The organism is Streptomyces sp. NPDC045778 (assembly GCF_056431945.1).
Window position 1 is genome coordinate 55943 of record NZ_JBWKJZ010000022.1, and the last position, 111119, is coordinate 167061.

A 111119-nucleotide genomic window follows, 5' to 3' on the forward strand; every position below is an offset into this window, starting at 1 on the left:
GGTCCTTCGTGTGGGTCTACAAGCTGCCCGAGCCCAAGGAGCTGAAGGACCAGTCCGTGCGGGCCACGCAGTACGTCGTGAAGTACGCCGACGGGCCGCGCGACGCCGAGGCGCTCATGGTCCACCCCAAGACGGGGCGGGTCTACATCGCCGACAAGAAGGAGGACGGCGGCTCCCTCTACGAGGGCCCGGCCCGCCTGTCCACCTCCGGCACCAACGTCTTCCGCCGCGTCGCGAGCACCGACCTGTGGGTCACCGACGGCGCCTTCTCGCCCGACGGCGAGCACCTCGCCCTGCGCGGCTACTTCGGCGGCGTCGCCTTCACCTGGCGCGACGGCGGCAGGATCAAGCGGGAGGGCCGCCTGAGCGTGCCGCTCCAGCGCCAGGGCGAGTCCGTGACGTACAGCCCCGACGGCAGCCATCTGATGTACGGCACGGAGGGCGAGCAGAGCGACGTCGAGGCCGTCGAGGTGAAGGGGGCCGGGGGCGGCTCGTCGTCGGGCGGCGGCTCCGGCGACGACGACGGAAGCGGTGGCTTCACCGGCGGCGCGACCAAGGGGGCGGTGGTCCTGGGCGCGGTGGTCCTGGCGGCCCTTGGCCTCAAGCGCCTGTTCCGGCGCGGCGGCTGAGGGGGCCCCGGGGGCCGGGGTCCGGCCGCGTGGTTCCCCGCGCGGCGCGTCGCTCGTCACCCGTCACTCGGCGGGGCGCCCCGCCGTGCGTGCGCGCTGCTCGACGAGGGTGTCGAGGCCGTCCAGGATCCGCTGGAGGCCGAACTCGAAGTGGTCGAAGTCCGAGCCGAACGCGTCTTCGGAGAGGCCCGCGACGAACGGATAGCGGCCGCTGGTCATGACCCGTCCGAGCACGGACTCCTGCTTCTCCCAGAAGGCCTTCTCGGAGAGCCCGGCGGCGTCGGCCTCCACCGACTGCGTGTGCATGCGCGCGACCCCGATGACGTACCCCTCGACCATGATCAGCACCGAGATCAGCTCCGGGTCCCGCAGGCCCATCGGCTTGATGCGGGACAGGACCTTCTCCAGGCCGCCGACGGCGCTCGGGCCGAGGACGGGCCGGGCCTGGTTGACCTGGAGCAGCCAGGGGTGCGCGCGGTGGCGCGCCAGGACCTCGCGGGCGTACGCCTCCACGCCCGCGCGCCAGCCGTCGGCGACGGTGACGGCGTCCTCGTCGTCGTCGGTGGGCGCCTGGACGTGGTTGAGCATCAGGTCGAGCAGCTCGGCCTTGCCCGGCAGATAGCGGTAGAGCGACATCGTGCCGGTGCCCAGCTCCTGGGACAGGCGGCGCATGGAGACGGCGGCGATGCCCTCCGCGTCGGCCAGCTCGACCGCGGCGGTGACGATCCGCTCGAGCGTCAGGGCCGGTCTGGGGCCCCGCGCGCGGCGCTCGCCCTCGCCCCAGAGCAGTTCGAGGCTGCGTGTGATGTCGCCGCTGCCGCTGGTCTCCGTGGTCGTCATGGATCTCACGATAAGCCCTTGGGCGGAAACTGGGTACGGTGTACTCTTCATTGGGTACGGTGTACTCGGAAGGGTCCGGCCAAGGCTCGACAAGGGCGTGACGAGGGGGAACGGATGGTGGAGCGGTGATGCGTGAGCAGACGCACGGGGGGCACGCACACGGGAAGCACCCGCGCGGGGAGTTCGCGGTGGCGGCCCGCGGCCTGGAGAAGCACTACCGGGACAAGAAGGCGCTGGACGGCTTCGACCTGACCGTCGCGCACGGCACGGTCCACGGCCTGCTCGGGCCGAACGGCGCGGGCAAGACCACGGCCGTGCGCATCCTGGCCACCCTGGTCCGCCCCGACGGCGGCCTCGCCACGGTCGGCGGCGCCGACGTCGTGCGCGACGCGGCCACCGTGCGCGGCCGCATCGGCCTGACGGGCCAGTACGCGGCCGTGGACGAGATCCTCACCGGCCGGCAGAACCTGGAGATGTTCGGCCGCCTCTTCCACCTCGGCCCGCGCAGGGCCGCGCGCCGCGCCCAGGAGCTGCTGGAGCGGTTCGGCCTCGAAGCCGCCGCCGACAAGGGCGCCGGGCAGTACAGCGGCGGCATGCGGCGCCGCCTGGACCTCGCCGCCTCGATGATCCTCGCGCCGTCCGTGCTCTTCCTCGACGAGCCGACCACCGGCCTCGACCCGCTCAGCCGCAGCGAGGTGTGGGACTCCGTACGGGACCTGGTGGCGGGCGGGACGACCGTCCTGCTCACCACGCAGTATCTGGAGGAGGCCGACCGCCTCGCGTCCCGCGTCACGGTCATCGACCAGGGCCGGGCCATCGCCGACGACACCCCCGACGGCCTGAAGGCCAAGGTCGGTGGCAGCCACCTGGAGGTCGTCGTCAGCGAGGCCGCCGACCTGCCCGCCGCGGTGAAGGCCGTGGCACGCGTCGCCGACGGCGAACCGGAGACGGTCGACGCCGAGCGCCGCGTGCGGGCCGCGGTCACCGACCGCGTGGGCGCCCTCGCCGACGTCGCCCGCGCCCTGCGGGACGAGGGCGTCGCCGTGGACGACGTGGGGCTGCGGCGGCCGAGCCTCGACGACGTGTTCCTGAAGCTGACGGGCGCCAAGAGCGCGGAGACCGCACGGACGGGGGCGGCGGCATGAGCGGCGTACTGACCCGGGACCTGGACCTGGACCTGAATCCGGACGCGGGGCCCGCGCGCGGCCGGGCCTACTGGGCCGTCGCCGACACCCTGAACATCGCCCGGCGCTATCTGACCCACTTCCAGCGCCAGCCCGTCCTCATCGCCTGGCAGCTGGGCTTCCCCATCATCAGCGTGCTCCTGTACGGATTCGTCTTCGGCGAGGCGATGAAGGTGCCCGGCGGCGAGGGCGGCTCCGGCGACTACCGCGACTTCCTGATGCCCGGCATGTTCGTGATGACGATGGCCTTCGGCTTCATGAACACCGCGATGGGCGTCGTCACCGACGCGTCCAAGGGCGTCATCGACCGCTTCCGCTCCATGCCGATGGCGCCCTCCGCCGTGGCCGCGGGGCGCGGGGTCGCCGACCTCGTGGTGGCCTGCGCCGAGCTGACGATCCTCGCGCTCACGGCCGTGGCCATCGGCTGGCGCCCCGACCAGGGCGTGGGTGACGCCGTGGCCGCCTTCGGCCTGCTGCTTCTCCTGCGCTTCAGCCTGATCTGGGTCGGCGTGTGGCTCGGCTTCGTCGTGCCGACCCCGGAGGCGGCGGGCGGCCTGTACGCGGTGGCCTTCCCGCTCACGATGGTCTCCAGCGTGTTCGTGGCGCCGTCCCTGATGCCCGACTGGCTCGGCCCCGTCGCCGCGTGGAACCCGGTGTCGTCCACGGGCACGGCCGCCCGGGAGCTGTTCGGCAACCCGGGCGCGGGCGGCACCAGCTGGGTCGAGCAGCACGCCGTCCTCATGTCGGTGGCGTGGCCGCTGGCCGTGACGGCGCTCTTCCTTCCGCTCGCGGTACGGAAGTTCAAGGCGCTGAGCCGGTGAGTCGCGGGGGACGCTGAAGGGGCGGGGACGGCGAAGGGCCCGGCGCGCTCGATGCGTGCCGGGCCCTTCGCCGCGTCTGGGTGCCGTGTGCCAAGCGTGCCGTTACAGCTTCTCGATCACGTGGTCCACGCAGCGCGTCAGCGCCTCGACGTCCGCCGGGTCGATCGCCGGGAACATCGCGACGCGCAGCTGGTTGCGGCCCAGCTTGCGGTACGGCTCCGTGTCCACGATGCCGTTCGCGCGCAGCGCCTTCGCGACCGCCGCCGCGTCGATCTCGTCGGCGAAGTCGATCGTGCCGATCACCTGCGAGCGCTTCGCCGGGTCCGTGACGAACGGCGTCGCGTACTTCGACTCCTCCGCCCAGCCGTACAAGGTGCGGGCGGAGGTGGCGGTGCGGCGCACCGCCCAGTCCAGGCCGCCCTGGCCGTTGATCCAGTCCAGCTGCTCGCCGAGCAGGAACAGCGTGGCCAGCGCGGGGGTGTTGTACGTCTGGTTCTTGAGCGAGTTGTCGATCGCCGTCGGCAGGCTGAAGAACTCCGGCACATGGCGGCCGCTCGCGTGCACGCGCTGCGCCCGCTCGATCGCGGCGGGGGAGAACGCGGCGATCCACAGGCCGCCGTCCGACGCGAACGACTTCTGCGGGGCGAAGTAGTACACGTCCGTCTCGGCGGTGTCGACCGGCAGGCCGCCCGCGCCCGACGTGGCGTCCACCAGGACGAGCGCGCCCTCGTCGGCGCCCGCCACCCGCGCGATCGGGGCGGCGACGCCGGTGGAGGTCTCGTTGTGCGTGAACGCGTAGACGTCCACGCCCTCTTCGGCCTCGGGGTCCGGGTGCGTGCCGGGGTCCGAGGAGATCACCGTCGGCTCCGCGAGCCACGGGGCCAGCTTGGCCGCCTTCGCGAACTTGGAGGAGAACTCGCCGAAGGAGAGGTGCTGCGACTTGTTCTCGATCAGCCCGTGCGTCGCGATGTCCCAGAACGCGGTGGAGCCGCCGTTGCCCAGGATCACCTCGTAGCCGTCCGGCAGCTGGAACAGCTCGCGCACGCCCTCGCGCACGCGGCCGACCAGGTTCTTCACCGGGGCCTGGCGGTGCGAGGTGCCGAGCAGGGAGGTGCCGGTGGCGGCCAGGGCGCTCAGCGCCTCCGGCCGCACCTTGGAGGGGCCCGCGCCGAAGCGTCCGTCGGTGGGCCTGATGTCTGCGGGGATCTCGATCTCAGCCACGCCGCGAGCCTATCCGGCCGCGGGGGCCCCGCGCGGGCCCCGTCCACCCCCCGAGACGCCCCGTCCCGCAGCCGCCGGGGCCCACCCGCGCCTGCCCGGCGCGTGGCTTCCCGACCCGGCGGGTTTTCCCACCCGCCCGCCCGAATCTCCCCTGCGTTGCGGGGCTGGGCCCCGGCGCTTCGTGCTGCGGCCCGGCGGCCGGCTTCCGCCGCTGCCGCGGCGGGTTTTCCCACCCGCCCGCCCGAATCTCCCCTGCGTTGCGGGGCTGGGCCCCGGCGCTTCGCGCTGCGGCCCGGCGGCCGGCTTCCGCCGCTACCGCGGCGGGTTTTCCCACCCGCCCGCCCGAATCTCCCCTGCGTTGCGGGGCTGGGCCCCCACACCCCGGGCGGGGGCGGGTGGTGGGTCCGGTCCGCGGCGCTCGCCCGCCCCGCTGTGGGCAGTCGTCCCGCAGGGCGAGTGGGGCATCCCCTGCTCGAGCGAAGCCGAGAGCTTGGGGAGGGGTGGGCACAGCGCCGAGGTGTCGTGCGGCCGTTCCGCAGGGGCCCGGCCGGGTCCGTTACCCGGGTGGCGGGTGGGGGCAGGCTCCGGGCATGGGTGAGGAGACGGAACTGGTGCGGGCGCTGCGTCGTGCGGTGCGCGGCGGCGTGGACGCGACGCCCACGGCGAGGGCCCTGGTCACCATGGACGCCTCCAACTACCGCAGGGTCCCCACGGCGGTGGTCGCCCCGCGCGACGCGGCGGACGTCGCCGCGGCCCTGGCCGTCTGCCGCGAGCACGGCGTGCCCGTGGTGGCCCGGGGCGGCGGCACCTCCATCGCGGGGCAGGCCACCGGCACGGGCGTGGTGCTCGACTTCACCGCGTACATGACGGAGATCGTGGACCTCGACCCGGAGGCCGGGACGGCCCGGGTCCAGCCGGGCGTGGTCCTGGACGCGCTCCGCGCCGCCGCGGCCCCGCACGGCCTCACCTTCGGCCCCGACCCGTCGACGCACAGCCGCTGCACCCTCGGCGGGATGATCGGCAACAACTCCTGCGGAGCGCACTCGGTGGCCTGGGGGACGACGGCGGACAACGTCAGGGAGCTGGCCGTAGTGCGGGGCGACGGCGCCGCCGTCACACTCGCCCCCGGCACCTGGGACGGCGCCCCCGAGGGGCTGCGCGCCCTCGTCGACACCCACCTCGCGCTCCTGCGGACGGGCTTCCCCGACCTGCCCCGGCGCATCTCCGGCTACGCCCTCGACGCCCTGCTCCCGGAGGGCGGCGGCCCCGACCTGACCCGCTTCTTCTGCGGCGCCGAGGGCACCGTCGGCCTGCTCACGGAGGCCACGGTCCGCCTGGTCGAGGCCCCGCGCGCCCGCGCGCTCGCGGTCCTGGGGTACGCCGACGAGAGCGCGGCGGCCCAGGCGGCCGCGGGACTGCTCCCGTACGGGCCGCTGACGGTCGAGGGCATGGCGGCGGATCTCGTACGGGACGCGGAGGGCCTGCCCAAGGGCGGCGCCTGGCTGTTCGTGGAGACCGGCGGCGACACCCCGGCGGAGGCGCGCGCGGGGGCCGCCGCGATCACGCGGGCGGCGGACTGCGGGGACGCGGTGGTGGTCACCGACGCGGCGGCGCAGCGCGGCCTGTGGCGCGTGCGCGAGGACGCGGCGGGCACGGCGACCCGGATGCCGGACGGCAGCGAGGCCTGGCCCGGCTGGGAGGACTGCGCGGTCCCGCCCACCCGCCTCGGCCCCTACCTCAAGGACTTCCGCGCCCTCCTCACCGAGCACGGCCTCCGCGGCACCCCGTACGGCCACTTCGGCGACGGCTGCATCCACGTCCGCATCGACTTCGACCTGCTCACGCCCCCCGGCGTGGCCCGCTTCCGGCGGTTCTCCGAGGACCTCGCGGACCTCGTCGTCGCGCACGGCGGCTCCCTGTCGGGCGAGCACGGCGACGGGCAGGCCCGCGCGGAGCTGCTGCCCCGGATGTACGGCCCTGATCTGGTGCGGCTCTTCGCTCGCGCCAAGGGCCTCTGGGACCCCGCGGGCCTGCTCAACCCGGGCATCCTGGTCCGCCCGGCCCCCCTCGACCACAACCTCCGCTTCGCCGTCCTGCCGCGCGAACCGGTGGGCCCGCCGGCCACGGCCTTCGCCTACCCGCACGACAACGGCGACTTCACCGCCGCCGTGCGCCGCTGCGTGGGCGTCGCCAAGTGCCGTACGCCGACGACGCCGACGCCTGCGGCGGGGGGCGGCGTCATGTGCCCGTCGTTCCGCGCGACCGGCGAGGAGCGGCACTCCACGCGCGGCCGCGCCCGCCTCCTGCACGAGATGCTCGCGGGCGAGGTGGTCACCGGCGGCTGGCGCTCGACGGAGGTGCGGGACGCGCTCGACCTGTGCCTGTCCTGCAAGGGCTGTGCGTCCGACTGCCCGGTGGGCGTGGACATGGCCACGTACAAGGCGGAGTTCCTGCACCACCACTACGCGGGCCGGCCGCGGCCCGCCGCGCACTACGCCCTCGGCTGGCTGCCGCGCTGGCTGCGCGCCGTCGCGGCCACGCGCACCGCGCGCCTCGTCAACGCCCTGGCGGCGCTGCCCCCGCTCGCGGCCCTGGCCAAGCGCCTGGGCGGTATCGAGCCGCGCCGCGCGCTGCCGCGGGTGGCTCCTCGTACGTTCCGCCGCTGGTGGCGCGGGCGGCAGGGCGCGGGAGGCGCGGGGCGGGCGGTGGTGCTGTGGCCGGACACGTTCACCGACCACTTCGCGCCCGCCGTGGGGCAGGCGGCCGTACGCGTCCTGGAGGCTGCGGGCCTGACCGTCCACGTCCCCCCGCAGGACGTGTGCTGCGGTCTGACGTACGTCTCCACGGGCCAGCTCGACCGGGCCCGTGCCGTGCAGCGGCGCACCCTCGCCCGGATGCACCCGGTCCTGGAGGCGGGCACCCCGGTCGTCGTCCTGGAGCCGAGCTGCGCGGCGGCCCTGAAGACGGACCTGGTGGACCTCGCGGGCGAGTCTCGCGACTTCCCGCACGCGCGCCTGCTCGCCGACTCCGTCCGCACCTTCGCCGAGGCCCTGGAGGAGTACGCCCCCGACTGGCGGCCCCCGCGCCTGGACCGGCCCGTGGCGGGCCAGACCCACTGCCACCAGCACGCGGTCCTGGGCGACGCCGCCGACCGGAGGCTGCGCGAGAAGGCGGGCCTGACGGGCGCCCTGAGCGGCGGCTGCTGCGGTCTCGCGGGGAACTTCGGCTTCGAGAAGGGCCACTGGGAGGTGTCGAAGGCCTGCGCCGACGAGCAGCTCCTGCCGTCGGTGGCCGCGGCGGGCCCCGGTGCCGCGATCCTGGCGGACGGGTTCTCCTGCCGTACGCAGCTGGAGCAGCTGGCGGGGGTGCGCGGACGCCATCTGGCAGAGGTCCTCGCGGAGGCCCTGGACGACGAGGTCTGACGGCACGGCCCGGGATCCGCAGGCTGCGCAACACCTTCGACATCCCCGGCGTAGTCCATTACCTTGTACGTGCGAGTGCAGAAAGATGGACTGTGAGGCGGGCTCGGCGTGAACGTATCGCGGACGGACGGGGCGGTGGAGGCGGCCGTGGCCGCCCCCGTCACGGTGGGGCAGCCGGAGACGGCGGGCGCGGCCGGGGCCGCGCCCGGGGGCGCGCCCGGGGACGGCGGGGCGCGCCGGGCCGCGCTCGGACCCGTCGGGCTCGTGCTCGCGGGCTGCGTGTCCGTGCAGTTCGGCGGGGCCGTCGCCGTCAGCCTGATGCCCCGCGCGGGCGCGCTCGGCGTGGTGACGCTGCGGCTGTTCTTCGCCGCGGTGATCCTCCTCGTCGTGTGCAGGCCGCGCGTCCGCGGGCACTCGCGCGCCGACTGGGGCACGGTCCTGGCCTTCGGCGCCACCGTCGCCGCCATGAACGGCCTCTTCTACCAGGCCGTCGCCCGCATCCCGCTCGGCCCGGCCGTCACCCTCGAAGTGCTCGGCCCGCTCGCGCTCTCCGTCCTCGCCTCCCGCCGCCTGGTGAACGTGGTCTGGGCCGGGCTCGCCCTCTGCGGCGTCTTCCTGCTCGGCGGGGGCGGCGGCTTCGACGGCCTCGACCGCGTCGGCGTGGCCTACGCGCTCGCCGCGGGGGCCGCCTGGGCGGTGTACATCGTCTTCAGCGCCCGCACCGGCCGCCGCTTCCCCCAGGCCGACGGCCTCGCCCTGGCCATGGCCGTCGGCGCCGTGCTCGCCCTCCCGTTCGGCATCGTGGAGTCCGGCTCGAAGCTCACCGTGCCCAGCACCCTGGGCCTCGCGGCGGCCGTCGCCGTGATGTCCTCCGTGCTGCCCTACACCCTCGAACTCCTCGCCCTCAGACGCCTGCCCGCGTCCACCTTCGCGGTCATGATGAGCCTGGAACCGGCCATAGCGGCCGTCGCCGGCTTCCTCATCCTCAACCAGGACCTGACCCTCACCGAGGGCCTGGCCATCACCCTGGTCATCGCAGCAAGCATGGGCGCGGTGCGGACACAGGTGGGGCGGGGGCGGGCGAAGGGCATCCCGGAGGAGGTCAAGAACGGGGCCGGGCAGGCGGGTTCGGCTCCGGCGCAGGTCCCGGCCGGCGAGGGCAAGGCGCCTCCGGGAAAATAATCCAAGCACGCTTGATTGTTTCTCCGGGCACTGCCATGCTCCCAGGGCACACCGCCGTGCCCTGAGGGGAGCGCACCGTGTCCGATGCCCGCGCCGTCATCGGCGTACTCGACGATCTGCGTGATGAGAGCGACGAACTCGACTGCCTCGTCGGTGACTTGGAGCCCGGGCGGTGGGCCCTGCCCACGCCCGCGCCCGGCTGGACCGTCGCCCATCAGATCGCGCACCTCGCCTGGACCGACCGGGCCGCGCTGCTCGCCGCGACCGACGCCGAGGCGTTCGCCGGGGAGGCTGCCGCCGCGCTTCGGGCGCCGGACACCTTCGTCGACGACGGTGCCCGCGAGGGCGCGGCGCAGCCGCCCGCCGTACTCCTCAAGAGCTGGCGCACCGGCCGCGACGCGCTCCAGCGGGCCCTGCGCGCGGCCCCCGCCGGGGCTCGCTTCCCCTGGTACGGGCCGCCGATGTCGCCCGCGTCCGTCGCCACCGCGCGGATCATGGAGACCTGGGCCCACGGCCAGGACGTCGCCGACGCGCTGGGCGTGACCCGCGCCCCCACGGCCCGGCTCCGGCACGTCGCCCGGATCGGGGTGCGGGCGCGGGACTACGCGTACGCCGTTCGCGGCCTTGACGCCCCGGGCGAGGAGTTCCGCGTCGAACTCGCCGCGCCTGACGGCTCGTCGTGGACGTACGGGCCCGAGGACGCGGCCCAGCGCGTCACCGGGCCCGCGCTCGACTTCTGCCTCCTGGTCACCCGGCGCGCCCACCGCGGCGACCTCGCCCTGCGCGCCGATGGCGCCGACGCCGACCGCTGGCTGGACATCGCCCAGGCGTTCGCCGGACCGCCCGGCGCGGGGCGCGCGCCGAAGGGCGGGCGGCGGTGACGGCCCCCGGGCCCCTGCGCGTCGGCAACGCCTCCGGCTTCTACGGCGACCGCTTCGACGCCGTGCGGGAGATGCTCACCGGCGGCCCCCTCCACGTCCTGACCGGCGACTACCTCGCCGAGCTGACCATGCTCATCCTCGGCCGCGACCGCCTCAAGGACCCCGACCTCGGCTACGCCAAGACCTTCCTGAAGCAGATGGAGGAGTGCCTGGGCGAGGCCCACGACCGGGGCGTGCGCATCGTCACCAACGCGGGCGGCCTGAACCCGGCCGGGCTCGCCAAGGCCCTGCGCGCGGCGGCGGCCCGCTTCGGCCTGCCCACGCGCGTGGCGCACGTGGAGGGCGACGACCTGGGCGCCCGCTTCCCCGGAGCCCTGACCGCCCACGCCTACCTCGGCGGCTTCGGCATCGCCGAGGCCCTGCGCGCGGGCGCCGACGTCGTGGTGACGGGGCGGGTCACCGACGCCGCCCTCGTCACCGGGCCCGCCGCCGCCCACTTCGGCTGGGTCCCGGACGCGTACGACGCGCTCGCGGGCGCCGTCGTCGCCGGGCACGTCCTGGAGTGCGGCACCCAGGCCACCGGCGGCAACTACGCGTTCTTCACCGAGCACGACCCCGCCGCGCTGCGCCGCCCCGGCTTCCCGCTCGCCGAGGTCCACGCCGACGGCTCCAGCGTCATCACCAAGCACGACGGCACCGGCGGCTTCGTGGACGTCGGCACGGTCACCGCGCAGCTCCTCTACGAGACCTCAGGCGCCCGGTACGCGGGCCCCGACGTCACCGCGCGCCTGGACTCCGTACGGCTGCGGCAGGACGGGCCCGACCGCGTCCGCGTCGAGGGCGTCACCGGCGAGCCCCCGCCCCCCGCCCTCAAGGTCGGCCTGAGCCGCCTGGGCGGGTACCGCAACGAGGTCGTGTTCGTCCTCACCGGGCTCGACGTCGACGCCAAGGCCGAGCTGGTCCGCGCCCAGGTCGAGGACGCCCTCGGCAGCGTCAAGTCCCGCCCGGCCGAGGTCCGCTGGGAGCTGGCCCGCACCGACCACCGCGACGCCGCCACCGAGGAGAGCGCGAGCGCGCTGCTGCGGCTCGTCGTCCGCGACCCCGACGCGGCGGCGGTGGGCCGCGCCCTCAGCGGCGCCACCGTGGAGCTGGCCCTCGGCAGCTACCCGGGCTTCCACGTCACGGCCCCGCCCGGCAAGGGCACGCCGTACGGGGTGTTCGAGGCGGCGTACGTCCCCGCGGGCACCGTACGGCACGTGGCGGTCCTCCCGGACGGACGGCGCGTGGACATACCGGCGGCGGCCGTGACCCGCGCCCTGGCGGACGCCGAACCGCCGCCGCTGCCCGCGCCGTTGGCGTACGAAGGACCGACCCGCAGGGTCCCGCTCGGGTACGTGGCGGGCGCCCGCAGCGGCGACAAGGGCGGCGACGCGAACGTGGGGGTGTGGGCGCGCACCGACGACGCCTGGCGCTGGCTGGCCCACCGGCTGACCGCCGACGCGTTCAAGGAGCTGATCCCCGAGAGCGGGCCCCTGGAGGTCACCCGGCACCTCCTGCCGAACCTCCGCGCCCTCAACTTCACCGTCCACGGCATCCTCGGCGAGGGTGTCGCCTCGCGGTCCCGCTTCGACCCCCAGGCGAAGGGCCTCGCCGAATGGCTGCGGTCCCGGTACCTGGACATACCGGAGGTGCTCCTGTGACCGTCCTCGCGTCCGCGCTCGACACCGCGAGCCCCGAGTACGCCGCCCACCGCGAGGCCATGCTCGCCAAGCTCGCCGAACTCGACGCCGAGCAGGCCAAGGCCCTGGAGGGCGGCGGCGAGAAGTACGTGCGGCGCCACCGCGGGCGCGGCAAGCTCCTCGCCCGGGAGCGGATCGAGCTGCTCCTCGACCCGGACACGCCCTTCCTGGAGCTGTCGCCGCTCGCGGCCTGGGGCAGCGAGTACCCCGTCGGCGCGTCCATGGTGACCGGCATCGGCGTCGTCGAGGGCGTCGAGTGCCTCATCACCGCCAACGACCCGACCGTGCGCGGCGGCGCCAGCAACCCCTGGACGCTGAAGAAGGCCTTCCGCGCCCACGAGATCGGGCAGGCGAACCGGCTCCCCTCGATCCACCTCGTGGAGTCCGGCGGCGCGGACCTGCCCTCGCAGAAGGACATCTTCATCCCGGGCGGCGCCCTTTTCAAACACCTCACGCAGGCCTCGGCTGCGGGCGTCCCGACGATCGCCGTGGTCTTCGGCAACTCCACCGCGGGCGGCGCGTACGTCCCCGGCATGTGCGACCACGTGATCATGGTCAAGGAGCGTGCGAAGGTGTTCCTCGGCGGCCCGCCCCTGGTGAAGATGGCCACCGGCGAGGAGAGCGACGACGAGTCCCTCGGCGGCGCCGAGATGCACGCCCGCACCTCCGGCCTCGCCGACCACCTCGCGCAGGACGAGCACGACGCGCTGCGCCAGGCCCGCCGGGTCGTGGCCCGCCTCAACTGGCGCAAGGCGTACGCCGATCCGCCGCCCGCCGAAGCCCCGAAGTACGACCCCGACGAACTCCTCGGCGTCGTCCCCGGCGACCTGCGCACCCCCTTCGACCCGCGCGAGGTCGTCGCCAGGATCGTCGACGGCTCCGACTTCGACGAGTTCAAGCCCCTGTACGGGACCTCGCTCACCACCGGCTGGGCGCGCCTGCACGGCTATCCCGTGGGGATCCTCGCCAACGCCCAGGGCGTGCTGTTCTCCGCGGAGTCGCAGAAGGCCGCGCAGTTCATCCAGCTCGCCAACCAGCGCGACATCCCGCTGCTCTTCCTGCACAACACCACCGGCTATATGGTCGGCAAGGAGTACGAGCAGGGCGGCATCATCAAACACGGCTCGATGATGATCAACGCGGTGTCCAACTCGCGGGTCCCGCACCTGTCCGTCCTCATGGGCGCCTCGTACGGAGCCGGGCACTACGGCATGTGCGGCCGTGCCTACGACCCCCGCTTCCTCTTCGCCTGGCCCAGCGCCAAGTCCGCCGTCATGGGCCCGCAGCAGCTCGCGGGCGTTCTGTCGATCGTGGCCCGGCAGTCGGCGGCGGCGAAGGGGCAGCCCTATGACGATGAGGCCGACACGGCCCTGCGCGCCATGGTGGAGCAGCAGATCGAGGCGGAGTCCCTGCCGATGTTCCTCTCCGGGCGGCTCTACGACGACGGCGTGATCGACCCGCGCGACACCCGCACCGTCCTCGGCATCTGCCTGTCGGCCCTGCACACAGCCCCCTACGAAGGCGCGCGCGGCGGCTTCGGCGTCTTCCGCATGTGAGAGGCGATGCCCGTGATATCGAAGCTGCTCGTGGCCAACCGGGGCGAGATCGCCGTCCGGGTCTTCCGCACCTGCCGGGAGCTGGGCGTCGCCACCGTCGCCGTGTACTCCGACGCCGACGCCGGCGCCCTGCACGTCCGCGCGGCCGACGAGGCCGTACGCCTGCCCGGCGCGGCACCGGCCGACACCTATCTGCGCGGCGACCTGCTCGTCGCCGCGGCCGGGGCGACGGGCGCCGACGCGGTCCACCCCGGCTACGGCTTCCTGTCCGAGAACGCCGCGTTCGCCCGCGCGGTCACCGATGCCGGGCTCACCTGGGTCGGGCCGCCCCCGCAGGCCATCGAGGCCATGGCCTCCAAGACCCGCGCCAAGGAGCTGATGGGGCTCGCGCCGCTGTCCCCCGAGGACGTCACCGAGGCGGACCTGCCGGTCCTGGTGAAGGCGGCGGCCGGCGGCGGCGGCCGCGGCATGCGCGTCGTACGCGAACTCCACCACCTGACAAGCGAGTTGGCGGCAGCGCGGGCCGAGGCCGCGAGCGCCTTCGGGGACGGCGAGGTGTTCGTCGAGCCGTACGTGGAGGGCGGGCGGCACGTGGAGGTGCAGCTCGTCGCCGACGCGCACGGCACCGTGTGGCCGCTCGGGACGCGCGACTGCTCGCTCCAGCGCCGCCACCAGAAGGTCATCGAGGAGGCCCCGGCGCCCGGCCTTCCCGACACGCTCGTCGAGCGCCTGCACGCCCTCGCCACGCGCGCGGCCACCAAGGTCGGCTACCGGGGCGCGGGCACCGTCGAGTTCCTCGTCGCCGCCGACGGCACCCCGCACTTCTTGGAGATGAACACCCGCCTCCAGGTCGAGCACCCGGTCACCGAGGAGGTGTGCGGCCTGGACCTGGTCGCCCTCCAGCTCCGCGTCGCCGAGGGCCATGCCCTGGAGGGGCCGCACCCGCCCCGGCCCGTCGGGCACGCCGTGGAGGCCCGCCTGTACGCGGAGGACCCGGCGGCCGGCTGGGCCCCGCAGACCGGCACCCTGCACCGCCTCGCCGTACCCGACGGGGTGCGCCTGGATGCGGGGTACGCGGACGGCGACCAGGTCGGCGTGCACTACGACGCCATGCTCGCGAAGGTCGTCGCGCACGCGCCCACGCGCGCCGAGGCCGTCCGCAAGCTCGCCGGCGCCCTGGAGCGGACCGTCGTCCACGGGCCCGTCACCAACCGGGAGCTGCTCGTCCGCTCGCTGCGGCACCCCGAGTTCACCGCCGCCCGCATGGACACGTCGTTCTACGACCGGCACCTGCCCGATCTGACCACGGCCGACGCGGGCCCGCAGGTCCGCCACGCCCCGCTGGCCGCCGCCCTCGCCGACTCCTGCGGCCGCTCCCGCTTCGGCGGCTTCCGCACCCTGCGCTCGCAGCCGCAGGTGAAGCGGTACCGCCGCGTGGCCGACGGCACCGAGCACGAGGTGCGCTACACCCACACCAGGGACGGCCTGCGGGCCGAGGGCGTCCGCGTCCTCACCGTGGCCCCCGAGCGGGTCGCCCTCGAAATCGACGGCGTACGACGGGAGTTCACGGTCTCGCGCTACGACGACACCGGCCGGGTTTACGTCGGCAACGTGGCCCTGGTGGCGCTGCCCCCGCTCCCGGAGCCGACCGTCCGGCAGGAGCCCGGCTCGCTGCTCGCGCCCATGCCGGGAACCGTCGTCCGGCTGGCCGAGGGGCTCGCCGAGGGCGCCGAGGTCACCGCGGGGCAGCCGCTGATCTGGCTGGAGGCCATGAAGATGGAGCACCGCGTCACCGCCCCCGCGTCCGGCACGCTGACCGCGCTGCACGCGGAGCCGGGCCGGCAGGTGGAGGTGGGCGCGCTCCTCGCCGTCGTACAGGAAGTCGTACAGGGACAGGAAGCAGAGCACACGTCTCGGGAGGAAGTCTCAGCATGACCGGCATGAGCACAGTCCTGGAATCCGAGGAACACACCGCGCTGCGCGCCGCCGTCGCCGCGCTCGGCCGCCGCTACGGCCGCGACTACCTGACCCGCGTCGTGAACGAGGGCGCCCACCCCGACGAGCTGTGGGCGGACGCCGCCAAGCTGGGCTACCTCGGTGTGAACCTGCCGGAGGAGTACGGCGGCGGGGGCGGCGGCATCGGCGAACTCTCCATCGTCCTGGAGGAGTTGGGTGCGGCGGGCTGCCCCCTGCTCATGCTGGTGGTCTCCCCGGCGATCTGCGGCACGGTCATCGCCCGCTTCGGCACCGACGAGCAGAAGCGCGCCTGGCTCCCCGGCCTCGCCGACGGCAGCCGCACCATGGCGTTCGGCATCACCGAGCCGGACGCGGGTTCCAACTCGCACCGCATCACGACGACCGCCCGCAAGGACCCCCGGACCGGCGACTGGCTCCTGACCGGCCGCAAGGTGTTCATCTCGGGCGTCGACATCGCGGACGCCACCCTCGTCGTGGGCCGCACGGAGGACGCCCGCACCGGGAACCTGAAGCCGTGCCTGTTCATCGTGGACCGGGACGCGCCGGGCTTCGAGCGGCGGCCCATCCCCATGGAACTCAAGGCGGCGGAGAAGCAGTTCGAGCTGGTCCTCGACGACGTACGGCTGCCCGCGGGCGCGCTCGTCGGCGACGAGGACGCGGGCCTCCTCCAGCTCTTCGCGGGCCTCAACCCCGAGCGGATCATGACGGCCGCGTTCGCGCTCGGCATGGGCCGCTACGCCCTCGCCCGCGCGGTGGAGTACGCGAAGGACCGCACCGTGTGGAAGATCCCCATCGGCGCGCACCAGGCGATCGCCCACCCCCTCGCGCAGTGCCACATCGACCTGGAGCTGGCGGGCCTGATGACGCGCAAGGCCGCGCAGCTGTACGACGGCGGGGACGACGTGGCGGCGGGTGAGGCCGCGAACATGGCGAAGCTCGCCGCCGCCGACGCCTGCGTGAAGTCCGTCGACCAGGCCGTGCACACGCTCGGCGGCAACGGCCTGACGGCGGAGTTCGGCCTGGCCTCGCTGATCGTCGCGTCCCGGGTGGCCCGGGTCGCCCCGGTGAGCCGCGAGATGATCCTGAACTACGTCTCGCACCAGACCCTGGGCCTGCCCAAGTCCTACTGATCCCCGGCGAAGGGAAGCGCCCATGACCGTGGTGACCGTCTCAAAGCCCGAACGGGGCGTCGTGACCCTCACCCTCGACTCGCCCGCCAACCGCAACGCGCTCTCCGCCGACCTGGTCGCCGAGCTGGCGGCCGCCCTGGAGCGGACCCGGGCGGACGACGGGGTGCGGGCCGTGGTCCTCACGCACACGGGCTCGACCTTCTGCTCGGGCGCGGACCTGCGGCAGCCGCCCGACCCTGCGGCGTTCGTGGCGCTGATGCGGGGGATCCTGACCCTGCCCAAGCCCGTGGTGGCGCGGGTGCGCGGGCACGTGCGGGCGGGCGGCCTCGGCCTGGTGGCCGCCTGCGACATGGCGGTCGCGGGCGGTCCGGAGTCTTCGTTCGCCCTGACCGAGGTGCGCATCGGAGTCGTCCCCGCGGTGATCTCGATACCGCTCCTCGCCTGCCTGGACGCGCGGGCCGCCGGCCGCTACTTCCTCACCGGCGAGCGCTTCGACGCGGCGGAGGCGGCCCGCATCGGCCTGGTCACCGCGTACGACGACGACGTCGACGCGGCCCTCGCGCCCGTCCTGCGAGGGCTGCGCGAGGCGGCTCCCGGGGCACTCGCGGACACGAAGAAACTCCTCACGGCTAAGGTTCTGACCGCATTCGACGAGGAGTCGGACGCCGTCATCACCCTGTCCGCGCGCCGGTTCCGCTCGGCCGAGGCACAGGAGGGCATGGCGGCGTTCCTGGAACGACGGGAGCGCCCATGGGTGCTGTGACGGAGGCCGACCGCTCACCCAAGCAGGATCGCAGCCGGGCCACCCGGCAGCGGCTCCTGGAGGCGGCCGTGGCGTGCCTGGCCGAACACGGCTGGACCGGCTCGACGGTCACCGTCGTGTCCGAGCGCGCCGGGGTGTCCCGGGGCGCGGCCCAGCACCACTTCCCGACCCGCGAGGACCTCTTCACGGCCGCCGTGGAGTACGTCGCCGAGCAGCGGTCGGCCGCGCTGCGCGGCCTGTTCCCCGAGGGGACCCGGGCCGCCGACCGGGCCGCGGTCGTCCGCGCCCTCGTCGACCTCTACACCGGCCCGTTGTTCCGCGCGGCCCTCCAGCTGTGGGTGGCCGCGTCCAACGAGCCGCAGCTGGGGCCGCGCGTCGCCGAGCTGGAGGCCCGCGTGGGCCGCGAGACGCACCGCATAGCCGTGGACCTCCTCGCCGTCGACGAGGCCAGGCCCGGGGCCCGCGAGACCGTCCAGGGCCTCCTCGACATGGCCCGCGGCCTCGGCCTCGCCAACCTCCTCACGGACGACGCCCCGCGCCGCGACCGGGTGGTCCACCAGTGGAGCCACCTGGTCGCGGGGGCCCTTGAGCAGCCCGCGCGGGGCGCCCGCGAGGGGCTCAGCCCGTGATGTCGGCGTAGCCCTCGATGTCACGCGGGCTGCGCGCCGCGGGCCCGACGTACCGGGCGGAGGGCCGCACGAGCCGCCCCGTCCGCTTCTGCTCCAGGATGTGCGCCGACCATCCCGCCGTACGCGCGCACGTGAACATGGACGTGAACATGTGCGCCGGCACCTCGGCGAAGTCCAGGACGATCGCCGCCCAGAACTCCACGTTCGTGGCAAGCACCCGGTCGGGCCGCCGCGCGTGCAGCTCGTCGAGCGCCGCCTTCTCCAGGGCCTCGGCCACCTCGAAGCGCGGCGCGCCCAGCTCCCGCGCGGTCCGCCGCAGGACCCGCGCCCGCGGGTCCTCGGCCCGGTACACCCGGTGCCCGAAGCCCATGAGCCGCTCGCCGCGGTCGAGGGCCTGTTTCACGTACGCCACGGCGTCGCCGCTGCGCTCGATCTCCTCGATCATGCCGAGCACCCGGGACGGCGCGCCCCCGTGCAGCGGGCCCGACATGGCCCCGACGGCCCCGGAGAGCGCGGCCGCGACGTCGGCGCCGGTGGAGGCGATGACCCGCGCGGTGAACGTGGACGCGTTCATGCCGTGCTCCGCCGCGGACGTCCAGTACGCGTCGACGGCCTGGACGTGCCGCGGGTCGGGCTCTCCGCGCCAGCGCCGCATGAACCGCTCGACGACGGTCTCGGCCTTGTCGATCTCCCGCTGCGGCACCATCGGCAGGCCCTGCCCGCGCGCGGACTGGGCGACGTACGACAGGGCCATCACGGCGGCCCGCGCGAGGTCGTCACGGGCCTGTGCCTCGTCGATGTCGAGCAGCGGCCGCAGGCCCCACACGGGGGCGAGCATGGCGAGCGCGGACTGCACGTCGACGCGGATGTCACCGGAGTGGACGGGGATCGGGAACGGCTCCGCGGGCGGCAGGCCCGGGTTGAACGCGCCGTCGACGAGCAGACCCCACACGTTGCCGAAGGAGACGTCACCGACCAGGTCCTCGATGTCGACGCCCCGGTAACGCAGGGCACCGCCCTCCTTGTCCGGTTCGGCGATCTCCGTCTCGAACGCGACGACTCCTTCAAGTCCGGGTACGAAGTCGGACATCAGGCGGCTCCTCATGATGTGGACGAGATGTGTACGACAGAGGCGTGTGACCAGTGGTCCCGCGATGCTCTGGGGTAACCCGGTGATGCCCCGCGCGGCCGGAGGTCACCCAACCGGGACGGTTTCGGCACGATAACCCTTGGTGCCACCCTCCGCGATGGACTGCGGCACTCAGTGCCACACATCACCTCATGGAGGGGCGCGCGGAGGGCCGCGCGCCCGCCGACTGCCGCTTCGTGCCCCGGCATTCGTATACGGCAAGATGACCGCGTGACCGAGTCCCGCGCAACCGCCTCCGAGTCCGCAGCAGCCGTAGACCTGGCCGCCATGCGTGCGCAGTACCTCACCGACGGCATCGCCGAGGCCGACTTCCCCGACGAGCCGTTCCAGCAGTTCGCGCGCTGGTTCCAGCAGGCGGCCGCGGAGGCGGCGGACCCGGCGGGGGTGCTCGCCGAGTCGAACGCGATGGTCGTGTCCACGGTCGACGCCGAGGGCCGGCCCAGCTCCCGCACGGTGCTCCTGAAGGGCTTCGACGAGCGCGGCTTCGTCTTCTTCACCAACTACGAGTCCCGCAAGGCCCGGGACATCGCGGGCAACGCGCACGTGTCGCTGCTCTTCCCCTGGCATCCGATGAGCCGTCAGGTGATCGTGACCGGGACGGCGGAGCGCACCGGGCGCGAGGAGACCGTCCGCTACTTCCGCAGCCGGCCGCACGGTTCCCAGCTCGGCGCCTGGGCCAGCGCGCAGTCCTCCGTGATCGGCTCCCGCGCCGAACTCGACGCGGCGTACGCGGAGTTGGCCGCGCGCTACCCCGAGGGCGAGCAGGTGCCCGCGCCGCCGCACTGGGGCGGGTTCCGGGTCCGCCCCTCGACGGTCGAGTTCTGGCAGGGCCGGTCCAACCGGCTCCACGACCGCCTGCGCTACTCCCAGGAAAACGGAACCTGGACACTCCACCGCCTCAGCCCCTGACCCTCGGCCCCGGGTCCCTGGGGCGGGCCTGGACTGCGCGGTGTTGCTTGGGGGTGGGGTTTGCTGCGGGGCCGCGCGGTGCTGCCTGGAGTTGGGCTTTGCTGCGGGGGCTGCGTGGTGTTGCTTGGGGTTGGGCTTTGCTGCGGGGGCTGCGTGGTGTTGCTTGGGGTTGGGCTTTGCTGCGGGGGCTGCGCGGTGTTGCCTGGGGTTGCGCTTTGCTGCGTGGTGCTGCCTGGGGCCGTGCTTCGCTGCGGGGATTGCGCCGTGCTGCCTGGGGCTGCGCCGCCCTGGGCCCCCGCTTCGGCCCGGGTGCCCTCCGTGCCACGGGGCGGTCCCACCACCCGCCCCCACCCGAGGGCAGGGCCTACGGGCCCCGGCAGAGCCCCAGCATCGACGCCGGCCCGGCGAAGCCGGGAAGCGTGACCGGGGCGCCTCCCGTGCCACGGTCCAGTCCCACCTACCCGCCCCCACCCTGGGCAGGGGGTACGGCCCCGGCCGTGCCCACGTGGCGAAGCCGGGAAGCAGGGCCTGGGCGCCTTCCGTGCCACGGTCCAGTCCCACCTACCCGCCCTGGGCTGGGGCTCCGGCCCCCGCCGTGCCCAGGCGGCGAAGCCGGGAAGCCCGGCCCGGGCTCCGCCGCGTCAGGGGACAGTCCCACCACCCGCCCTCACCCGGGGGCAGGGCCTACGGGCCCCCGGCAGAGCCCCAGCTTCGACGCCAGCTCGGCGAAGCCGGGTAGCGCGGCCCGGGCGCCTCCCGCGCCACGGGACAGACCCACCCGCCCGCCCCCACCCTGGGCAGGAGGTACGGCCCCTGCCGTGCCCAGGCGGCGAAGCCGGGAAGCCCGGCCCGGGCTCCGCCGCGTCAGGGGACAGTCCCACCACCCGCCCTCACCCGGGGGCAGGGCCTACGGGCCCCCGGCAGAGCCCCAGCTTCGACGCCAGCTCGGCGAAGCCGGGTAGCGCGGCCCGGGCGCCTCCCGCGCCACGGGACAGACCCACCCGCCCGCCCCCACCCTGGGCAGGAGGTACGGCCCCTGCCGTGCCCAGGCGGCGAAGCCGGGAAGCCCGGCCCGGGCTCCGCCGCGTCAGGGGACAGTCCCACCACCCGCCCCCACCCGGGGGCAGGGCCTACGGGCCCCCGGCAGAGCCCCAGCATCGACGCCAGCTCGGCGAAGCCGGGAAGCGCGGCCCGGGCGCCTCCCGCGCCACGGGACAGACCCGCCCGCCCGCCCCCACCCTGGGCTGGGGCCCCGCCGTGCCCACGCGGCGAAGCCGGGTAGCGCGGCCCGGGCGCCTCCCGCGCCACGGGACAGACCCACCCGCCCGCCCCCACCCTGGGCTGGGGGTGCGGCCCCCGCCGTGCCCAGGCGGCGAAGCCGGGTAGCGCGGCCTGGGCGCCCTCCACGCGACGGGACGGTCCCACCCCCCGCCCCCACCCTGGACAGGGCCCATGAAGCACCCAGTCGCAAGCGCTCCGCGTCGGGGCCAACCCGGCAAAGCAGGGGAGATTCGGGTGGGCGGGTGGGAGAACCCGCCGCGGTAGCGGCGGCACCACCCACCCAGCCGCACGATCCCGAACCGCCAGGAGAGGCCCCACTCGGCCGGGGGCCCGGGGCACCCCGCCGCAAGCGCCACGCCCCGAGCCCGGGCAGGCGAAGCCAGGGCGGAAAACCCGCCGCGGTAGCGGTGGTATCACCCACCCGGCGGCAAGCGCCACGCGCCGGGCCAGCCAGGCGAAGGCCGAGGCGTCACGGGCGGGCGGGTGGGGGAACACCGCCCAGCCGGGGGCGAGCGTCACGCGTCGGGCCCGGGCAGGCAAGGCCGAGGCGTCACGGGCGGGCGGGTGGGGGAACACCGCCCAGCCGGGGGCGAGCGTCACGCGTCGGGCCCGGGCAGGCAAGGCCGTGGCGTCACGGGCGGGTGGGTGGGAGAAGGCCGCCCACCCGGCGGCAAGCGCCATGCGTCGGGCCCGGGCAGGCAAGGCCGAGGCGTCACGGGCGGGTGGGTGGGAGAAGGCCGCCCACCCGGCGGCAAGCGCCACGCGCCGGGCCCAGGCAGGCAAGGGTCGAGGCCGTCACGGGCGGGTGGGTGGGGGAAAACACCGCCCAGCCGACGGCAAGCGCTCCGCTCGGCCCCAGGAAGCCACCAGCCACCAAGCCCCGCAGCTCGCGCAGGCGAGGCCGGGGCGCCCGGGCCGGGGCCCGGAGGGCGGCGGGCCTAGCCGGCGGGGAGGAGGCTGTCCAGGAAGGGCTCGATGGCCTCGCGCCAGCCCGACGGCCGGTCGTAGTGGACGAGGTGCCCCGCATCGGCCACCTCCGCATAGACCCCTCGCGGCAGCACCCGCACCATCTCCTGAGCCTCCGCCCGCCCCAGCTCCCCGTCGAGCCCGCGGACGACGAGGGCGGGGCACCGGACCTGCACCAGCTCCTCCCAGTGGGCGTCGTACACCCACGTCTCGCGGGACTTGAGCATCTGCGCGGGGTCGAAGACGGGCCGCCAGCCGTCCGGGCCCTCGGCCATGACCTCGGCGAAGAAGGCACCTCGCGAGGGGTTGGGCCGCTCCACCCAGGGGTCGTCCTCGCCGAACCACTTGCGGACGTCCGCGAGCGTCGCGAACGGCACCGGCCAGGACTTGAACCAGGCCTCCCACTCCCGCTGCGAGGCCGCGCCGAGGGCGGAGGCCCGCATGTCGCAGATGATCAGGCCGCGGACGAGGTCGGGGCGGCGCGCGGCGAGCTGCCAGGCGGTGAGGGCGCCCATGGAGTGGCCGATGAGCACGGCGGGGGAGAGGGCGAGCTGCTCGAGGGCGGCCTCGGCGTCGTCGACGTACGCCTCGCGGGTGTACGGGCCGTCGGCGGGCTTCTCGCTGCGGCCGTGGCCGCGCTGGTCGATGGCGACCGCGCGGTGCCGCTCGGAGAGCCAGCGGGCGGTGCCCGCCCAGTGCGAGGCCCGGCCCATCAGCCCGTGCAGTAACAGCACGCCGCCCCGCCGCTCCGCCTCCCCGGATTTGGGAGGGTCGGCGTACTCCCAGGCCGCGAGGCTCACGCCACCCGCTCCGGTCACGTCGATGCGCCGCACCATGGTCCCAGGCACCCCCCTTGGTTCCGCTCGGGTTCTCAGCTCACGCACCCCGGCACGCTATCGAACTATCATTCGAAAGCGGCCGTCTTGCCGCCAACACCCCTCGTTCGGGTGACCATGCTCAAGGATTGACCGCCGTCGCCGAGGGGAGATCTTCATCGGGAGGCGGGCCGCTCGGGGAGACCGGCCCGAGGGGGATGACCCTGAGCGCTCGGGGCTCTGGGTCAGCACAGGGGAGGACAGGCCCCGGCGCCGCGAGGTGCCGGGGCCCTCTGCTGTCCGGACGCCGCGCACCGCGCAGGCGCCGCGGCCGGGCCGCCGGGGGCGCGAGCGGCGCACGCGGGGCAGCGGGCGCGCGTGGCGTGCCCGCCGCGCACCGGCCGCCCGCCGCCGCGCACTTCGGACGTACGAGCCCTGCCGCGGGTCTCCGGGGCGCCCGGGGCCATGCCCCGCGTACCCCTGTTCACCAGCCGGGCACATCGTCTGTCCCCTCTCCGGCCGTACGGTCAGGACCCGGTGGCCACTCGGCCAAGTCCCGGCACCGGCACGGTCAAGAGCCCTCAAGTCATATGCCTCTCGCGACAGCGTCGCACGCAAATCGTCCCGGCGCTGCGATTCGGCACACTGAATCTTGGACTCCGGCACGTCTCCGGTCACGTCTCCGGCCCGCCTCAAGTGCCGCTGTGGTAACGGCCGTCGACACCCGTGCCGAGGCGGGCCGGAGCCCGGTGCGCCGGTCTCAGCGCTTGGCGACGAAGACGTGCGAGGCCACGTCCGCCGCCAGCTCCGCGGCTTCGCCGCTGCTGCCGACGAGCACACCGCCCGCCGACTCCGTCACGCTCACCACGGAACCGGGCTGCACGCCCGCGCGCCGCAGCGTGTACATCAGCTGCGCGTCCGTCTGGATCGGCTCGCCGATGCGGCGCACCACGACCGTCTTGCCGTCCGTGCCCGGGTCGAGGTCGATGAGGGAGACCATTCCCTCGTCCAGGAACGGGTCGGCGCCGTCCTTCTCGCCCAGCTCTTCGAGGCCCGGGATCGGATTGCCGTACGGCGACTCGGTGGGGTGGCGGAGCAGCTCCAGGACGCGGCGCTCGACCGCCTCGCTCATCACGTGCTCCCAGCGGCAGGCCTCGGCGTGCACCTGCTCCCACTCCAGGCCGATCACGTCGACCAGGAGGCACTCGGCGAGGCGGTGCTTGCGCATGACGCGCGTGGCCAGGCGGCGGCCCTCCTCGGTCAGCTCCAGGTGCCGGTCGCTCGCGACGGCCACCAGGCCGTCGCGCTCCATCCGCGCCACGGTCTGGCTCACCGTCGGGCCGCTCTGGTCGAGCCGCTCGGCGATGCGGGCGCGCATGGGGACGACACCCTCCTCCTCCAATTCGAGGATGGTGCGCAGGTACATCTCAGTGGTGTCAATAAGCCCCGACATGGGTCGCCCCTCAGAATTCGCTCGTGCGCTGGCCCTGCCCTCAATTCTGACCCATACCACCGACAACTGGGCCGCGCCGGGTGAAGAGGCGCTGTGAGCCCGTATTGACAGGGCGCTGGTTCAGACCGCACCGTGATCCGCGACACGACGGGACGCGGCGGGACGAAGGGGTTTCGCGGATGACCAACGGTACGCGGGACGGCGGCGCGGAAGGACCCGGTGATGCCGGGCTCGCCGGGCGGTACCTGGACGCCGCGATCGGGCTCCTGGAGCGGGTGCGCGACGAGGAGGCCGCCGCGATCACCGCCGCGGGCGAGCTGATCGCCGACGCCGTCGCCGCCGACGGGCGCCTCTTCGCCTTCGGCGCCGGGCACTCCTCGCTGGCCGCGCAGGACGTCGTCTACCGCGCGGGCGGGCTCGCCCTGATGAACCTGCTGTCCGTGCCGGGCGTCGTCGGCGTCGACGTCATGCCCGCGACCCTCGGCTCCGCCCTGGAGCGGGTGGACGGCCTCGCGGGCGCCGTCCTCGACTCCAGCCCGGTGCGGCCCGGCGACGTCCTCGTGATCATCTCCCTGTCCGGGCGGAACTCCCTGCCCGTCGAGATGGCCGTGAACGCCCGCGCGCTCGGCCTGAAGGTCATCGGCGTGACCTCGGTGGCGTACGCGCGGGAGACGAAGGCGCGGCACGCCTCCGGCACCTTCCTGAAGGACCACTGCGACGTCGTGCTCGACTCGAAGATCGCCGTCGGCGACGCGGAGCTGACCCTGGACTCCGTGGATGCGCCCTTCGGACCCGCCTCCACGATAGTCGCCAGCGCGTTGATGCAGGCCATGATGGCCACGGCGGCCGCGGGGCTCGCGGGGCGAGGGATTCAGCCCCCGTTGCTCCGCTCGGGGAACGTGGACGGGGGCCACGACTGGAACGGCCGCGTCTTCCAGGAGTACGGCGACCGGATCTTCTACCGCCACTGACCCCCCGGGCCGCAGCCGCCGCGAGGGCGGCCCCTAGGCCCCTAGCCCCATAGCCCCCTAGCCCCCGAGGGCCGCCGCCAGGTCGAGGGCGGCGGCGATGCGGGCGGCCACGCTCTCCGCGTACACCGCGTCCGCCCGCTCGAACTGCGTCCGGGCCCCTCCTCGTAGAAACGTCACGACACCCACCGTCCGCCCCCGGCTGCGCAGCACCGCGCACAGCGCGTGCACGGAGGAGTCGGGCCACTGGCGGGCCGCCGCCCACTCGCGGGCCCGCTCGGGCGCCGCGAGCCCCGCGCTGGCGCGCACCGAGCCGGCCCGCTCCACGCACTGCGCCGCCGGGTGCCCCTCCGGATAGCGCACGGGAAGGCCGGCCTTGTCGGCGGGCAGGCAGGGCCCGGGCGACCCGGCGGGCGTCGCCGCGGCCCGGACAAGGCGCACCGCGGGCTCGGTGGCGGTGAGGAGGTCGATCAGGGCGTGGTCGGCGAACCCGGCGAGGGCGAAGTCGAGCTGGACGGTGGCGGCCTCCATCGGGTCCTCGCACTCGGCGGCGGCCCGCGCGGAGCGGTGCAGTTGCTGCGAGCGGAAGCGCAGCTTCGCGGCCTCCTGCTCGGCCCGCTTGGCGTCCGTGACGTCCCGGAAGAGCCAGCCGACGCCCAGCGGCACCGGTTCCTCCGCGAGCGGCGAGCCGAGCCGCAGGAAGCCGCTGCGCCAGCACCGGCGCTCGGCCTCGCCGCCCTCGCCGCGCGCGGTCACCCACATCTCGGCGGGCGCGGGCGGCGCGCCCTCGGCCAGGACGTGCGCGAGAGCGCTCTCCAGCTCCTCGACGCCCTGGAGCAGCACCTCGCCGAGGGGCCGCCCGAGCAGCGCGGTGCGGCCGATGCCGAGCAGCCGGGCGGCGTGTTCGTTGACGACGGCGGGCCTGAGGTCGGCGTCGACGAGGACGACGCCCCAGGCGGCGTGCTCGAACAGGGCCTCGCTGAGGGCGATGGACCGCTCCAGGTCGATCTGCGCGTGGACTTCGCTGAAGGCGCAGTACACCCCGGCGGGCTTGCCGTCGCCGCCGCGCACGGCCGCGGACTGGGTGCGGACGAGGACGCGTCCGCCGCCCTTGGTGAGGAGCGCGAACTCGTGCACCTGGCGGCCGGGGGCGTGCATGGCGGCCAGGAGGCGCTCCTCGACCTCCTCGGCGTCGGCGGGCCGCACGGCCCACCCGGCGAACCCGCGCCGCCCGACGGCCTCGGCGGCGGACCAGCCGAGGATCCGCTCCGCCTCGCGGTTCCAGTGCGTCACCACGCCGTCGGAGTCGAAGGCGCACAGCGCCGCGTCCATCCCGTCGAGCAGTGCCGCGAGCAGTTCGGCGCCGCCGGGCTCGGGCTCTTCCGGGCCCAGTTCGTCCGTCGTCCCGCTCTGTCGGGAAGCACTCACCTGGAACCCCCTGCAGGCCACGTTCTCTTCCGCATGAGCTGAGTGTGCTGCACGTCAGATCATTCAACTCGAACGTGACGCGGACCACAGTAGGTTCCCGGAAGTTGAGGCAAATCGTTGTGAGTCCCGGCACGCGGAAAAACAGTTGAACGCCCCCGGATCGGTTCCTAGGGTGGGTGTTACTTCGGAGAGGAGGTGGTTCGGCAGATGTATGGAAACCGGACGGAAGAGGTGGCTGCGGGCTAGCGGCCCGCCACCACGCTCAGTGCGGTGCCGGACCAGCGCGTGAGACAGGCGCGCAGCCGGCCAATCCACAGCAGTCACCCGACCCGCGAGCCGCCGGTACGTCCGGCCGGCTCCTCCCGCCCCCAGGGGCGAGGGGGACCAGGCTCGCGGGTTGCTGTGTTTTCCGGGGTCCGCGGGATCTACGGGATCTACGGGATCTACGGGATCTACGGGATCTGCGGGATCTGCGGGATCTGCGGGATCTGCGGGATCTACGGGATCTGCGGGATCTGCGGGTGCACGGGTCACCCCTTGCTGACCGCCGTCAGGATCTCCGGGAGCCGCGCGGCCACGCGGGGCGCCGCCAGCCGCAGGCCGAGGACGGTGACGGCGGCGCCGTAGGCCGCGCCGACGGGCAGCAGCAGCCAGGACCAGGAGCCGCGGCCCGACGCGTGCAGCCAGATGGCGAGGGTGAGCGCGGGGGCGCACAGGGCGGCGGCGCAGAGCATCCCGCCGAAGATGGAGATCCACGCGAGGCCCGCCTGGCCGGGCGCCACGTTCTTGTAGCCCTCCTGCGGGATGGAGTACGGGAAGCGGGCCGAGGACCAGGCGCCGGTGGCCAGCATGGCGCCGAGCAGCGCGCAGGAGAGCCCGAGTGCTTCGGGCAGGGCGTGCCAGGCGCCGAGGAGCGCCGTGGTCAGGACGGTCACGAGGACGGCGTAGGGGAGCGTGACCACCAGGAGGGCGTAGGCGCGGGCCCGCAGTTCGTCGTACGCGTCGCGCGTCGATGCGATGGTCATCGCCACCATCCAGAACGCGGAGGTGTCCTGGCCGAACTGGTTGTACATCTGGACGCCGAGCATGCCCGCGGCGAAGCAGGCGAAGTAGACGGATCCGGTGCCCTGGAGGGCGTTGAAGAGCGGCACGATGAGGCCGATGGCGAGGGAGGTGACCCAGGCGGCCTTCGTCTTCGGGTCGCGCCACACATAGCGCAGGGTGCGCTCCATGACGGTGCCGGTGCGGCCGGGCGGAAGCAGCCCGGCGAGGCCGCGGCCACGGCGGGTGCGGGCCGGCTCGGCCGCGGCGAGCGTGGAGCCGTCCGGGGCGGTCATCAGCCGGGTCAGGCTGCGCTGCCACAGGCGCAGCAGGAGGGCCAGGGCCGCCAGGGACAGGGCGAGTTGGGCGGCGGCGGGGCCGTAGCGGGCCTCGCCGGTCTCGTGCACGGCCGACAGGGCGGAGGCCGGCGGGATCCAGGCGACGACGTCCGCCGCCGGGTCCAGCTCCCCGAGGCCCGCGTCCGACGAACCGATGCGCTGCGCCCCGAAGTTGACGAGCTGCGCCCCGACGGCGATGACGAGGCCGCTGAGGACGGCCAGGTCGCGGCCCTTGCGGCTGGTGAGGAGGCGGACGTTCGCGGCGGCGACGGCGCGGGCGAGCGCGACGCACAGCAGCAGCACGAGCGGCACGGCCACCACGCCCACCGCGACGGCCGCGCCGCCCCGCGCCACCGCGATCACCGCGCCGAGCGCCAGGCACAGCGTGAAAAGGGGCCCGATGCCGACGAGGGAGGCGACGAGCAGCGCGCGTACCAGGGGACGCGGGCGCAGCGGCAGCATCACCAGGCGGGTGGGGTCGAGGGTCTCGTCGCCGCTGGGGAAGAACAGCGGCAGCACCGCCCAGCCGAGCGCGAGGACCGCGACGAGCAGGACACAGACCGTGGCGGCGTGCGGGTCGCCGCGCAGCAGGACCAGGCCGAGGAGCTGGAGCGCGGCGACGAGCAGGGCGATCACCGCGGACGCCACGTAGGCGGCGCGGCGGCCGGTGGACTGGCGCAGGCCGTTGCGCAGGAGCGAGAGCTTCAGTCGTACGAGGACGGGGACGAGCCCGGTCGCGACGGGGGCGGCGGGCGCGGTGGCGGGGCCGGGCGCGGTGGCGGGCGGGCGCGTCATCGGGTGCCGCCGCCGAGCCAGTCGAGGTCGGAGCCGGTGTCGCGGCCGTGCGCGCCGACGAGTTCGAGGAAGGCCTGCTGGAGGGAGGGGGCGTCGCCGCGGACCTCGGCGAGCGGGCCTTGTGCGCGGATGCGGCCCGCCGCCATGACGGCGACCCAGTCGCACAGGGACTCCACCAGTTCCATGACGTGGCTGGAGAAGACGACGGTGGCGCCGGACGCGGTGTACCGCTCCAGGACGCCGCGGATGATCTGCGCCGACACCGGGTCGACGCCTTCGAACGGCTCGTCGAGGAAGAGCACTTCGGGGTTGTGCAGGAGCGCCGCGGCCAGGCCGAGCTTCTTGCGCATGCCGGTGGAGTAGTCGACGACGAGCTTGTGCTGGGAGCCCGCGAGGTCGAGCACGTCCAGGAGCTGGGTCGCGCGCTTGTCGACCTCCGTGCCCGCCAGGCCGCGCAGCCGCCCGGTGTACGCGAGGAGTTCGCGTCCGGACAGCCGCTCGAACAGGCGCAGACCTTCGGGCAGGACGCCGATGCGGGCCTTGACCTCGGCCGGGTCCCGCCACACGTCGTGGCCGACGACCTCGACCGTGCCCTGGTCGGGGCGCAGGAGGCCGGTGACCATGGAGAGGGTGGTGGTCTTGCCCGCGCCGTTCGGGCCGACGAGGCCGACGAACTTGCCCGCGGGCAGGGTGAGGTCGACCCCGGCCACGGCGACTTGCGTGCCGAAGGCCTTCCACAGGTTCTCTACGCGTACCGCCGCGTGGGTCACGGGTGCCCCTTTGCCGTCGCCGCCGTCGTCCGTGTGCGCACGATACGTCGGTGACGCGGGACCCGGTTCCTACCTCCGGCGGGCCTCCCGGCCGCAGGCGTAGGCCAAGGGGGAGATGATTTCCTCCGCGTCCGGGAGCCAGCGGTTGGCCGCGGTGGGGCGGCAGGCCCACTGCACGGCACCGGAGGCGCCGAAACGCGTGGGCGGCGCGGCCACGTACGCGCCCTCACCGAGGGTGACGAGGTCGAGGGTCGCGGGCGGCCAGCCGAGCTTGCGGACGAGGTCGGGAACCTTCGCGGCGGCGCCGGGAAGGACGAAGAACTGCATGCGCCGGTCGGGCGTGCACGTGACCGGGCCGAGCGTCAGCTCCATGCGCTCCATGCGGGCCAGGGCGAGGAACCCGGCGGTCTCGGGGACGTCGACGGCGTCGAACGTACGGCCTGTCGGAAGCAGGATCGAGGCGTTCGGCTGCTTCGACCAGAGGCGCCGGGCGACGGTCGCACTGCCCGTGGCCTGCGTGGGCCAGTCGTCGCGCACGGCGTGCGCGCCGGGCGCGGGGCACGCGGCGTCGCCGCACGAGCAGCGCCACGTACCGTCGACGGATTCGAGCCAGGCGCCGGGGAAGACGTCCCAGTGCCGTTCCTCCGCGTACCGTACGGCTGAATCCTGAAGGGCCTCTCCGCGCTGCTTCGGGATCTGCGCGGCTGACGTGACTCCGATGGTCTCTTCCACGGAGACCTCAACTTCCGCTCGTCAGCTCCGGTTACGGCCCGTCATGTGCGCGGGGGAGGAGCATCGTTCCCGCTGCGGGGCGCATGGGTGCACGAGTGGGGGCGCGCATGGGCAAGGGGGTCCGAGCGCGGGTAGCCACGTCCAGGGGCAGTCGGAGTTCACCCAAGTTCACCCGGCTCGCTGACGTGTGACGCGTTGTGCCATGTTGCGATGTATTGCGATGCCTTGTAGCAGGGTGTGGTGCGTTTGTGGGTGTTTGTGGTGCATCTTCCGGTTGTTTCCCGGGCATTGATCATCTGGGCGGCTCGGACGGACCAGTCCGGGACCGTTCCTCATTCGCCATTCGACCCGAAGTACCAGATGGTCCACGGTGCACACAGGGGGTACGCCATGGCCGCCAGGCCACTCGTCGCGCGGCAGCCCAATGAACGGCTGCAAGCACTCATTCAGGAAGCCGGCTGCTCGAACGCCGGTCTGGCCCGCCGCGTCAACATGTGCGGGGCGGAGCACGGTCTCGATCTTCGTTACGACAAGACGTCGGTGGCGCGCTGGCTGCGCGGGCAGCAGCCGCGCGGGCGCGCCCCCGGCATCATCGCGGAGGCGCTCGGCCGCAAGCTGGGGCGCACGGTCACGATCGACGAGATCGGCATGGCGAACGGCAAGAACCTCGCCTCCGGTGTGGGCCTTCAGTTCTCGCCCACCGTTCTCGGCGCGATCGAGCAGGTCTGCGAGCTGTGGCGCAGCGACGTGGGGCGCAGGGACTTCCTGTCCGGCTCCTCCGTGGCCGCGTCCGCGCTCGTCGAGCCGAGCCGTGACTGGCTGATCTCGTCACCGGACCCGCAGGTGGGCCGGACGGCCGGGCCGCGCGTGGGCCTGTCGGACGTGGCGGCGGTCAAGGCCATGACGGAGGCACTGACGCAACTGGACCACCAGTACGGCAGTGGACACGTGCGACCGGTCGTCGTGCACTATCTGAACTCCGTCGTCTCCGGGCTGCTCGCGGGCTCGTACCGGGAAGCGGTGGGGCGCGAACTGTTCGCGGCCGTGGCCCGCCTGACGGAGCTGGCCGGATACATGGCGGTGGACACGGGCCAGCCCGGCCTCGCCCAGCGGTACTACATCCAGGCCCTGCGCCTGGCCCAGGCCGCGGGCGACCGCGGGTACGGCGGCTATGTCCTGGCGGCGTCGATGAGCCACCTCGCCGCCCAGCTCGGCAACCCCCGCGAGATCGCGCAGCTCGCGCGGGCGGCGCAGGAGGGGGCGCGCGGGCGCGTCACCCCGCGCGCGGAGTCCATGTTCTACGCGGCCGAGGCCCGGGGGCACGCGCTGCTCGGCGACGCCCGGTCGACGCAGGCCGTCGCGGGTCGCGCGGTCGAGGCGATGGAGCGGGCCGTCGGCGGCGAGCAGTCCGGCGACGACCCGGTCTGGATCCGCCACTTCGACCAGGCCTATCTGGCGGACGAACTGGCGCACTGCCACCGGGACCTGGGGCAGGCGGACGCGGCGGCCAGGCGCGCGGAGGAGGCCCTCGCCGGGCATCCCGAGACCCGCGCGCGGCGGCGCGCGATCGGCCTCGTGCTGCTCGCCACCGCGCAGGTGCAGCGGCGTGACGTGGAGCAGGCCTGCCACACCGGCCTGAAGGCCGTGGAGCTGCTCGGCACCCTCCGGTCGAACCGCGGCGCGGAGTACCTGGACGACTTCCAGCAGCGCCTTGAGCCGTACCGGGAGGAGCCGGTGGTGCGGGAGTTCGGCGCCCGCGTCGAGCTACAGGCCGCCTGACGTCGGCGGGAGGCGCGCGTGGGGCGACCGGTCACGCCCGCTGTGGCCGTCGCGCCCCGTGAACAGCGTCTCCCGCGCAACTTCCGTTACTCCCGCGGCGTCTGTGACAAAGGCGTCGTCCGAGTGCTCTGAGCTGCGTGGCAGACGGCCACAGGGACCCGGTAGCGTGAGCCGACGTTCCGAAGGTCCCCCATAAGTAGGAGTCCCGGTGACGCAGCAGAGCGGTCAGGGCGCCGCGTCCTCCGACCCGCGGCAGCCCGCGGAGCGGCACGCCCACGAGGGCATCGTGCTGCCCGCGGACGGTGGCGAGCCCCTGATGCCCGGCGGCCACCAGGCGGCCCCGCCGGTCGGCAGCCCCTGGGGCGAGCCGTGGGGTCCGGAGACCCCCCAGCCACCCGCGGGCACGGGCCCGTCCTGGGGCGAGGGCCAGGCCTGGGCCGCCCAGGACGACACGCCGCGCCCGACGGGCGGGGTGCCGCTGCCCCCCGAGGGCGCGCCCCTGCCGCCCGCCGCGCCGCCGCAGCAGTCGTACGGGGGCGGGCCGGGAGCCCTGCCGCCGGAGCAGCACGGGCAGCCGCTGCCTCCTCCGGGGCAGGGCGGGCGGACCTACGGCGAGACGTTTCCGCCCGCACCGCACGGCGGGCCGCTGCCGCCCGTCGGGCAGGACGCGTACTTCCCGTCGCCGGGACAGACGCCGGGGCAGGCACCGGGCCCTGCGACGGGGCAGGCACCGGGCCGGCCGATGAGCCAGCCGATGGGCTCGCCCGGTGGGCCCGACGCCCAGGCCACGCAGTACATACCCCCGGTCGCCCCCGGCGCGCTGCCGCCCGAGATGCCCGCGGGCGACGCCACGCAGTTCCTCGGGCGGGCCGACTCCACGCAGTTCCTCGGCGGCGCCGCGGACGTCGTACCGGAAGAGCCCGCCTTCCACGGCGACAACGCGCCTACCCAGTTCATCGCCCCCGTCACGGACGAGGGCCCGGCCGCCCCGCCCGCGGCTGCCGGGGGGTACGGCGAGCGGCAGCCGCCCGCCGAGTTCGACAGTCTCTTCCGCCGGGAGCCGGAGGGCGCGTCCTCGACCCAGCAGATGCCCCTCGTCCCGGCCGCCGCGGCGGCGCAGGACCCGGTGCCGGAACCCGCCTCGCGCCGTAAGGGGCGCACGGGATCCAAGACCCCGCTGCTCGTCGCCATCGGCGTGGCCATCGCCGTGCTCGGTGTCGGCGCGGGCGCGATGATGGCCGGGGGCGGCGGCGACGCGAAGGCGGAGAACGCCGACAACGAAGCGCCCCTCGCCACGACCTCGTCGAAAGCTCCGGACGACAAGAAGAGCACGAAGCCGTCCCCGTCGCCCGACCCCGTCAAGCGGCAGGCCGCCGCCCTCGACAGGCTCCTCGCGGACAGCAACGACAGCCGCGAGTCCGTGATCAGGGCCGTGCGCAACGTGGGCTCGTGCAAGAACCTGCGCTCCTCCGCTGCCGACCTGCGCGACGCGGCCAAGCAGCGCAACGGCCTGGTGGGCCGCCTGTCCGGGCTGACCGTCGACAAGCTGCCGTCGAACGGACGCCTGACCGCCGAGCTGAACCGCGCCTGGAAGGCCTCCGCTTCGGCCGACAACCACTACGCCGCCTGGGCCGACCAGGTCCGCGGCAAGAAGGGCTGCCACAAGGGCCGCGCGCGCACCACCCCGCAGACGGCGGCGGGCAACCGCGCGAGCGGCGAGGCCACCAAGGCCAAGCGCCAGGCCGCGGCCCTGTGGAACGCGATCGCCGACAAGCACGGCCTGACCAAGCGGAACCCGACGCAGCTCTAGGCGGGGCGCCAGGTCAGCGGACGGACTCCAGGGTCTGCTGCACGTTCACGAACGACCTGCGCGCCACCATCAGGCGGCCGTCGCGCACCACCTGGAAGGTCACGTCCGCGTTCACCAGACGCGGGTACTCGCCGGCCGCGAGCATGTCCTTGAAGCGCCAGCTCAGCATGGGCGTGAGGCCGCCGGTGTCCACGCGCAGGCCCTGATCGAGGGTCTTGCGCAGGGCGCGCGGCGTCACCTCCGCGCCGTTCAGCGACTCGACCGCCTGCCGCAGCACGGTGTACGCGATCCAGGTCGTCTGCACGCCCGCGTCCGAGGCGTCCACGCGGGTGTCGTCGAAGGCGTGCTCGCGGATCACCTCGCGCATCGGCTCCCAGCGCTTGTCGTCCTCGGCCGGATACCAGCCGGTGACGTACGCGCCCTCGTACGGGCCGTCGGCGCCGCCGGTGCGGTCGAGCAGGGACTGGTCGACGCTGCCGAGCACGGAGGCGGTGCGCACCGCCGGGTAGCCGTCCTCGACGCGCCGGAAGGAGTCGAAGAACGTGTCCGTACGGGCGCCGAGCGCCGCCGCCACGCAGCCCTTCTTGCCGCCGCGCGCGGAGCTGCCGAGCGCCTGCCGCGCCTGCGCGGTGTAGTCCGTGGCGTCCTCGGGCGCCCGGATGTCGGCGGAGGCGCCGCGGTGGCCCTGGGCGAGGCCGGAGTCGAGGAGCTTGGAGAGGTTGTCGCCCGCGGTGGTGTCCGGCCGCACCAGGGACACGCGGTCGCAGACCCCGGCGAGCTGGCGTCCGTTGCCCGCGAGCAGCGCGGGCTGGCCGCCGTTGACGGGGTAGGACAGCGGGCTGGAGAACTCCTCGTCGGTCAGGCCGTAGCCGCCGATGTACGGGATGCCCGCGACCTCCAGCGGGGACATGAAGGACCGGGCGTGCTGGCTGTACGAGCCGACGACCGCGGCCACGTCCCGCTCGACGGCCTTCCGGGCGCATCCGGCGGCCTCCACCGGGTCGTTGTGGTCGTTGCAGGTGATGACCTTGAGCTGGTGGCCGTCGAGGCCGCCGTTCGCGTTCACCCAGCGGGCGAAGGCCTCGGCCATCGCGGGCATGCCCGGCTTGTTGGTCGCCCGGGTGCCCTCCGGCGCCCAGGTCATGACGGTGATGGGGTCGTCCCCGGATCCCCCCGTGGTACCGGGGATGACCCCACAGCCGGCCGTCAGGGACGCACACGCCGCCAGGGCCGCCGCGCTGAGCACGGCCTTTCGCGCTCGGTGCGCGGTCTCGGCGGGGCGGGGGAGGAAGACGCGTCGCAAGGCGGCCATGGACCGGCACGATGCCGCGAGGGGACCAACCGAGGAGTGACGCTCACCCAACAGACCGTGACGAACGCGTGAACGGGTGGGGCCCCCGATGAGGGGAGGATGTGGGAACGTACGATCGATGACCGTGCAAGGTTCGGAGAACTCTTCCCGTCGCGGCCGTCGGTCGAGGACCATAGGCGCCATGCCAACGAACGACATGCCGTGGTGGCGCTGGCGCAGCAATGTGCGCTCGGCGCTGCACATGCTCTCCGACCAGGAGTTCCAGCGGGAGTGCTGGCTCGCGGGGCGCGAGGAGTACGGCGACGTGACGGACGCCGTGTACCGCCTCGTCGAGGATACGTGGCTGGACAACTGGTCCGCGGAGAAATACGTCGGGACGATCTTCCGCGACTCCCAGGAGGCGGCCCTCGTCGACGTGGCCGTGCTGCGGGTCCTGCGGATCATGCACGAGGTGGGCCCCGACGCCGCGGTCGCCGCGTATCTGGACCACCCCGGGTGGCCGGAGGCGGTGCGGGCGGCGCGGGACGCGCACGTACGGCTCGCCACCGGTGACGACGACGACCCGGACAGCGCGCCGCGCACCCTCGAGGTCCTCCGGATCCTCACGCGGTCGGCCTGAGCCACCGCGGTACGGGGTCGGTACGAGGCCAGGGAGTCCGCCCGGATATGGGACCCTGGGCGGATGAACGAGCAGCCCGCCGCCGCGAGCGAGAAGCGCACCGACCGCACGACCGACCGTGCCGAGCAGTACGTCCTCACCCTCTCCTGCCCGGACAAACAGGGCATCGTGCACGCCGTGTCGAGCTACCTGTTCATGACCGGCTGCAACATCGAGGACAGCCAGCAGTTCGGCGACCACGACACCGGGCTGTTCTTCATGCGGGTCCACTTCTCGGCGGAGTCACCCGTCACCCTGGACAAGCTGCGCGCGAGCTTCGCCGCCATCGGTGACTCCTTCCACATGGACTGGCAGATCCACGCGGCGGACGAGCGGATGCGGATCGTCCTGATGGTGTCCAAGTTCGGCCACTGCCTGAACGACCTGCTCTTCCGCTCCCGCATCGGCGCCCTGCCGGTGGAGATCGCCGCCGTCGTCTCCAACCACACGGACTTCGCCGAACTGTCCGCCTCGTACGGGATTCCCTTCCACCACATCCCGGTCACCAAGGACACCAAGGCCGACGCGGAGGCGCGCCTCCTTCAGCTCGTCCGGGACGAGAACGTCGAGCTGGTCGTGCTCGCCCGCTACATGCAGGTGATCTCGGACGACCTCTGCAAGCAGCTCAGCGGGCGGATCATCAACATCCACCACTCGTTCCTGCCCAGCTTCAAGGGCGCGCGGCCGTATCACCAGGCGCACGCGCGGGGCGTGAAGCTGATCGGTGCCACCGCGCACTACGTGACCGCGGACCTCGACGAGGGGCCGATCATCGAGCAGGAGGTCGAGCGGGTGGGGCACGAGGTGACTCCCGCGCAGCTGGTGGCGATCGGGCGGGACGTCGAGTGTCAGGCGCTTGCGCGGGCCGTCAAGTGGCACGCGGAGCACCGCATCCTCCTGAACGGCCACCGCACGGTCGTCTTCGCCTAGCCCCTCCGCCGCTACCGCGGCGGGTCTTCTCCCACCCGCCCACCCGTCAATCCCCGGCTTTCGCCTGCCCGGCCCCGACGCGGAGCGCGCTCGTCCCCGCTGTGGGCAATCGTCCCGCAGGGCGGGACGGGTGGGCACAGCCCTCGGCGCCGCGCAACTGTCCCGCCAGGGCCGGGGCCCCGGCCCGCCCCGCGGGAGGGTGCGTTACATGCGGCTCAGGGACGCTGCGGCGAAGAGGACGTCCCGGATGGCCTCGCGGTCGCCGACCTGGCCTGCGGCCGCCTCCTCGGGGGACACGTGGCCCGCGGCGAGGCGGCAGAACTCCACCCCGTCGAGCGCCACATGCGCGACCTCCAGGTCGGCGGAGCCACTGGCCCCGGGGGAGTCGAGGGGGATCAGCCACTCCCCGCCCCCGACGCCCTCGACCTCCAGGCGCAGGCTGCGCCCCGGCGCCCCCGCGGCCACCAGCTCCCGCGGCGGACCCGCCCGCCCTGCCCGCCGCCGCTCGGCGAGCGTCGCGGGCAGCAGCCGCGCCGCCAGGTCGATCATGTGGTGCAGATGCCGGGGCGCGGGCGGCTCGTACGGGTAGTCGACGGCCTGCGCGATGTCCTCCGCGTGGATCCAGCACTCGAAGGCCCGCTCCAGCATGGAGTCGCGCAGCGGCAGTTCGATCCGCAGGGCCTGTCCGCCGGGCACGTCCGGCGCGACCCCGTACGGCACCGCGAGCCGCCCGGACCCGCCGCCCGCGAAGGACACTGTGCGGATCAGCTCGTGCGTCTGGTCCCGCCAGGGCCCGCGTACCGCCCGCGTGGGCGGGAACTGCGACGCGCGCCAGTACGCCTCCGTGCGCTCCGCCGGTTCGAGGCTCGGCGGCGCCCCGGCGCCCAGCGGGTCGTCGAGGCCGAGCGCGGTGCCGACCAGGCCGTCGACGGCGAGGAGGTGGGCGATCACCCCCGCCACGGTGGTCTTGCGGGTCACGGGGTGGTCGTCGTCGAACCAGCGCAGCCGCACCGGCGCGTGCCACTCGGAGTCCCCGATGTCCTGGAGCAGCGCGTCGAGCCGGGCGGTCTCCGCGTCGTACGGAGCGGCCCACTCCGGGAGCGGGATGCGGGGCGGGCGCCGCCCGAGGCAGCTCGCGAGGACGCGGGTGCGCAGGCCGGGGTCGAGGTCGAGGCTCTCCTCGGGGTGCAGGAGCCCGACGGCGTCCCGCAGCCGCAGCGCCTCCTCCGCGCACGGCCCGCAGTCGCCGAGGTGCTCCTCGACGGCCCGGGACTCCGCCGCGGAACAGGCGGCGAGCGCCCATGCCCCGAGGAGGGACTTCAGGACGTGGTGGTCGAGGAGGAGGGGCTCGGCGGACGCTCCCGAAGGCGCCTCGCCGGACCCGGGGTCGGGCCCGACGTCGGGCAGGGGCACGCCGGTGTCCTCCACGGACGCGCGCGGAGCCGGTATGCGCGGCTTGCCGACACCGCCGTCATCGCGCGCGCCACCCCGTGCGTCGTCCCGTGCGTCTCCCCGCTCTTCGTCTCCGCTGCCGTACGGATCGGGGCGGCCCGGCCAGTTCACAGCGCTCTCCCGTACCCGTGCGCGCCGTGGCCGTGATCGGACGGTTCGTCGCCGAAGGCCGTCGTGGTGGCGTCGTGGGCGGTGGACAGGAGCTGGAGGCCGAGGCGCAGCCTGCGGCGGGCCTCGTCCTCGGTGACGCCGAGGTCGGCGGCGGTCTGGCGGTAGTCGCGCCGCTGGAAGTAGGCCAGTTCGAGCGCGGCGCGCAGCGGGGCGGGCATGGCCGTGGCGATGTAGTCCGCGCGGGCGGCGGCGGAGGCGCGGCGCACCTTGCGCTCCAGTTCCTCCGTGGTGCCCGCGCCGCCCCGGGCGAGCGCGGCGGACTCGGTCTGGCGCAGTCGGCGTACGGCCTGCTGGTGGGCGAGCGTGGCGATCCAGGAGCGCAGCGGACCCTGCTTGGGGTCGTACGCCTCGGGGTTCTCCCACACGTGCGTGAACACGTCACGCGTGATGCGGTCGGCCGCCGCGACGTCGCCGAGCACGCGGTGCGCGAGGCCGTGCACGAGCGAGGCGAAGCGGTCGTACAGCTCTCCGAGCGCCGCCGCCTCCCCGTGCGCGAGCCGCTGCTGCATGCGGCGGTCCCAACGACGCGGCGCGTCCTTCGGCATACGGCCCCCTCGTGCGCTCGCCGTGCTCACCTTCACCGTTGAATCGAATGTAGTCGGCGTCCCCGTGGACGCACCTGCCTTTCCCCGGGCTTTCCGGCTCTTTGCGGCAACGCGGGGCTTCGGGGGGGCCGTGGATGATATTGACCGGCTCGTCCGCAAAGCCCCCTTCTCGCGCCCGGCGGGGACTGGTGTTTCATGGAACGACGGTGGGGCAGCCGCGAAGCAGGGAAGCGGAAGGGTTTCGGTGGGTTCGGTGGACGAGAGGCGTGGCACGTGACGCTGAAGGTTGCCGTCGGCGAGCAGCAGGGCTGGGCCGTGCTGCGGGTCTCGGGTGAGATGGACCTCCTGACGTCGCCGATGCTGCGCCAGCGGGTGCACGAAGCGGTGGCGGAGGGCCGCCGCAGCCTGGTCCTCGACCTGTCCGACGTGCTGTTCTGCGACTCCAGCGGGGTGGGTGTGCTGATCGCCACGCGCCGCCTGATGCGCTCGTGCCGGGGGCGGCTCCGGCTGATCCTGCCCGCCCAGGGCGCGGTCGAGGGCTCGCACGTCAACCGGGTCCTCGCGGCCCTCGGCGTACGGCGCCTCTTCGAGGTGTACCCGGACGCGGTGCGGGCCGTGGACGACGCGGCGGAGCCCTTGTCGGCGTAGGGCCCGGGGGAGAAGCGGAACCCCGGCCGGCGTGCGGCCGACGGGAGAAGCGGAACCCCGTCTACCCGGCAAGATCAGCTTCCTGATACAACCGTTCCGAGCGGACGCGGCCCATCCTCGCGTCGGCGCCGCCGCCGGGCCCGGGCGCGTCCGCGACACACCCTTGTCGCAGAATTCCCGCGGTCTTGGTACAAGCGCCGCTTTTCCGCCTCCCGGCGGCCGACGGCGTCGTACGCTCGCTGGACAGATACCTGAAGGACGTCCGGCACGGCCCACGGCCGCGCCGGAAGACTCCACCGCATGAGAAGTGAGGCGGCCCGAACACCATGGACAGTGCCGAGTACGAGCGTAAGATCGCGGCCCGTTTCGCCACCTTCGACCAGGACGGCAACGGCTACATCTCCCGTGAGGACTTCAGCACGGCGGCCGCTGCGCTGCTCGCCGAGTTCGGGGTGACCGCGCGGTCCGAGAAGGGTCAGGCCCTGTACGTCGGGGCCGAGGCGTTCTGGCAGGGCATGGCCGGGATCGCCGACCGCGACGGGGACCAGCGGATCACCCGGGACGAGTTCGTGGGCGGGGCCGTGAAGCGGCTCCGGGACAACCCGGCGCGGTTCGCGGAGATCGCGCGGCCGTTCCTCCACGCGGCGTTGTCCTTGGCGGACGGCGACGGGGCTGTACAGGGGGCGGATGTGGAGCGGGCCCTGCGGGCGCTCGGCGTACAGCGCGAGATCGCCTCCCTGGCCGCGCAGTCCCTCGGGCCCGTGACCGAGGAGCAGGTTCTGGCCGCGTTCGCGTCGTACTTCACCGTCCCCGAGTAGGGGGCCTCGCCGCCGCTTCGCGGCGGATTTCTCCCACCCGCCCACCCGTGGCTCCCGGCTTCGCGGGCCGGGCCCCGGCCGCCGTCTTCAGTCCGCGTACCGCTCCCGCAGTTTGTACTTGAGCACCTTCCGCAGGGCGTCGTTGCGCGGCAGTTCGTCCACGAGTTCCAGCTGTTCGGGGAGCTTGTGGACGGACAGGCCCACCGCGCGCAGGTAGGCCGTCGCCTCGGCGATGGTCAGGCCGGTGGCGCCGGGGGCGCGTTCCACGACGGCGCAGACGCGTTCGCCGCGGGTGGGGTCGGGCAGGCCGATCACCGCCACGTCGGCCACGGCGGGATGGCCGTGCAGTAGGTCCTCGATCTCCTTGGCGGAGATGTTCTCGCCCTTGCGGATGATGACGTCCTTGGCGCGGCCGGTGAGCACCAGGTGCCCGGAGGCCAGGACGTGCCCGAGGTCGCCGGTGCGCAGGAACCCGTCGGCGTCGAAGGCCTCGCGGGTCGCCGCCGGGTCGAGATAACCCTGGCAGACGGCCTCGCCGCGCAGCCGCACCTCGCCGTCCTCGCCGGGCGGCAGCACCCGGCCCGCGGTGTCGGTGACACGGATCTCCATGCCCGCGGGCGGGCGGCCCTCGGTGGTGGCGAGGTGTTCGGGGCTGTCGTCGGGGGAGCCCATCGTGATCATGGGTACTTCGGTCATGCCGTAGCCGTGGGTGAGCCGGCAGCCAAGCTCGCGGACCACGGCGTGGTACAGCTCGGGCGGCTTCGGGGCGCCGCCGCCCGCGAGCAGCCGGAGGGTGGGGATGAGGGGCCGGGCGGGGTCCTTGCGCTGTTCGGCGAGGAACATCGAGTAGAAGGCGGTGGAGCCGCCCGCGACGGTCACGCCGTGCCGCCGGTAGCCGTCGAGGGCGTCCGGCAGCGCGAACCGCTCGAACATCACGGCGGGGAAGCCGTACAGGAGCAGCATCACCGTGTAGTCGGGCCCCGCGATGTGCGCGAAGGGGAACGCCATGGAGCCGACGTCGTCCGGCGAGAGCCTGAGGGCGTGGGCGAGGCACGCGCCGCCCGCGGTCAGCGAACGGTCCGTGTGCAGCACGCCCTTGGGGTCGGACGTCGTGCCGGACGTCCAGTAGATCCAGCGTACGGCCGTGCCGTCGCGCGGCGGCTCGGGCAGCACGCCCGGGTCGCCTTCGGGCAGGTCGTCGTACGCGGTGAAGACCCCGCGCGCGCCGAGGCGGCGGGCCAGCGCCGTGTGGTCGAAGCCCCGCCAGACCCCGGGCACCGCGAAGAACTCGGCCTTCGACTCGCGCAGCGCGAAGCCGACTTCGCGGTCGCGGTGGAAGGGGATGACGGGGGACTGGACGGCGCCGAGCCGGGCCAGGGCGAAGGAGAGCACGGCCGTCTCGATGCGCGTGGGCAGCTGCCAGGCGACGACGGTACCGGGCCGTACGCCCCGCTCGTACAGGCCCGCGGCGACCTGTTCGCAGCGCTCCCGCAGGCCGTCGAAGGTGAGGGTGCGGTCGTCGCCGGGGTCGTCGGCCGCCTGGATGAGGGCGGGCGCGCCGGGCGTGAGCGCGGCGCGCCGCTCGAGCAGCTCCCACAGGGTGCGGCTCGCGGCGAGTGCGTGGGCGGTGTCGGTCACGGGGAGCCCCCTCGGACGGCCGGACGACGGAACGGTCCGGCGGCACCCATGACTGACGGGCCGTCAGATCGTGGGCAGAGCGTAGGGCGCCACGCCTTGTCGGTCCAGAGGCGCGGGGCTAGCCTGCCACCTGACACTCCATCAGAAACTGTCGAGGCGGGTGACCCCGATGGACCTCTCGTACACCGAGGACGAGGAGGACTTCCGCGCCCGCCTGCGGGGCTGGCTCGCCCAGGTGCTGCCCGAGCTGCCGCCGCGGCCCGACCCGCTGGACTGGCCGGGGCGGCGCGCGTACGACACCGGCTGGCAGCGCGCGCTGTACGACGCCGGGTACGCGGACGTCCACTGGAAGGCCTCGCCCACGCTGCGGATGATCTTCCTGGAGGAGAGCGAGCGCGCCGGGGCGCCCTACGTGGGCGCGAACTTCGTCGGCCTTCTGCACGCCGGGCCCACCATCGCCGCCGAGGGCACCTCCGAGCAGCGGGCGCGCTGGCTGGCGCCGATCCTGCGCGGCGACGAGGTCTGGTGCCAGGGCTTCAGCGAACCGGACGCCGGGTCCGACCTGGCGTCGCTGCGCACCCGCGCGCGGCGCGAAGGCGACCACTACGTGGTGAGCGGCTCCAAGGTCTGGACCTCGCACGCCGAGGTCGCCGACTGGTGCGAACTCCTCGTGCGGACCGACCCCGAGGCACCGAAGCACCGGGGCATCACCTGGCTCGCCCTGCCGATGGACGCGCCGGGCGTCACAGTACGGCCGCTGCGGACGCTCGCCGGGTCCACGGAGTTCGCGGAGGTCTTCCTCGACGAGGTGCCCGTGCCCGTCGCCCACCGGGTCGGCGCCGAGAACGACGGCTGGCGCGTGACCATGGTGACGCTGTCCTTCGAACGCGGCACCGCCTTCGTCGGAGAGGTGGTGGCCTGCCGCCGCGTGCTCGGCGAACTCGCCCGTGAGGCCCGCGTGAACGGCCGCTGGGACGACCCGGTCCTTCGCCGCAGGCTCGGCCGCCTGAGCGCCGAGTTCACCGCCCTGTGGCGCCTCACGCAGCGGAACGTGAGCGAGGCCCAGCGCACCGGCGGCGTGCCCGGCGTGGGCGGCTCGGTGTTCAAGCTGCGCTACTCGCACGCCCGTCAGGAGCTGTACGAGGCCGCTGCCGATGTCCTTGGGGACGGCGCCCTGGATCTGGACCACGCCTGGACGCGGGAACGGCTCTCCTCGCTGTCGTACACCATCGCCGCGGGCACCTCGCAGATCCAGCGGAACATCGTGGCCGAGCGGATCCTCGGACTGCCGAAGGGGCGGTGACGGCCGACGTGGACCTCCAACCGGACGACGACCAGCGGGCGTTGCGCGACGCCTTCCGGGCACTGCTCGACCGCCGCTTCGGGCGCGACGCCCTGCGGGCCGCCGTGGCCGCGCCCGGGCTCGACCGGACGCTGTGGCGGGCCGTCGGCGACGCCGGGTTCTTCGCCCTGCGCGTCCCCGAGGCGCGCGGCGGACTGGGCCTCGGCCTGCCCGCCGCGGTGCTCCTGTTCGAGGAGGCCGGGCGGGCGCTGCTGCCCGGGCCCCTGGTGACGACGTTCCTCGCGGCGGGCGAGGTCGAGGGAGCGGCGACCGGCGAGAGGGTCGTGACCGCCGTGGACGGCACGCTCGTGCCCTGGCTCGACGAGGCCGACGTCGTCCAGGGCGACGCCACCGGCGCGCGGCCCCTGCGGTCCGTGGACCCCCTGACGCCGCTGCACCGCGTCCCCGGCGAGCGGCCCGCATCGCCGTGCGCCGCGCTGCTGCACGCCGCCGAACAGCTCGGCTCCGCCTGCCGCACCCGCGACCTGGCCGTCCAACACGCCTGCGAGCGGGAGCAGTTCGGGCGGCCCATCGGCGCCTTCCAGGCCGTCAAGCACCTCTGCGCCGACCTGCTCGTCCGCACCGAGGTCGCCCGTGCCGCCGTGTACGCCGCCGCCGTCACGGGCGATCCCGGTGAGGTCGCCGGGGCCGGGCTCCTCGCCGACGACGCCGCCGTACGCAACGCCCGCGACTGCCTCCAGGTGTACGGCGGCATGGGGTTCACCTGGGAGGCGGACGTGCATCTGCACCTCAAGCGGGCCTGGGTGCGGGCCGGACTCGGCACGACGGCGGCCCGCGCGGAGGAACTGCTGGCCGCCGCGCTGTGACGCGGCGGGCGGGTGTCGCCCCCGGGGCGGGCGTCGCGCCGGGGAGCCGGGTCGCCCGTTGGGGTCGTGTCGTCACGCGGTGCTGGCAGGCGCCTTGATCGACGTGAGAAACCCGGAAACGGCGTGAAGGCTACTGAGCGTCGATATCGGGTTGTGTCCTACGCGTGACTCGTCGCGACGCGGAGTCGGCGTCCGGCTCCGGTACCTTGTGTCAGATGCGAGTGGTCCTGAGGCCGAGCCGTGCCGGAGTTGCCCCCGAGGTGGCTCCGTGCCTGGTGGCGCGCTCCACTCGTCGCACAGGACGCGGCCGAGCGCCCGCCTGTTCGACCCCCCGCGGCGCGCGTCGCACAGTATGCCGCACGCGTACTCCTTCGCGCTGGAATATGCCCGAAGCGCTTGTTGGGGTGTCTGTACGTCAACCATGCTGTGTCCTCAGGGGCTCACGTTCCGTGACCCTGTGGCGTCACGAGGCGTTGTGTCCGCCGGTTCGGATGGTGTGAGCGGTGCAGGTGCTTCAAGTTCAGCTGGAAGTCGGACCGGACCCCGCGGAAGTGGGGCGGGCCCGGAGATGGGCGCGATCACGGCTCGCCGGGTCGGGCATAGCGGTGGACGAGCCGCTGGCCGAGACGCTCATCCTGCTGATCTCGGAGCTGGTCACCAACGCCGTTGTGCACACGGGCTGTCCGGCCGTCCTGCGCATGCTGCTCCCCGGCGTGCCCGCCAGTGAGCCGGGCACGGTGCGCGTGGAGGTCACGGACCGCAGCACGCGCCCGCCGCGGCCCCGGCACGCCGAGGGCGACGAGACCAACGGGCGCGGGCTCGAACTCGTCGACGGGCTCGCCGACCGGTGGGGCTGGCAGCCGGAGGGCGGCGGCAAGCGGATCTGGTGCGAGGTCGACCGCTGCGACGCCGCCGCCGCTTCGGCCTCGCGGTACGGAGAGGTCGCACTCGGGGTGCGCTGACGCCTCGACCGCGGCAGGGCTGGATCACCGTGCGGCACCCCCGTGCCGGTGTGCCCCCGGTGTGCCCGCGCGTGCGCCGTCACGTGCCACGATGCGCGGCCGTGCGCAGGCGGTGCAAAACCGGCATACTCCATAAATCCCCGAACAGGTGTTGACGTACGGTACTCGTCTGATCACGCTTGTGTGCAGCGATTCGCCGCGAGGGGACGTCGAGGGGCGGTGGAGCCTGTGGCCCGGTCCTTGACGAGGTGCGGTTCGCGATTCGGCGTCGCGCTCCTTTCAGGGCAGAAGGGGGGCGGGGCTCGTACGCCGGAGCCGGATGGCGGCGCGCGGTCATGCGCTCGGGGCGGAGCGCCGACGCGCCGCCACCCGAACTCCGTGCGGGGTCAGAAGACGGCGACCGGTGCCACCGGGGTGCCCGTCGCGCCCGTGAACGGCTCGGGCATCGCCACGAGCAGGAAGCCGTGGCGCCCCTCTTCTCCACAGGCTGTGGACAACTCTTCGAGATTCCAGTTCTGGCCCTGGAGCATGCCCATCTCCACCAGGTGCAGGGCGTGCACCGGCAGCCACAGGTTCTCGATCTCCGGCGGGAAGATCTCGAAGGTGAGGGTGTCGTTGGCGACGGCCGCCACGTCCCGCGCGTGGAACCACTCCGGGGCGCGGCAGGAGAGCCCGGGCGACGGCAGTGCGTACGCGTGCTTGTCGCCCGCCAGATACAGCTGGATCTGGCCCGTGCGGACGAGGACGACGTCCCCGGGGCGCACGGTGACCCGGCCGAACTCCTCGGCCAGGGACAGGTCTTCGGGCGTGACCGCGTGGTCGCCGGGCAGCCGGCCGAGGCCGTGGGCGCGTGCCACGTCGAGCAGGACGCCGCGCGAGACGAGGTGCGGGACCTTCTCGATGCCGCTGAAGCGGGCGCCCTCGTGGGCGGTGACGCTGTCGGCGGGGCGGCCGTTGTAGAGCAGGCCCGAGTGCGAGGCGTGCGGGAGCGCGTCCCAGTGGGTGGCCGCCTGGAGCCCCATGGTGACCGCGTCGTCGCTGGTCGCGACCGTGCCGGGGCCGAAGAGGCGCTGGTTGATCTGCACCATCGTGTGCAACGGGTTGACCCGGCCGGGGATCAGGCCCGCCTGGACGCCGTCATGGCGCAGCGGAAGGGCGAGCGGCACGCGGCGGCCCGTGCGCACGGTGGCCGCGGCCTCGCGCACGACCTCGTCGGTGATCAGGTTCAGGGTGCCCAGTTCGTCGTCGGCGCCCCAGCGGCCCCAGTTGTTGACGCGCTCGGCGAGCCGGTGGAACTCGGGCGGCATGGCCGGCAGGTCCGGTCCGCGCAGCGAAGCCGACATGGGTCCTCCCCGGGGCTTGTCCATTCGTGTCCGACGGGCCATAGAATCTAACGGTCCGTCAGAAACCGCGGGAAGGGGCCGGTGTGGGGAACTTCTTGGCAGGCAAGGTGGTCGCCGTGACGGGCGCCGGACGCGGCATCGGCAGGGCCGTCGCCCTCGCCGCGGCGGCCGAGGGTGCCCAGGTCGTCGTCAATGACTACGGGGTCTCCGTGGCGGGCGGGGAGCCCGCGAGCGAGATAGCCGACGCCGTGGTCAAGGAGATCGAGGCGGCCGGGGGCGAGGCGGTGGCCGTCGCCGACGACATCTCCACCATGGCGGGCGGGCAGCGCGTCGTCGACGTGGCCCGCGACGCGTTCGGGCGGCTCGACGGGGCGGTGTGCGTCGCCGGGATCCTGCGCGAGCGGATGCTGTTCAACATGACCGAGCGGGAGTGGGACCCGGTGCTCGCCACGCACCTGAAGGGCACCTTCACCGTCTTCCGGGCCGCGTCCGCCGTGATGCGCGCCCAGCGCTCCGGCACCCTCGTCGGCTTCACCAGCGGCAACCACCAGGGCTCGGTGGCGCAGGCCAACTACAGCGCGGCCAAGGGCGGGATCATCTCGCTGGTGCGCAGCGCCGCGCTCGGCCTGCACAAGTACGGCGTGACGGCCAACGCGGTGGCGCCGGTGGCGCGCACCCGGATGTCGGCGAACGTCCCCATGGAGCTGACGGAGATCGGCGAGCCGGAGGACGTGGCCGCGTTCGTGGTGTACCTGCTGAGCGAGCGGGCCAGACGGGAGCGGATCACCGGGCAGGTGTACACCGTCGCCGGGCCCAAGATCGCGGTGTGGGCGCAGCCGCGCGAGCTGCGGGCCGCGTACGCCGACGGCGGCTGGACGCCTGAGCGGATCGCGGACGTCCTGCCCGGCACGGTCGGCACCGATCCGATGCCGCTCCTGGAGCGGGTGGAGGCGATGGCGCGGGCGGCGGCACAGGGCGCCCGGCCCAACGCGGGGCCGGCTGCCCCGCCCGGCCCGGCGCCCGGCCGGTCCGGCTCCGGCCCCACCGCCTAGGCCCGGCCGTGGACTTCGCATTCGGGCCCGAGGACGAGGAGTTCAGGGCCGAGGCGCGGGAGTGGCTGGGCGCGCGTCTGACCGGCGACTTCGCCGGGGCGGCGGGGCGCGGCGGGCCCGGCGGCGAGCACGAGGGCCCCGGCCTGCGCCGGGAGTGGGAGCGGGAGTTGGGGCGCGGCGGGTGGATCGGCATCGGCTGGGACACGGCTCCGGGCGCGTACGGCAACCGTACGGCCTCACTCACCCAGCAGGTCGTGTGGGCCGAGGAGTACGCGCGCGTGCGGGCGCCCGGGCGCTGCGGCCACATCGGCGAGAAGCTGCTGGCGCCGACGCTGCTCGCGTACGGGAGCCGGGAGCAGCAGAACGCCTTCCTGCCGGCCATCGCGCGCGGGCAGGCCCTGTGGTGCCAGGGCTACAGCGAGCCGGGCGCGGGCTCCGACCTCGCGGGCGTCCGCACACTCGCCGAGCGCGACGGGGACACGTACCGGATCACCGGCCAGAAGGTCTGGACCTCGCTCGCGCACGAGGCCGACTGGTGCTTCGTGCTCGCGCGCACCGGGCCCGCCGGGGCGCGGCGGCACGAGGGGCTCTCGTTCCTGCTGGTGCCGATGGACCAGCCGGGGCGGATCGAGGTGCGGCCGATCCGGCAGCTGACCGGGACGGCCGAGTTCAACGAGGTGTTCTTCGACGGGGCGCGCGCGCGTGCCGAGCACGTCGTCGGCGGCGAGGGGGCGGGGTGGCGCGTCGCGATGGGGCTGCTCGGCTTCGAACGCGGCGTGTCGACGCTCGCCCAGCAGATCGGCTTCGCCGAGGAGCTGGCGGGTGTCGTACGGGACGCCGTGCGCGCCGGGGCCGTTGACGACCCGGTCCTGCGCGAGCAACTGGTGCGGCTGTGGGCGGAGTTGCGGGTCATGCGGTGGAACGCGCTGCGGACCCTGGGCGGTGGTGAGCCCGGCGCGCCCAGCGTCGCGAAGCTCCTGTGGGGCGGCTGGCACCAGCGGCTCGGGGAGCTGGCGGTGCGGGTGCGCGGGGCGCTCGGCGCCGCGGGGCCCGGCGACTGGTCCGCGGGGGCGCCCTACGAACTCGACGCGGCCCAGCGGCTCTTCCTCTTCTCGCGCGCCGACACGATCTACGGCGGCTCCGACGAGATCCAGCGGAACATCATCGCCGAGCGGGTGCTCGGCCTGCCGAGAGAGGCCCGGGGGCCTCGGTGAGGGGTGTGCGATGAGGGGCGTGGTGTTCGACGGGCGGAGCGTGGAGGTCGTCGACGATCTGGAGGTGCGGGACCCGGGGCCCGGCGAGGTCCTGGTGGCCGTCGCGGCGGCCGGGCTCTGCCACAGCGACCTCTCGGTGCTCGACGGGACGATCCCGTTCCCGGTGCCCGTGGTGCTCGGGCACGAGGGCGCGGGTGTCGTGGAGGCCGTGGGGCCCGGCGTCACGCACGTCGTGCCCGGGGACCACGTGGCCCTGTCGACGATCGCGAACTGCGGGGCGTGCGCCGAGTGCCACCGAGGGCGGCCCACCATGTGCCGCAAGGCGATCGGGATGCCCCGGCAGCCGTTCACGCGGGGCGGGGCGCCGCTGTACCAGTTCGCGGCGAACTCCTCCTTCGCCGAGCGCACCCTCGTCAAGGCCGTGCAGGCCGTGCGGATCCCCAAGGAGATCCCGCTGCCGTCCGCCGCGCTCATCGGCTGCGCGGTGGTCACAGGGGTCGGCGCGGTCCTCAACCGGGCGAAGGTCGCGTACGGGGACTCCGTCGTCGTCATCGGCGCCGGGGGCGTCGGGCTCAACGTGCTCCAGGGCGCGCGGATCGCGGGCGCGCGGCCGGTCGTGGCCGTCGACGCGAACCCGGCCAAGGAGGAGGCCGCGCGGCGGTTCGGCGCCACGCACTTCCTGACCGCGGCGGAGGGTGTGGCCCAGGTCCTGCCGGCCGGCGCGGACCACGTCTTCGAGTGCGTGGGCCGGGTGGACCTGGTGCGGCAGGCCGTGGACCTGCTGGACCGGCACGGGCAGGCGGTGCTCCTCGGGATGCCGCCCGCCGCCGCCGAGGCGTCCTTCGTCGTCGCGTCGCTGTTCCTGGACAAGTCGATCCTCGGCTGCCGGTACGGGTCGGCGCGGCCGCAGCGGGACTTCGCGCTGTACGCGGAGCTTTACCTGGCGGGGCGGTTGCTGCTCGACGAGCTGGTGACGCGTACGTACGCGGTGGAGGACTTCCCCCGCGCCCGCGCGGACGCGGAGGCGGGGCGGGTGGCGCGGGCGGTGGTGGTGTTCTGAAGCGGCCCGGCCCCCCTGCCCCAGCCGACCCTCGCCCCCCCCCAGAGAGGAACCCCATGGCCGGACCCCGGATCCACCACACCACCAGGCGCCACGTCACCTGGATCACCCTGGACCGGCCCGAGGTGCGCAACGCGCTCGCCCCGGCCGACCGGGACCACCTCGTCGGCCTGCTGGACGAGGCCTCCCGCGCCCCGGACACCCGGGCCGTCGTCCTCACCGGCAGCGGCGGGGCCTTCTGCTCCGGCGCGGACCTGCGCGGGGCGGGGGCCGGGGGCGAGCGTGTCGCGGGCGACATCGCCCGCACGCTGCGGGACGGCGCCCAGCGGCTGATCACCGCCGTCCTCGACTGCGAGAAGCCCGTGGTCGCCGCCGTGAACGGCACCGCCGCGGGGCTCGGGGCCCATCTGGCCCTGGCCTGCGATCTGGTGCTCGCCGCCGAATCGGCCGCGTTCATCGAGGTGTTCGTGCGCAGGGGGCTCGTGCCGGACGGCGGCGGGGCCTATCTGCTTCCGCGCCTCGTCGGGCCCCAGCGCGCGAAGGAGCTGATGTTCTTCGGCGACGCGCTCGGCGCGGCCGACGCGGGGCGCCTCGGGCTCGTCAACCGGGTCGTGCCGGACGGCGACCTGGAGGAGACCGCCCGGGCCTGGGCGGAGCGGCTGGCCTGCGGGCCCACCCGGGCTCTCGCTCTCACCAAGCAGCTTGTCAACGCGTCCTTGGAGTCCGGGCGTGCCTCCGCGCTGGCCGCGGAGGCCTCCGCCCAGGAGATCAACATGGGTACCCGGGACGCGCGGGAGGGCGTCGCCAGCTTTTTGGAGCGCCGTTCCCCCACCTTCGAGGGGCGTTGAGCGCTTTGCCAGGTGTGCGTCCGCGGGTTCGTCGTGGCTGGTCGCGCAGTTCCCCGCGCCCCTTTGGGGCTCCCTGGGGACCGCCTCTTCCAATCTGACGGGCCGTCAGCTTCAATGGGGGGCGTGATGGGACACGCGGGAATGGCGGCCACGGTCGTGCGCTACCTCAGGTCGGTGGGGGCCCCGACGGCGGTGGCGGTCGACGCCGTGCCGCGGCCCCGGCTGCGGGCCGTTCGTGAGGGGGAGCGCGCGCCGCTCGACGCGGCCGAGTTCCGCCGTGTGCTCGGTACCTTCGCGACCGGCGTGACCGTGGTGACGGCCCCTGGTGACGCGCCCGCGGGCTTCGCCTGTCAGTCCTTCTCCTCGCTCTCCCTGGACCCGCCCCTGGTCTGCTTCATGGTGGGCCGTACGTCCACGACGTGGCCGCGCATCGCCCGCGCGGGCGTCTTCTGCGTCAACATCCTGGGCGCGGACCAGGCGGACCTGTGCCGGGCGTTCGCGGTCAGCGGCGCCGACAAGTTCGCGGGGGTCTCCTACGACGCCGCACCCGTGACGGGCTCCCCGCGCCTCGCGGGCGTACCGGCGTGGATCGACTGCACCGTGCACGCGGTGCACACCGGAGGCGACCACCTCATCGTGGTCGGCCGGGTGGAGGCCCTGGACGCGGCGGACCGGGAGGCGGCCCCGCTGCTCTTCCACCGGGGCCGGCTGGGCTGAGCCTCACACCGCGGATGTGCCGCGCCGGATCACGAGGGACATCAGGGCCGCCGCCGCGCACAGGGCGCCGGAGGCGTACCAGACCACGTCGTACGAGCCGAAGACGTCCCGGGCCACGCCGCCGAGGAATGCCACGAGCGCCGCCCCGACCTGGTGCGAGGCGAGCACCCAGCCGAAGACGATCGCGCTGTCGGCCCCGTAGTGCTCGCGGCACAGCGCGAGCGTGGGCGGCACTGTGGCCACCCAGTCGAGCCCGTAGAAGACGATGAAGAACAGCATCGGCACGTGGACGCTGGGCGCGAGGAGGATCGGCAGGAATACCAGCGAGATGCCGCGCAGGCCGTAGTAGACGGCGAGGAGGCGGCGGGCCTCGAAGCGGTCGGTGAGCCAGCCGGAGGCGATCGTGCCCACGACGTCGAAGACGCCGACGACGGCGAGCAGCGAGGCCGCGGCGGTGACCGGCATGCCGTGGTCGTGCGCGGACGGCACGAAGTGGGTGCGGACGAGCCCGTTGGTGGATGCCCCGCAGATGGCGAAGGTCCCCGCGAGCAGCCAGAAGGGGCCGGTGCGGGCCGCGTCGAAGAGCACCCGGACGGTGCGCGCGGCGGCGCCCCGCGCCGGCTCCGGCTTGGGTGTGAACTGCCCGCCGTACGGGGCGAGTCCGACGTCCGCGGGGTGGTCGCGCAGGAGCAGCCACACGAACGGCACGACGACGAGCGCGGCGAGCGCGACCGTCACGGACGCCGGCCGCCACCCGTGCTCGTCCACGATCCACGCGCACAGCGGCAGGAACACCAGCTGGCCGGAGGCGCCCGCGGCCGTCAGGACGCCGGTGACCAGGCCGCGCCGCTTCACGAACCAGCGGTTGGTGACGGTCGCGGAGAAGGCGAGCGCCATGGATCCGGTGCCGAGGCCCACCAGGAGGCCCCAGTAGAGCATCAGCTGCCAGCTCGCGGTCATCCACACGCTGAGCAGCGCGCCCGCCGCGACCAGGCCGAGGGCGCTCACGACGACCTTGCGGATGCCGAAGCGGTCCATGAGCGCGGCGGCGAACGGCGCGGTGAGCCCGTACAGCGCCATGTCGACGGAGACCGCGAAACCGATCTCGCCCCGGGACCAGTCGAACTCCTCGTGCAGGGGGTCGATGAGCAGCCCGGGCAAAGAGTTGAAGGCCGCGCCGCCGATGATCGTCACGAAGGTGACGGCGGCGACGAACCAGGCACGGTGGACGCGGGGCGCGCGCCGTCCCGGGCGCTCGGTGGGCTCGGTGCCGTCCGCCCGGGCGGAGGTCTCGGTTGTCTGGGTCACGTCAGCCAGGATCGGGTGCGGGCATGGGGCGATCGAGTGGCCGGAGGGACAGCGTTCGCTAGGATCGGGCCATGGCCGAGCAGCGGGTACGCGGGGGCGGGCGGAAGCGGCGGGCACCCGGCCCGCACCGCGTCGCCGTCCTCGTCATGGACGGTGTCATCCCCTTCGAACTGGGCATCCCCCAGCGCATCTTCGGCCGCGCGCGCGATGCCGGTGGGCGGCGCCTGTACGAGGTCGTGACCTGTTCCGCGCGGCCGCCCGGGCCGGTGCGCACGGACGCGGACTTCGCCGTGGTCGTCGAGCACGGGCCGGAGGCGCTCGCGACGGCCGACACGGTCGTGGTGCCCGCATCGCACGAGCTGGGGCCCGTGTACGAGGAGGGCCGCCTCACGGAGGAGCTGGCCGCGGCCTTCGCCCGCCTGCGGCCCGGCACCCGCATGGTGTCGATCTGCACGGGCGGCTACGTCCTGGCGGCGGCGGGCTTCCTGGACGGCCGCCCGGCGACCACGCACTGGGCGCACGCGGAGCACTTCCAGCGGCTCTTCCCGCGGATCGAGGTCGACGCGGACGTGCTGTTCATCGACGACGGCGACGTGCTCACCTCCGCCGGGGTCGCCGCGGGCATCGACCTGTGCCTGCACGTGGTGCGCCGCGACCACGGCGCGGCCGTCGCCAACGACGTGGCCCGCTCCACGGTCGTACCGCCGCACCGCGACGGCGGGCAGGCGCAGTACGTCCAGCGCCCGGTGCCCGAGCCGCAGCTGGCGACCACGACCACCGCGCGGGCCTGGGCGCTCGGGCGCCTCCACGAGCCGCTCCAGCTGCGCGACCTGGCCGAGCAGGAGGCGATGTCGGTGCGCACCTTCACCCGGCGCTTCCGCGAGGAGGTCGGGGTGAGCCCCGGCCAGTGGCTCACCCGGCAGCGGGTGGAGCGGGCCCGCCACCTCCTGGAGTCCACGGCCCTCTCCGTCGACCAGGTCGCCCACGAGTCCGGCTTCGGCACGGCCCAGTCGATGCGCCAGCACCTCCAGTCGGTCCTCGGCGTGACGCCGACGGCCTACCGCCGCACGTTCCGCAGCGCGGACGAGGGCTGAGCCGCGTGCCGCGCGCTCACCCGCAGCGCGCGAAGGCGTCCAGGGCTCCCGTACCCGCGCTCACCCGCAGCGCGCGAAGGCGTCCAGGGCTCCCGTACCCGCGCTCACCCGCAGCGCGCGAAGGCGTCCAGGGCCACCGCGCCCTGGCCGCGGCCGAGGACCATCAGAGGGTTGATGTCCAGCTCCGCGAGCCGCCCCTCCAGTTCCAGGGCCATCCGCTGGACGCGCAGGACGACCTCGACCAGGGCGTCGAGGTCGCACGGCGGCGCCCCGCGCACCCCGTCCAGGAGGGCCCGGCCGCGCAGCTCGTCGAGCATCGCGCGGGCCTGGTCCTCGCCGAAGGGCGGCACGCGGACCGAGGTGTCGCGCAGGACCTCCACGAGCACCCCGCCGAGCCCCACCGTCACGGTGGGCCCGAAGAGCTGGTCCTGGCTGACGCCGACGACCATCTCGACGCCGCGCTCCACCATCTGGCAGACCAGGATGCCGTCCAGGTCGATGTCCTCGTAGCGGGCGATGTCGGTGAGGTCGCGGTAGGCGTCGCGGACCTGGCTCGCGGAGGTGAGGCCGACCCGGACGAGGCCGAGTTCGGTCTTGTGGGCGATCCGCGCCCCGGAGGCCTTCATGACGACGGGGTAGCCGACCTGCCCGGCGGCGCGCACGGCCGCCGCCGCGCTGGTCACGAGCTGCTCGCGCGGTACGCGGATGCCGTACGCGCGCAGGAGCTGCTTCGCGGCGTGCTCGCTGAGCCGGTGGCCCGGGCGCATCAGGGCCTCGGCCTTGCGGTAGGAGGGCGAAGCGGTGCGCGGGGCCTCGTCGAAGGGGGAGCGGTAGGCGGTGGTGAAGCGGTGGTGGTCCAGGTAGGCGCGTACGGCCGTGACGCAGTTGCCGAAGGTGCGGAAGGTGGCGACGCGGGACGAGCCGAGCAGCGTCGTGCGGTAGGCCTCCTCCGTGCCCACGGGGGAGCCCCAGATCACGCAGATCAGTTTGTCCGTCCGCTCTGCCGCGGCGACCAGGTCCTCGGCCAGCTTGTCGCTCATCGGCGGGAACGGGCCGGTGATGGGGCAGATCAGGACGCCGATCGCCGGATCGGCCAGGATCGCGTCGATGATCTTGCGGCCGCGCCAGTCGCCGACGGGGTGGCCGCCGTTGTCGACGGGGTTGGAGACGTTCAGGTCGTGCGGGATCCACTGGTGCAGCTCGGTCTGCTTGGGCTCCGGGAGGGCCGGGAGGCGCAGGCCCGCCGCCGTGGCCAGGTCGGCGAAGTGCGCGCCCGTGCCGCCGGAGATCGAGTAGACGGCCACGCCGTCGGCGCGGGGCGGCCGGGCGCGGGCCAACAGGGCCGCGGTGTCCTGGAGTTCGTCGAGCCCGTCGACGCGGATCACGCCGAACTGCCGCATCGCCGCGTCCACGACCGTGTCGGCGCCGGTGAGCTTGCCGGTGTGCGAGGCGGCGGTGCGGGCGCCGGTCTCGGTGCGGCCGACCTTGACGGCGACGACCGGGACGCCGCGCCGGGCGGCCCGGTCGGCGGCGAGCAGGAAGGCGCGGCCGTCCTTGAGGCCCTCCACGTACGCGGCGATGGCGCCGACCTCCGGCCGCTCGGCGAAGTAGGAGACGAAGTCGGCGGTCTCCAGGTCGGCCTCGTTGCCGGTGGGCGCCCAGTGGGAGAGGCGGATGCCGAGGTCCTGGAGGGCGAAGAGGGGGCGGCCCTGGTGGCCGGACTGGGTGATGAGGGCGATGGCGGGGCCTTGAAGGTCCTCGCGGAACTCCTCGAAGGCGTTGAGGTTGGTGTTCGGGCCGAGCAGGCGCAGGCCCGAGCGGCGCACGGCGGCGGTGAGCCGGGCCTGCGCGGCGGCGCCCGCCTCGCCGGTCTCGGCGAAGCCGGAGGCGAAGACCACCGCGAACCTCGCCTTCGCATCGGCGAGTTCCTCGACGACGGGTAAGGGGTCGCCGACCAGGACGACCGCCACGTCCACGGGCCCCGGCAGGTCCGCGACCGAGCGGACGCAGGGGATGCCGAAGACGGCGGTCCTGCTGGGGTGCACGGGGTACAGGCGGGCGCCGACGCGTGCCGCCCAGGCGACGAGCTTGCGGGTGATGCCGGCGTGGGGCCGCCCCTCGCCGTCCGACGCGCCGATGACGGCCACGGACTCCGGGTGGAAGAAGCGGTCGAGGTCGGGGACGTCGGCGTACAGCGGCCGTCCGCTGACGTCCAGGTCACCGGGGGCGGCGGCACGGCCGTGGACACTGGCGGCGGGCAGGTTGCCGCAGGCCACGGCGCGTGCGCGGCGGGGGTCGGAGGTGAAGGTGCCGTACGTCGATCCAAGCATCGGTACGCCCGCTCCTGTGTGACAGCGACGACTGGACCGGCCGGGGCCCGGTGGGAGGGGCCGCGGGCGGCTGCGACAGTGCCGAACTAAAACTGACGCTTAGTCAGATTACTGAACTGACGCCCTGTCAGGAATGGGGCCGCGGGCAAAGTCCGGCGGGCGGCGGACCCCGCGTCCGGGGCGCGGCAGGGCTCCGCGTCCGGCGCACGGCAGGGCTCCGCCCGGCGGGGCGCGTGGGGCCGGTGCGGTGGTTGGGCACCCGCCCTTCCACGGAACCGCACAAACCGCCGGCTGCCAAGAGTGCCTCGGCGCTCCGCTGGGGTTGCCGCGGTGGGTCGTTGGTCGCCTGCGGGTTCGTTGGGGCTGGTCGCGCAGTTCCCCGCGCCCCTTTGGGGCGCTCCCGTACCGCAGCGGACTTCGCCCCGCTGCTCAGGTCGACGACCGTGCCACCGCACGGGCGATTTTGCTTGCGTCCCTCGCCAGCTCCCGGAGTGTGCCGCTGATGGGGGTGGTGAAGCCGGTGAAGTACAGGTCCGGGGCCTCCGGGGCGGTGCGGTGGCCGTGTGCCCGGGGGCGGCCCCGGGCGTCGAGTACGCCGAGGTGGCCGAGGAGGGGCTCCAGGGCGCGGCGGTAGCCGGTGGCGGCGATGACGGCGTCGGGGCCGACGCGGCTGCCGTCGGCGAGGAGCACCTTGCCGCCCTCGAAGGACTCGACGGCGGCGACGGGCTCGACCCGGCCCGCGCGCACCGCTGCGATGAGGCCGACGTCCTGCACCGGGATGGCGCCGTCGCGGGCGCGCGAGTACAGGCCGGTGGCGGGGCGTGGCAGGCCGTGCGCGGACAGGTCGGGCACGCTGACGCGGGCGACCGCCCGGCCGAGCCGGTCGACCACCGGCACGGGCAGCCTGCGGCACAGGATGCCGGAGCGCTGCGCGGGCCAGCCCGCGGTGGAGCGGCGCACGATGTGCGGCGGGGTGCGCACGGCGAGGCGGACGCGTGCGGCGCCGCCCTCCACGAGGTCGACGGCGATCTCCGCGCCCGTGTTGCCGACGCCGACGACGAGGACGTCCTTGCCGGCGTAGGGGGAGGGCTCGCGGTAGGCCGAGGCGTGCCGGAGGTCGCCGGGGAAGGTGTCGGCGCCCGGCCAGTCGGGGACGTGCGGGGTGTGGTTGTGGCCGGTGGCGACGATCACCGCGCGGCCGGTCAGCTCCCGTCCGCCGGTGGCCCGCAGGAGCCAGCCCCCGCCCTCCGCGCGCTCCAGGCGGGTCACCTCGACGCCGGTGACGACGTCCAGGTCGTGGTATGCCGCGTACTTCTCCAGATAGCGGACCACGTCGTCACGGGAGACCCAGCGGCCGAACGAGCGCGGCATCGCGAGGCCCGGCAGCGCGGAGAGGCGGCGGGTGGTGTGCAGACGGAGGCGGTCGTAGTGGCCTCGCCAGGACGCGCCGACGCGGTCGGACTTCTCCAGGACGACGGCGCGTACGCCACGGGCGCGCAGCGCGGCCGCGACGGCGAGGCCGCCGGGGCCGCCGCCGACGACGTACACGGGGCGGGCCGGTCCTGGCCTGTCCGGGAGGGGCCGGTCGGTGCTGGGGGGTGGTGGGTTCGAGTCGGCCATGACGGGAGAGTAACCACGCCGTCACTTGATGGGTGACGGACAAGTCCGAAACCGGTTGCGAATTGATCACGTACGACGGGCTCTTGCGCGCGGGCTGACCGGTGCGCTGAACTGACGTACCGTCAGGTCCACTTGGGCGGCCCCGCTGATCAGGAGAGATCCCCGCATGGACACCAACTGCCCCCAGGGCCCTGCACGGCCCCCCACGTCCCGCGCCCGCCGCTCCACGCGCCGGCCGGGGAGGCGGTGGCGCCGGAGCGAGAAGGGCCGGTTCGCGCGGGGAGCGGGGTGCCCGCGGTGACCGCCGAGGGACGACCCCGCTTCGACCTGCCCGAAGTTGACGCCTTCAGCAGGACCTACTGGGACGCCGCCGCCGAGGGGCGCCTGCTGGTCCGCCGCTGCCACGCGCCCGGCTGCGGGCGCGCGCACCACTACCCGCGCGAGTTCTGCCCGTACTGCTGGAGCGAGGACGTCACCTGGGAGCGGTCCCGCGGCCTGGCCACGCTCTACACCTGGTCCGTCGTGCACCGCAACGACCTGCCGCCGTTCGGCGCCCGGGTGCCGTACACCGCCGCCGTCGTCGACCTCGCCGAAGGGCCGCGGATGATGACCGAGGTGGTGGGATGCGCGGCGGCGGACCTGCGGATCGGCATGGCGCTGCGCGTGCGGTTCCGGCAGGCGGGGGACGGTGTGACGGTACCGGTGTTCGGCCCCCGTGACGCCCGTGATGAGAACATGCCGCATGACCACAGTGCCCACCGGACGCTGGCGGCTGACGGCTGACCCCGCCGAGTTCCTCGACCGCGCCCGCGCCCACCTGCACGCCGAGCCCGCGCTCAACACCGCCCTGCTGACCGTCGCCGACACCCTCCGCACCCGGGGCCCGCACGTGTACGGCGACGCGGACCCGGTCTTCGGCTGCCTGGACGCGGGCGGGACCGTGCGCGGGGCCTTCCTGCGCACTCCGCCGCACCGGGTCGCCGTCAGCCCCCGCACGGCGGACGAGCCCGGGGCCCTCGACTCCCTCGCGGGGGAGCTGGCCCGGATCGCGCCAGAGCTGCCCGGGGTGATGTCCGACCGCGCCGCGGCCGAGGGCTTCGCGCGGGCCTGGCAGGCGCACACCGGGGACGCCGTCGAGGAGAACCTGCGCCAGCGCCTGTACCGGCTCGGCACGCTCACGCCGCCCGGGCCCGTGCCGCCCGGTGCCGCGCGCGTGGCCGTGCCGGGCGACCGGGAGCTGCTGGCGAGCTGGCACCGGGCGTTCATGGCCGACCTCGGGCAGTCCCGGCTGATGGACCCGTACCAGTGGGCGGACGCGCGGCTCGCGTACGGCGGCGTCACCCTCTGGGAGCTGCCCGACGGCACCCCCGTGTCCATGGCGGGCGCGACCAGGCCCGTGGCGGGGCAGATCCGCGTCGCCCCGGTCTACACCCCCGCTGGGCACCGCGGCCGCGGCTACGCGGGCGCCGTCACCACCGAGGTCACCCGGGCCGCGCTCGCCGCGGGCGCCGGTGAGGTGCTGCTCTTCACCGACCTCGCCAACCCCACGAGCAACGGCCTGTACCGGCGGATCGGCTACCGGCCCGTGCGGGACTACGCGCAGTTCACCTTCACGCGGAAGCGGTGAGCTGCTTCACGTAGCGGTGGCACGGGACCCGGATGGGGCCGCTCGCGCTCGCCGCCAGGTACTCGAAGAGGCCCTCGTCGCGCCAGCCGTGGCGTTCGTAGAAGCGGCGGGCGCGGGCGTTGCCGTCGACCACCGCGAGCCACGCGCGCCGGTGGCCCTTGGCGGCCACCACGCGCTCGGCCTCGGCGAGCAGCGCGGCGGCCACGCCCGTGCCCCGGTGCGCCCCGGCCACGTAGACCTGCTCGACCTCGTCGTCGACCACCATCACGAACCCGGCGAGCACCCCGTCGACGACCGCGACCACCGTGTCGTCGACGCGGCGCGGGGCGCGCAGCACGAACGACTGCGGGGTGCGGACCGTGAGCAGCGCCTCCGGGACGTGCCCCAGGTGGCCGTCGCTCCAGCCCGCGTGCCAGATCCGGGCGACCGCCGCGGAGTCCTCCGGGCGCGCGGGGCGCAGGACGAGCCCGGCGTCCTCTCCGGTCACGCCTTCCTCTTCGGTCACGGCCACAGCAACTCCCTCAGCCAGGCCCCCTGTTGTTCCGCCGCCCGGTACCGGAGGCGTACGTGCCGCCGCCGGGCGTCCCCTTGGAAGAACTCCACCTCATCGGGGGCCAGTACGTACAGTGTCCAGCTCGGCGCGTCGGCGTCGGGTCGCTCGGCCGCCCGCTCCCAGGCGGCCTCCGATGCGGCAGTCAACTCGGCGCGCGAGGCGAGGACTTCGCTCTGGTGTCCGACGAGCGCCGCGGCGAGCGCCCCCGTCGTCCGCGCGTGCAGGTCCGCGAGGGCCTCGGCGTGCGGGGCGGTGGCGACCGGGCCGCGCAGCCGGATCTGGCGGGCCTGGGCGGGCCAGTAGAAGTGCAGGGCCGCGTACGGCCGCTCCGCGAGCTGGCGGCCCTTGCGGCTGAGGTCGTGCGAGGCGAAGTGCCAGCCCGCCGGGTCGGCGTCGTGCAGCATGACCGTGCGCGCGTCGGCGCGGCCCGCGTCGTCCGAGGTCGCCAGGGTCATGGTGTGCGGCTCGGTCTGGCCCGCGGCCACGGCCTCGGCGAACCAGTGGTGGAAGAGGGGGAGCGGGGCGTCGGGCGTGGCCGCAGGGTCGAAGGCGGGGAGTTCGGTGTTCCACACCTTCTGGGATCTGAGCAGGGCGCGGAAGCGGTTCGTGGTCGTCATGGCTCGATTGTGCGCCCCACGCTGGGCGCTGGGCCGGAGCTGCCTCGGTGCCCCGTCGGTCGCCTGCGGGTTCGTCGGGGCTGGTCGCGCCCGCGCGGCGGAGCCGCATGTCGACACGGGCCCGCGCCCCTTTGGGGTGCTCCTCAGCCGCGGGCGAGTATCACCGTGGCCGATGAGCAGAACCAGCCGCCCGTGCCGGAGGCCACCGCCAGTTCCGGGGGGTGGCCGTCGGGGCGGTGGACCTGGCGGTCGGTGCCCGCTTCGCCGCGCAGTTGGCGGACCGCCTCCACGAGCAGGAACAGGCCCCGCATGCCAGGGTGCTGGGCGGAGAGCCCGCCGCCGTCGGTGTTGGTCGGCAGGCCGCCGCCGCGCAGCAGTCGGCCCTCCTCCACGAACGCCCCGCCCTCGCCCTTCGCGCAGAACCCCAGGTCCTCAAGGGTCACCAGGGTCATGTAGGTGAAGGCGTCGTAGATCTGCGCGACGTCGATGTCCGCGGGGCGTACCCCGGCCCGCGCGAAGGCGAGCCGCCCGCTGACGGCCGCGGGGGAGACGGTGAAGTCCCGCCACTCGGACATGGTGGTGTGTGAGACGTGCTCGCCGGTGCCGAGGACCCAGACGGGCCGGGGCGCGCAGTCGCGCACGAGGTCGGCGGCCGCGAGCAACACCGCGCAGCCGCCGTCGGAGCGCAGACAGCAGTGCAGCTTGGTGAACGGGTCGGCGATCATGGGCCCGCCGAGCACGTCGTCGACCGTGATCGGCTCCCGGAACATCGCCTCGGGGTTCGTCGCCGCGTTGGCCCGCGCCTGCACCGCGACGGAGGCCAGCTGTTCGAGCGTGGTGCCGTACTCGTGCATGTGGCGCCGGGCCGCCATCGCGTACTTGGCGATCAGCGAGTGCCCGTAGGGGACCTCGAACTGGAGCGGGCCGCCCGCCCCGAAGGACAGGTTTCCCGTGCGGCGGCCCGCCTTGACGTCCGCGCGGGCCGTCGAGCCGTACACGAGCAGGACCGCGTTCGCGTGGCCCGCCGCGATCGCGTCCGCCGCGTGCGCCGCCATGACCTCCCAGGTGGCGCCGCCCACGGCGGTGGAGTCCACCCAGCGCGGGCGGAGCCCCAGGTACTCCGCGACCTCGACGGGCGCGAGCGTGCCGAGCCCCGCGGAGGCGAGCCCGTCCACGGCGTCGCGGTCGAGCCCGGCGTCGGCGAGCGCCCGGCGGGCGGCCTGGGCGTGCAGGGCGTAGGGCGTGACGCCCTCCACCCGGCCGCAGTCGGCGAGGGCGACCCCCACGACGGCGACCTTCCTGGTTCCTGTGCGCGAGGGGCTCGGCATGGATCTGACGGTACATCAGATAAGTGTCCGGGCGGGAGGCCGTCGCGGGCCTGTGCATCTGCCGTGCGCGGTCCTAGCATGTCGGCCCGCCGTCGTACATGACGGCCCGTCAGCTACGGGTGTGCCGCCCGGGGAGGAGCCCGCCGATGGACGCCGCCTGCACCGTGGAGCAGGACGAGATCCGCCGTGCCGTGCGCGAGGTCGTCACCAAGCGCCGGGCCGCCGCCGGCGTCCGGGCCGCCGTGCGCACCCCCGCCGGGTACGACGCCGCGCTCTGGGGCGCCCTCGCCGGGCGGCTCGGCCTTCCCGGGCTCGCGCTGCCCGAGGAGTACGGCGGCGTGGGCTGCGGGGTCACCGAACTCGCCCTCGCCGGGGAGGAGCTGGGCCGGACCCTCGCCCCCGCCCCGCTGTTCGCCACCGCCGCGCTCGCCGCGCCGCTGCTGCTGCGCCTGGGGACCGCGCGGCAGCGCGCCGCGCTGCTTCCGGGCCTTGCCTCGGGTGAGGTGACGGCCGCCCTCGCCGTGCCCGGGGCCGCGCTCGCCGCGGCACTCGGCCTGACCGGCGGCAACGGCGGCGACTGGGCGGGCGGGGGCCGCGCGGGCGGTGTCCAGGCCTCCGCGGCCACCGGGGCCTGGCGCCTGTACGGCCAGGCCGACCAGGTCCTCGACGGGCACAGCGCGGGGCTGCTCCTCGTCGCCGCGCACACCGGTGGCTTCGCCCGCTCGCGCACCCTGTTGTTCCTCGTACGCGGTGACGCCCCCGGGCTCGTCCGCACCCGGCGGACCGTGCTCGACGAGACGCGCGCGCAGGCCCGGGTCGAACTCCGTGACGTGGAGGCGGAGTTGCTGGGCGACGACGGCGGTGAAGACGTGCTCCCGGCCCTCGCGGACACCGGGGAGAGGGCCGCCGCCGTGCTCGCCGCCGAGGCGGTCGGCGCCGCGGACGAGGCCCTGGCGCGCACCCTCGGCCACGTCAGGGAGCGCGAGCAGTTCGGCCGCCCGATCGGTTCGTTCCAGGCGGTGAAGCACCGCCTGGCGGACGTGTACGTGACGGTGTGCGCGGCACGCTCGGCGGCGTACTACGCGGCGTGGGCGGTGGGGGCGGTGGACCGGGACGCGGCGGGCGCGGCCGGGGCGGCGGCGCCCGGGCCCGCCGGACCCGCCGCGGGGCTCGCGCTCGCCTGTGCCCTCGACGCGCTGCGGACGGCGGCGGCCGAGGCCGTCCAGCTGCACGGCGGCACCGGCTTCACCTGGGAGCACGACGCGCACCTGTTCTTCAAGCGGGCGTCGGGCGACGAGCTGCTCTTCGGCCCGGCGCACCGGCTGCGGGCGCACGCCGCGGAACGGGCCGGACTGTTCGCGGGCGGCCCTGAGGGACGGGCCCCCGTTCGGGTGGACCGGGCCGAGGGGGTGGCGGTCTGATGGCCGCGCCCGGCGTCCGGTTCGTACGGAAGGTGTCGTCGACCCGTGCCTTCGCCCGGGTCGCCCCGCACGTGGTGCCCGCCGTCGACCGCGCGGTGCACCGGCTCACGCGCGGAAGGGTGCTCCTGAGCGCGCGGATGCTGCCGGGCCTCGTGCTCACGGCGCGGGGCGCCAGGAGCGGGCTCGCCCGGCGGACGCCACTGGCCTGCCTGCCGCGCGGCGACGGGAGCTGGCTTCTGATCGGCTCCAACTTCGGCCGCCCCGCGCACCCGGCGTGGACCGCCAACCTGCTGGCCCACCCGGACGCCGAGGTCAGCTGGCGCGGCCGGGACGTACCGGTGCGGGCCCGGCTGCTCACGGGCGACGAGCGGGCCCGGGCGTGGGCCGACGCCCTGGAGTTCTGGCCGCCGTACGCGGCGTACCAGGCGCGGGTGGAACGGGAGATACGGGTGTTCCACCTCGAACGGAGGGAAAACGGAGGGAAAACGGAGGGAAGGGGGAAGGGGGCGCAGCCCCGTCTGGCGCGGCCCGGATGGCCGCGCCGGGGGTGACAGGACTGTTCGGGGCTGCCGCCGCTACTTCGTGGGCTTCTTGCCGGTGACGCCCATATGGACCAACACGGCCAGGTTCGGCTTCAGTTCGGCCTGTTTGACGCCCCATGTCTGGAATCCGCGCTGGTGCGACGCGACCGCGGCGAGCATGGCGACGAGGGAGCCGGCCATCGCGGCGGGGCTCACGTCCTTGTCGACCTTGCCCTTGGACTGAAGCTCCTTGACGGTGTCCGCAAGGGAGTTGTTCACCGAGTTGAGGATCTTCATCCGGATCTTGTAGAAGCGCTTGTCCCCCTCGGCGGCACCGAGGTCGACGACCCGGAGGATCGCGTCGTTGCGCCGCCAGAAGTCGAGGAAGCCGTCGACGAGGTCCTGCGACGTCTGCCAGCCGGCCTTGCCGGCCCAGGAGCGGCCCTCCAGGAGGTGGGTCAACTCCGCGCCCTCGGTGGCCATTTGCTCGGCGATCTCCAGGACCGCGCCTTCGACGTCCGGGAAGTACTGGTAGAACGTCGCAGGTGAAGTGCCCGCCTTCCGGGCGACGTCGATGACCTTCACGTCGCGGTAGGGCGAGGAGCTGAGCATCTCGCTCAGGCAGTCGAGCAGTTTCTGACGTGTCGCCTGACCACGTCGACCGGCCACTCGGCCGTCGACGGTTCGTACCTGTCCTGTCATGCCGTCAGCTTACCGAGGGGTGATCGGAGCGCGATTCGACCGAGTGCAAATGGGGTTGGAGCGGTGGCACAGGGGTGCCGGAGTGCGCCGGAGAGCGCCCGGGGCTCACGGTGTGCGCCGTCCGAAAAGAATTGGCCATGTGTTCGATTCCGCGGGCTGCGCGGTGCCGTGGCGCCGGTTAGCTTGACTGTGACGGAGGCCATAGGAAGGCCCTCCCGGTGAGCCGACGGCAAGAGCTGAGGAACGGTTCTATGGAATTCGCGGAAGGCGTCCCCTGCTGGGTGGACGCGATGCTGCCCGACGTGGAGGGCGGCAAGCGCTTCTACGGTGCGCTCTTCGGGTGGACCTTCGACGCCGGCGCGGGCGCCGAGTACGGGCACTACACCCGGGCGAGGCTCGACGGCGAGCCCGTCGCCGCGCTCGCCCCCAAGCCGGACGGGCGCATGCCCACCACCTGGACGGTCCATCTGGCGACGCCCGACGCCGCCACGGCCGCCGCCCGGGTCACGGCCGCGGGCGGGCAGGTGATCACGGAGCCGGTCCCGGTCGGCCCCTTCGGCACGACGGCCCTCGTGGCCGACCCCGAGGGCGCGGTCTTCGGCCTCTGGCAGGCCGGGGAGCACCGGGGCTTCGGCGTGCTGGGGAAGCCGGGGGCCTACTGCTGGACCGAGGTGTACGTACGCGACAAGAGCATGGTGGACCCGTTCTACGAGACCGTCTTCGAGTACGGCGTCTACGACGTCGAGCTGGGCGGCGAGGCGGACGGCGACGTGTTCCGCACCTGGTCGCCCGAGGGCGCAGAGGCCGGGCCCGACACCGCGGTCGGGGGCCGTGCCGTGATGTCGGGGTCGGTGCCCGCCGAGATGCCCGCGCACTTCCTCAGCTACTTCTGCGTGGCCGACTGCGACGCGACGGCCGCCGCGGCGCGCCGCCTCGGCGGGCGGGTGCGGACCGAGCCGTACGACATGGAGTACGGGAGGGTGGCGGTGCTCGTGGACAACCAAGGGGCGGAGTTCGGCATCCTCCAGGAGCGGCAGGTCTGACGGGTCCGGCGCGGGTCTGACGTGCCGGGCGCGGAGCCGGGCGGACCCGGCGGGCCGGGTGGGACGGAAGTTCCCCTTACGGTCCCGCTATGAGGGTTTTGTCCGGAAACACCCCGATGTTGCCCCGGGTTCGCAACCATCGCCCCGGACAGGAAGAATCAGGGTGCGTGCCGCCCGAGCGGCTCGGTGGTGAGACGCTGCACGAGGCCGCCCTTCGACGGTGGCCGGGTACGGGGAGGTGGCAGGCAAGTGGTGGACCAGCTGACGCAGCACGATCCGCGGCGGATCGGCCCGTTCGAGGTCCTTGGGCGGCTCGGTGCCGGCGGCATGGGGCTCGTGTATCTCGCGCGCTCCGCGTCCGGCCGGCGCGTGGCGATCAAGACGGTGCGGACGGAACTCGCCGAGGACCAGCTGTTCCGCGTCCGCTTCACCCGCGAGGTGGAGGCCGCGCGCGCCGTCTCCGGCTTCTACACGGCCGCGGTCGTCGACGCCGACCCGCGCGCCGCCGTGCCCTGGCTCGCCACGGCGTACGTCCCCGCGCCCTCGCTCGAGGAGATAGTGAACGAGCACGGGCCGCTGCCCACCCAGGCCGTGCGCTGGCTCGCCGCCGGGGTTGCCGAGGCCCTGGAGTCCATCCACGGCGCGGGCCTCGTGCACCGCGACCTGAAGCCGTCCAACGTCCTCGTCGTCGAGGACGGCCCGCGCGTCATCGACTTCGGCATCGCGTCCGGCGTCTCCAACACCCGCCTGACCATGACGAACGTCGCGGTCGGCACCCCCGCCTACATGTCGCCCGAGCAGGCGAAGGACTCCCGCAGCGTCACCGGCGCCAGCGATGTGTTCTCGCTCGGCTCCACCCTCGTCTTCGCCGCCACCGGGCACGCGCCCTTCCACGGCGCCAACCCCGTCGAGACCGTCTTCATGCTCCTGCGCGAGGGCCCCGACCTGGAGGGCCTGCCCGACGAACTGCGGCCGCTCATCGAGTCCTGCATGCAGATGGACGCCACGCTGCGGCCCACCCCGAACGACCTCCAGGCCCAGCTCGCCCCGCACCTGTTCGCCTCGGAAAGCTCCGGCGACGACAGCGGCACCGCGTCCGCCTGGCTGCCCGAGCGGGCCGTGGCCCTCATCGAGGCCCGGCGCGGCGGCCGGCCGCCCGCGCGCGCCGCCGCCACCGCGGGCTCCGCGGGCCGCAACAGCCGCGCCGGGGCCGCGTCCGCGCCCGTGTCCGTGCCGCCCCCGCCGCGGCAGGCGCCCGCCATGCCCGCGCACGCCCCCTCGCAGGCGGCCCCGTCCGCGCCCTCGCACGCGGCCTCCCGGGCGCCCTTCCACGGGGGCGCGCCCGACGCCGGGCCCGTGCGGCTCGCCGGGGCCCCGGTGCCGATCGGGCCCGGGCCGCGGGTCGCGGAGGCCCGCGCCGCCACCGTGCCGCCGCCCTCCGGGCTCGCCGGGTCCTGGTCCCGCTCCGCGACGCCCGCCCCGGCCGCGCCGCCGCGCGCCAACGGCACCGGTCCCGCCGCCGCGCCCACCGGAGCGGGGGCCGCCGCGGGCGGCGCCTGGCGGCCGTGGCGGTTCCGTATGTCGAACGACGTGTGGGGCACCCCCGCCGTCGCCGGGAACCTCGTGTACGTCACCTCCTTCGAGGTCCACGCCCTCGACGTCGGCACCGGGCGGCGCAGCTTCAAGACCCGCGACGTCGCCTGGTCCATGGCGGTGGCCGACGGCCGCGTGCACGCCTCCGACGGCCCCACCCTGTACGCCCTCGACGGCTCCGACGGTTCCGACCTGTGGCGCCTGTCCACCGACGCCTGGGTGTACGCCCTCCAGGCCGACCGGGGCACCGTCGTCACCGCCACGCGCGGCGGCGGCGTCCAGGGCTGGGAGGCCGCGAACGGCGAGAAGCTCTGGGAGATCACCGGCGCCCAGACCGAGTTCGAGACGCCCGAGGCCGCGCCCGTCATCCGCGACGGCACGGTGTACGTCTGGAAGGACGCGCGCCTGCGCGCCGTCGACGCCCGCAGCGGCATCGAGCGCTGGTCGTACCCCATCGGCGACGCCGCTTCCTGCGGCGGCGTGCCCGTCCGCGTGAACCAGGCCGCCGACGGGTTCGTGTATGTGGCCGCGGGCACCCGCGTCCTCGCCCTGGACGTCGCGTCCGGCCACGTCCGCTGGCACTTCGAGGCCCCGGCCGCCTTCCTCTGTCCGCCCGCCTTCGCGCCCGGGCCCGCCGTCACCGGCGGCGGCGTGTACCTCGCCGACTACCTGGGCACGGTGTACGCCCTCGACGCCACGGACGGCCGCGACCGCTGGCGCATCGCGACCGAGTCCCGCTCCTCCGTCGACCCCGTCCTGGTCGCGGACGGCCACGTGCACGTCGGCAGCGGCAAGGGCCTCTACACCCTCGACGCCGTCACCGGCACCCCCAAGTGGCGCTTCCAGGCGGGCGGCGAGGTCGTCGGCTCACCCGTCGTCGCCGACCGCCGCATCCACTTCGGCGCCACGGATCACTTGTTGTACACCCTCAAGGCCGACGACGGCCGCCTCCGCTGGAAGCTCGCCACCGGCGGCGAGATCACGGGGGCGCCCGTGGTGCGGGACGGGGTGGTGTACGCGTGCAGCAAGGACCGCTGCGTCTACGCGCTCGACGCGGAACGAGGCACAGCCACAGCCCGCTGACCCCCCGCCCCGGGCCGGGCGGAGCCACCCCGCCCCACGCGCCCCCGGGCCGGGCACCCCGCCCCCGGGCCGGGCGCCCGGGCCCGGCCCGCCCCCGGCCGGGCGGACGGCCCTGGCCCCGGCCACCCCGCGCTCCGCGCGCCCGCGCCAGTCCCACCCACCCGCCCCCGGGCCGGGCGGACGGGCCTGGCCCACCCCCAGCGCGGGCCCGGCCGGCGCAGGGCACGAGCCCCGGGCGCCAGTGGCCGCGCTCCGCCCGCCCGGGATGGTCCCACCCACCCGCCCCCACCATGGCGGACACGGAGCCCCCACCGGCGCGGACCTGCCACGGCCCGCCCCCCGGGCCCAGGGCCCCCAGCCGGACCGGGCCAAGCTCACCCCGACCGCCCCGAAACCCCGCACCGCACGCGCCCGGGCCGGTCCCACCCAGGCGGAAGCCGCCCCGGCCGGCCAGGCGCAGCCGCCGCGACAGCGGTCACCTCTTCCACGCCCGGGCCGTGGATCTGTAGGTGGGCAGGGGCCAGCGGCCCCTCTACGCTGCCCCCGTGAAGCGACTCATCGTGGCAGCCGGTGGTGGCGGAGACGCGGTGGCGGCGGCGATGCTCCACGCCGCCCTGTACGCGGCCGATGACGAACCGGCGCTGATCCTCACCTATTCCTGGGACCGCCTGCTCGTCGACCCGGTCCCGGGCCCGCACGCGCCGTCCGACTTCACCGGCCTGCGCCAACTCACCCCGCACGTCACGGCAGTTCCCGGCACCGCGGCCCCGAAGCCGCCACGCGCGGCAACCCTCCCACGCCTGGCCGCCGAACTCCCGCATATCTTCGCGCTCATCGACCCTTACGCGGGAGCGGCGGGCGTGGCCCGCCAACTCGACGAACTCACCGCCCACTTCAGGCCGGAGACCATCGACCTCCTGGACGTCGGCGGCGACATCCTGGCCCACGGCGACGAACCCACCCTGCGCAGCCCTCTGGCCGACGCCCTCGTCCTCGCCGCCTGCACCCGTGCCGACGCCGTCACCGGCATCCGCCTCCTGGTCGCGGGCCCAGGCCTCGACGGCGAACTCCCCGCGGACACCCTGCGCCCTCGCCTCGGCCCACTGATCACGACCTTCACGCCCGAACACACCCAGGCGGTCACCTCGGTCCTCAAGTGGCACCCTTCCGAGGCGACGGCCCTCCTCGCCGCCACGGCCCTGGGCGCCCGGGGCCTGTGCGAAGTCCGTGACGCCGGGCTCCCCGTGGCCCTCACCGCCGAGGGGCCCACGGTCCACCAGGTCGACGCAGAGGCGGCGTACTCCGCCAACCGCATCGCTCAAGCCGTCGTCGACACGACCACCCTCGACGAGGCCGAGGAACGATGCCGCGCCGTCGGTGGCACCTCCGAGATCGACTACGAACGCACCAAGGCGCGACGCCTGAACCAGCGACAACCGGCCGTCCCGCACGACCTGCCGGCGCAGGTCAAGGCCTTCGAACAGGCAGCCGTCGCCCGAGGAGCCACGTACACCACCGTCCGCCGGCTCACCGAGGCCCTGGGCCTCACCGCTGAAGCGCTCCAGCACCTCACCCGGCTGAACACCGCGCGCGCCAGTCACCTCCCTGCGACTGTGTGGAAGCTCCGGAGCCAGTGAGTTGCCGGGCCCTAGCGCAGGCGAGGGCTTCCGTCCCGGGACCGGTTGGCGAAGAGGGTCGCCTGTCGCGCAGGGTCCGCGTTGCCCAAGGCGATGAGGTGCGGCGCCAGGGCGAAGGCCTGTGCGCGGAGGGAGTCCTTCGCGGCCCAGAGGGCGCGGACCGTGCCCTGGACGGCCTCGGTGGGGTAGGAGGCGATGATCGCGGCCGAGCGGAGCGCCGCCGGCAGGAGCCCGTCGCCGGGGCACAGCTCGGAGACGAGCCCCACCTCGTACGCCCGCCGCGCGGACATCCGCTCGGCCGTCCCGAGCAGGGCCGTCCGCGCCACCTCCCCGAACGGCATCCGCTGTGCCATGTGGATGGTCTCGTACGCGCTGACCATCCCGTACGTCGTATGCGGGTCGAAGAACGTGGCGTGCTCGGCGGCGATGACGAACTCCGCCTCGCCGAGCAGGTAGAAGGCCCCGCCGCAGGCCATGCCGTTGACGGCGGCGAGCACCGGTTTCCACAGGTCGTTGGCCTTGGGGCCGACCGTGAGCAGCGGGTCGTCGAGGGAGTACGGCGAGGACGGCTGCGGCACGTCGGCCGCCCGGTCGACGCCGGTGCAGAACGCCCGGTCGCCCGCGCCGGTGAGGACCACGGCCCGTACGGTGTCGTCGTGACGGAACTCCCGCCAGGCGGCCGCGAGTTCGGCCGCCAGGGGCAGATCGATCGCGTTGTGGCGCTCGGGCCGGTCCAGGGTCAGGACGGCCACACCGGTCTCCTCGTCCCGCTCGACCCGGAGCCCGCTTGCCGCCGGGCCCGTCACGGCCGCTCCAGGACCCAGCGCGGCACGACGACACCGCCCTGGTCGGCGAAGACCACCTGGACCCGGGCCCCGACGCGGGCCCTGGCGGGCGGCACGGAGTCCAGCGGGGCCCCCGCCCGCGCGATGAGGTTGCCGACCAGCCGGACCCGAGGGGCGTCGGCCAGCTCCACGACGACCGGGAGGTAGGGGGTGAGCGCGGCGTAGGCGGGCAGCAGGGGCGGGTGCGGTACGACGTACGACCAGATCCGGCCCTTGCCGCTCATCCGGTGCCAGCGGGCGGCGAAGGATCCGCAGTGCGGGCAGCAGGGGCGGGGCGGGAAGCGGAGTTCACCGCAGCCTTCCGCCGCGCAGGCCTGGACGCGCAGCTCGCCGCGCGCCGCGTACTCCCAGAAGGGTGCGCCGTCGTCGTCGACGACGGGGGTCAGCAGTTCGTTCATGGTCCTCTCCACTCCTGTGGGGTCCCCCCGGATCCTGGACGGGCCGCTCAGTTCCGCAGCAGCAGCGCCGACGTGGGCACCCCTTCCCCCGCCGTGACCAGGCACGTCGCCGCCCCCGGCACCTGCGCGGTGCTCGTGCCCCGCAGCTGCCGTACGCCTTCCGTGATCAGGTTGAAGCCGTGCACGTACGCCTCGCTGAGGCCGCCGCCCGCCGTGTTGAGGGGGAGCCGGCCGCCGATCTCCAGGGCGCCGCCCTCGGTGAACGCGCCGCCCTCGCCCCGGTCGCAGAAGCCGTAGCCCTCCAGGGAGAGCGGGACGAGCGCGGTGAACGCGTCGTAGATCTGAGCGACGTCGACGTCGTCGGGGCCGAAGTCGGCGTGTTTCCACAGGTGTCGGGCGGCGGTCCAGGCGGGCCCGGAGAGCGGGTCGTCGTTCCAGTAGTTGACCATGCCGTGGTGCTGCGCGGGCAGCCCCTGCGCGACGGAGTGGACGTACACGGGCCGGTGGCGGCAGTCGCGGGCGCGGGCGGCGGAGACGAGGACGCAGGCCAGCGCGCCGTCGGTCTCCAGACAGTTGTCGAAGAGGCAGAGCGGCTCACTGATCCAGCGGGAGGTCATATACATGTCACGCGTGAGCGGACGCTCGTACATGATCGCGGCCGGATTCTGGTTGGCGCGGTTTCGGCAGGCCAGAGCCACGTTGAAGAGGTGATCGCGGCTCGCGCCGTACGTGTGCATATAGCGGCGGGCGAGCATCGCTATCTCGTCGACAGGACGAAGGAGCCCGAAGGGGCGGGTCCACTGGGCGGGCGTCGGGAGCTGGGCCGTGGTGTTCTTCCAGGGGCGCGGGCCGCTGCCGCGCTTGCGGGAGCGCCAGGCGACGCCGACCGTGGCCTGGCCCGTGGTGATCGCGGCGGCGAGGTGGGCGAGGGTGGCGCAGGAGCCGCCGCCCCCGTAGCCCGCCTTGCTGAAGAAGGTCACGTCCCCGGCGCCGATGGCCTTGGCCACCTCCACCTCGTCGGTCTCCTCCATGGTGTACGAGGCGAAGGCGTCGACCTCGGCGGGGGCTATCCCTGCGTCGGCGAGCGCGGCGAGGATCGCGCGGCAGGCCAAGGCCTTCTCGCTCTCGGGCAGTTGCCGGGCGAAGGGGGTCTGCCCGATGCCGACGACCGCGGTGGCGTCCTTGACCGAGGACGTGCCCGCGGGCCTTGTGGCGCGGCCCGGGGGCCGTGTGGCCCTGTCCGTCGCCGCGGGTCCTGTTGAACCCTCGGTTGCCCGTGGTTTTCTGGGGGAAGCCATCCAGGTACCTCCACACGCCTCAGCGGTGCGCCACGCTGCTGACAGCGCGCCAGGCTACAGCTAATCTGACGGATAGTCAGCTACGTGACGGAGGGGGATGGGTGAGGATGCGCGGTGACCTGGAGTGGGGCAGTGTCCCGGGCCTGGTCCGGGCGGCGGTGCGGCGCTTCGGTGACCGGGAGGCGGTCGTCGAGGGCCGCACGCGGGTGACGTACGAGGAGCTGGGCGAGCGCGTCGAGCGGGCCGCCGCCGCGTGTCTGGCGCGCGGGGTGCGGGCCGGTGACCGCGTCGCCGTCTGGGCGCCGAACACCCTCGACTGGATCGTCTCGGCCCTCGGCGCGGTCAGCGCCGGTGCCGTGCTCGTGCCGATCAACACCCGCTTCAAGGGCACGGAGGCGGCGTACGTCCTGCGCCGCTCGCGCGCCCGGCTGCTCTTCGTCACCGGCACGTTCCTCGGTACGTCGTACGTCGCCGCGCTCCGGCGCGCGGCCGGGGAAGGGCCCGGTGAGGGCCCGCTGGCAGGGCTGCCGCACCTGGAGGAGGTGGTCGTGCTCGCCGACGACGCCCCCGCCGACTTCCGCACCTGGAAGGACTTCCTCGCGGGCGGCGACGCGGTCCCGGGCGCCGAGGTGCGGGCCCGCGCGGACGAGGTCGAGAGCAGCTGGCCGTCGGACATCGTCTACACCTCGGGCACCACGGGCCGGCCCAAGGGCGCGGTGATCACCCACGCGCAGACGCTGCGGTGCTACGAGATCTGGAGCGACCTCGCCGGACTGCGCGAAGGCGACCGCTACTTGATCGTGAACCCCTTCTTCCACACCTTCGGCTACAAGGCCGGGATCATCGCCTGTCTGATGCGGGGCGCCACGATGATCCCGCAGCCGGTCTTCGACGTGGACGCCGTCCTCGCGAACGTGGTCGCCGAGCGCGTCTCGGTCCTGCCGGGCCCGCCGACGCTGCACCAGGCGCTCCTCGACCACCCCGGCCGTGACGCCCACGACCTGTCCGCGCTGCGGCTCGTGGTGACGGGCGCGGCGGTCGTGCCGCCACGCCTGGTCGAGCGCCTCCGCGCCGAGCTGGGCATCGCCACCGTCCTGACCGCGTACGGACTCTCCGAGGCGAGCGGCATCGTCACGATGTGCCGCAGGGACGACCCGGTGGAGGTCGTCGCGACGACCTCAGGGCGCGCGATACCCGGCACCGAGGTGCGGGTCGTGTCGATGGCGGGAGAGACGCTGCCGCCGGGCAGCCCCGGCGAGGTCCTGGTCCGGGGCCCGCACGTGATGAGCGGCTACTACGAGGACCCGTCCGAGACCAAGAAGGTCCTGACGGGCGACGGCTGGCTGCGCACGGGCGACGTGGGCGTCCTCGACGCGGACGGCAACCTCCGCATCACGGACCGGATCAAGGACATGTTCATCGTCGGCGGCTTCAACGCCTACCCCGCCGAGATAGAGCAGCTCCTCGGCGTCCACCCCGACGTGGCCGACGTCGCCGTGATCGGCGTCGCGGACGCCCGCCTCGGCGAGGTCGGCAAGGCGTACGTGGTGCGCCGTCCCGGCGCGACGCTCACGCCCGACGACGTCATCGCCTGGTCGCGGCGCGAGATGGCGAACTACAAGGTGCCGAGACAGGTCGAGTTCGTCACCGACCTGCCGCGCAACGCGAGCGGCAAGGTCCTCAAGGGCGAGCTGCGCCGGCGCGGCGTGGCCGGATAACGGGGCTTTCGGGGCGGCCGGCGGCTCAGCCGCCGGCCGCGGCCCGCTCGGCCGCGCTGCGCTCCACGCAGAATTCGTTGCCCTCGATGTCGGCGAGCGTCACCCAGCCGAGCCCGTCCGGCCTGCGGTGATCGGCGACGAGGCTCGCCCCCAGCTTCAGGAGCCGCTCCACCTCCTCGTCACGGGACCGCTCCTGCGGCTGGAGGTCGAAGTGCACGCGGTTCTTCACGGTCTTGCCCTCCGGTACGGAGATGAAGAGCAGGGCCGGCCCCTCGGGCGTGCTCACGAGGGCCTCCGGGTCTCCCGGGAAGTCGTCGCCGGCGAGCGACCCCTCCAGGACCTCGGCCCAGAAGGACGCCAGTTTGTAGGCGTCGGAACAGTCGACTGTGACGTGGCGCACCAGTGTGGTCATGCGCCGGACTATGGAGGGTCGGGCGGTGCCCGGGCCACTGATTTTCCGTCGAGGTGCGACTGCCTGCACGATGAGCATCACCGCGGAGCTGATGATGCGGAGTCTGCAGATGTCGGTAGAGCGGCAGGAAGGCTCTGGGCCTCGCCTGAGGGCTGGATCGCGACGAGGCGGGATCGAGTTTCGTACTCGTCGCCGGCTGCCGGTCGCGATCAGCTCTGCGGGGCGACGGGTATGTGGCCGTCCCCGGGAGGCGCCGGTATGTGTCCGTCACCTGCGAGCGCCGGGCTCGCTGCGCTACCGGCGACGGCGGCAGCCAAGGCCAGTGTCACGAGCATTCTCTTCGACGGGTCATTGAAACTCGTGTGCCAGTAGGGATCCGACAGCAAGTGACACTAGTAGCCCTGCGCGCGAACGTTCGAGTGCTGTGGCGAAAAGTGGACCGAGAACGGCGTCAGGATGCTGCCGCGCTGCTGACGGAGAGTGCAAAAGCCGAGGGGGCCGAGCGGGCGGCTCGGCCCCGGGGGCGCTCAGTTCCGTGGTGGGGCCGGGCTGTGGCTGTCGCCCTGCACGGTGACCTGCCCGGGCTTCGGCGGCGCCGGAGAGTGGCTGTCGCCGAGCGGACTGACCGGGCTGTGGCTGTCCTTCGGTGGTGCCGGAGAGTGGCTGTCGGCGAGCGCCGGGGCGGCTGCGCCCGCCGATGCGGCAGCCATGACGGCCAAGGTGACGAGAGTCCTTCTGGTGCGAGTCATTCCAACTCCTCGGAGGGGGCAGACTTTCAACAAGTGACTCTAGCCGTACAAAGCGGCATATGTTCGAACAAGTCGCACTAAAACTTCGCCAGTTGGCCTGAAAGCGAAGGGCCCCGAACACACCTCGGCCGCGGCGGCTCCCCCTCCGCGCCGCCGCGGCCGATCCCCGTCGGGACGAAAGGATTCAGGTGTTCTTCTTGGGCGGTACCGGCTGGTGGCTGTCGCCCATCGTGGTGATGCCGTCCTTGGGCGGTGCCGGCTGGTGGCTGTCGCCCTGGGTGGTGATGCCGTCCTTGGGCGGTGCGGGCTGGTGGCTGTCGCCCTGCGTGACAGGGTTGGGCTTCTTCTTCTTGGGCTGGGACATGGTGGCGACTCCTGTGACTGCGGGGCTCCGGGACCGAACCGCCCGCTCGGCAACTCCCCCGAGGGTCGCCGAGCGGGCGGTCCAGGGCCGCTCACGATAGCTGTGGGGCCCACGCGACCCGTCTGCCCCCCGACGCGACGGATCGTTGAAATAAGAGTGGCAGCTCGTCATAAACGTTCGATGAACGCCCTGAACGAAGCCCTAGGCCGCGGACACCGGCCGTAGGAGAACACGCACCTGTGCGGCTTCCACGGACCCCGCGCTCTCGTGCAGGGAAAGGGCCTCCCGCCAGCAGGCTCGTGCGCGGTCGGCCTGGCCGAGGCTGTCGAGTGCCTTGCCCAGGACGGTCAGGACATTGGCACGCATCCAGTCGCCGCCGATGCACCCGATGGCCAACGCCTGCTCGGCATGCTGGGCTGCCTGGGTGGCGCGCCGGGCGTCGAGGTGCACCTCCGCGATGCGGTAGTGGGTCGTGCCCTCCCACAGGCGCTGGCGATGCTCCTGGAACATTCCCAGGGCGCCCGTGAGCTGCTCCAGGGCCTCGGCGTACCGACGGTCGTGCCCCAGCGCGATGCCGAGGGCGTACTGGGCGTTGGCGAGGCGGAAGGTGAGGCCCAGTTCGTCGTAGGTGGCGATCGCCTCACGCACCAGGTCGATCGCGCTGGACGTGCGTCCGGTGGAGTCCAGGTTCCTCGAGAGGTTGCACAGTGCGCTGGCAGCACCGGGCCTGTTCCCGTCGGCACGGTAGGCCTCGATCGCGGAGCGCAAGTAGCGCTCGCCGTCCGCGTACCGGTTCAGGAGGTTCGAGATGATGCCCAGCTCGTTCAGCGCGTTGCTGCGGGTCCAGGGGTCGCCGGACACACGGCCGAGCTCGGCGGCGCGCTCCGCCTCCTGAGCGGCGTCCTCAAGATGGCCCCCGCCGTAGAGAACCTGGGTGAGCGTGACGCGCGCCCGCCCGGCCGCGTGCGCGTCCTCGGCCGCCTCGGCGGCTTCACGCGCCGCCCGTGTCGCCGCCTCGTAGCGCAGTGAGCTCGCTCCGGATTCGGACAGGGATTTCGAGGCGAGCAGGAGATCAACGGATCGCCGCATCTCTGAGGCGCTCAGCGACTGCTGTACGCAGGCCAGGATGCAAGCCGCCTCGGAGTGCAGCCAGTCCAGGGCCCGCGACTCGTCCGGGAAGTCAAGCCCCGCTCCCTCGCACACCGCCAGGTGATCCACTGTCCGGTCACCGGGACGCTCGATCGCGTACACGCGGGCCGCCGACGCCAGGTAGAAGTCCAGGAGCCGGGAGAGTGCGGCCTCGCGCTCGCTGGGCGGGAGTTCGTCGCGTTCGGCGCAGGCGCGGGCGTAGAGGCGGACGAGGTCGTGGTAGCGGTAGCGGCCGGGGGCCGCGGACTCCAGGAGTGAGGTGTCGACCAGGGACTCCAGGAGGTCCTCCGCGTCCTCGGGCGCGAGGTCGAGCATCGCGGCGGCGGCCGTGAGGGAGATGTCGGGGCCGTCGGCGAGGCCGAGGAGGCGGAAGGCACGGGCCTGGGCGGGCTCGAGCTGGCCGTAGCCCAGCTCGAAGGTGGCCTCGACGGCGAGGTCGCCCGCCTGGAGTTCGTCGAGGCGGCGGCGCTCGTCGGCCAGCTTCGCGGCCAGGGTGGAGACGGTCCAGGTGCGGCGGGCGGCGAGCCGGGAGGCCGCGATACGGATGGCCAGGGGAAGGAAGCCGCAGGCGGCGACCACGTCGAGGGCCGCGTCGCGCTCGGAGGCCACCCGCTCCTCGCCGACGATCTTCGTGAACAGCTGGAGCGCCTCGTCGGGGGACATCACGTCCAGGTCGACGAGGTGGGCCCCGGCCAGGTCCACCATGCGGGTGCGGGAGGTGACCAGGGCGGCGCAGCCCTCCGTGCCGGGCAGCAGCGGGCGGACCTGGGCGGCGTCGCGGGCGTTGTCGAGCAGGACGAGGACGCGGCGGCCGTCCAGGACGGAGCGGAAGAGGGCGGCCCGCTCCTCCAGGGTGTCCGGGATGTCGGGGTCGGCCGTGCCGAGGGCGCGCAGGAAGGCGCCGAGGACCGTCTCGGGCTCGGCGACTCTGGGGCCCGCGCCCTGGAGGTCGACGTACAGCTGGCCGTCGGGGAAGTGCGGGCGCGCGGCGTGCGCGACGTGCACGGCGAGGGTGGTCTTGCCGACGCCGCCGATGCCGGCGAGGGCGGACACCGCCATGACCCGGCCCTCGGCCGTGGAGAGGATGTCGCTCAGCTCCTTGACGAAGGAGACGCGGCCGGTGAAGTCCTGCACGGTGGCCGGAAGCTGCGCGGGCCGGATGACGCCCGCGGACGGTTCGGCGGCGGGGGCGGAGGGTTCGGCCAGGGCGGGGTCGGCGGTGAGGATGCGCTGCTGGAGTTCCTGGAGGCCGGGGCGCGGGTCGACGCCCAGCTCGTCGGCGAGCAGGCGGCGGGTGTCCGCGTAGACGGCGAGGGCCTCGGCCTGGCGCCCGGAGCGGTAGAGGGCGAGCATCAGGAGTTCGCGCAGGCGCTCGCGCAGCGGGTGCGCGGCGGTGAGGGCGGTGAGTTCGGAGACGGACTCGGCGTGGCAGCCCTGTTCGAGGTCCATGTCGAGGCGCGCCTCGACGAGTTGCAGGCGCCACTCCTCCAGGCGGGTGCGCTGGGCGTCGGCGTACGGCCCCGGCACGTTGGCGAGGGGCTCGCCGTCCCAGAGGGACAGGGCCTCGTTGACGAGGGCGCGGGCCTGGCACAGGTCGCCCTGGGCGCGGGCCCGCTCGGCGGCGGTCCACAGCGTCCCGGCCTCGGCGAGGTCGAGCGCGCCGTCGGCGGCGCGGACGGCGTAGCCGCCGGACTCGCTGACCAGGGCGCCGGGCGGCAGGACCTTGCGCAGCCGGGACGCGTAGGTGCGGATGGCGGCGAGGGCCTGCGACGGGGGCTCCTCGCCCCAGATGGCGTCGATGAGTTCGGACGCGGTGGCCGTGCGGCCGTCGCGCAGCAGCAGGGCGGCGAGCAGCGCGCGCTGCTGCGGCGACCCGGTGGACAGCTGCTGGTCCCCGAGCCAGGCCCGCACGGGCCCGAGCACGCTGAACCGCGCGGTCGGCTGGACGTCCTCCTCGTGGGTCGGGGCAGGTGGGGGCCCGGCCTGGGCCGCGCCGGGCCCCGGCTCCTGGCCCGCGCCAAGCGAAGCGCTTCCCGCCGCCGGACGCCGCTGCTCCGGAACTCGCGGTAGACCGTCCATCGCTCCCCCTGCTGCCCTGCCGCACGCAGTTGCCTATGTCTGATCAAATACGCCCAACTGTGCCCGGCTGTGCCCGGTTCGTGCCTGCTGTGCCCGATACGGGCCTGCCCTGCCCGTACGACGTACTGCGGTGGACAGTTTGCCTTGTCGAGGGCGAATGCGTCAGCCGTGGGAGACGGCTCTCACAGGGTCATCGCACCAGTGACCGGTTTCGGACAACTGACGGATCGTCAGATGCACGCTACCGTGGTCGGCATGGAGACCGTGGAGAGCACTGCGGAGAGCACCCGGGACGCCGCCGTCACCGAGCCCCCGTTCCCCCGGATCATCTCGGTGGACGACCACACGGTGGAGCCCCCGCACGTCTGGCGGGACCGGCTCCCGGAGAAGTACCGCGACCGGGGCCCGCGCATCGTCCGCGCCCCCCTGAGGGAAATGTCCTTCTTGGGCGGCAAGTTCGCCCCGGTGATGGGGGAGAAGGGGGACGAAGGGCCCATCGGCGACTGGTGGGTGTACGAGGACCTGCACCGGCCCCTGACCCGCCTCGACACGGCCGTCGGCTACGCCCGGGACGAGATCAGGCTGGAGGTCATCACGTACGAGCAGATGCGCCCGGGCTCCCACAGCGTCCCGGATCGCCTCGCCGACATGGACGTCAACCACGTCCAGTCCGCCCTGTGCTTCCCCACCTTCCCGCGCTTCTGCGGTCAGACGTTCACCGAGGCCGAGGACCGTGACCTGGGGCTTCACTGCGTTCGCGCGTACAACGACTGGATGGTGGAGGAGTGGTGCGGCCCCGCCGCCCAAGGACGGCTGATACCGCTCACCCTGGTCCCGCTGTGGGACGCGGACCTCGCTGCGGCCGAGGTGCGGCGCAACGCGGCGCGTGGCGTGCGGGCCGTCGCCTTCTCGGAGATACCGCCCCACCTGGGGCTTCCCTCGATCCACACCGACTGCTGGGACCCGTTCCTCGCGGCCTGCGACGAGACCGGCACGGTCGTGGCCATGCACATCGGGTCGTCCAGCAGGATGCCCTCGACGTCGGCCGACGCGCCGCCCGCCGTCGGGTCCACGATCACGTTCGCGAACTGTTGCTTCTCGATGGTCGACTGGCTGATGAGCGGAAAGTTCGAACGCTTCCCGCGCCTGCGCGTCATGTACGCCGAGGGGCAGATCGGCTGGATCCCGTACATCATGGAGCGCGCGGACGTGGTGTGGGAGGAGAACCGCGCCTGGGGCGGTGTCGCCGACAAGGTCCGCAGGCCGCCCTCCGAGCTGTTCGCCGAGCACGTCTACGGCTGCTTCTTCGACGACGCCTTCGGGCTGCGGAACCTCGACGCGATCGGCGTCGAGAACGTCCTGTACGAGACCGACTACCCGCACTCGGACTCCACCTGGCCGAAATCGCGCGAGGTCGGCGAGGCGCAGATGGGCCACCTGGCCCCGGACGTCGTGGAACGCCTCGTCCGTGGCAACGCCATCGACCTCCTCGGCCTCACCCCCGCGGGGCTCTGGCCGGGGCCCGGGGCCTGAGGGGGCCTCTCCTCTCAGTCCTCGACGGGGAGCCCGCTGGTGTCCAGCGTGAACGTGCGGCCGTCGGAGAGCTTGAGGTCGACGGCCGCCCCGTACGGGAACTCGGTCTTCTTGCGGTAACCGGTGGCGCCGGAGCCCTCGTACAGCGTGCACAGCTTCTTGAACGGGTCGAGGATGAGGTACGTCTCGATGCCGAAGCGGCTGTACTTGGCGACCTTGGTGACGTAGTCGTTGTCGTCGGACTCCGTGGACACGATCTCGACGGCGGCGATGACGTCCAGGCAGGTGTACCGCTTGCCGCGAGGCTGCGCGCCCTCGTCCAGAATGGTGATGTCGGGCGCTGACGAGGTTTCGCCGGGGAAATCGATGGCGACGTCGAGGACGAGAGGAACCTGCTCGCCGAGGATGCGCTCGGCCTGGCGGGTCACGTTACGGATCGTGTTCGACTGCACGGGGCTCTGCGGAGTCATGATCACCTTTCCGTCGATGATCTCGACGACGTAGCCCTCGGCGTTGGTCCGCGCTTCCACTTCTCGCCAGAGGCGGTCGAGCACTGTCATCGCCGTCATCCTTCCGTCACCCGCTGACTGGATCTCCCGCGTGCTCCAGACTAGCGGGGCAGCGTGTGCGCACCTCGGGTAATCGTGATCTCACCATGAGTGACATGGGGTGGTCGGCCGGGTTCCAGGCTCCTGGGGTGGGGCGGAGCGGCCGCCCGCCGCAGCCCGGGCGGTTGTCAGTGCCCGGGGGTTCAATCGGGAGCATGGCGATCAAACGTGAGCGGGCCAATGTCGATCCCTTCTCGCACGAGCCGCCCGTGCCGGACGCGGAGCGGGTGGTGCGGGGCGGGGATTGGTACGGAAGGGACCTGTCGGGGGAGGAGTACGAGCGCTTCACGTTCTTCGACACGGACATGACGGAGGCGGTCGCCGAGGGGGCCGTGTTCGACGGCTGCACCTTCGCCGGCGTGAAGTTCAACGCGGCGCGGCTCACCTCGACGGCCTTCACCAACTGCACCTTCAAGCGGTGCGTGTTCTTCGACACCCGGTTCGAGCAGTGCAAGGCGGTGGGCAGCCTCTTCCAGCAGTGCGCGTTCACGGTCTTCGAGGTGCGCGGCGGGGACTGGTCGTTCGTCGCGCTGCCGGGCGCCGATCTGCGCAAGGCCGTGTTCGACGGGGTGCGGATGCGGGAGGCGGACCTCACGGCGGCCCGTCTGGAGGAGGCCGCCGTGACCTGCTGCGACCTGTCGGGCGCGCAGCTGCACAGCGCCCAGCTCATGGGGGCCGACCTGCGCGGCAGCGAGTTGTCGTCGCTCGACCCGCGGACCGTGGCGGTCGGGGGCACGAAGGTCGACCTGGACCAGGCGGGGGTGATCGCCGGGGCGCTCGGCTTCGAGGTGGGCTGAGCCGGAGCGGGCCGGGCCGGGCGCTCGTGACCCTTGTCTGATGATGCGTCAGGTACGACGATGTGGGCCGTCGGCGATGCGGCCCGCCGACGTGCGCGACGGACCGCCCCGCCGGACCGGCGCGCGCATCAGGGCGAGGGATGGAGTTCCTATGGCGCCGGTGCCGGGCACAGCGCGGGTCTTCCCCGCGGACCGTCTCGTCTACGGCATGCAACTGCCCGTGCAGGCCCGCAGCGTGGTCTTCGCCGAGGCGTGGGAGGCGGGCGCGGGCGCGGCGGACCTGGTGGCGGTGGCGCGCGCGGCCGACGAGGCGGGGTTCGCGTACGTGGCGTGCTGCGACCACGTGGCGATCCCGCGGCGACTCGCAGGGGCGATGGGCACGACCTGGTACGACCCCGTGGCCACCCTCGCCCACCTCGCGGCGGTCACCGAGCGCGTCCACCTGCTCAGCCACGTCGCCGTGGTGGCCCTGCGCCACCCGCTGCTCACCGCCAAGCAGTACGCGACCCTCGACCACCTCAGCGGCGGTCGGCTGATCCTGGGTGTAGGGGCGGGCCACGTGCCGGAGGAGTTCGCCGCGCTCGGCGTGGACTTCGGGCGGCGCGGGCCGCTGCTCGACGAGACCGTGGACGCGCTCAGGGCCGCCCTCGGCCCCGAGGAGTACCCCGAACACCACGGCCCCGCCTACGACTTCGCGGACCTCGGGCAGCGCCCGCGGCCCGCCCGGGAGCGGGTGCCGATCTGGGTGGGCGGCTCCTCGCCGGCCGCCGTGCGCCGGGCCGCCACGCGCGGCGACGGCTGGCTGCCGCAGGGCGATCCGCGCGACCGGCTGCCCGCGCGGATCGCGGAGCTGCGGCGGCTGCGCGAGCGGGCCGGGATCACGGAGCCGCTCACGGTCGGCGCCCTCACCGAGCCCCTGTACGTGGGCGAGCCGTCCTGGCCGGTCGGGCGGCGCACCCTGACCGGCGCACCGGAGGCGCTCGCCGACTCGCTGCGCGCGTACGCGGCGATGGGCGTGCACCAGATCCAGGTGCGGTTCCGCAGCCGGAGCCGCAGCGAACTCACCGACCAGATGGCGGCGTTCGGCACACAGGTCGCGCCGCTGCTCGGCTGAAGGGAACCGCGATGGGCAAGCTCGACGGGCGCGTCGTCATCGTCACGGGTGGGGCGCGCGGGCAGGGGGCGCAGGAGGCGCGGCTCTTCGTCGCGGAGGGGGCGAGGGTCGTCATCGGGGACGTCCTGGACGAACAGGGGGAGGATGTCGCCAAGGAGCTGGGGGACGCCGCCCGGTACGTCCACCTGGACGTGGGGAGCGAGCGCGACTGGCGGGCCGCGGTGGAGGCGACGGAGGAGGCCTTCGGCAAGGTCGACGGGCTCGTCAACAACGCGGGCATCCTGCGCTTCAACGAGCTGGTCAACACGCCCCTCGAGGAGTTCCAGCAGGTCGTCCAGGTCAACCAGACCGGCGTGTTCCTCGGCATCAAGTCCGTCGCCCCGCGCATCGGCGACGCGGGCGGCGGCACGATCGTGAACACCGCCTCGTACGCGGGGCTCACGGGCATGGCGTACATCGGGGCGTACAGCGCGACCAAGCACGCCGTCATCGGCCTGACCCGGGTCGCCGCGGTCGAGCTGGCGGGCCGGGGGGTGCGCGTCAACGCCATCTGCCCCGGCGCCGTCGACACCCCCATGAGCAACCCCGCCCACCTCGACCCGGCGGCGGACGCGGAGAGGGCGTCCCGGGGCCTGGACGCGCTGTACCGCAAGCTCGTGCCGCTCGGGCGGGCCGGCCGGGCGGAGGAGGTGGCGCGGCTCGCGCTCTTCCTCACCGCGGAGGAGGACTCGGCGTACATCACCGGTCAGCCGTTCGTGATCGACGGCGGCTGGCTGGCGGGGGTCAATGTGTTCTGACGGGTCGTCAGCCAAGCGCCGTACCGCTCTTGACGCCCCAGATCCCCGGTGGAACAGTCGGAGCACTGAATCTGACGATGCGTCAGAAATGTGGAGGACGGTGACCGCTGTGGAATTCGGGCTCTTCGTACAGGGATACGTCGGCAAGCGGGCGCGGACCGACCCGCTGGCCGAGCACCGGGCGCTGATGGAGGAGACCGAGTACGTCATCGCGGCGGACAAGGCGGGCTTCAAGTACGCGTGGGCCTCCGAGCACCACTTCCTGGAGGAGTACTCGCACCTCTCGGCCAACGACGTCTTCCTCGGCTATCTCGCGCACGCCACCGAGCGCATCCACCTGGGCTCGGGGATCTTCAACCCCCTGGCGCAGGTCAACCACCCGGTGAAGGTCGCCGAGAAGGTGGCCATGCTCGACCACCTCAGCGAGGGACGCTTCGAGTTCGGCAGCGGGCGCGGCGCCGGGTCGCACGAGATCCTCGGCTTCCTGCCGGGCATCACCGACATGAACCACACCAAGGAGATCTGGGAGGAGACGATCGCCGAGTTCCCCAAGATGTGGCTCCAGGAGGAGTACGAGGGGTTCCGCGGCAAGCACTGGTCGCTGCCGCCGCGCAAGGTCTTCCCCAAGCCGTACGGGTCCTCCCACCCGGCCATGTGGTACGCGGCCGGGTCCCCGCCGTCGTACGCGATGGCGGCGAGGAAGGGCCTCGGCGTGCTCGGCTTCAGCGTGCAGAAGGTCTCCGACATGGAGTGGGTCCTTGAGCAGTACAAGACGGCGATCCGGGACGCGGAGCCCGTCGGGGACTTCGTCAACGACAACGTGATGGTGACGTCCACGGCGATCTGCGCGCCGACGCGCGAGGAGGCCGTGCGCACGGCGGTCACCAGCGAGCTGAACTACGTACAGTCCCTGGTCTTCCGCTACCACGACACCTTCCCCCGGCCCGAGGGGATCCCCCGGTGGCCCGAGGTGCTCCCCGCGTACACGGAGGAGATCGTCGAGCTGCTCATCGCCGAGGAGCTGATGATCTGCGGCGACCCGGACGACGTCCTCCGCCAGTGCAAGCGGTGGGAGCAGGCCGGGGCCGACCAGCTGTCCTTCGGGCTTCCCGTCGGGATCTCGGCCGAGGACACGCTGCGGACGATCCGGCTGATCGGAGAGCACGTGATTCCCAAGATCGACACGGATCCCGTGCACCGCACGAGCCGGTTCCGCGCGGGGGCCTAGGCCCCCGGCCCCCTTCTCGCGCTTCGCGCTCGTCCTCAAACGCCGGACGGGCTGGATTCGGAAGGCCTCACGTGATGCTGGACCATCTCATCAAAGGCGCCACCGTCGTGGACGGCACGGGTGCCCCGGCCCGCGTCGCCGACGTCGGCATGAGGGACGGGCGGGTCGCCGTCGTCGCCGCGGGGGTCACCGAGGAGAGCCGTAGCCACGAAGACGCCCGCGGTCTCGTCCTCGCCCCCGGCTTCGTGGACCCGCACACGCACTACGACGCGCAGCTCTTCTGGGACCCGTACGCGACGCCCTCGCTGAACCACGGGGTGACGACCGTCGCGGGCGGCAACTGCGGGTTCACGCTGGCGCCGCTGAATCCCGCGCGGCCCGAGGACGCCGACTACACGCGGCGGATGATGTCCAAGGTCGAGGGCATGTCGCTGGTCGCGCTCGAGGAGGGCGCGCCCTGGTCGTGGCGGTCCTTCGGGGAGTACCTGGACGCCCTTGAGGGGCGCATCGCCGTCAACGCGGGCTTCATGGTGGGGCACTGCGCGCTCAGGCGGTACGTGATGGGGCCCGACGCCGTCGGCGGGCAGCCGTCGGCCGCGCAGCTGGAGCGGATGGTCGCGCTGCTGCGTGAGGCGATGGAGGCGGGCGCCTGGGGCCTGTCCACGACCCAGTCCTCGACGCACTCGGACGGCGACGGCGAGCCGGTGGCGTCCCGGCACGCGCGCCCCGCCGAGCTGCTCGCGCTCGCGCGGGCGGTCGGCGAGCACGAGGGCACCCAGCTGGAGGCGATCGTCGCCGGGTGCCTCGACCGGTTCAGCGACGCCGAGGTCGACCTGCTCGTGGAGCTGAGCGCGGCCGCGGGACGGCCCCTGAACTGGAACGTCCTCACCATCGACGCGGCCGTGCCCGAGCGCGTGCCGCGCCAGCTCGTGCCCAGCGAGCGCGCCCGGAAGGCGGGCGGCCGGATCGTCGCCCTCACGATGCCGATCCTGACCCCGATGAACATGTCCCTCGGCACGTTCTGCGCCCTGAACCTCATCCCGGGGTGGGGGGACGTCCTGGGGCTCCCGATCCCCGAGCGGATCGCGCGGCTGCGGGACCCGGACGTGCGCGCGGCGATGCTGCGGCGCGCCACCGGCGAGGAGGCGGGCGTCTTCCGGCGCCTCACGCACTTCGACCGGTACGTCATCGGAGACACCTACTCCGACGCCAACGCCGGGCTCGCGGGCCGGGTCGTCGGCGACATCGCCGCCGAGCGCGGCCAGGAGCCCTTCGCGTGCCTGGTCGACATCTGCGCCAACGACCGCATGCGGACCGTCCTGTGGCCCATGCCGACCGACAACGACCCCGCATCGTGGGCCCTGCGCGCCGAGACCTGGGAGCACGAGGACGTCCTGCTCGGCGGCTCCGACGCCGGGGCGCACCTGGACCGCATGTGCGGGGCCCCGTACACGACGCGGTTCCTCGGCGACTGTCTGCGCGGCCGCAAGCTGGTCGGCCTGGAGCGGGCGGTGCGGATGCTCACGGACGAACCGGCGCGCCTCTTCGGCCTGCGCGGGCGCGGGCGCGTCGCCGAGGGTTACCACGCCGACCTCGTCCTCTTCGACCCGGAGACCGTCGCCGCGGGCGCCGCGACCCTCGTGCACGACCTGCCCGGGGACAGCCCGCGCCTGGACTCCAAGGCCCTCGGCGTACGGGCCGTGTGGGTCAACGGCGTCGAGGCGATCCGCGACGACGTGGTGACGGGCGCGGTGCCGGGCCGGGTCCTCAGGTCGGGCCGCGACACACGGACGGTGGCCACCAAGTGACCCTCACGGAAAGCCTGTTCATCGGCGGCGACCGGATCGAGCCCGACGGCGGCCACTACGACGTGCTCGACCCGGCGACCGAGGACGTCGTGGGCCGGGCGCCCGAGGCGAGCCCCGCGCAGGCGAGGCAGGCCGCCGCGGCGGCCCGGGAGGCCTTCGGGCCGTGGTCGCGCACGGCCCCCGAGGAGCGCGCGGCCGTCCTTGACCGGGCCGCCGGGATCCTCGAGCGGGACTTCGACGCGCTCGCCGCCCTCGCCCAGGCGGAGACCGGCGCGACGACGGCGACGGCGCGCGGCATGCAGGTCGCGGTCGCCGCCGCCCGCTTCAGGCGGTACGCGAAGGGGGCGCTCGAACCCGTCGAGACGGCCCTGCCGCCGCAGGTCAACGAGGCGGGACCGCTGGGCCGCGCCGCCGCCGTCGGCGCCGTGGCGATCCGCCAGGCGGTCGGGGTCGTCACCTGCGTCACCTCGTACAACAACCCCTGGGCCAACGCGGTGGGCAAGGTCGCCCCTGCCCTGGCGATGGGCAACACCGTCCTCGTCAAGCCGGCCCCCCAGGACCCGCTGTCCGTCTACCGGATGGCCGCGGCCCTGGCCGAGGCGGGGGCGCCGCCCGGCGTGGTGAACGTCGTCAGCGGTACCTCCGCCGCGGTCGGCGAGGCGGCCGTGGCGGCCGCCGACGTCGACATGGTGAGCTTCACCGGCTCCACCGCCGTGGGCCGGCGCATCGGCGAGGTGTGCGGGCGCGGCATGAAGCGGCAGCTCATGGAGCTGGGCGGCAAGGGCGCGGCGGTCGTCTTCGCGGACGCGGACCTGGACGCGGCGGTCGCCGGGATCGGCACCACGTTCTCCTTCTACAGCGGCCAGATCTGCACGGCGCCGACCCGGGTGCTCGTCCAGCGCGAGGTGTACGACCCGCTCCTGGAGAAGCTGACGGCCTACGCGTCGTACCTGAAGGTCGGCGACCCGCGGGCCAAGGGCACGGTCGTGGGCCCGGTCATCTCGGCGGCGCACCGGGACCGCGTCGAGGGTTACGTGGACCTTGCCCGCAAGGAGGGCGCACGCCTGATCACCGGCGGCACGCGACCGCCGGGCCCCGGCTTCTACGTCACCCCGACGCTCCTCGCCGACTGCGCCCCCGGCATGCGCGTGGTCCGCGAGGAGATCTTCGGCCCGGTCGTCGTGGTCGTCCCCTTCGACGGCGACGAGGACACGGCGGTGGACCTCGCCGACGACAGCGACTACGGCCTGCTCTCCTACGTCTGGTCGGCGGACGTGGCCCGCGCCTTCCGCGTCGCGCGGCGGCTGCGTTCGGGCGGCGTCGGCGTGAACACGATCGCCCGCAACATGGAGGCCCCCTTCGGCGGCTTCAAGGCCAGCGGGGTGGGCCGCGACTGCGGCTCGTACGCGCTGGCCGCCTACAGCGAGACGCAGGCGGTGGTCTGGGCCGGATGAGCACGGGCGTACGGGACCGGGGGACTAGGCCCACCGTGGTCCCCACCTGGTCCCGACGACGGATACGAGCCACCCCGGGCCCCAATTAACTTTCACCGCATGAGACTTGGAGTGATCGGAACCGGAAACGTCGGCCGCGCCCTCGCCAAGGCGTGGGCCGCCGCGGGACACGAGGTGGTGCTCGGCTCGCGTGACCCCGGGGCCAGGAAGGAGACCGGCGCGGAGCTTGGCCTTCCGCTCGTCGGGGTGCGGGAGGCGGCGGACGGCGCGGAGGTGGTCGTGAACGCGACGCCCGGCGCGGACTCCGTGGCCCTGCTGCGCGCCGCAGGCGCCGACGTCCTCGACGGCAAGGTGCTCGTCGACATCGCCGTGGGCTACACCATCGAGCCCCACGGCTTCGTCCTCACCCACCCCGATCTGTCCCTCGGCGAGGAGATCCAGCGGGCCTTCCCCGCGGCCCGGGTCGTCAAGACCCTCTCCACGATGGACTCGGTCACCATGGTCGCGCCCGGCGACCTGGCCGGCGACAGCACGGTCTTCCTCTCCGGCGACGACCCCACCGCCAAGGCCGTCACCAGCACCCTCCTCACCGACCTCGGCTGGCCCACCACCACCCACCTGGACCTGGGCGGCATCGAAACGGCCCGCGCCCAGGAACACTTCGCCCACATGTTCGTGGCCCTCATGGGAGCCCTGGAGACCCATGTCTTCAACGTACGGGTGGTGCCGGTGGCCAAGAAGTGAGCTGAGCATGACGCACACGTTCGAGGGAAGGGAGGCATTTTCCGGGGGCAATTGCCGGTCGCGGGCCTAGCGTTTCCCGCATGGTGAGTTCATCACATGAAGCGATGCACCGGATCTTCCAGAAGGAACCCGGCGTCTTCGGCCGTGCGTTCCGCGCGCTCGATCTGCCTTTTCCGGAGCCGATCGCGGTATCCCTGTTACCCAACGACCTGACCGAGACGGCTCCCCTGGAGCGGCGTGTGGACACGCTCCTGCGCTTCGACACGGAGAAGCAGGGGAGCTATCTCGTCGCCGTGGAGGCGCAGGGCCGCAAGGAGTCCGCCAAGCCCGCGAGCTGGGCCTATTACACCTCGTTCCTCCACGCGAAGTACCAGCTCCCGACCGTCCTGCTCGTCACCTGCCAGGACAAGACCACCGCGCTGTGGGCATCGGGCCCCTTCAGCATCGGCCCGGACAACTGGCCCATGCTCACGATCCGCCCCCTCGTCCTCGGCCCGCACAACGTGCCGGTGATCACCGACGTCGAGTCGGCCGCCAAGGACATTCCGCTCGCCACCCTCTCCGCGATCACCCATGGAAAGGACCCGAATGCCAATGCCATACTGAAAGCTCTCGCTTTCGCGCTGAAGGAAATCGACCTCGAAAACGCGGAGATCTTCTCCGAACTCACTGAACAAGGCCTGGCCAACAGCCCCATCGCCCTTGAGACATGGAGGAAGCTCATGACCGTCCCCCTCTCCTTCTTCCGGTCGGAGACGTCGATGAAGCTGCGCGCGGAGGGGCGCGAGGAAGGACGCGAGGAAGGACGCGAGCAGGGCCGTGCGGAGGAGCGGGCTCAGGCGGTGCTTCAGGTGCTTGAGGGGCGGGGCGTGGCTGTTTCGGGGGCGGTGAGGGAGCGTGTCATGGGGTGTAGTGACCTGGACATTCTCCGGCTCTGGTTCGGCCGTGCGCTGACGGTCGAGTCGGCTGAGGAACTGTTCCGGGCAGACGGCGGCTGACGCTCGGCGGGCGGGCGGGGGGTGCTGTGCACGGCCCCCGCCCGCGTGCCGGTCAGCGGCCCAGGAAGATCGGGTTCGTCAGGGCTCGCATGGGGCCCGGGAGGGGTGGGGCGGGGTGGGGTTTGCGTACCTCGGCGCGTACGTAGGCCGCGTATGAGGGGGTGGTGTGCCATTCGGCGGAGCCGGTGCCCGTGTCGGGGAGGGGTGGGGTCGTGTGCAGGACGCCCTGGTCCGTGACGAAGCGGATGACGCAGCCGGGGGCGCCCTTGACGTCCAGGCGTACGGTCACCGGGGTGTCGGCGTCCACGCGGAGGCGTTCGCCGATGCCCGCGTGCCGGCCCTTGCCGCCGCTCGCGGAGAAGGCCAGCTCGACCTCCCTGGCCTCGGCGATGTAGGAGCGGCCCGCGCGTAGGCCCTCCTGGACGGCCTCGCGGGTCAGGTCGTCGGCGAGGACGACGGTCTGCGGGCGGCCCACCGGGTCCGGGTCGCGGTGGGCGTCGCTGTTGCCCATCGCGGGCGTCCAGCGGCGCCCGCCACGCGCCGCCGCCACCAGGGCGTTGTCCCACTCGGAGAGCGCGACCTCGTCCTCGGGCGAGTAGGCGCCGTTCCACACCTCGACCGCGTCCGCCTCACCGAAGCCGAACTTCCAGTTGCAGCCGACGCAGGTGGCGTGCGGATGGGCGGGCACCACGAGGCCACCGGCGCGGCGGACGGCACGGGCGTAGTGGCCGAAGCGGTTGTCGCGGGCACGGTAGCGCCAGTCGACGAAGGTGCCCGGCTCCGTGCCGATCGCCAGGACATGGCCGTTGCGGGTGGTGATCTCCTCGCCGAGGAGGACCAGGAGATCGTCACCGGCCACCTCGGACCAGTGGGCGTGGGCGGAGTGGGTGTTGTGCTCGGAGGTGTTGACGAAGTCCAGGCCCGCCGCCCGGGCGAGCGCCCCGATCTCGGCGGGGGTGCGGCGCCCGTCCGAGTACCAGGTGTGCAGATGGCAGTCGCCCCGGTACCAGGCGCGGCCCCGCCCCCTGGCCCGCTCCGGCGGGTACTTCGGCTTCGGGGTGCGGCCGGGCGCCCCGTAGGTGAGGGTGATGGTCACCTCGTACGGAAGGCCCTGCGGGGCCACGGTGTAGGGACCGAGCGCGATGTGCCAGCGGCCCGCGCGCACCGGGCCCGGGAGGTAGCCGGGGGTCGCGTCGTCGGCGCGTACGAAGAACTCCGTGCGGGCGCCGCCCGACCAGCCCCGGAAGCCCTTGCCGCCGAGGTCCGTGCCGCGTTCGTCGAAGATGCCGATGTCCAGGGCGTTGCCGACGGTGCCCGCGGGGACGGGCGGCTTCTCGTACGTGTAGGCGACGTGGATCTCGCGTACGCCGCGCGGCACGTCCACCGGCAGGTAGACGAAGTCCGGCGCGCCGACGGGCAGCGTGCCCCGGACGGTCTTCGTCTCCTTGCCGGACCGCCGCTCGGCGGCCCCCGCGTCGTCCGCGAAGCTCACGGTTCCGAGCGTAAGGGCGGTGGCCGCCCCCGTCACGAGCAGCGCCCGTCTGTTCAGGTGGCGTTCGTCCTCGCACATGATGGCTCCCGGAGTCGGTGGCGACGGTGGTGACGAGACATGAGTGGTGCGTGCAACTCTGGTATTCAGCCGTGAACTCCCCTGTAAGGGAAGGGAATCGACAGGTTTCCGCCCGGCGGCGGCGCGGGCGCGCCGGAGCCGCGCCGCGCCCGCCCGGGAGAACGCCCCGACCTGGCGGAAGTGTCTGTAGGTGTCACGTGGTGCCGCTCGTATGCTCAAGGGCATGACCAACAGCGCACAGTCCCCCGAGGCCGGACCCCCCACAGCCAACGCCATGCGGCGGGCCCTGAGGCGGGCGCGGGACGGCGTCGCGCTGGACGTCGCGGAGGCCGCCGTGCTTCTCCAGGCGCGCGGCGCCGACCTGGAGGACCTGGCGGCTTCGGCGGCCCGGGTGCGGGACGCGGGCCTGGAGGCGGCGGGCCGCGCCGGGGTCATCACGTACTCGAAGAGCGTGTTCATCCCGCTGACGCGGCTGTGCCGGGACAAGTGTCACTACTGCACGTTCGTCACCGTGCCGGGCAAGCTGCGCAGGGCCGGGCACGGCATGTTCATGTCCCCCGACGAGGTCCTGGACATCGCCCGCAAGGGCGCGGCGCTCGGCTGCAAGGAAGCCCTCATCACCCTCGGCGACAAGCCCGAGGACCGCTGGCCCGAGGCCCGCGAGTGGCTGGACGCGCACGGCTACGACGACACGATCGCCTACGTACGGGCCATATCGATCCGCATCCTGGAGGAGACGGGCCTGCTGCCCCACCTCAACCCCGGGGTGCTGTCGTGGACCGACTTCCAGCGCCTGAAGCCGGTGGCGCCTTCGATGGGCATGATGCTGGAGACGACGGCCGAGCGGCTGTGGTCCGAGCCCGGCGGCCCGCACCACGGCTCGCCCGACAAGGAACCGGCCGTCCGCCTGCGCGTCCTTCAGGACGCGGGCCGCTCATCCGTTCCCTTCACCAGCGGGCTGCTCATCGGCATCGGCGAGACGTACGAGGAGCGCGCCGAGTCCCTCTTCGCGCTGCGCCGCGTGTCCCGCTCGTACCACGGCGTCCAGGAACTGATCATCCAGAACTTCCGCGCCAAGCCGGACACGGCGATGCGCGGCATGCCCGACGCCGAGATCGACGACCTGGTCGCCACGGTCGCCGTCGCCCGGCACATCATGGGCCCCTCCGGCTGCCTCCAGGCCCCGCCGAACCTCGTCGACGGCGAGTACGGCCGCCTCATCCGCGCCGGCGTCGACGACTGGGGCGGGGTGTCGCCGCTCACCATCGACCACGTCAACCCGGAGCAGCCGTGGCCGCAGATCGAGGCGCTCGCCGAGCGGTCGGCGGCCGAGGGCTTCGAGCTGCGCGAGCGCCTGTGCGTCTACCCCGAGTTCGTGCGGCGGGGCGAGCCGTGGCTCGACCCGCGCCTTCGCCCGCACGTGGACGCGCTGGCCTTGGAGTCGGGCCTCGCGAACCCGGACGCCCCGGTCCGCGGCCGGCCCTGGCAGGAGCCCGACGAGGGGTACGTGGCCTCCTCCGGCCGCACCGACCTGCACCGCACCATCGACACGGAAGGCCGCACCGCCGACCGGCGCGACGACTTCGACGAGGTGTACGGCGACTGGGAGGCGCTGCGCGAGCAGGCCGCGCCCGGCATGGTGCCCTCGCGCCTCGACGGCGACGTCCGCTCCGCCCTCGCCACGGCCGCCGACGACCCGACCCGCCTCACCGACGAGGAGGCCCTCGTCCTGCTGCACGCGGACGGGCCCGCCCTCGACGCGCTCTGCTCGGTCGCGGACGAGGTCCGCAAGTCCGTGGCCGGCGACGACGTCACGTACGTCGTCACCCGGAACATCAACTTCACGAACGTCTGCTACACCGGCTGCCGCTTCTGCGCCTTCGCGCAGCGCCGCACCGACGCCGACGCCTACACCCTGTCCCTGTCGCAGGTCGCCGACCGCGCGGCCCAGGCGTGGGACGTCGGCGCGGTGGAGGTCTGCATGCAGGGCGGCATCCACCCCGACCTGCCCGGCACGGCCTACTTCGACATCGCTTCGGCCGTGAAGGAGCGGGTGCCCGGCCTGCACGTGCACGCCTTCTCACCGATGGAGGTCGTCAACGGCGCGACCCGCACCGGCCTTTCGATCCGCGAGTGGCTCCAGCGCGCCAAGGAGTCCGGCCTCGACTCCGTCCCCGGCACGGCCGCCGAGATCCTCGACGACGAGGTCCGCTGGATCCTGACCAAGGGCAAGCTCCCCGCGGCGACGTGGATCGAGGTCATCAAGACCGCCCACGAGGTGGGCCTGCGGTCCTCGTCCACGATGATGTACGGGCATGTGGACCAGCCCCGGCACTGGCTCGGCCACTTCCGCACGCTCGCCGCGATCCAGCAGGAGACGGGCGGCTTCACGGAGTTCGTGACACTGCCCTTCATCCACACGAACGCCCCCGTCTATCTCGCGGGCATCGCCCGGCCCGGCCCCACCACCCGCGACAACCGCGCGGTGACGGCGATGGCGCGGCTCCTGCTGCACCCCCACATCCCCAACATCCAGACCAGTTGGGTGAAGCTCGGCGCCGAGGGGGCCGCGGAGATGCTGCGCTCCGGCGCCAACGACCTGGGCGGCACGCTGATGGAGGAGACCATCTCCCGCATGGCGGGCTCCGGGTACGGCTCGTACCGCTCCGTGAAGGACCTCGTCGCCATCGCCGAGGCCGCGGGCCGCCCCGCCAAGCCCCGCACCACCCTGTACGGGGAGGTCCCCGAGGAACGCGTCCGGGCGGCCGCCGCGTCGGACGGCCACCTGCCGGAACTCCTGCCGGTCCTGGACGCGTAACCCTCCGAGGCCTCGTACGCGCCGTCCTCGCCGCGCGCGCCGGTTGGGCCGGAGGGCGTCAGCGGCCCAGGTTCGCCCCGAAGTAGGCGCGCTCGGTCGCGGCGCCGAGGGCGTTCGGGCCGAAGGACGTGCTGCCGGAGGCCGTCAGGCCGGACTTCGTGCCCTTGAGGACCCAGGCCGCGCCCACGTCCTGCACGGTGGTGTCCTCCAGGGGCGCGGTGACGGTCAGGTCGGCCTTCTTGTCACCGTCGGCGTCGGAGAGCAGGACGCGGGCGCCGAAGGCGTCACCCGTCTCGGATACGCCGGGCACCGCGGCCGTGGACTGGGTGAAGGCCTGCGCCCCCGTGCCGCTGAGGCCGCTCTTGGCGCCCTTCAGGAGGACGACGCTGCCCGCGTCGTAAGCCTCCGCGGCACCCGCCTTGACGTCCTCGCCGGGGACGCCCACCGCGATGTCCGCGTAGCCGTCGCCGTTGACGTCGGCCGCGGCGAGGTCGGAGCCGAACTGGTCACCGCGGTGGTACTCGCCGTCCGCGCCGGGGACGGGGCCGCCCCGCTCGCCCGCACCGGGCACGCCCGGGCTGTCCTGGGTGATCTTCTTGGTACGGGTGGCGGCGGGCCCGTTCTTGCTGCCGTAGTCGACGCGGACGGTGCCCGCGTCGTCGGACTGCACCTCGCCGTCGCCGCTGACCGCGCGGGTCACGAAGTCGCCGTAGCCGTCGCCGTCCACGTCCGCGACGACGCCTCCACGGGAAGGCTTGAGGGCCTTCGACGAGGTGCCGCTGAGGCCGTTCCTCGTCCCCTTCCAGAAGCGGCTGGCGAACGGCCCGTCCTCGTCGCCGTCGCTGGTGACTAGGTCGTCTACGCCGTCGCCGTTCAGGTCCCCGGCCACCAGATCCAGGAGCCCCGGCTCCGTCGGGACGCGCACGGCCTTCTTCCTGGCCGGCTTGCCCTGGGCCGTGAACGGGCCGTAGGAGACGGTCAGGGTCGCCTGGTCGTCGTCGTGCGCCGGGTAGACCTCGCTCACCAGGTCGCGGTTCCCGTCGCCGTCGAAGTCCCCGGCCGTGATGTTGCCGTAGGCCCCGTTGGGGACTTCGCCGGAGGCCCCGGTCAGACCCGCGGCGGAGCCCCGCAGGAGGACCGCCTTGGTCATGGGGTGCCCGCCGACGACGAGGTCGGTGTAGCCGTCCTTGTCGAAGTCGCCGACGACCAGTTCGCCGCCGAACTGGTCGTCCTCACGGGCGTCACCGGGGACGCCCGGCGTGGTGCGGTCGATGATGCGCGGGTGCGCGCGGTCGGGCCCGTTCTTGGACCCGTACACGACGGCGACGTATCCGGCGCCCTTCTTGTCCCCGGCCGAGCCGTACGCGGCGCCGAACGCGAGGTCGGCGTACCCGTCCTTGTTGAAGTCCGTCACCGGCGCCTTGGGGGGCCTGGGCGCCGCGGACGCGGTGCCCGTCGCGGTGAGTACGAGCGGTGCGGCGACCGCGGCCGCCGCGACGGCTGCGATGAGGGAGCGGCGCACTGTTTCTCCTGGGGTGTGTGTCGTGTGCGTGCGGTTTTCGTTGTGGTGCGTACGGGCCCTAGCGCGCGAGGCGCTCGCCCAGGCGGGCGTCCTTCTCCGGGGCGCCGAGCGCGGCCGGGCCGAAGGACGTGATCCCGGCCGTCGTCACGCCGGTGGCGGCGCCCTTGAACACCCAGGCGGCGCCGGAGTCCTGGTACGTGCCGTCCTCCCAGGGCGCGGTGACGGTCAGGTCGGCCTTCTTGTCGCCGTTGAGGTCCGACAGCAGGATGCCGGCGCCGAACTTGTCGCCCTTCTCGGAGGCGCCGGGCACGGCGGCCGTGGACTGGGTGAAGGCCTGCGCGCCCGTGCCGCTGAGGCCGCTCTTGGCGCCCTTGAGGATTACTGTGCTGCCACTGTCCAGAACGTTCTTTCCAGTCGAGGTGGTGACATCCTCGCCGGGGATGCCGACGGCGATGTCGGCGTAGCCGTCGCCGTTGACGTCGCCCGCGCTGATCGAGGCGCCGAACTGGTCGCCGTCCTCACCCACGCCCGGGACGCCCGGGCTGTCCTGGGTGATCTTCACGGTGCGGGTGGCGGCGGGCCCGTTCTTGCTGCCGTAGTCGACGCGGACGGTGCCCTTGTCACGCTCGTTGTCGTCGTCGAAGGGGCCGTTGTCGCGGGTGACGAAGTCGCCGTAGCCGTCGCCGTCCACGTCCGCGACGGCGCCGCCCACGGAGGCCTTGAGATCCTTGGACGTGTGGCCGAGGCCGGACGCGCCGCCCTTCCAGAAGCGGCTGACGAACGCCCGGTCCTCAAAGCTGTGGCTGGTGACGAGGTCGTCGACGCCGTCGCCGTCCATGTCGCCCGCGACGAACCCGTCCAGGTCGGGAAACCATTCGAACCCGATGTCGTCCTTCCTGGCCGCCTCGCCGCCGCGCGTGAACGGCCCGTACGAGACGGTCATGCCGGGGGGGCCGCTCTCGGGCGTGGCCTTTTCATCATGCGTCACCAGGTCGCGGTGCCCGTCGCCGTCGAAGTCGCCGACGGCCAGGGAGCCGACCGCGCCCGGCAGTCGGGCGGCCGCGTCCGTGAGCCCGGCGGCGGAGCCCCACAGCACCACGGTGCCGCCCGTGCCGGCGCCGACGACCAGGTCGGTGTAGCCGTCCCCGTCGAGGTCGGCGGCGGTCAGCTCGCGGCCGAAGGCCCCGTACTTGCTGACGCCCCCGGGCACCCCCGCGCTGGACCGGTCGACGACCTTCCGGCGTGCCTGGTCGGCGCCGCCCTTCGACCCGTACACCACGGCCACGTACCCGGCTTCCTGCTTCCCGCCGACCGTCGCGTGCGCCGCTCCGAGCGCCAGGTCGGCGTACCCGTCCTTGTTGAAGTCGACGGCCGGGGCCTTGGCCGCCTTCGTCCCGGGAGCGGCGGACGCGGTGCCGGCGCCCGTTGCCAGCGGCGCGGCGAGGGTGGCGGCCGCGATGGCGACGACAAGGGAGCGACGCACTGTTCCTCCTGTGGCTGAGGTGGCCCTTTTGATCAAGGACCGACAGAGAGGAGACAGCCGAGGTGGCGCGAGGGTTGCACGACTCTGAACGAGGAGAAGCGGAAGCCCCGGCTCAGGTGGTGGCGGCGCGGCGGCGCCAGGGCGGGCGGCGGGGCGGGCGGGCCACGATGTCGCCGCCGGTCGACGTGCCGGACAGCAGGACGCGCAGGCGTATCGGGGTCTCCGGGCCCGGGACCGGGGGCAGTTTGACCTCGCCCCGGCTCTTGGTGATCCCGTCCGCGTCGACGAGGACGCCCGGCGGCGTGATCAGCGTCAGATTCCCGCCGATCCGCAGGTCCACCGCGATGTCCAGGGTGCTGTGCGTGAGCACGGCCTCGGTGAAGTCCAGCTTCAGGTCCGTGAACATCAGCCGCACCTCCATCCGGCGCGGCACCTGCCATCGGCCCGTGCGCCTGCCCTCCCCGAAGCGCTGGTCGATCCGGATCACGTCACGCGGCTGCGGCGGCAGGCCTTCCCACGGCAGGTCCGCCGTCAGATCGCGGAGGTCGCCGACGGTCCTGGCCGCGAGCGCCGCCTCCACGCGCTCGTCCAGCTCGGCGGCCGTCAGCCGGCCGTCACCCGCCGCCACCCGGAGGATCTCCACCGCCTGGTCCCGCTCCCGGTGCGACACCCGCAGCTCGGACGCCGCCACGCGGCGGGGCGCGACACCGTCCACGGCCCCGGTGCTTGTATCTGCCATGCGTCCAGTGTGCTCGCGCGCCGCCCGCCCGAGCAACGGCCGGACCCGAAGATCAGGGAACACCCTGACGGATCTCAGGGTCCGGCGCCCCAGGCCATCAGGTCCGCTCGGCGCGGCGGCGGGGAAAGCCCACCGTGTCGACCACCCACTGGCCCATCCGCACCTTGTCCCCGAACACATGCCGCGCGTGGTCGCGGTACTGGGGCTGCCCGCCGATGGTGCCCGGGGCGCTGTGCACGCTGACCGTGCCGTCGCGCGGATCCACGATCACATAGCAGGGCACGCCCATGCGCGGGTAGTCCCGCAGCTTCTTGATGTAGTCGTTCTCGGGGCTGGATTTGGAGACGACCTCGACGGCGAGGTCCACGTCCGGGGCGAACGCGGGCGCGTCGTCGTCCGAGGCCTCGTAGGCGTCCTGGGACATCACGACCAGGTCGGCGGTCCGGTAGAAGCCGAGCCCAGGATGCTCGATCTTGGTTTCCGCCATGGTCACGGCGTTCTCGTCCTGGTCCTCGATCTGCCTGATGAGCAGGCTGACGATGCGGCCGTGCCGTTTGGTCGGACTCATCATGACGATGTCGATCCTGTTGGCCGTGATCTCGGCTCGCACGCGCTCGCCGCGCCGTTCCGCCGCGTCGGCGAAGTCGTCGGCCAGGTCGCGCAGCTGGTAATAGGCCCCCTGAGGCGTCGGCTCGACGGGCTGAGCGCTCACCTCGTACCTCCGTCCGGCCGGACAGGTCCTTACGTCACCCTGCGAGCAGCGTACCGCGAGGGCACGACGGGGCCGTGGCGGACGGTGTCTGGACCAGGATGGCCGAGCCCCGCGGCTCCGGTGCCAGGAGCAGGGTCATCTCGTACGGGCGCGTGCCGCCGTCGGGGGTGGTGAGGGTCGCGGTGCGGGGCGTGAAGTCGGCGACCGAGCGGCAGGCCCACCAGGCGTCGAGTTCGGGGCGCTCGGCGCGCAGCAGGGCGGTCACCTCGTGGCTGCGGGACGGCGCGGGCTCGCGGTCCGCGCGGGTGCGGAAGTGGCGGTACAGGTCCACGGCCAGCGGCTGCCAGGCGGGCAGGACGTGCTGGTGGCCGGGGTCGGTGGCCAGGAGCAGCAGCAGGTTGCGGCGGTCGGCGGGGACGCGGGCGGGGTCGGGCCAGAGCGCCGCGTACGGCTCGTTCCAGGCGCGCAGGTCCAGGGCCGGGTCGAGGAGCGCCGCCGGGGTGGGCCAACTGTTGAGCATGGGCCGGTAGTCGGGCACCGCGGCGGGGGCCGCGTCGAAGGGGGCGTAGCCCGCCAGGGTGAGGGCGTGGCGGTGCGCCGCGGCGTCCAGGCGCAGGGTCCGCGCCACCGCGTCCAGGACCTGCCGCGAGGTGTCGACGCGGCCCTGCTCCAGCCAGGTGTACCAGGCCACCGACACGCCGGACAGCGTCGCGACCTCCTCCCGGCGCAGCCCGGACGTGCGACGCCGGGCGGTGACCGGGAGCCCCACGTCGGCCGGGGCCACGCGCTCGCGATGAGCGCGCAGGAAGCCGCCCAACTCACGGCGGAGCAGAGCCGGGTCCGTCACCCCGGTCGTCGCCGGGCCCTGCGCCGGGGCCGCCGGGCTCGACACGCCCTCCGCCATCCTGTTACCTCCACTCACCCCATCAACACCCCCCTGGCTGCCCCCCATTCCCGCCGCGAGGGTTGCCCCATGACCACCGAGACGCACACCGACCTCACCCCCACCGTCTGGCGCCGCACCAACGACTCCACCAGCTTCGCCGGCCCCCGCACCCTCATCCGCGTCTACACCCCGACGGGGACCCTGGAGTCCGTCACCGCCTTCTACGAGCGGCTGCTCGGCGTGGAGCGGGACATGCGGTTCACGTATCCGCAGAAGCGCCTCGCGCTCGCCGTCGTCGGGAGCTTCCTGCTCGTCGAGGGCGACGAGGAGACGCTCGCGCCGTTCCGGGCCACGGACGGCACGCTGATCATCGACTCCGCGGAGAAGTACCTGGCCCGGCTCGCGACCGAGGAGGGCACGGAGATCCTCGATCCGCCGCACCGCGTCCCGACGGGCACCGGCTTCACCGTGCGGCACCCCGACGGCACGGTCGTCGAATACGTCGAACACCGCCCAACCCCCGACGGGAACTAGGGAAAGCGCACCTTCCGCACAAACCACTTGCCCCCTGAACCCACCGTTCCCGTTCGATTACAGTGCTGCGGAGTCGGACGGCGAGGCACGGGAAAGGGGGTTCGGTGAGTGCCGTAGCAGCCACCGGGGTGTGGGGCCGCACCGAGCAGCAGGACTTCCGCAGCCGGGTCCGCGGCACGCTGCTCGCGGCCGCCGTCGGGGACGCGCTCGGGGCGCCCGTCGACGGCTTGAGCCTGGCGGAGATCCGGGCCGCGCACGGCGCAGAGGGCCTCACCGAACTCGTCGCCGAGCACGGCAGACGCGGCGCCGTGACCGCCGCCACGCAGCTGTCGCTCTTCACCGTGGACGGCCTGATACGGGCCCAGGTGCGGCGCGACACGGGCGCCTGGCACCCGCCGACCGATCTGCACCGGGCCTACCGGCGGTGGGCCGTGACCCAGCGCGACTGGGGGCCCGACGAGCGGCGCGAGGAGGACGGCTGGCTGGCCCGTGAGGAGTGGCTGTACTCGCGCCGCGGGCCCGCCAGGGCCTGCCTCACCGGGCTCGCCGACGACCGCATGGGCACGCTCGACGTGCCCAAGAACCCGGGCGAGCGCGGGGCGGAGGCCGCCGTCAGGTCGGCGCCCTTCGGGCTGCTCGTGGGCTGGGAGCCGCAGCTCGTGCTCCAGCTCGCCGTGGAGTGCGCCGTGCAGACGCACGGACACCCCACGGCCTACCTCGCCGCGGGCGCGCACGCCGTGCTCGTGCACGGGCTCGCCCGCGGGGAGTCCCTCGACGGCGCCGTGCAGCGGGCGCTCTCGCTGCTCGCCGCGCGGCCGGGCCACCAGGCCGTCACCGACGGGCTTCGGCACGCGCTCGGCGCCGTACGGCAGGGCATGCCGAACGCGGCCCGCGTGGAGGAGCTGCTCGGCGACGGCGAGGCGGAGGGCGTGCTCGCCGCCGCCGTGTACTGCGCCCTCGTCGGGGAGGACGTCCGCCACGGCCTCAGGCTCGCCGTCAACCACGGCGCGTCCTCCACGGCGGCGGGCGCGCTGTGCGGGGCGCTGCTCGGCGCGCTGCACGGCGAGACCGCCCTGCCGCCCGGCTGGCTCACCGAACTGGAGGGCCGCGCCACCGTCCTGGAACTGGCGGACGACTTCGCCATGGAGATGACCCAGGGCCCGGCCCTCCACAGCCCGGCGGGCGCGGCCCCGGGCTGGCTGGCGAGATATCCGAGGGCGTGACAGGGGGCGCCCCGCAGGGGCGCGGGGAACTGCGCGACCAGCCACAACAAGCCCGCAGACGAAGAGACGCCCGCTAGGGACCCGGCTTGGAAGGCGCGGCCTCAGCCTGCCCCGGCAGGGGAAGGGCGGCGGCGGAGCCGTCGCCGTCCGTGTTGATCCGTTCGATCAGCGCGTCGCGCTCAGGCGTGTCCTCCGGCTTCACCCAGCCGATGACCACGTACAGGACGAGCGACACCGCCAGCGGTACGGACACCTGGTACTGGAGGGGCACCCCGCCGTCGACGTTCCAGTGGATGGGGTAGTTGACCAGCCAGAACGCGAAGAGGCCCAGGCCCCAGCTGGTGAGCGCCGCCGTGGGGCCCGAGCGGCGGAAGGCGCGCAGCAGGCCGAGCATCATCGGGATGGCGATGGGGCCCATGAGTCCGGCGACCCACTTGATGACGACGGTGATGATGTCGTCGAAGGTGGGGGAGTTGACCTGGGTGGCCACCGCCATGGAGAGGCCGAGGAAGACGACCGTGGTCAGGCGGGCCGCGACGAGCCCGGCGTGGTCGGTCCACCGCCGCGCCCTCCTCGACAGGACCGGTGCCACGTCCCGGGTGAAGACGGCCGCGATGGCGTTGGCGTCGGAGGAGCACATCGCCATGGTGTGGGAGAAGAACCCCACGATGACCAGGCCCAACAGGCCGTGCGGAAGGAGCTGTTCCGTCATCAGGGCGTACGAGTCCGAGCCGTCGGGCTTCGTCGCGTCGACGAGGAGCGGCGACATCCACATGGGGAAGAACAGCACCAGCGGCCACACCAGCCACAGCACGGCGGAGAGCCGCGCGGACCGTGTGGCCTCGCGGGCGTTGGCCGTGGCCATGTAGCGCTGGGCCTGGTTGAGCATGCCGCCGTTGTACTCGAAGAGCTTGATGAAGACGAAGGCGAGCAGGAAGACCGTGCCGTACGGGCCGACCAGCGGTTTCGCGTGGCCGTCCAGCTCGGGGCGGTCCCATACGCCGAAGAAGCCGCCGTAGTCGCCCAGCTCCACGACCACGGCCACGAACATCGCGATCCCGGCGAGCAGCTGGATGACGAACTGCCCCAGCTCGGTCAGGGCGTCCGCCCACAGGCCGCCGATGGTGCAGTAGACGGCGGTGACCGCGCCGGTGATGAGGATGCCCTGGTTCAGGGAGACCCCGGTGAAGACGGACAGGAGGGTGGCGATCGCCGCCCACTTCGCGCCCACGTCCACGATCTTGAGGAGCATGCCGGACCAGGCGAGCGCCTGCTGGGTCGGCAGGTTGTAGCGGTTCTTCAGGTATTCGAGGGGCGAGGCCACGTGCAGCCGCGAGCGCAGCCGGTTGATGCGCGGCGCGAAGAGGCGGGCGCCGATCGCGATGCCGAGCGCGATGGGGAAGGACCAGGTGACGAAGGACGTGACGCCGTACGTGTAGGCGATTCCGGCGTAGCCGGTGAACATCACGGCGCTGTAGCCGGACATGTGGTGCGAGATGCCGGACAGCCACCAGGGCATCTTGCCGCCGGCGGTGAAGAAGTCGCTGACGTTGTCCACGCGCTTGTGGGACCAGACGCCGATCGCGACCATCACGCCGAAGTAGCCGATGAGCACGGCCCAGTCGAGACCGTTCATATCCCCCTCCCGGGGTCCGCCTTGTGAACTCGGTCAACTCCGTTGATCTGCTGGGAAGTTCACCCGTGCGGCGCGGGTACGGCCGGGAAGGGCCCGCTCATCGTCGGTTCGGCCGTGTGGCGCGGACAACCGCCCGCACGGTCAAGAGGAAGTAAAATCGTTCGTGTCAGCGACCTTGGTTCATGTACGTGACCGAGTGAGGGTGCGGGAAACCCCCGGCGGCAGCCGGGGGCCAGGGTGTCTCAGCGCATCAGCTCTCCCGCGTTCACCAGGAGCGACTGGCCGGTGATGGCCCGGGCCCGGTCCGAGGCGAGGAACACGCACGCCTGCGCCACGTCCCCGTCCGTGGCGAGGTCGGGCAGCGCCATGCGCTCGGTGAGCCGCCGCTTCACCTCCGCCTCGGGCACGCCTCCGGCCCGCGCGGTCAGCGTCACGTACGCCTCCACCTGCGGGCCCCACATCCAGCCGGGCTGCACGGTGTTGACCCGGATCCGGTAGGGGCCCAGCTCGCGCGCGAGGGAGTACATCGCCGAAGTCAGCGCGCCCTTCGAGGCCGCGTACGCCGCCTGCCGCACCTGCGAGGGCGCCGCCACCGAGGACTGCGTGCCGATCAGGACCACCGAGCCGCCGCGCTCCTTCAGGGCGGGCAGACACGCCCGGGTCATGCGAAGGGAGCCGAGCAGGTTCACGTCCAGGACGCTCGCCCAGCTGGTGAAGTCCGCGTCCTGGAGCCCGCCGAAGTGGCTGTCGAACGCCGCGACCTGCACCAGCGCGTCGACGCCGCCGAACCGGTCGACGGCGAGTTCCGCGAGCGCCGCGCCCTGCCCCTCGTCGGTGATGTCCGTCGGCCGGTACGCGGTGCGGGCGCCGCCGGGGTCCGCGTCGACCGCGGCCTTGGCGAGGTTGGCCTCCGTGCGCGCGCCGAGCACGGCGTTGCCGCCCTCGGCCACGACGGCCGCGGCCACCTCATGGCCGAGCCCGGCGCCGACGCCGGAGACGATCACGGTCTTTCCCTGGAGCAGCGGCATGCGGGACCTCCGGGCTCTGGCCTTATGTCTGACGGGGCGTCAGAGTATGGGTCCGCGCGGAAGAAGGGGAGAGGCATGGGCGACGACACCCGTTCCACCAAGGCCCGCGCCGAGGCGTACGGCGAACTCGCCGCGGTCGGGCCGTACGGCGTGCGCCCGGGGCACGCGCTGATCACCATGGTCGAGCCGCACCCGGGGCACGAGTTCGCGTACAACCGCTGGTACGAGGACGACCACTACTACGCGGGCGCGATGGCGATGCCCTGGATGTACGCGGGCCGGCGCTGGGTGGCGACACGGGAGCTGCAACTCCTGCGCGTGCCCCAGAAGTCCGCCGTCGCGAGCCCGGTGACGGCGGGCTGCTACCTGTCGACGTACTGGATCACCGAGGGGCGCTACGCCGAGCACATGAAGTGGACCGTCGCCATCAACAAGCGCCTCAACCGCGACGGCCGCGTCCACCAGGCCCGCACGCACGTCTTCACGGCCTTCCAGGACCACGCGGCGACCGTGTACCGCGACGGCGCCGCCGGTCCGCGCGACGTGCACGCCCTCGACCACCCGTACCAGGGGCTCGTCCTGGAGGTCGTCGACGCGGAGGGGCCCGAGGAGCGCGCGCGGTTGCTCGACTGGCTGCGCGCCCGGCACCTGCCCCGGGCGCTCGGGGACTCGCCCGCCGCCCTGGTCACGATCTTCCGGCCGACGCCGCTGCCGGGCGACCGTATGACGTACGTGAAGCAGGTCGAGGGCGTGGACACCAGGCTGACGCTGCTGTGGTTCCTGGAGTGCGATCCGCGGGCGTGCTGGGCGGAGCGCTTCGCGGGGCGCGAGGCGGACGTGGCCGCCTCGGGTCTGGGCCGCGTGGAGCTGCTGGCCCCGTTCATCCCGACGGTGCCGGGCACGGACCGGTACGTCGACCAGCTCCGCTAGCGCGCCGGGGCAAAGGCCGAGCCCCCTCGGCCGGGACGGCGGACCAGTCGAGAGGGCTCTGCGGGTGCAGCTATGCGATTGTCTCGGCGATTGCCTTCACTGGCACGTATCACCCGAGGTCGTGAGACCCTTCACGCACCTCGCCCACGAAGGCGTTCCACGAGTCGGCCGGGAAGGCGAGGACCGGGCCGTCCGTGACCTTGGAGTCCCGCACGGAAATCGCGTGCAGGACGGGGGACTTGACCTCGACGCACGCGCCGTTCCCGGTGGAGTAGGACGACTTGGTCCACGAGGGCGACGCGCCTTGCTGGATTGCCATGTTTGCTCCGATGTGCGCAGTTGGTGAATTGCGGTATCCCGCGGGAGAGCGGTCTACGCCAACGCCGTTGGGCTGTTGGCGTGAATGACGCTACTCGCCAACATCGAGTGGCGGATGGTTCGTTCACTCAACCGGATGGCATATTCCAGAGGGGTCTTCCATCCCGGCGCGGCAACGGTGTACGGTGCGGCGTTTTCCCGGGCCGGGCGGCCTTCGAGGCCGTCGGGCGACCGGCGGGCGGCTGGCGGGCGGCCGTCGAGATATTCGGAAGCAGTGCTTCCGAATGTCAGCGGGCGTAGTCCTTGGCGATGTCCGCGATCAGCTGCCGGGATTGGTCGACGTTCAGCGCCTGGGCCCGCAAATGCTCGTACATGACGCTGTACTGCTGCACGTCATTGGCCTTTTCCAGATACAGGTCGCTGGTGACGCCCTCGATGTAGACGACGCTGGAATCCGACGCGTCCGGGAACTCCAGGATCGCGTACTGGCCATTCAGGCCGGGGTGCGCGCCCATGTCGAAGGGGATCACCTGCACCGTCACGTGCGGCAGCTGGGACTGCTCGACGAGGTGCTCCAGCTGCTCGCGCATCAGGGCGCGGGTGCCGACGACGCGGCGCAGCGCGGACTCGTCGAGGACGGTCCACAGGCGCAGCGGGTTCTCCGGCGCGGCGATGCGCTCCTGGCGGCGCATGCGGACCTGGACCCGTTTCTCGATGTCCGTCGGCGGGGTCTCCGGGAGCGCGCCGGTGATCAGCGCCTCCGCGTACGGCCTGGTCTGGAGCAGACCGGGCACGACCTGCGGATCGTAGACGCGCAGCGACGCGGCGTCGGTCTCGAGGCCGATGTACACGCTGTACGGGATGTCGCCGAAGGAGTGCCACCAGCCCTGCTGGCGGGAGTCCTTGGCCATCTGCATCAGCGAGTCGACGATGCGGTGGTCCTCGACCTCGTACACCCCGCACAGGTCGCGGACGTCGCGCTGGCTGATCGAGCGGCGGCCGTTCTCCAGGCGGCTGATCTTCGACTGCGAGACGAGCAGGCGCTCCGCCACCTCCTCCGCCGTCATGCCCTTTAGCTCACGGAGCCGCCGCAGCTCCTGGCCGAGCCGGCGACGCCTGACGGTGGGATTGACGTTGGACGCCACGGGAAGTGCACCTCCGGCAAATATGCCTCTACATTGCGTGTCTGCTGTGGAGCAGAGTGCCACCAAGGGGCAACTCGCCGCTGGGAAACAGCAGAACGGCGGACTTGTGGGGGTGCTGACGCCCCGCGGCGTCGAAGGTGCTTCTCAACAGGCGTGTCGCGTGCGGTGATTGCGTCCGTACGGGACCGCGCGCCGGTGCGGCCGGCGCCCGGCCCCGCACGGCTGCGCGGCGCGCGCCTCGTGGAGCGGAGGCGCGGGTGCGTCACACGGTGCGGGTGACGCGGTGCGCGGTGGTGCTGCGTGCGGTGGTGCGTGCGTGCTGCGTGCGGTGTGCGTGCTGCGTGTGGTGCGGTGCCGTGGGCGGCAGCCCGTGCGGGCCGCGCGCTCACGGGTCCGGTACCGATGCCGGTGTCGGCGTCCGTACCGGTGCCGGTGCGTGGTGCTGTGCTGCCCGGGGATCTCTCCCCGTACGTGGCCGCTCGTGCGGTTCGTGCAGTTCGTTCGGTTCGTTCAGTGGGCCACGGCGCGGGCCATGGCTCCCGCACCCCGGCGCGGCTGCATCGGCACCCTGCCGGGGTCCGTCGCCGCCCTCGCCGTCGTCCGTGCGGGCGGCCGTGTGCCACCCTGCCCCGCCGTCGCGGGGCTGCGGCGCGGCTGCGCCGCCACGCCGTTCTGGACGTCCATCACGGCGTGCGCCACGAGGCCGCCCATCGGGTCGTGCCTGATCAGGTCCCGCAGCCGGGAGCGGGACGATCGTCCCTCGTTGCCCGGATACAGGTGCTTGCCGAGGCCGACCGCGTGGGCCAGCGCGGCGAGCGCCGCGGTCCGTGGGTCCGGCGGTACGCCGGTGCGGATCGCCGAGTCGAGCCGGGACCTGATTTCCCGGCTGATCGCCGTGTCCGTCGCCTGGTAGCGAGTCGTCGGCAGCACCCCGCACATCTGGCCCGCCACGGCATGCACCATGCCGCACCGTTCCAGGTGCGAAAGGTAGGTCTGGCGCAGCCCCAGGCGGGGCCCGCCGATCCAGTGGACCGCGCGCACCGGGCTGCCGCGCCTGCGCAACAGCTCCAGTGCGGAGTCCAGAGTCGGATCTCCCGTCGGCCGTGGCATCACCACGGCGATACGATCCCCGTCAGGGGCTATCCGTCCGGCCAGCGCCAGCTCCACTAGCTGTGCTCCGGCCAGACCGAGGTCGAGCGACTGCGGCTGCGCTGTGGTACCCGTGGCCGGGTCCAGAGCGAGCAGCAGAAGCTCCTCCGGAATTGTTCTGCGGCTCCTGCCCATCCATGCCTCCCCGCGTGGATGAATGACAGGGTGACCCCTCTCACATTGGTCTGTCGAGAGCGCGTGGGCGGTACGTACGGGAACCAGTAGGTATGTCGTTCTCGTCTACCACGGGGGTTAAGCCCTCACACAGGACACTGGTACATGGTTCGGACAGCGGGTCCGGGCCCCGGTTTGCGTGGCGAAGCACGGCGAGTACGGCGAGTACGAGGAGGAATCGGTGGCGGGCGAGTACCCCGACAGTTCGAAGACGGTTTCTGGCGGGGGCGCCTCTGAGGACGACGCGGCAGCCTCGCCCCCCACGCCCCCGAAGGCCAAGGAGGTCACCGGGGACGCGCGCCTGCGGAACGCGGTGGCGGCGTGGGTCGCCTCCGCGGACGCGAAGGCCGAGGGCGGCGAGGGCGCCGAGGGTGGCGAGGGCGCCGAGGGCGAGAGCGGCTCTCCGGCCGGAGGTGACGTTTCCCCTGAGGCGGCGGACGCCGCGGACGAGGGCGCCGCGGACACCGCGGACCGGGCCTCGGACGAGAGCGCCGGGGAGGCCGCGGCGGAGCCGGAGGCGACTTCCGGCGGCGCGCCCGACCCGTCGGACGCGCCGAAGTCCGACACGGCCACGGCCGTGTTCCGGACCGACCGGCCGCGGGCCGGGGCCTCGGACGAGGGCGCCGACGAGGTGGCGGCGGACGCGTCGGACGCGCCGAAGTCCGACAAGGCCACCGCCGTGTTCCGGACCGATCGGTCACGGGTCGAGACCTCTGGCGACGGGGGTCCCGGCGAGGGCGGGCGTCCCGTCGACACGGCGACGGCGGTGTTCAAGACCCGCCCGTCGTGGGCGAAGAAGGACGAGGCCGAGGAGCCGGCCGGGGGCACTGACACCGCCGCCGAGCCCCGGTCCGGGTCCGATTCCGGTGCGCGTCCCGTGGACCAGGCGACGGCGGTGTTCAAGGGCGTCGTGCCGGAGGCGGACGCGGACGCCGAGGCGGGCGACGACACCGCGAAGTCCGCTGACGCGAAGTCCGCTGACGCGAAGCCCGCTGACGCGAAGTCCGCCGACGCGAAGCCGTCCGACGACAAGGCGGCCAAGGCAGGCGAGGCAGACAAGGCGGCCAAGGCAGACAAGGCGGCCAAGGCAGACAGGGCAGGCAAGGCAGGCAAGGCGGCCGACGCCGAGCCCGAGGTCCAGGGCGACGAGCCCGGCGGCAAGCCCGTCGACCAGGCCACCGCCGTCTTCAAGGCCGTCAGGCCCACCGGCCCCGGCTCCCGTGACGTCGACCAGCCCACCACCATGCTCAAGCTCGGCGACGTCAAGGCGGCGCCGGAGTCCGAGGCCGAGCGGACCAGCAAGTTCGTCGCGCTGAAGCCGCTGGACGAGCCCCGTGCCACGCCCGAGCGGAAGGCGCCGCCGCAGGGCGCGCCCAAGGCCCCCGCGGCCCCCGCCCCCGCCGCGCAGGCACCCAAGGCGGAGGCCCCGGAGCGGACCACCCAGCAGCCGCTGCCGCCCAAGCCGCCGCTCGACCTGCTCGCCGAGCTGACGAACACGCCGCCGCCTCCGGAGACCCCGACCCGCACCATCGTGCGGCGGTTCAAGGTCTGGACGCCGCTCGTGCTGCTCCTGGCGATCGTGTTTGCAGTCGTACAGGCCGTACGCCCGCTCCCGGACGCGAAGCTCAGCATGACCGCCAAGGAGACGTTCTCCTTCGGCGGCGGCAAGCCCTCGATCCCTTGGCCGAGCGACGGTCAGGCGGCCATGGACGTCGACGGCATCGGCACCTTCGGGACCTCGGGCAAGGCGAAGCCCGTGCCGATCGCGAGCATCGCGAAGGTGATGACGACGTATCTCATCCTGCGCGACCACCCCATCAAGAAGGGGACGAAGGGCAAGACCCTCACCGTCGACGCCCAGGCGCAGCGCCACTACGAGAAGGGCAAGCCGGAGAACGAGTCCGTGGTCAAGGTGACCGAGGGCCAGAAGATCAAGCAGTACGAGGCCCTCCAGGCCGTCATGCTGCCGTCCGCCAACAACGTCGCGCGGATGCTCGCGCGCTGGGACAGCGGCGGCGACGAGAAGAAGTTCGTGGCCAAGATGAACAAGACGGCCAAGGAACTCGGCATGGAGAACACCCACTACACGGACCCGAGCGGCCTGGACAAGACCACGGTGTCGACCGCCGAGGACCTGGTGAAGCTCGGCCGGGTGGCGATGGAGAACCCCACGTTCAAGGAGATCGCCGCCCAGCCCAAGTACGACGACCTCAACGGCGACGAGCAGAAGAACTACTTCGGCCTCGTCCCGACGGTCGCCATCGGCATCAAGACCGGCACCACCACGGCCGCGGGCGGCAACATCCTGTTCGCCGCGAAGAAGCGCGTCGACGGCAAGGACCACGTGATCATCGGCGCGGCCCTGGCCCAGTTCGGCAAGCCGGGTGTGGCCAACATCGACCAGGTCACGAGCGTCGTGAAGGACCTGATCGCCGCGGGCCAGGACGCGCTCACGGCGAAGACGGTGGTGAAGAAGGGCACGGTCGTCGGCCACGTCGACGACGGCCTCGGCGGCGAGACCCCGGTCGTCACCACCAAGGACGTCACGGCCGTCGGCTGGTCCGGTCTGACGTCGAAGCTGGAGCTGACCGACGGCGGCAAGGAGATCCCGCACACCGCGAAGAAGGGCACGAAGGTCGGCGTCCTGTCCGTGGGCGACGGCACCAGCGGCGCCGTCGAGGTGCCGGTGGCCCTGGCGAAGGACCTCGCGGAGCCCGGCCTCGGCGCGAAGCTCACGCGGGTCGGCTGACGGCGCGGGCACCCGCGCGGATCTACGCGAAAGGGGGGTGGGGGGGGGGGGGGGGGGGGGGGGGGGGCACCCCCCCCCCCCCCCCCCCCCCCCCCCCCCCCCAAAACAAAAAACCCCCCCCCCCCCCCCCCCACCCCCCCAGACACCACCCCCACCACCCCCCCTGAGAAAAGCAACCCCCACACCT

Annotated in this window: 91 protein-coding genes (1 of these 91 cut by a window edge); 51 read left to right on the top strand and 40 right to left on the bottom strand. The window is 73.7% G+C overall.

Annotated elements, in window-relative coordinates; genetic code table 11:
• Positions 1-629: the 3' portion of a TolB-like translocation protein gene (locus tag AC07GB_RS26195; RefSeq protein ID WP_478849483.1), read on the top strand. Its footprint begins 361 nt before the window's first position; the window shows 629 of its 990 coding nt (coding positions 362-990); its start codon lies off the left edge, out of view; its stop codon occupies positions 627-629.
• Positions 630-692: 63 nt separating this feature from the next.
• Here AC07GB_RS26195 and AC07GB_RS26200 read toward each other — a convergent pair whose 3' ends face one another.
• Positions 693-1469: a TetR/AcrR family transcriptional regulator gene (locus AC07GB_RS26200; protein ID WP_478849484.1), complete on the bottom strand. Its 777-nt coding sequence runs from the start codon at positions 1467-1469 to the stop codon at positions 693-695.
• 128 nt (positions 1470-1597) lie between these two features.
• Here AC07GB_RS26200 and AC07GB_RS26205 point away from each other — a divergent pair, with 128 nt between their 5' ends.
• Positions 1598-2614: an ATP-binding cassette domain-containing protein gene (locus AC07GB_RS26205; protein WP_478849486.1), complete on the top strand. Its 1017-nt coding sequence runs from the start codon at positions 1598-1600 to the stop codon at positions 2612-2614.
• Entirely contained in the window at positions 2611-3474 is an 864-nt protein-coding gene (locus tag AC07GB_RS26210; protein ID WP_478849488.1) for an ABC transporter permease, read from the top strand. The genes AC07GB_RS26205 and AC07GB_RS26210 overlap by 4 nt, the downstream gene beginning before the upstream one ends.
• Before the next feature lie 102 nt (positions 3475-3576).
• On the opposite strand, the gene serC is transcribed toward AC07GB_RS26210, so the two are convergent.
• A complete protein-coding gene (serC, locus tag AC07GB_RS26215; protein ID WP_478849490.1) occupies positions 3577-4695 on the bottom strand; it encodes a phosphoserine transaminase in 1119 nt (372 codons plus the stop codon).
• Positions 4696-5285: 590 nt separating this feature from the next.
• On the opposite strand from serC, the gene AC07GB_RS26220 reads away from it, so the two are divergent.
• The 9 genes from AC07GB_RS26220 to AC07GB_RS26260 all read left to right on the top strand — a co-directional run bounded on the left by AC07GB_RS26220 (position 5286) and on the right by AC07GB_RS26260 (position 17974).
• Positions 5286-8117, top strand: coding sequence for an FAD-binding and (Fe-S)-binding domain-containing protein (locus AC07GB_RS26220; RefSeq protein WP_478849492.1), 2832 nt, complete (start codon positions 5286-5288; stop codon positions 8115-8117).
• 147 nt (positions 8118-8264) lie between these two features.
• Entirely contained in the window at positions 8265-9299 is a 1035-nt protein-coding gene (locus AC07GB_RS26225; RefSeq protein ID WP_478849642.1) for an EamA family transporter, read from the top strand.
• Positions 9300-9376: 77 nt separating this feature from the next.
• Positions 9377-10180 (top strand): TIGR03084 family metal-binding protein, encoded by an 804-nt coding sequence (locus AC07GB_RS26230; RefSeq protein ID WP_478849494.1) that lies wholly within the window; start codon positions 9377-9379, stop codon positions 10178-10180.
• A complete protein-coding gene (locus AC07GB_RS26235; protein ID WP_478849496.1) occupies positions 10177-11880 on the top strand; it encodes an acyclic terpene utilization AtuA family protein in 1704 nt (567 codons plus the stop codon). Before AC07GB_RS26230 ends, AC07GB_RS26235 begins: the two co-directional genes overlap by 4 nt.
• Entirely contained in the window at positions 11877-13475 is a 1599-nt protein-coding gene (locus AC07GB_RS26240; protein ID WP_478849498.1) for an acyl-CoA carboxylase subunit beta, read from the top strand. Before AC07GB_RS26235 ends, AC07GB_RS26240 begins: the two co-directional genes overlap by 4 nt.
• 12 nt (positions 13476-13487) lie before the next feature.
• Positions 13488-15410 (top strand): acetyl/propionyl/methylcrotonyl-CoA carboxylase subunit alpha, encoded by a 1923-nt coding sequence (locus tag AC07GB_RS26245; protein ID WP_478849644.1) that lies wholly within the window; start codon positions 13488-13490, stop codon positions 15408-15410.
• A gap of 5 nt (positions 15411-15415) precedes the next feature.
• Positions 15416-16582, top strand: coding sequence for an acyl-CoA dehydrogenase family protein (locus AC07GB_RS26250; protein ID WP_478849500.1), 1167 nt, complete (start codon positions 15416-15418; stop codon positions 16580-16582).
• 22 nt (positions 16583-16604) lie between these two features.
• On the top strand, positions 16605-17345 hold the full coding sequence (locus tag AC07GB_RS26255) for an enoyl-CoA hydratase family protein (protein ID WP_478849502.1): 741 nt from the start codon (positions 16605-16607) through the stop codon (positions 17343-17345).
• Positions 17333-17974 (top strand): TetR/AcrR family transcriptional regulator, encoded by a 642-nt coding sequence (locus AC07GB_RS26260; protein WP_478849504.1) that lies wholly within the window; start codon positions 17333-17335, stop codon positions 17972-17974. Before AC07GB_RS26255 ends, AC07GB_RS26260 begins: the two co-directional genes overlap by 13 nt.
• Here AC07GB_RS26260 and AC07GB_RS26265 read toward each other — a convergent pair.
• Entirely contained in the window at positions 17964-19064 is a 1101-nt protein-coding gene (locus AC07GB_RS26265) for a citrate synthase 2 (protein ID WP_478849506.1), read from the bottom strand. The genes AC07GB_RS26260 and AC07GB_RS26265 overlap by 11 nt on opposite strands.
• A gap of 327 nt (positions 19065-19391) precedes the next feature.
• Between AC07GB_RS26265 and pdxH the strand changes: the two genes are divergently transcribed.
• Positions 19392-20033 (top strand): pyridoxamine 5'-phosphate oxidase, encoded by a 642-nt coding sequence (gene pdxH / locus AC07GB_RS26270; RefSeq protein WP_478849646.1) that lies wholly within the window; start codon positions 19392-19394, stop codon positions 20031-20033.
• Between the two features lie 2219 nt (positions 20034-22252).
• On the opposite strand, the gene AC07GB_RS26275 is transcribed toward pdxH, so the two are convergent.
• Together AC07GB_RS26275 and AC07GB_RS26280 are read right to left on the bottom strand one after the other, a co-directional pair.
• Positions 22253-23116, bottom strand: a complete 864-nt coding sequence (locus AC07GB_RS26275) for an alpha/beta fold hydrolase (RefSeq protein ID WP_478849508.1) — start codon at positions 23114-23116, stop codon at positions 22253-22255.
• A 739-nt stretch (positions 23117-23855) separates the two neighbouring features.
• Positions 23856-24548, bottom strand: coding sequence for an iron-dependent transcriptional repressor DtxR (locus AC07GB_RS26280; RefSeq protein ID WP_030361523.1), 693 nt, complete (start codon positions 24546-24548; stop codon positions 23856-23858).
• Between the two features lie 179 nt (positions 24549-24727).
• Between AC07GB_RS26280 and AC07GB_RS26285 the strand changes: the two genes are divergently transcribed.
• Positions 24728-25519 (top strand): SIS domain-containing protein, encoded by a 792-nt coding sequence (locus AC07GB_RS26285; protein WP_478849510.1) that lies wholly within the window; start codon positions 24728-24730, stop codon positions 25517-25519.
• 57 nt (positions 25520-25576) lie between these two features.
• Here the strand turns inward: AC07GB_RS26285 and AC07GB_RS26290 are convergent, their stop codons facing one another.
• The 4 genes from AC07GB_RS26290 to AC07GB_RS26305 form a co-directional block, all read right to left on the bottom strand.
• The gene (locus AC07GB_RS26290; RefSeq protein WP_478849512.1) at positions 25577-26944 is read right to left on the bottom strand and encodes a PAS domain-containing protein; all 1368 of its coding nucleotides are present in this window, start codon (positions 26942-26944) and stop codon (positions 25577-25579) included.
• A gap of 530 nt (positions 26945-27474) precedes the next feature.
• Positions 27475-29118, bottom strand: a complete 1644-nt coding sequence (locus AC07GB_RS26295) for a transporter (RefSeq protein WP_478849514.1) — start codon at positions 29116-29118, stop codon at positions 27475-27477.
• A complete protein-coding gene (locus AC07GB_RS26300) occupies positions 29115-29888 on the bottom strand; it encodes an ABC transporter ATP-binding protein (protein WP_478849516.1) in 774 nt (257 codons plus the stop codon). Before AC07GB_RS26300 ends, AC07GB_RS26295 begins: the two co-directional genes overlap by 4 nt.
• 69 nt (positions 29889-29957) lie before the next feature.
• On the bottom strand, positions 29958-30620 hold the full coding sequence (locus AC07GB_RS26305; protein ID WP_399615398.1) for a bifunctional DNA primase/polymerase: 663 nt from the start codon (positions 30618-30620) through the stop codon (positions 29958-29960).
• 390 nt (positions 30621-31010) lie between these two features.
• Between AC07GB_RS26305 and AC07GB_RS26310 the strand changes: the two genes are divergently transcribed.
• Complete coding sequence (locus tag AC07GB_RS26310; RefSeq protein ID WP_478849518.1) at positions 31011-32399, top strand: transcriptional regulator; 1389 nt, start codon at positions 31011-31013, stop codon at positions 32397-32399.
• Positions 32400-32607: 208 nt separating this feature from the next.
• Positions 32608-34209 carry a hypothetical protein gene (locus AC07GB_RS26315; RefSeq protein ID WP_478849520.1) on the top strand — a complete coding sequence of 534 codons (1602 nt, stop codon included), beginning with the start codon at positions 32608-32610 and terminating at the stop codon, positions 34207-34209.
• Positions 34210-34222: 13 nt separating this feature from the next.
• On the opposite strand, the gene AC07GB_RS26320 is transcribed toward AC07GB_RS26315, so the two are convergent.
• Positions 34223-35521 (bottom strand): ABC transporter substrate-binding protein, encoded by a 1299-nt coding sequence (locus AC07GB_RS26320; RefSeq protein WP_478849522.1) that lies wholly within the window; start codon positions 35519-35521, stop codon positions 34223-34225.
• A gap of 118 nt (positions 35522-35639) precedes the next feature.
• On the opposite strand from AC07GB_RS26320, the gene AC07GB_RS26325 reads away from it, so the two are divergent.
• Positions 35640-36140: an SCO4402 family protein gene (locus AC07GB_RS26325; RefSeq protein ID WP_478849524.1), complete on the top strand. Its 501-nt coding sequence runs from the start codon at positions 35640-35642 to the stop codon at positions 36138-36140.
• A gap of 63 nt (positions 36141-36203) precedes the next feature.
• Positions 36204-37109 carry a formyltetrahydrofolate deformylase gene (gene purU, locus AC07GB_RS26330; RefSeq protein WP_478849525.1) on the top strand — a complete coding sequence of 302 codons (906 nt, stop codon included), beginning with the start codon at positions 36204-36206 and terminating at the stop codon, positions 37107-37109.
• A gap of 204 nt (positions 37110-37313) precedes the next feature.
• Here purU and AC07GB_RS26335 read toward each other — a convergent pair whose 3' ends face one another.
• Positions 37314-38672, bottom strand: a complete 1359-nt coding sequence (locus tag AC07GB_RS26335) for an MDMPI N domain containing protein (protein WP_478849527.1) — start codon at positions 38670-38672, stop codon at positions 37314-37316.
• Complete coding sequence (locus AC07GB_RS26340; RefSeq protein WP_478849529.1) at positions 38669-39277, bottom strand: sigma-70 family RNA polymerase sigma factor; 609 nt, start codon at positions 39275-39277, stop codon at positions 38669-38671. Before AC07GB_RS26340 ends, AC07GB_RS26335 begins: the two co-directional genes overlap by 4 nt.
• Before the next feature lie 273 nt (positions 39278-39550).
• On the opposite strand from AC07GB_RS26340, the gene AC07GB_RS26345 reads away from it, so the two are divergent.
• The gene (locus AC07GB_RS26345) at positions 39551-39925 is read left to right on the top strand and encodes an STAS domain-containing protein (RefSeq protein WP_478849531.1); all 375 of its coding nucleotides are present in this window, start codon (positions 39551-39553) and stop codon (positions 39923-39925) included.
• Between the two features lie 326 nt (positions 39926-40251).
• On the top strand, positions 40252-40743 hold the full coding sequence (locus AC07GB_RS26350; RefSeq protein WP_478849533.1) for an EF-hand domain-containing protein: 492 nt from the start codon (positions 40252-40254) through the stop codon (positions 40741-40743).
• A gap of 87 nt (positions 40744-40830) precedes the next feature.
• On the opposite strand, the gene AC07GB_RS26355 is transcribed toward AC07GB_RS26350, so the two are convergent.
• Positions 40831-42381, bottom strand: a complete 1551-nt coding sequence (locus AC07GB_RS26355; RefSeq protein WP_478849536.1) for a class I adenylate-forming enzyme family protein — start codon at positions 42379-42381, stop codon at positions 40831-40833.
• Between the two features lie 169 nt (positions 42382-42550).
• Between AC07GB_RS26355 and AC07GB_RS26360 the strand changes: the two genes are divergently transcribed.
• From AC07GB_RS26360 to AC07GB_RS26370, 3 genes are all read left to right on the top strand, one after another.
• Complete coding sequence (locus AC07GB_RS26360; protein WP_478849538.1) at positions 42551-43684, top strand: acyl-CoA dehydrogenase family protein; 1134 nt, start codon at positions 42551-42553, stop codon at positions 43682-43684.
• Entirely contained in the window at positions 43681-44550 is an 870-nt protein-coding gene (locus AC07GB_RS26365; protein WP_478849540.1) for an acyl-CoA dehydrogenase family protein, read from the top strand. Before AC07GB_RS26360 ends, AC07GB_RS26365 begins: the two co-directional genes overlap by 4 nt.
• Positions 44551-45053: 503 nt before the next feature.
• Positions 45054-45512, top strand: a complete 459-nt coding sequence (locus tag AC07GB_RS26370) for an ATP-binding protein (RefSeq protein ID WP_478849542.1) — start codon at positions 45054-45056, stop codon at positions 45510-45512.
• Positions 45513-45898: 386 nt separating this feature from the next.
• On the opposite strand, the gene AC07GB_RS26375 is transcribed toward AC07GB_RS26370, so the two are convergent.
• Positions 45899-46855 carry a cyclase family protein gene (locus tag AC07GB_RS26375; protein WP_478849545.1) on the bottom strand — a complete coding sequence of 319 codons (957 nt, stop codon included), beginning with the start codon at positions 46853-46855 and terminating at the stop codon, positions 45899-45901.
• A gap of 83 nt (positions 46856-46938) precedes the next feature.
• Here AC07GB_RS26375 and AC07GB_RS26380 point away from each other — a divergent pair, with 83 nt between their 5' ends.
• The 5 genes from AC07GB_RS26380 (at position 46939) to AC07GB_RS26400 (ending at position 51746) form a co-directional block, all read left to right on the top strand.
• Entirely contained in the window at positions 46939-47907 is a 969-nt protein-coding gene (locus tag AC07GB_RS26380) for an SDR family NAD(P)-dependent oxidoreductase (RefSeq protein WP_478849547.1), read from the top strand.
• 8 nt (positions 47908-47915) lie between these two features.
• Positions 47916-49121: an acyl-CoA dehydrogenase family protein gene (locus AC07GB_RS26385; protein WP_478849549.1), complete on the top strand. Its 1206-nt coding sequence runs from the start codon at positions 47916-47918 to the stop codon at positions 49119-49121.
• Positions 49122-49131: 10 nt separating this feature from the next.
• Complete coding sequence (locus AC07GB_RS26390; protein ID WP_478849551.1) at positions 49132-50181, top strand: alcohol dehydrogenase catalytic domain-containing protein; 1050 nt, start codon at positions 49132-49134, stop codon at positions 50179-50181.
• A gap of 56 nt (positions 50182-50237) precedes the next feature.
• The gene (locus AC07GB_RS26395; protein ID WP_478849553.1) at positions 50238-51029 is read left to right on the top strand and encodes an enoyl-CoA hydratase/isomerase family protein; all 792 of its coding nucleotides are present in this window, start codon (positions 50238-50240) and stop codon (positions 51027-51029) included.
• A gap of 126 nt (positions 51030-51155) precedes the next feature.
• A complete protein-coding gene (locus tag AC07GB_RS26400) occupies positions 51156-51746 on the top strand; it encodes a flavin reductase family protein (protein ID WP_478849554.1) in 591 nt (196 codons plus the stop codon).
• A gap of 3 nt (positions 51747-51749) precedes the next feature.
• On the opposite strand, the gene AC07GB_RS26405 is transcribed toward AC07GB_RS26400, so the two are convergent.
• Positions 51750-53054: an MFS transporter gene (locus AC07GB_RS26405; RefSeq protein ID WP_478849556.1), complete on the bottom strand. Its 1305-nt coding sequence runs from the start codon at positions 53052-53054 to the stop codon at positions 51750-51752.
• Between the two features lie 71 nt (positions 53055-53125).
• On the opposite strand from AC07GB_RS26405, the gene AC07GB_RS26410 reads away from it, so the two are divergent.
• Entirely contained in the window at positions 53126-54148 is a 1023-nt protein-coding gene (locus AC07GB_RS26410) for a GlxA family transcriptional regulator (RefSeq protein ID WP_478849557.1), read from the top strand.
• Positions 54149-54252: 104 nt separating this feature from the next.
• On the opposite strand, the gene AC07GB_RS26415 is transcribed toward AC07GB_RS26410, so the two are convergent.
• Positions 54253-56478, bottom strand: coding sequence for an acetate--CoA ligase family protein (locus AC07GB_RS26415; protein ID WP_478849559.1), 2226 nt, complete (start codon positions 56476-56478; stop codon positions 54253-54255).
• A gap of 429 nt (positions 56479-56907) precedes the next feature.
• Positions 56908-58098, bottom strand: coding sequence for a flavin-containing monooxygenase (locus AC07GB_RS26420; protein ID WP_478849561.1), 1191 nt, complete (start codon positions 58096-58098; stop codon positions 56908-56910).
• A 297-nt stretch (positions 58099-58395) separates the two neighbouring features.
• Between AC07GB_RS26420 and AC07GB_RS26425 the strand changes: the two genes are divergently transcribed.
• Positions 58396-58881: a Zn-ribbon domain-containing OB-fold protein gene (locus AC07GB_RS26425; protein ID WP_478849563.1), complete on the top strand. Its 486-nt coding sequence runs from the start codon at positions 58396-58398 to the stop codon at positions 58879-58881.
• Positions 58841-59725: a GNAT family N-acetyltransferase gene (locus AC07GB_RS26430; RefSeq protein WP_478849564.1), complete on the top strand. Its 885-nt coding sequence runs from the start codon at positions 58841-58843 to the stop codon at positions 59723-59725. Before AC07GB_RS26425 ends, AC07GB_RS26430 begins: the two co-directional genes overlap by 41 nt.
• Here the strand turns inward: AC07GB_RS26430 and AC07GB_RS26435 are convergent.
• The 3 genes from AC07GB_RS26435 to AC07GB_RS26445 form a co-directional block, all read right to left on the bottom strand.
• Positions 59709-60230, bottom strand: coding sequence for an N-acetyltransferase family protein (locus AC07GB_RS26435; RefSeq protein WP_478849565.1), 522 nt, complete (start codon positions 60228-60230; stop codon positions 59709-59711). The genes AC07GB_RS26430 and AC07GB_RS26435 overlap by 17 nt on opposite strands.
• The gene (locus AC07GB_RS26440; protein ID WP_478849566.1) at positions 60227-60895 is read right to left on the bottom strand and encodes a pyridoxine/pyridoxamine 5'-phosphate oxidase; all 669 of its coding nucleotides are present in this window, start codon (positions 60893-60895) and stop codon (positions 60227-60229) included. Before AC07GB_RS26440 ends, AC07GB_RS26435 begins: the two co-directional genes overlap by 4 nt.
• Positions 60896-61038: 143 nt before the next feature.
• A complete protein-coding gene (locus AC07GB_RS26445) occupies positions 61039-62223 on the bottom strand; it encodes a thiolase C-terminal domain-containing protein (protein ID WP_478849568.1) in 1185 nt (394 codons plus the stop codon).
• Between the two features lie 146 nt (positions 62224-62369).
• Here AC07GB_RS26445 and AC07GB_RS26450 point away from each other — a divergent pair, with 146 nt between their 5' ends.
• Together AC07GB_RS26450 and AC07GB_RS26455 are read left to right on the top strand one after the other, a co-directional pair.
• Positions 62370-63644, top strand: coding sequence for an acyl-CoA dehydrogenase family protein (locus AC07GB_RS26450; RefSeq protein WP_478849571.1), 1275 nt, complete (start codon positions 62370-62372; stop codon positions 63642-63644).
• The gene (locus AC07GB_RS26455; protein ID WP_478849573.1) at positions 63644-64195 is read left to right on the top strand and encodes a nitroreductase/quinone reductase family protein; all 552 of its coding nucleotides are present in this window, start codon (positions 63644-63646) and stop codon (positions 64193-64195) included. Before AC07GB_RS26450 ends, AC07GB_RS26455 begins: the two co-directional genes overlap by 1 nt.
• 24 nt (positions 64196-64219) lie before the next feature.
• Here AC07GB_RS26455 and AC07GB_RS26460 read toward each other — a convergent pair whose 3' ends face one another.
• Complete coding sequence (locus tag AC07GB_RS26460) at positions 64220-64867, bottom strand: TetR family transcriptional regulator (protein ID WP_478849575.1); 648 nt, start codon at positions 64865-64867, stop codon at positions 64220-64222.
• Between the two features lie 251 nt (positions 64868-65118).
• Between AC07GB_RS26460 and kbpA the strand changes: the two genes are divergently transcribed.
• From kbpA to AC07GB_RS26475, 3 genes are all read left to right on the top strand, one after another.
• A complete protein-coding gene (gene kbpA, locus AC07GB_RS26465) occupies positions 65119-65910 on the top strand; it encodes an AfsK-binding protein KbpA (protein ID WP_478849577.1) in 792 nt (263 codons plus the stop codon).
• Positions 65911-66159: 249 nt separating this feature from the next.
• Positions 66160-68586, top strand: coding sequence for a protein serine/threonine kinase AfsK (gene afsK, locus AC07GB_RS26470; protein ID WP_478849579.1), 2427 nt, complete (start codon positions 66160-66162; stop codon positions 68584-68586).
• A gap of 545 nt (positions 68587-69131) precedes the next feature.
• Complete coding sequence (locus tag AC07GB_RS26475; protein ID WP_478849581.1) at positions 69132-70223, top strand: DUF1152 domain-containing protein; 1092 nt, start codon at positions 69132-69134, stop codon at positions 70221-70223.
• Positions 70224-70234: 11 nt separating this feature from the next.
• Here the strand turns inward: AC07GB_RS26475 and AC07GB_RS26480 are convergent, their stop codons facing one another.
• Genes AC07GB_RS26480 through AC07GB_RS26490 form a run of 3 tightly spaced genes read right to left on the bottom strand, consistent with a single transcriptional unit; the run spans position 70235 to position 72764 of the window.
• The gene (locus tag AC07GB_RS26480) at positions 70235-71029 is read right to left on the bottom strand and encodes an enoyl-CoA hydratase/isomerase family protein (protein WP_478849583.1); all 795 of its coding nucleotides are present in this window, start codon (positions 71027-71029) and stop codon (positions 70235-70237) included.
• Positions 71026-71466: a Zn-ribbon domain-containing OB-fold protein gene (locus AC07GB_RS26485; protein ID WP_478849585.1), complete on the bottom strand. Its 441-nt coding sequence runs from the start codon at positions 71464-71466 to the stop codon at positions 71026-71028. The genes AC07GB_RS26480 and AC07GB_RS26485 overlap by 4 nt, the downstream gene beginning before the upstream one ends.
• Positions 71467-71513: 47 nt before the next feature.
• Positions 71514-72764 carry a lipid-transfer protein gene (locus AC07GB_RS26490; protein ID WP_478849587.1) on the bottom strand — a complete coding sequence of 417 codons (1251 nt, stop codon included), beginning with the start codon at positions 72762-72764 and terminating at the stop codon, positions 71514-71516.
• Positions 72765-72871: 107 nt separating this feature from the next.
• Between AC07GB_RS26490 and AC07GB_RS26495 the strand changes: the two genes are divergently transcribed.
• Positions 72872-74482, top strand: a complete 1611-nt coding sequence (locus tag AC07GB_RS26495) for a FadD3 family acyl-CoA ligase (protein ID WP_478849648.1) — start codon at positions 72872-72874, stop codon at positions 74480-74482.
• Between the two features lie 25 nt (positions 74483-74507).
• Here the strand turns inward: AC07GB_RS26495 and AC07GB_RS26500 are convergent, their stop codons facing one another.
• From AC07GB_RS26500 to afsR, 4 genes are all read right to left on the bottom strand, one after another.
• Entirely contained in the window at positions 74508-74894 is a 387-nt protein-coding gene (locus AC07GB_RS26500; protein WP_478849589.1) for a VOC family protein, read from the bottom strand.
• 527 nt (positions 74895-75421) lie between these two features.
• Complete coding sequence (locus AC07GB_RS26505) at positions 75422-75643, bottom strand: hypothetical protein (protein ID WP_478849591.1); 222 nt, start codon at positions 75641-75643, stop codon at positions 75422-75424.
• Positions 75644-75827: 184 nt separating this feature from the next.
• Complete coding sequence (locus AC07GB_RS26510) at positions 75828-76007, bottom strand: sigma-like protein (RefSeq protein WP_478849593.1); 180 nt, start codon at positions 76005-76007, stop codon at positions 75828-75830.
• Between the two features lie 201 nt (positions 76008-76208).
• Positions 76209-79235 (bottom strand): SARP-family global regulator AfsR, encoded by a 3027-nt coding sequence (afsR, locus tag AC07GB_RS26515; protein WP_478849595.1) that lies wholly within the window; start codon positions 79233-79235, stop codon positions 76209-76211.
• A 255-nt stretch (positions 79236-79490) separates the two neighbouring features.
• Here afsR and AC07GB_RS26520 point away from each other — a divergent pair, with 255 nt between their 5' ends.
• A complete protein-coding gene (locus AC07GB_RS26520) occupies positions 79491-80768 on the top strand; it encodes an amidohydrolase family protein (protein ID WP_478849650.1) in 1278 nt (425 codons plus the stop codon).
• Positions 80769-80782: 14 nt separating this feature from the next.
• On the opposite strand, the gene AC07GB_RS26525 is transcribed toward AC07GB_RS26520, so the two are convergent.
• Positions 80783-81328 (bottom strand): Uma2 family endonuclease, encoded by a 546-nt coding sequence (locus AC07GB_RS26525; protein WP_478849597.1) that lies wholly within the window; start codon positions 81326-81328, stop codon positions 80783-80785.
• A 203-nt stretch (positions 81329-81531) separates the two neighbouring features.
• Here AC07GB_RS26525 and AC07GB_RS26530 point away from each other — a divergent pair, with 203 nt between their 5' ends.
• The 8 genes from AC07GB_RS26530 to AC07GB_RS26565 all read left to right on the top strand — a co-directional run bounded on the left by AC07GB_RS26530 (position 81532) and on the right by AC07GB_RS26565 (position 90316).
• Positions 81532-82173: a pentapeptide repeat-containing protein gene (locus tag AC07GB_RS26530; protein WP_478849599.1), complete on the top strand. Its 642-nt coding sequence runs from the start codon at positions 81532-81534 to the stop codon at positions 82171-82173.
• Positions 82174-82324: 151 nt separating this feature from the next.
• The gene (locus tag AC07GB_RS26535; RefSeq protein ID WP_478849601.1) at positions 82325-83287 is read left to right on the top strand and encodes an LLM class F420-dependent oxidoreductase; all 963 of its coding nucleotides are present in this window, start codon (positions 82325-82327) and stop codon (positions 83285-83287) included.
• A gap of 11 nt (positions 83288-83298) precedes the next feature.
• Positions 83299-84084 carry an SDR family NAD(P)-dependent oxidoreductase gene (locus AC07GB_RS26540; protein ID WP_478849603.1) on the top strand — a complete coding sequence of 262 codons (786 nt, stop codon included), beginning with the start codon at positions 83299-83301 and terminating at the stop codon, positions 84082-84084.
• 109 nt (positions 84085-84193) lie between these two features.
• Complete coding sequence (locus AC07GB_RS26545; RefSeq protein ID WP_478849652.1) at positions 84194-85312, top strand: LLM class flavin-dependent oxidoreductase; 1119 nt, start codon at positions 84194-84196, stop codon at positions 85310-85312.
• Positions 85313-85386: 74 nt separating this feature from the next.
• Complete coding sequence (locus AC07GB_RS26550) at positions 85387-87120, top strand: N-acyl-D-amino-acid deacylase family protein (RefSeq protein WP_478849605.1); 1734 nt, start codon at positions 85387-85389, stop codon at positions 87118-87120.
• Positions 87117-88574: an aldehyde dehydrogenase family protein gene (locus AC07GB_RS26555; RefSeq protein ID WP_478849607.1), complete on the top strand. Its 1458-nt coding sequence runs from the start codon at positions 87117-87119 to the stop codon at positions 88572-88574. The genes AC07GB_RS26550 and AC07GB_RS26555 overlap by 4 nt, the downstream gene beginning before the upstream one ends.
• Before the next feature lie 84 nt (positions 88575-88658).
• On the top strand, positions 88659-89318 hold the full coding sequence (locus AC07GB_RS26560; protein ID WP_478849653.1) for an NADPH-dependent F420 reductase: 660 nt from the start codon (positions 88659-88661) through the stop codon (positions 89316-89318).
• 80 nt (positions 89319-89398) lie between these two features.
• Complete coding sequence (locus AC07GB_RS26565; protein ID WP_478849609.1) at positions 89399-90316, top strand: hypothetical protein; 918 nt, start codon at positions 89399-89401, stop codon at positions 90314-90316.
• A gap of 52 nt (positions 90317-90368) precedes the next feature.
• Here the strand turns inward: AC07GB_RS26565 and AC07GB_RS26570 are convergent, their stop codons facing one another.
• The gene (locus AC07GB_RS26570) at positions 90369-91886 is read right to left on the bottom strand and encodes a CehA/McbA family metallohydrolase (RefSeq protein ID WP_478849611.1); all 1518 of its coding nucleotides are present in this window, start codon (positions 91884-91886) and stop codon (positions 90369-90371) included.
• A gap of 223 nt (positions 91887-92109) precedes the next feature.
• On the opposite strand from AC07GB_RS26570, the gene AC07GB_RS26575 reads away from it, so the two are divergent.
• A complete protein-coding gene (locus AC07GB_RS26575) occupies positions 92110-94704 on the top strand; it encodes a bifunctional FO biosynthesis protein CofGH (RefSeq protein WP_478849613.1) in 2595 nt (864 codons plus the stop codon).
• Positions 94705-94762: 58 nt separating this feature from the next.
• Here AC07GB_RS26575 and AC07GB_RS26580 read toward each other — a convergent pair whose 3' ends face one another.
• The 5 genes from AC07GB_RS26580 to AC07GB_RS26600 all read right to left on the bottom strand — a co-directional run bounded on the left by AC07GB_RS26580 (position 94763) and on the right by AC07GB_RS26600 (position 100064).
• A complete protein-coding gene (locus AC07GB_RS26580; protein ID WP_478849615.1) occupies positions 94763-96226 on the bottom strand; it encodes an FG-GAP and VCBS repeat-containing protein in 1464 nt (487 codons plus the stop codon).
• Between the two features lie 58 nt (positions 96227-96284).
• Positions 96285-97709 carry an FG-GAP and VCBS repeat-containing protein gene (locus AC07GB_RS26585; RefSeq protein ID WP_478849617.1) on the bottom strand — a complete coding sequence of 475 codons (1425 nt, stop codon included), beginning with the start codon at positions 97707-97709 and terminating at the stop codon, positions 96285-96287.
• Positions 97710-97821: 112 nt separating this feature from the next.
• The gene (locus tag AC07GB_RS26590) at positions 97822-98448 is read right to left on the bottom strand and encodes a DUF1707 SHOCT-like domain-containing protein (RefSeq protein WP_478849619.1); all 627 of its coding nucleotides are present in this window, start codon (positions 98446-98448) and stop codon (positions 97822-97824) included.
• Positions 98449-98545: 97 nt separating this feature from the next.
• Positions 98546-99160, bottom strand: coding sequence for a Uma2 family endonuclease (locus AC07GB_RS26595; RefSeq protein ID WP_478849621.1), 615 nt, complete (start codon positions 99158-99160; stop codon positions 98546-98548).
• Between the two features lie 34 nt (positions 99161-99194).
• Positions 99195-100064, bottom strand: coding sequence for a helix-turn-helix transcriptional regulator (locus AC07GB_RS26600; protein ID WP_478849623.1), 870 nt, complete (start codon positions 100062-100064; stop codon positions 99195-99197).
• Positions 100065-100133: 69 nt separating this feature from the next.
• On the opposite strand from AC07GB_RS26600, the gene AC07GB_RS26605 reads away from it, so the two are divergent.
• Positions 100134-100580: a VOC family protein gene (locus AC07GB_RS26605; protein ID WP_478849625.1), complete on the top strand. Its 447-nt coding sequence runs from the start codon at positions 100134-100136 to the stop codon at positions 100578-100580.
• A gap of 104 nt (positions 100581-100684) precedes the next feature.
• The gene (locus tag AC07GB_RS26610) at positions 100685-101803 is read left to right on the top strand and encodes an ADP-ribosylglycohydrolase family protein (protein ID WP_478849627.1); all 1119 of its coding nucleotides are present in this window, start codon (positions 100685-100687) and stop codon (positions 101801-101803) included.
• 73 nt (positions 101804-101876) lie between these two features.
• On the opposite strand, the gene AC07GB_RS26615 is transcribed toward AC07GB_RS26610, so the two are convergent.
• Both AC07GB_RS26615 and AC07GB_RS26620 read right to left on the bottom strand, forming a co-directional pair.
• Positions 101877-103439: a sodium:solute symporter family protein gene (locus AC07GB_RS26615; protein WP_478849629.1), complete on the bottom strand. Its 1563-nt coding sequence runs from the start codon at positions 103437-103439 to the stop codon at positions 101877-101879.
• Positions 103440-103681: 242 nt separating this feature from the next.
• Positions 103682-104467, bottom strand: coding sequence for an SDR family oxidoreductase (locus AC07GB_RS26620; protein ID WP_478849631.1), 786 nt, complete (start codon positions 104465-104467; stop codon positions 103682-103684).
• A 75-nt stretch (positions 104468-104542) separates the two neighbouring features.
• Between AC07GB_RS26620 and AC07GB_RS26625 the strand changes: the two genes are divergently transcribed.
• Entirely contained in the window at positions 104543-105397 is an 855-nt protein-coding gene (locus AC07GB_RS26625; protein ID WP_478849633.1) for a hypothetical protein, read from the top strand.
• 109 nt (positions 105398-105506) lie between these two features.
• Here the strand turns inward: AC07GB_RS26625 and AC07GB_RS26630 are convergent, their stop codons facing one another.
• The 3 genes from AC07GB_RS26630 to AC07GB_RS26640 form a co-directional block, all read right to left on the bottom strand.
• Positions 105507-105716: a DUF397 domain-containing protein gene (locus AC07GB_RS26630; RefSeq protein WP_478849634.1), complete on the bottom strand. Its 210-nt coding sequence runs from the start codon at positions 105714-105716 to the stop codon at positions 105507-105509.
• 286 nt (positions 105717-106002) lie between these two features.
• Positions 106003-106860: a helix-turn-helix domain-containing protein gene (locus tag AC07GB_RS26635; RefSeq protein WP_478849636.1), complete on the bottom strand. Its 858-nt coding sequence runs from the start codon at positions 106858-106860 to the stop codon at positions 106003-106005.
• Positions 106861-107370: 510 nt separating this feature from the next.
• Positions 107371-108144 (bottom strand): GOLPH3/VPS74 family protein, encoded by a 774-nt coding sequence (locus tag AC07GB_RS26640; protein WP_478849638.1) that lies wholly within the window; start codon positions 108142-108144, stop codon positions 107371-107373.
• Positions 108145-108322: 178 nt separating this feature from the next.
• Between AC07GB_RS26640 and AC07GB_RS26645 the strand changes: the two genes are divergently transcribed.
• Positions 108323-110932, top strand: coding sequence for a D-alanyl-D-alanine carboxypeptidase (locus AC07GB_RS26645; RefSeq protein WP_478849640.1), 2610 nt, complete (start codon positions 108323-108325; stop codon positions 110930-110932).
• Positions 110933-111119: the final 187 nt, after the last annotated feature.

Excerpts from the sequence above, each read along its gene's own strand:
- AC07GB_RS26200 (WP_478849484.1), bottom strand. The coding sequence starts at position 1,469 with ATGACGACCACGGAGACCAGCGGCAGCGGCGACATCACACGCAGCCTC.
- AC07GB_RS26205 (WP_478849486.1), top strand. The coding sequence starts at position 1,598 with ATGCGTGAGCAGACGCACGGGGGGCACGCACACGGGAAGCACCCGCGC.
- AC07GB_RS26210 (WP_478849488.1), top strand. The coding sequence starts at position 2,611 with ATGAGCGGCGTACTGACCCGGGACCTGGACCTGGACCTGAATCCGGAC.
- AC07GB_RS26220 (WP_478849492.1), top strand. The coding sequence starts at position 5,286 with ATGGGTGAGGAGACGGAACTGGTGCGGGCGCTGCGTCGTGCGGTGCGC.
- AC07GB_RS26250 (WP_478849500.1), top strand. The coding sequence starts at position 15,416 with ATGAGCACAGTCCTGGAATCCGAGGAACACACCGCGCTGCGCGCCGCC.
- AC07GB_RS26255 (WP_478849502.1), top strand. The coding sequence starts at position 16,605 with ATGACCGTGGTGACCGTCTCAAAGCCCGAACGGGGCGTCGTGACCCTC.
- AC07GB_RS26260 (WP_478849504.1), top strand. The coding sequence starts at position 17,333 with ATGGGTGCTGTGACGGAGGCCGACCGCTCACCCAAGCAGGATCGCAGC.
- AC07GB_RS26265 (WP_478849506.1), bottom strand. The coding sequence starts at position 19,064 with ATGTCCGACTTCGTACCCGGACTTGAAGGAGTCGTCGCGTTCGAGACG.
- pdxH (WP_478849646.1), top strand. The coding sequence starts at position 19,392 with ATGCGTGCGCAGTACCTCACCGACGGCATCGCCGAGGCCGACTTCCCC.
- AC07GB_RS26275 (WP_478849508.1), bottom strand. The coding sequence starts at position 23,116 with ATGGTGCGGCGCATCGACGTGACCGGAGCGGGTGGCGTGAGCCTCGCG.
- AC07GB_RS26280 (WP_030361523.1), bottom strand. The coding sequence starts at position 24,548 with ATGTCGGGGCTTATTGACACCACTGAGATGTACCTGCGCACCATCCTC.
- AC07GB_RS26285 (WP_478849510.1), top strand. The coding sequence starts at position 24,728 with ATGACCAACGGTACGCGGGACGGCGGCGCGGAAGGACCCGGTGATGCC.
- AC07GB_RS26295 (WP_478849514.1), bottom strand. The coding sequence starts at position 29,118 with ATGACGCGCCCGCCCGCCACCGCGCCCGGCCCCGCCACCGCGCCCGCC.
- AC07GB_RS26310 (WP_478849518.1), top strand. The coding sequence starts at position 31,011 with ATGGCCGCCAGGCCACTCGTCGCGCGGCAGCCCAATGAACGGCTGCAA.
- AC07GB_RS26320 (WP_478849522.1), bottom strand. The coding sequence starts at position 35,521 with ATGGCCGCCTTGCGACGCGTCTTCCTCCCCCGCCCCGCCGAGACCGCG.
- AC07GB_RS26325 (WP_478849524.1), top strand. The coding sequence starts at position 35,640 with ATGACCGTGCAAGGTTCGGAGAACTCTTCCCGTCGCGGCCGTCGGTCG.
- purU (WP_478849525.1), top strand. The coding sequence starts at position 36,204 with ATGAACGAGCAGCCCGCCGCCGCGAGCGAGAAGCGCACCGACCGCACG.
- AC07GB_RS26340 (WP_478849529.1), bottom strand. The coding sequence starts at position 39,277 with ATGCCGAAGGACGCGCCGCGTCGTTGGGACCGCCGCATGCAGCAGCGG.
- AC07GB_RS26350 (WP_478849533.1), top strand. The coding sequence starts at position 40,252 with ATGGACAGTGCCGAGTACGAGCGTAAGATCGCGGCCCGTTTCGCCACC.
- AC07GB_RS26360 (WP_478849538.1), top strand. The coding sequence starts at position 42,551 with ATGGACCTCTCGTACACCGAGGACGAGGAGGACTTCCGCGCCCGCCTG.
- AC07GB_RS26375 (WP_478849545.1), bottom strand. The coding sequence starts at position 46,855 with ATGTCGGCTTCGCTGCGCGGACCGGACCTGCCGGCCATGCCGCCCGAG.
- AC07GB_RS26390 (WP_478849551.1), top strand. The coding sequence starts at position 49,132 with ATGAGGGGCGTGGTGTTCGACGGGCGGAGCGTGGAGGTCGTCGACGAT.
- AC07GB_RS26395 (WP_478849553.1), top strand. The coding sequence starts at position 50,238 with ATGGCCGGACCCCGGATCCACCACACCACCAGGCGCCACGTCACCTGG.
- AC07GB_RS26400 (WP_478849554.1), top strand. The coding sequence starts at position 51,156 with ATGGGACACGCGGGAATGGCGGCCACGGTCGTGCGCTACCTCAGGTCG.
- AC07GB_RS26410 (WP_478849557.1), top strand. The coding sequence starts at position 53,126 with ATGGCCGAGCAGCGGGTACGCGGGGGCGGGCGGAAGCGGCGGGCACCC.
- AC07GB_RS26415 (WP_478849559.1), bottom strand. The coding sequence starts at position 56,478 with ATGCTTGGATCGACGTACGGCACCTTCACCTCCGACCCCCGCCGCGCA.
- AC07GB_RS26420 (WP_478849561.1), bottom strand. The coding sequence starts at position 58,098 with ATGGCCGACTCGAACCCACCACCCCCCAGCACCGACCGGCCCCTCCCG.
- AC07GB_RS26430 (WP_478849564.1), top strand. The coding sequence starts at position 58,841 with ATGACCACAGTGCCCACCGGACGCTGGCGGCTGACGGCTGACCCCGCC.
- AC07GB_RS26440 (WP_478849566.1), bottom strand. The coding sequence starts at position 60,895 with ATGACGACCACGAACCGCTTCCGCGCCCTGCTCAGATCCCAGAAGGTG.
- AC07GB_RS26445 (WP_478849568.1), bottom strand. The coding sequence starts at position 62,223 with ATGCCGAGCCCCTCGCGCACAGGAACCAGGAAGGTCGCCGTCGTGGGG.
- AC07GB_RS26450 (WP_478849571.1), top strand. The coding sequence starts at position 62,370 with ATGGACGCCGCCTGCACCGTGGAGCAGGACGAGATCCGCCGTGCCGTG.
- AC07GB_RS26455 (WP_478849573.1), top strand. The coding sequence starts at position 63,644 with ATGGCCGCGCCCGGCGTCCGGTTCGTACGGAAGGTGTCGTCGACCCGT.
- AC07GB_RS26460 (WP_478849575.1), bottom strand. The coding sequence starts at position 64,867 with ATGACAGGACAGGTACGAACCGTCGACGGCCGAGTGGCCGGTCGACGT.
- kbpA (WP_478849577.1), top strand. The coding sequence starts at position 65,119 with ATGGAATTCGCGGAAGGCGTCCCCTGCTGGGTGGACGCGATGCTGCCC.
- AC07GB_RS26485 (WP_478849585.1), bottom strand. The coding sequence starts at position 71,466 with ATGAACGAACTGCTGACCCCCGTCGTCGACGACGACGGCGCACCCTTC.
- AC07GB_RS26490 (WP_478849587.1), bottom strand. The coding sequence starts at position 72,764 with ATGGCTTCCCCCAGAAAACCACGGGCAACCGAGGGTTCAACAGGACCC.
- AC07GB_RS26495 (WP_478849648.1), top strand. The coding sequence starts at position 72,872 with ATGCGCGGTGACCTGGAGTGGGGCAGTGTCCCGGGCCTGGTCCGGGCG.
- AC07GB_RS26500 (WP_478849589.1), bottom strand. The coding sequence starts at position 74,894 with ATGACCACACTGGTGCGCCACGTCACAGTCGACTGTTCCGACGCCTAC.
- AC07GB_RS26505 (WP_478849591.1), bottom strand. The coding sequence starts at position 75,643 with ATGACTCGCACCAGAAGGACTCTCGTCACCTTGGCCGTCATGGCTGCC.
- AC07GB_RS26510 (WP_478849593.1), bottom strand. The coding sequence starts at position 76,007 with ATGTCCCAGCCCAAGAAGAAGAAGCCCAACCCTGTCACGCAGGGCGAC.
- afsR (WP_478849595.1), bottom strand. The coding sequence starts at position 79,235 with ATGGACGGTCTACCGCGAGTTCCGGAGCAGCGGCGTCCGGCGGCGGGA.
- AC07GB_RS26520 (WP_478849650.1), top strand. The coding sequence starts at position 79,491 with ATGGAGACCGTGGAGAGCACTGCGGAGAGCACCCGGGACGCCGCCGTC.
- AC07GB_RS26525 (WP_478849597.1), bottom strand. The coding sequence starts at position 81,328 with ATGACAGTGCTCGACCGCCTCTGGCGAGAAGTGGAAGCGCGGACCAAC.
- AC07GB_RS26530 (WP_478849599.1), top strand. The coding sequence starts at position 81,532 with ATGGCGATCAAACGTGAGCGGGCCAATGTCGATCCCTTCTCGCACGAG.
- AC07GB_RS26535 (WP_478849601.1), top strand. The coding sequence starts at position 82,325 with ATGGCGCCGGTGCCGGGCACAGCGCGGGTCTTCCCCGCGGACCGTCTC.
- AC07GB_RS26540 (WP_478849603.1), top strand. The coding sequence starts at position 83,299 with ATGGGCAAGCTCGACGGGCGCGTCGTCATCGTCACGGGTGGGGCGCGC.
- AC07GB_RS26550 (WP_478849605.1), top strand. The coding sequence starts at position 85,387 with ATGCTGGACCATCTCATCAAAGGCGCCACCGTCGTGGACGGCACGGGT.
- AC07GB_RS26565 (WP_478849609.1), top strand. The coding sequence starts at position 89,399 with ATGGTGAGTTCATCACATGAAGCGATGCACCGGATCTTCCAGAAGGAA.
- AC07GB_RS26570 (WP_478849611.1), bottom strand. The coding sequence starts at position 91,886 with ATGTGCGAGGACGAACGCCACCTGAACAGACGGGCGCTGCTCGTGACG.
- AC07GB_RS26575 (WP_478849613.1), top strand. The coding sequence starts at position 92,110 with ATGACCAACAGCGCACAGTCCCCCGAGGCCGGACCCCCCACAGCCAAC.
- AC07GB_RS26590 (WP_478849619.1), bottom strand. The coding sequence starts at position 98,448 with ATGGCAGATACAAGCACCGGGGCCGTGGACGGTGTCGCGCCCCGCCGC.
- AC07GB_RS26600 (WP_478849623.1), bottom strand. The coding sequence starts at position 100,064 with ATGGCGGAGGGCGTGTCGAGCCCGGCGGCCCCGGCGCAGGGCCCGGCG.
- AC07GB_RS26605 (WP_478849625.1), top strand. The coding sequence starts at position 100,134 with ATGACCACCGAGACGCACACCGACCTCACCCCCACCGTCTGGCGCCGC.
- AC07GB_RS26615 (WP_478849629.1), bottom strand. The coding sequence starts at position 103,439 with ATGAACGGTCTCGACTGGGCCGTGCTCATCGGCTACTTCGGCGTGATG.
- AC07GB_RS26620 (WP_478849631.1), bottom strand. The coding sequence starts at position 104,467 with ATGCCGCTGCTCCAGGGAAAGACCGTGATCGTCTCCGGCGTCGGCGCC.
- AC07GB_RS26625 (WP_478849633.1), top strand. The coding sequence starts at position 104,543 with ATGGGCGACGACACCCGTTCCACCAAGGCCCGCGCCGAGGCGTACGGC.
- AC07GB_RS26630 (WP_478849634.1), bottom strand. The coding sequence starts at position 105,716 with ATGGCAATCCAGCAAGGCGCGTCGCCCTCGTGGACCAAGTCGTCCTAC.
- AC07GB_RS26640 (WP_478849638.1), bottom strand. The coding sequence starts at position 108,144 with ATGGGCAGGAGCCGCAGAACAATTCCGGAGGAGCTTCTGCTGCTCGCT.